The following is a 97,396-nucleotide window of genomic DNA, read 5'->3' on the forward strand; positions in this document are numbered from 1 at the left end:
CTTAAAATCCATTTATAGACCTCCTGTGAAGTAGAAAAGAAATCAAAATGAGGTTTTTTCACAGCCTGACGTTTTGCGGCTACAAGTAGTGGCGTAAACCATTACCAAGCCATAACAAATATAAACTTATTTTAGAAAATTCGGAGAATTTTCGGAATATACCAGAACTAGCCATTACTTGTAACCGCTGTTATACAACGCTCTTATATTTTAGAAACAACTGCGACAATTTGAATAGACACATTGATGCCATAAGACAAATCGTTGTTTTTAATTCCAATCATTGGTTTTTTCAAAGGTTGATTTCGTATTTGAACTACACCTGATTTAAAATTTTGTCTTGTTCCAATTGGGTAATGATTGAAACTTGTTCCGTTTAAGAAGTTGTTGTAATAATCACTTTCAAAAAGAAAAATATCGCAAACATCACTACCAGGAGGTGTAGATAACATACTTAAAGATATATTTAATAAGCCCGTTTTATCAATTAATTTTGATAAATCACTTGCTAATTTGAAATTATTTGCACTTGATTGAACCGTTTCTTTACTACGAGAAGAAGTATATTCATAATACCATTCAACAGTTCCATCAGGTAAATCTACAGGAATAATAGTTTTTGAGTTACCGCCTTTCCAATATTCATTGCTTGTACTGTTAATATAAACGTTTTGGATAGGTAGTTTTACAATTTCGTATGTTGCTTGTTTTTGTATAATACCACCATCAGAGTCTGATGATGTTTGACTTATTGCAACACCATTTTTGTAAGTTTGTTCTTTTTCAATAGTACCATCAGGTTTGTACCAAGTACAATTACCATCATAACGAAATGGTTCATAACTTAAAAGTTTAAATTCTGCTTTTAATTTGCCATTAGAGTAATAGTCTTTTACCCAACCTTTTGGAATTCCATTTTCAAAATTTATTTCACGATAAAATCTAATATCATCTTCTACTTCTGCAAAATTTCCTTCTTTATCAAGACCTAAACGCCATTTTCCTTGTTTTTGCCCATTACAAGTTAAATTATAGTTTAGATTAATCAAGGTTTTATCCGGAAAACTATTAATAGTTGTTTTTATAAATTTATATTTTGATAAATTTTGATTATTAGTAATTTGGCTATTGTCTGCATTTGGGAATGTAAAAGCACTAAATTTGTCAACTAACAAAGGGGTTGAACCGTAAATTCCCATATCACAATTATCGATTGTTGCACAATAGTAGAAATTTGTATTTCCAAAAATTTTTGGTGTGTAAACGCTTGCCTCTTGATTAGGTTCAATTTGAAACCATCCTTTTGTAGTCCATGATTTGTCATAATAAGCAATTGCAACGTAAATTTTGCGAGAACCATTGTTTTTGAAGACTACTTGTGCATTTGATAAAATAAATAGGTTTAAAAGTAGTAGAGTAATGATTTTTTTCATTTTAATTTAAGATTATTTATGCAGTTTGTCAATAGAGTGTTGTATAACGTTTTGGGGCTTGGCGAAGTGGGGGGTTTAGAGGCACAAATGTTCAGTTAAGCACAAAAGCTCAATAGAAGTACAAAAGTTCAATTTAGCACTAGTGCCCCCATTTTGCCAAACCCCTGTTAGCTGTAGTCCCTTTTTCTGTCTGTCCATTTCGTTTTTTGTTGTCGTGTCGTTGTGCGTTGGCTTGGTAGCTCTTTTGCTGTTTTTAGCTTGGCTTTGTGCGTTTGGAAAAACTGCAAATGTGCCACCAAATGCATTGGCTTACGTGTCTTTAAATAATTGTCCGTCAGTTAATATTTTTGTTATGTGAGTTGGTTTAACATTAGTCAAGTCTGATTTGAATTTAACCTCTGAAACTCGTTCAGGAATGTTAATTCTTTCAACTTTTGAAATGTCTTGATGTCTATAAAACCTTAATGAGTTTTTAGCTAAATCATAATCATATTTAATTTTTGTTGTCTGTTCAAATGTGTTCCCAAGAGTTTTTGCAACTATTCGAAAAACCTTTTCTTTCAATTCCATTTCTACAATTCTCTTGTCGATTTTGTCTAACAAGTCGAGTATATTCAGTCCATTTGAAACTTGCTTAGTGAAAACTGAAGCAATAATAACTTGGCAGTCAATTGTCGGATTTAATTGTTCAGCGGTAAAAATGTGAACCCTTTCTAAATTACTGCTGCTTTTTACTTCTATTTTTTCGCTATCTGCATTAAAGTCAAATTTTTCTTCTGGAATGTTGTGCCAATAATTAATTAATGTTTCAGGCTTTTTGCTTTGTTCAATAAGAATAAGTTCTGCCCAAAGTCCTTGAATTGTTTTTGTTGGCGTTTCATTTAATGACCTAAAAATTTCAACGAAATTTTTAAATGTTTCAAAAACTTCTTTTTGCGTTGGCTTTTTTGAAAGTGAATTTAAAAGTGATTGAGTAATTCCAAGGAAATAGTTTTGTAATGTTTCTTCATTGCTTTTAAATATGATTACAGAGTAATTGTCAATTTTAGATTTTCCATTTTCCGAAACCCTACATTCAAGATTGTGTGTAAGTTCAATATATTTTAACTTGATGTTTTTTTGAGATAAATGGGTTTTGTCAAACTTTGAAGAAATTAATATTACTGGAAATCCAAGATAGTTCATGCCAATTTTGGCAAATGGAAAATCACTCAATGCGTTAGCATTGAATAATTTTGGATTTTCCGTTTGCGGAATTTCTATTTCTAAAAAAACATCTAACAAACTCATATATTGTCGGGTTGTCTGATGATATCTTTGCCTATTGTTTCAGGTATCCAAATGGCAAGACTTACCAAATCAGTATAAACTACATTTCCATTTTCATCTAAAATAGGATTGCCACTTACATCTGTAAGATTTAATCTGTGAATTTGGATTGTAACTTTATCTTGATTTTTAATATTTCTGTCTCCAATGTAAACTTCGCCTTTTCTTAATCTACCGTTTGATGTTGGTTGTTCCCCTTGAAAAAGTTGCTGAATATTATCGTTTTGGTTTAATCTACGTTGTCTTGTAGTCTGGACAATTGCATTATTCTCAATTCTTGAACTCATCAAATAAACCAAACAAGTTTCGTTTGGATTTTCTTGTAAATATGAATTTAATAAACCTCTTAAACTTGAATACGTTTGACTGTCTGTTTCTCTTGTGAATTTTAATCTATTTAAAAGTTGCTTCAAACTTTCTTCAAGCGGTAATTCTACTTCTAAATGTTTTTGTAAATCGGTTCGTTCTGTATGCCCTTGATTAGTTGCAAAACTTGTAATGTGATTATTTGCAAATTCAGCAACAACACTCTTATTGAATGGTATTAAATTTTCTGTGTCGTGAGGTGCTCCAACAATAAACCATTCTTGACCAAAGTAATCTCTATCAATGTCATTGAATAAAATATTTGGTCTTGTAAGTCTTAACATTTGATCTAAAACTGCTTCTCTGTCCCATTCGTTCAAGTGTTTATTGTTTACATCAAATTCTTCTAAACGCTGTCTAACATCTTCCTCGTGTTCTATGATTGCTCTAAATGCTTCAATGTTTGGGTTGTCCAACCAAACACGGCAAAAACCTAAATACGAACCTTTGTAACCAAAAAATCTTGCTCTTTGTAAAGTTGTATCAACTTGTCCTGTAGCTAATGGTCTTGGCATATATGAAACAGTCAAGCCTTCAACGGTAAATCCTCTGTCCATTGCTTGACCACCAACTAAAATGTGAGAATAAAAATCACTCCAACGAATTTCAGGCGTTCTTCCACGACTTGCATTTATTTCCATAATTCTTGTGTTTTTTATGGAATGTAAAAGCCTAGTATTTGTTAGTTCTTCAAAAGCTGGCAAATCAGATACAGTTAAACTCAAATCATCATAAGCCTCTTTAAATTCTCTCAATAGTTCGTTTCTTTCTTCTTCGTCAGCTGGTGAATTGCTTTGCAATAATGTTTTCCAACTTTCACAAACATTTCTAATCCAAGTGAAAAATATATTTTGCGAATTGGTTAATCGTGATGGGTGAACCATCATAGAACGATTGCGTTGGTCTCTTTTCATTTCACCTGCAACAACCCCCAAGAAAAATATTTTTAACGCAAAAAGTAAACTTTCTGGTGGTTCGTGTACTGGGTTGTGATTTGATGGAATTTCTAAATCAGGAATACGTCTAACGAGGTTTGGATTTTGTACAAAAAAAGCGTTACCACCTGTATATCCGCTTCCTGGCGTTAATAATTTTATGAAGTTTGGCGAAAGCCTATCCATAATGTTTATGAATAGATTTGCTTGTGGTGTTGCAGTATATTGTAAAAATGTGTGATGAGGAAATACACTTCTTAATTCATTAATTCTTCTGTAGATTGTTGAAACTTCTCCCTCATTAACAGCTTCTCCAGCATTTGCGTTGGCTCTTGCTCTTGTATTTAAGCTTGCTTGGTCGCTTTCATCATCTATAATTAGAGTTGGCACACCATTGAGGTTTAAGTCTGCTAAAAGATTGGTTAGATTTCTTAACCGACTACCGTTTTTCATTACAGTTATCAATAGAGTTGAGCAATTTTCTCTTGGGAAAGTTGGGTCTGCCCATTGCTCCAATTTCATTTCAATAGTATCTCTATCTTCTTGTGTTCCTGCATTTTTGATGATTGTCCATTTACGGTCAAATCTTGTATCAACACGTAAGTCTTTTTTCATTCTTTCATATGACTGTTCGGAAAGTGGAATTGAAGTTCCTGCAATGATTATTACAATTTGATATTGGTTGTCGTTGGCTAAAGCTGCAACAGAAGTAAAAGAAAGTGTTTTACCACTTTGAACATATCCGATAACCAAACCAGTTTCTACATTTTGTTGTTCAGTGGGATTGCCACACATTTCCAAAATCTTAAAAGTTTCATCAATAACACGGTCGCCAGTTGCGTTAATATTTCCTGTGCTATCTGTAAAACCTTTGTGTTTTAGTAACCCTTCAATTTCTTCCCCTTGATAGGGTTGCCATTTTGAATTGTTTGGATTTGTATTTGGGCGTTTCCCTTCGGGTCGGGCTATCCGCTACTATCTTTTTTGCCTTGCAGGACAAAAAAGGATATTCGCTTCTATCCCTAACACATTTTAATAACCAATTAAAACAATTCCTTTTAAAGGCAATTGTAATCTTCCACTTATGTAAAGTGTTTCCAAGAATTGAAAAATTGATTTAAAATCATCGCTGTTGTGATAATGATTTCTAACAGCAATAACTAAATATTCTGCTTTTGGCATCATACAAGCCTGAAAAATATCTTTCAAAAACTGATTGTTTCTATACCCTCTACCAGCTTCAACTTCAATTACAATTTTGCCATCTTCACTAACAGCATCTGCATCAAAAAATTTATCAATTCTGTTGTTAATACTGAACAAAACAGGAACTTTTATTTTATCAACACTGGCTTTACTCTCTTCAACTTTGAAATTTAGTGCTTTTAAATCATTGGCAATAACTTTTAAAACACCATCACTATTTAAATTATTATCTGGTGATTTAATTTGCTGATAATTCTTTTCAAAGCAAGAAATGACAGCTTGTATTTCTTCTGTAATTCCAAAAGACCTTGGAAAAAGTTGATAAACTAATTGATAATCTATATTCATACTATGCTGCTAATTTAGAGTTTGTTTTTTGCGTTAGGGATTGAAGTGGAAATCCTTTTTGTGAGGAACGAACAAAAAGATTGGAACGGAAAGCCCGACCCGTTAGGGTAACGCCCAAGTCTATATGAGAATTTACTGCGTTGCCTAATGCTTTGAAAGCTGCATTATCATTTTCAGGTAATTTTATTCCTGATAAAGATTGAAGTTTTAAACCTTCTTTTCTTGTAATATATCTTTTCTCCCAACCAATGATTGGAATTTGTGTATTTGTACAAACCAATGAAGGAAAAAAATCTGCCTTTTTTATTCGTATTCCCGATGCTCGGAATTGTAAAATGTAGTCCGTTATTTTTCGTTTGTTGTCGCCAACATTCCATTCTAACTTTTGCCAACTTTGAGAAGGTAATTCAGAAATACGTTTTACAACATCTTCAACATAGCTTTTGTTTTCCTTGTAAAATTGCCTGTTGTATTTTATGTATCGTTGTTTCCAGTCAGGAAATTTTGTTTCAACTCTCGCGTAGCTTGGAAGATTTGCCAATTGTTCTTCTTTGGTCATTCCTTTTAAACTTATTCCAAAATTGCCTTTGTATTTTGAAAGTTCATTGGCTGAAAGCAAATGTGGAAATTCGTCTTCAAAAGGATAAGTTGCTCCAAACTCCATTCCCCAAATGGGAAAGCCGGGAAGTTTTACGTCTTTTGGAATATTTGAAATAAATTCTTGCCAAAGTTTTATGCAGTCTTGATTGGCTTTAGGTAGTTTTTTTGCATCTGCTGGTTCTACATCAATAAATTTATGAATGTCGATTTTATTAGTTTTCTTTTTGTCAACTTCATCAAAACTGAAATGGTCTAAACCAATCCTTGAACCTACAATAAATATTCTTTTTCTATGCTGTGGAATTCCAAAGTCTTGTGGCGAATAAATATTATGGTCAACTTTATAACCAATTCTATCTAATTCACTTTTCATAAATTCCCAAGTCGCTTCGTTGTCGTGTTTAGCAATAAAAGGAACATTTTCAAGTATGAAAAAAGTTGGGGTTCTAAATTCAAGAATTTTTACAATTTCGTCAAACAAAGTTCCTCTGTCGTCATCTCGTCCAAGTTGTTTGCCTGCTTTAGAGAATGGCTGACAAGGAAAACCACCGCACAAAATGTCGTGTTCAGGTATCGTTTCAATTTCTTTGTCAACTATTTTTTTTATGTCTCCGTGTACTTCAATGCCCCAATTTTTTGTGTAAACGTTTCGCAAAATAGGGTCGAGTTCACTAACAAAAACACATTCGTGTCCAAGTTTGTGAAGTGCTTTATGAAAACCGCCAAGTCCTGCGAATAAGTCTATAAATTTCATTAATTATTTTTCTAATTTAAAACCGTCAAATTTACAATTTACGATTTGGTTATTGTCAAAAGTTGCCGTTAAGTTGTCAATTGTCCGCTTTTAGGGTGGTGGGTGGGCTTGGGTGCGGTTGGGCAAAATTAAATGTGCTGCAAAAGCGTTGGCTTGTGTGTCGGCTTGCAGCTCTTTTAATTTTGCGAAGGGTTGGCATTTCTGTCTTATATTTTTTCGGTCTGTTCATTGTTTGCAAGGTGTCTCTTGGGATTACAGCTAACGTTCCGGGGCTTTGTGGCAGTAGGGGATTTATGAAAACCGAAACTTTCTACCGTCACCGAAACTTGTTAAAAGTAGTAAATTTCAATTAACCACGAAAACCCCTATTGCACAAAACCCTTGTTGGTGGCTGGTGTTTTTTATCACTCTTCAATTTTCAAATTTTTTATTTTGTCACTGCTTGTACTTTACTTCAACATTCGGATTTAATCTCATAATCTCATTGATAAATTCGGACTTAAGTTTTGGTGAAATTATTACTGAGTCAAATTTACCGTAATTAATTTCAAGTCTGTCAAGCGAGGTAGCAGGCGAACTAAGTGCATTGTTAGTTTCCGAAATCATTTTTATAGTTTTAATGTCAATATTTTTATTGTATAAAAAACCACACTTTATTGTCAGTTTGTCACCGTCTATTGTATAGACTGTTGTCATAAACATATGAATAACAAATAGAATTACAGGTAAAATAATTAAAATTACTGTCCAATTTCGTTCTTGTATGGTTTGAACTAAAATTGTCCCAAGAACGAGAATAATAGGAATTACTAATTCAAGTCCGATTTTTGATTTATATATTTTCTTCATTTTAAACTGTCTATATTTTGAGGTGCGCTACACTTGACACCAACGTTTTCGGGCTTTGCGTTCGGGCGGGTTTCGGAGCACAAAACTGTCAACCAGCACTACACTTGATACGAAGCACAAAGCTCCAAGTTTGCATATCACCCCGCCTGACGCAAAACCCGTGTTGGCAGCAGTATTTATTCTTTTTCAGTTAATTCATATTCTTCCAACTCTGCATGAATAGTTTTGATTTCAGCGTTTAACTGGTTCAAATATTCAACGCAAATGTTATTGTATAAGTCCGAACTTCCATCTTCTAACTCAAATTCAAACAATCCTCGTTTTAATTCTTTTAAGATCAAATTGAACGCTGACTTTACATTATTTGGATTATCATCTGTCAGAGTAATTTGGATTGGGTTCTCTCCAATTTCAAGAACTAAATATGTATGTAGTTCTTCTCTTTTAATTGTTGCTTTTTTAGTTTCCATAAATTTTACCTCTTTCACCAAAGGCGTCTTTACCGCCTTCTAATGTTTTCATACTAATTTCTTTCCAATCAAGACTTGGCATAGAGCCATAAATACAAGTTAATGAATTAGAAAATGGATTGCCAGTTAAAGTAAATCCCTTTCCGTGGTTGTGTAGACGATAGATTGAATTATATGGCAATGTCCTTACTGCAATATTTGCATCATGAGTTGCAATAATAACTTTTCTTGCAAGTAGGGCTTTTTCTTTTATTAAGGGAACTATTACATCATTAATGTAATCATTTCCAAGGCTTTTTTCAGGTTCGTCAATGATGTAAATATCTTTATCTTCCGCTAGCTCTTTGTGTAATAAAATCATTGATGATTCACCATTCGAAGGACTATAAATTGTTCCGTTGAGAGTGAAATGTTTGAATTTTAAAAGCAAGTCACTAAGTGAATTAATAGAGTCAATATGTTCTATCTCATTTAATTCAGTAATTTTTAGAAATAATTCATTTGAGTGAATATATCTTAAAATTGAAGAAATTGCATTAGCAAATTCTTTTTGAGGTGTTTTATACACATTTTTTACTGGTGTATAGTCCCCATTTGAAAGAGAGCCATTATGAAAAGTTAAATTGGTTTTACAAATTAATTCTCCTTTTTCACCAAGACTTCCTGCGTATTCTTCAAGAGCATTTATTGGCTGATTAATTAGTTTAATAATTTTTTTTGAAGCTCGTTCTATTTTAATTCGATTTCGTGAATATTCTAAAAATCCTGTTTTTGTCGGCTTAGGTGGTTGGTTTGTTTTCTTTGCAATTTCATTATTGATACAGTAAATAATACCATTAAGTAGTTTTATACTTCTATTTTCTATAAAGTTACGTTCTGTTCCATTTTTTAGTTGAACTAGTATTCTTTCAAGAATATCTCCAAGTTCGTTAATCAATCCAATGTCTACATATTTAATGATTTCTGAATTTTCATCTATATATTCATTAAAGGACTTGAAGTTATTAAGGATTTCAGTTATTTCATCAAGAATTCTTTCTGACTGAGTGTCATCTTCTTGAGTGATATTCTTAATTTTTAACTTTTGGGATATTTTGTTTGTTTCTTGAAATGAAAAATGTAAAACATATTTATTTAATGTCGTTACTTTTTCTTCTGTAACATTCTTCAAAAATCGTATCTCATCAATACATTCATCTATTCCAAAATCAGAAGCATTACAATTAAATGAATTTCCCTTAATATCATAAACATTATTCAAATGACTATCATTAGATTTATAAACGTATGTTTTATGTCCTTTACTATTATAATGTTTAGATATTGCTTCCAAAATATCTGTTTTACCTGTCCCTTTGCTGCCGAAAAGAATATTAATGTCAGAGTAAATATCTAATACTACTTTTTCAAATGGGTCGCTTTTAAAAGGAAATAGTTCAATACTTTCTTTAGATTTCTTATCTAAAATTGTATTTATTGTAGCTTCATCTTTTTCAAGTAAAAGGCAGAATTGTTCAAAACTCTCTACGGGAAGCCTAAGTTCGGGTAATTCTTGTGAATGTTTAATATAATCATCCCAATTGTGAACATCAGAACCATAAATCGAATTGTGTCCATGACTAATATATATACCTGCTGAAATTGAATTACTAGCTTCTTTTAAAATGCGTTTTGGATTTGAAACTAAATCTGTCAAAATTTCAATTTCTTCGTCTCCTAGATTTGGCTTTTTTACAAAATAGTGTGCAATGTAAATACAATCTAGCGTATCAAATTTGTCAACTGTTTCTTTTAGCGAAATGGTAAAAGTGTCAGGATTTTTTCCATTTAAAATCTCACTAACCGCTTTATCAAATTGTTGGTAGTTTTTAGGATTACATATAACAATTAAATGGGCCCTTTTCTCATTTTCAAAAATATCAAGCTCGATTCCAGGCCATATTTGACAATGGTTTTCAACTCCGCTTCTGAAGTCTTCATATTGTTTTGCATCAAAATGGTTATGGTTGGTAATTGCTAAAATATTGACTTCAGTGTCGTTAATAATTTCAACAAATCTATCCGTTTCAATATTTCTGGTTGGTGCATCTCCAGACTTTACTTTTCTTGTATGTGTATGAATGTCTATTTTCATTTCCTCAGTCTATGCTGTGTCGTTCATAATATTGCTGCCAACTAGTTTATACACGCATAAAATAGACAACTTTTATACCTAATTAGGCATGTTATGCGAAGGTTTTGGCTAATTTTCTTGCGCCTATATTTAGTCTTGTTTTAGCGTAATGTTTTCAAATATACTATTTTTTCTCAATTCCTCAAAAGCACTTAATTATAACTAACCAATACTCATCAACCACTAACAAAGCGATACAGAATAAAGCCAAAAACGACTGCATGCCTAATAAACACAAGTATTCTCGCACTTTTTCAATAAAAAAAGATTCCTTTTGGGGTGCTCCCCGAAGCTTCCGGGGTGCACCCCCAAGCTCTCGGGGTCAACCCCCAAGCTCTCGGGTTGTAACCCGTAACTCTTGGGTTCAATCCCCAAACTCTCGGGCTGCACCCCCAAACTCTCGGGCTGTAACCCGTAACTCTCGGGCCTTAACCCAGAACCTTCGGGTTCAATACCCAAAGCTTTGGTAGGAATACCAAAAAGTCGAGCTTGGATAATTTATAGAATTCGATTAGTTTTAAGTTAGTTATGGTAACTTTAATAGTTCAAAAAAAATGAAACAAAAAACACTTGAAATCTACAAATAGTTTTAATTTTAGTGTTCTTATAAAACCAAAATCTTTATTTATGAAATTCAAAGTACTTATAGCACTGTTTGTATTATTTTGTTTGCATTCGAATGCTCAAACTATTTCAATTGTAGGAACAGGTGTAAACGGTTGGCCTCCGAATCAAATTGGCGCTGAGATTACACTCACCACTACAGATAATATTAGTTATACTATAGAAAATGTATTGATTTCAGATGGGGAAGTGAAGTTCAGACAAGATTTTGATTGGGCATTGAATTGGGGAGGCAGCACCTTTCCTAATGGTCAAGGAATTTTGAATAGTACATCAGATGCAATTCCTACCAAGGCAGGTATTTATAATGTTACTTTTAACAGAGTCAATGCCACTTATACTTTTATCGGCACTCCATTTCCTGCCATTGGAATTTGGGGACCAGCGGTAGATTCACAAAACGGATATGTAGGCAACGATAAAAAAATGCAAACTACCGATGGTGTTATTTATACCCTTGCAGATTTCTATTTTAGTAGCGGTCAGGCGTATTTTAGACAAGATAATAACAGTACTTTAGTTTTTGGCAGTACTAGTTTTCCATCAGGAGTAGCGCAACCCAGTGGTCCATCGATTCCTGTCGCTGGCGGAGAATGGTTGGTGACATTCAACAGAAATACAGGCGAATATTCTTTCGGGTATCCAAGTATTGGGATTTTAGGCTCTGCTCTAGGTGGTTTTGGTGTCGAAGATACCGACTTAGCGACTACAGACGGTTTTAATTATGCTATAAATAATCTCTTGACCATTAATGGTGAACTAAAGTTTAGAAAAAACAATAGCTGGTCAACAAACTGGGGTTCTTTGAGTTTCCCTTCAGGTACTGGAACTCAAGATGGAAAAAATATTCCTATACCAGGTGGAGTATACAACGTTACATTCGAGAGAACGTCTGGGAATTATCAATTTGTAAATTCTTTGTCAACCACATCCTACAGTATTAAGAACATAAAGGTATATCCGAATCCTTCTTCAAACGAGTGGAATTTTTCAAATGATACTACTATAGATGCTATAGTATTGTATGATATTTCGGGAAAGCTGATAGAAGTTGCTAAACCTTCTAGCCGACAATTTAGTTTAAAAAACAGCGCATTATCAAATGGTGTCTATTATGCTAAAATTAACTCGGGATTGGATTTTAGTATCATTAAATTGGTAAAAAACTAGAAGTAGATAAATTTTTGAAGCTTGAGAAAAAGTACAATTAGTTTTTTATACCATTTATGTTTATTAATAAGTCTATTAAAAGCAACCATTAAAAATTTTAAACAATTAAGAGAATTAAGTCTAAATGACCCGAGTTCCGAAAGCTTTCGAGACGAACAGGCGTAGCAAACTTAACTTTCTAAATGGTTCAAAAAAAATAAACCTGTTTTATATACATAATTGGTATAACTTAAATAATTTGATAGACTCAACAATTTCTCCAACTATAACAAATTTTAATCTTTCACACATCGAATAGACATAAGATCATTTTTTTTATTATTATTCTGATTGGCAACGGCATAGTTGTTAAAGATGGTTTAATAATAGGAATAATCTGTGTTTCTCTCTGTTGAACTCCACCAATAGGCTTGTTCTCCGATACCAGTGAATGTGCCATTATAGTGTCTGTAACCACCTGGAATTGCTGAAAATCCACTACTATTCGAAGCATCTGTGTTGGGTGAAATCCATAAAGTAGATGTAGATTTCATTTTTCCTCCTGCTACAGCCGTATTTCCGAGGAAGGTTATTAATGTTTTCCATTCATTATCGGTTGGAATATGCCAACCCGCAGGAGCAAGTCCTCTAGAATCGTTTACAGCTCTCCAATTATAAAGCCTTCCATATATAGGTATATTTGTTACAGCATCATCATTATAACATGTCCACCCACCTGTGACAATTTTGTCCCAGTCATCAAAGTCAGAAGATGTTAGTTCAGTTATTGCATCTCCATTTCTGTAATGTGTTGTTTTAAGATTTTCGGTCATCCATGTTTGAGAACCAATGGTAATTGCATTGTAAACATTTCCGTCTATATCTGTAACTGAGGTTACCGTGCTGCCACCTCCACTATTTTCATCACTACTTTTTGAACAACTCACAATAAAAAACAAGATCAAAAGTGATGTAATATACTGAAATAATTGTTTCATTTTTTCATTGGATTTAAGGTTGCTAAATTTCAGATTCTATGTATTTAAAAGCTATAACTTTCAAATCACATTTGGTAGGTAGATACAAATATATGATTTTATAATGAATTGATATTTAGATATTTAAAATATATTCATTATTTTTTTAAATGCTTGAACGATTAGTTTGGGTAATCTATTTCTCGAACAAACCTATACTTCCGCCCACCCAATCTTTATCTTTATTGAATTTGACACCAATCATTTCGCCACGACTTAAACGAGCTAAATTGCAGAGTAGTGTGGGTGCTGCATCATTCTTTTTCCAAACACATAGAACACGTACTTCTACTTTTACCTTTTCGTTTGGAGATTGAACTATGGGTATATAATTTACTTTTTTTTGTAGAATATAAAGGTCTTTTTCTTTTACGGCTTCAATATCTTCTTTTTTAACATGAAAAATGACCCCTGAACCCGAGAAGGAAAATAGTGGTTTTAAAACATAATTCTCTAAATCTTCTGGAATTGTTACCAGGTCGCTCAATAAGGTAGTTTCTATAAAATATTTTCCTTTTAGAAATGGCAAAATGAACTTACTAATTCTAAAAAACCAGTTGGGATGTCCTGCCCATTCTACATCCAATTCGTCAGAAAAACTGAAATTGAGTTTTAAATCTGTTCGCAATTCCAATTCATCAAAAATGACACGATTGTAGATGCGTTTCACCAGAATTTCTTCGCCTTTTGAATTAGTATAAAAAAGCTGATTTCCTCTTTTTAGTATGTCAGTCACACAGACAATAGGGATTCCGATGTCACGGTTGCAGTATAGAAAATCAATTTTGGTATTTTGCTTTTCGGGCTCAATTTCTAGTAAAATTACATTTTCTGCAGGATGATTGTTCCTTATTACTTCCTGTAATATGGCGAGATAGTTCTCGGCTGATAATCCGTTAAAAAAAGGTGTAGTTTCCTCCAGAAAAGGATAGTGTTTTTTGAATTTGGAAAATAGGTTAGGTTGGTAATTGTATAGTGTTGGGAAGCCCTGCACTTCAATTAGCTTGGGTAGAATTTCTCCGTTTTCTTCACAAATCCCAAAATCAATAGCCAGAAAAGTAGTGTGTTGGTCTTCATTAGGAACTTTGGTATTGAGCTCCAAGGATTTGTTGGTGAGCTGTTTGAAGTCTTTTTGCTGAATAAATTGAATTACTTCATTACAGCCTTCTTCGATTTGTTTTTTTAATTCTTTAGAAATAAAAAATGGAGTTTCTGCTATTCTAAATGTTGGCGTATAGTTAAAATCGGCAGCGATATCGTCTTGAAATTCCTGATATTTTTCTGAAGTAAAGCTAGAGTTGAATAAGGAACGGTATTTAGAAATCATCAGAAAAAAGCGGGTTTAATTGGAAAGTGTTTTCTTAGTTTTCAACAAATCATTAACTGCAATCCGAATAAAATTAGGAATCATGGTTTCGTTGGTTCGGTATATTTTTTCGTCATCTACCAAGTCCTCGAGCATGTTTCTGAATTTTTTTCGGCCTTTCATCTTGATGATTTTTTCTTTAGCATTCGCATTTCTCAAATTGGCAATAAAACTGATAGGATCAGCTTCGGGGTGAAATTGAGTTCCAACAAAATAATCGGAGAAACGAACCGCCATAATAGCTCTTTCGTATTGCACGTGGTCGCGAATTTTTTCTAATGAAATTATTTTAGCGCCTTTTTTTGCAAAAACACTAAGTTTAGGTTGTACTACTTGATAATCGCGAGAATCTACAGCGTAGAATGGATCGGATAATCCTGCTAATAGTGGGTCAACAAATCCTTCTTTCGTTTTATGAACGGTCATTACTCCAAAAGAGGTTCCGTTGCGTTTGGTTATCTCGGCTAGGCCAAAGTGTTTACAAGCCATTTGAAACGAATGACAAATAAACAGTACGTGTTTTTTGACATGATTTTCTTTATTCCATGCGGTTAACTCATCTATAAAAGCATAGTATTTTAAATCCCAACTTCCATCGCCTTCAAGAGGATTTCCTGGTCCTCCGGTTGAAATGTAGATATCATATTTTTTTATTTCGGGCAATTCTGATTTTCCTCTCACATCAAAAATTTTGAAACTTACAATATGATTGAATCGGTTGAGAATATCAATGATACAACGCATTCCTTGATTAGGTTCGCCGTTGTACATGTCTAAAATTGCAACTTTTATAGCTTGATCATTCATGATACTCTTTTTTTATGATACTCTTATAGAGTGCAAAGATAAATAATTGTATTATAACCCCTTAGTAAATTCACTAGTAATAAAATCGACAACCTTTGACAAATCATTGGTTTTTTCAAAAACTGCCAATTGTTTATCAGCTCCAGTTCCTTCTCTCATGATGGTATGTACATAATTAATTTGTTCACGACTGCCTAATTCGTCAACCACATCATCAATGAATTCTAGTAATTCTAAAATCAACAATTTGGTTTCAACTTCTTTCTGTAATCCAAAATCAATCATATTTCCTTCAATTCCATATCTGGCAGCACGGAATTTATTTTCTTTAATCAAAGCCAATCGGTATATATTAAAGCTCATGTTGTGTAAACTTAATTTGTAAAGTTTGGCAACAATGGCTTGAATAATAGCTACAATACACATGGTCTCTTCAACGGTTAAACTCATGTCACAAATACGGAATTCAATGGTATCATAGAAAGGATGCAAGCGCAAATCCCACCATATTTTTTTAGGATTATCAATGCAATTGGTTTTTACCAGAGTATCTAAATAGTTATCGTATGCTGCCACAGAATCAAAATATTCTGGTAAGCCCGTTCTTGGAAATTTATCAAATACTTTGGTTCTGAAAGATTTGTACCCCGTTTGTCTGCCTTCCCAAAAAGGAGAATTAGTAGAAAGTGCAAAAATATGAGGTAAAAAATAACACGCCTGATTCATAAGCTGCATTCCAATTTCTCGGTTTTCAATACCAACATGACAATGCATTCCAAAAATTAAATTAGAACGTGCTGCATCTTGTAATTCATTTACAATGTGATGGTATCGAGGGTCGTCGGTTATGGGTTGGTCTTGCCATCTCGAAAAAGGGTGAGTTCCCGCACCGCCAACAACTAAATTTTGTTTGGCAGCAAGTTCTACAATTTTTGACCTTAGATGTTTGATTTCATCGGTTGCTTCTTGAACATTTTTGCAAATAGTAGTCCCAACTTCTACCACCGATTGATGCATTTCGGCCTTTACTTGTTCGTTCAGGATTGTTTTTGCTCCATCAACAATTTTAGAAAGATGCGAACGCAAGTCCCTTGAATTTGGGTCAATGATTTGATACTCTTCTTCAACACCAAGTGTAAAAACAGGTAGTTTTTTCATAACAGACACGGTTTTTTATTTTTCAGAAGCAGCATCTTTGATAAATGTTCCCCAAGTTAAATTCATTTTTCCAGGTTTTTGTTTTTTAGCGGCAGCAATTGCCATTTTAGCAGCTTCTTCAACTACCCATTCAAAGTTATCTGGACCTACAGAGGTCAATTCAGCATCTGGGGCGGGGTTACCAAAATCAATTGCATAAGGAATACCGTCTCGAACAGCAAATTCAACGGTATTAAAGTCATAACCAAGACCTTTACATAGGCGAATGGTGTAGTCTTTTATTGTGGCTAATAATTTTTTATCCACAGGTGGCCCATCAAGGACATAGCGTGCGTGATGAGGATTTCGCGGTTCATATTGCATAATGCGAACTGCTTTACAACCCAAGCAATATACTCTAAAATATTCTGTAAAAACAATTTCTTCTTGGAGCATCATTACTAATTGCCCCGTTTCTCGATGGATATCCCAAAACTCGTCTCTGTTTTCTAATCGATACACATTTTTCCATCCGCCACCAGCATAAGGCTTCATGTAGGCAGGAAAACCAACATAATCAAATATAGATTCCCAATCCATAGGATATTTCAAATTTCTGAATGATTTTCCAGTTGTATCTGTAGGATGCTCTGCTGAGGGAAGAATTACAGTATTAGGAATGGGTACTCCTAATGTATCTGCCAGAACATTATTAAAAAATTTATCATCAGCACTCCACCAAAATGGATTGTTGATGACATTAGTCCCTGTTAATGCAGCATTTTTTAAATAGGCACGATAGAAAGGAACGTCTTGAGAAATTCTATCGATAATTACGGCATATTCACCATCTTTATTTTGAATAACTTTATCGATAGTTACTGCTTCGGCTAAAATATCTTTTTCGTTTTTTGAATTTACTCTATCAATAAATGCTTGTGGAAAAGTGTCTTCCATCCCGAATAATATTCCAATCTTTTTCATAATGTATTAGGTTTTATTATGTGGTATTTTTTAAAATTTAATTCTTGATAAATAATGAGGAAACATTTCTTTCCAAACAGGCCAGTCGTGTTCTCTATCTTGTCTGATGTCAAGCCAATGATGCACATTTCTATCACTCAGGACTTTGCTTAGTTTTAAATTGGCATCAAAACAAATATCCCAATTTGAGGTTCCTAAAACGACATCCATATTCCATAATTCATAATCATCTAGTCCATATAAATAATCTTCTGGACTGTTGTAAAAAACATCATCGTTGTGAAAACCATCCATAAAACTCTTGATGCTGAAAGCTCCGCCCATAGAAAACATATGGCTTACATATCCCGGGTGTCTAAAGGCAAAATTTGCAGCATGATAACCACCAAAGCTACAACCGGCAACAACAACTTTACCCGACCAAGTATTATTTTTTACTCGTTCTACAATTTCATGACAAATCATTTTGTCATACCAAACGTGATTTTGAATACGATGAATAGGATAGATATTTTTATTATAAAAACTGTCTTTGTCTATACTATCTGGACAAAAAATCTGAATTAATCCTTGCTCAATATACCATCTTGCCGATTCAATCAACCCCATGTCTTTATTCTCATGAAAGCTTCCCATAGAAGTGGGAAATAGAATTACAGGATATCCAGCATGACCAAAGACGAGCATTTCTATTTCTCTACTTAAATTGGGCGAGTACCATTTGAAATATTCTTCTTTCATAGCTAATTAGTTGTAACAAGTATAATAAAAATATTTGACATCCAAAACGATTGGTAAATTCAAATAGAAAAAGCAATTATCAAAGACTGTTAATTTGGTTCAAAAAGTTGTATTTGACTTTTTAATCTTTCGATAAGCAGGTTCATCATGCGTTTGTTTAGTGCGGATGAATTTTGAATATATTCAGCATATTCTTCGATAGTGAATAGTCCGATTAGGATTCCCTTGAGAGAGTTTCTAAATTTAATATCCTTTTGAATGGTATTTTCTATGAAGTGGAGTTTCTTTTCGGTAGGGTAAGTGTAAAATTCATTTTTGTATTTATTGATATGATTTTTGAATACCTCAATCAATAAATCGTTTTGAAATTTAAGTATGGGGCGAATGGTTTTATTTTGGAATCGCTCTTCAGATGATGATGTTTCACTAATAAATCCGAGAGTATCTCCTCTCATTTCAAGAATAAATTGGTCTCTAGTATTCATTACTATCATGATTTTTCAAATTACTTTTTAATGTTTTTTAACTGAATCGAAGTCTTACATATACATGTTTAATTCCTTTTTTATCAGAATCTCTTTCGTCTATTTCTAAAATGTCAGTAAGTGATTTTAGCATGGGAGTTAGCTTAGAGAATCCATAATTTCGGGGGTCAAATTCAGGTTTCTTTTTAACAATTAGGTTTCCAACATCCCCAAGAAAAGCCCAGCCATCATCATCTCCAATGGCTTCTATGGTGGCCTCAATAAGTTCTATGGTTTGTAAATCAATTTTACTTAAGGATTTCTCAATTGGTTTTTCATTTGATTTTTTTACATCAGCAGAAGCTGCTAATGGTTTAAGCTCTTTTTTATTAACCGCACCATCCAAAACCTCAATATAAATGAATCGATCACAGGCAACTATAAAAGAATTTGGAGTCTTTTTTTCGCCTATTCCTATGACTTTCATGCCAGATTCTCTCAATCGAATGGCTAAGCGTGTAAAGTCGCTATCGCTGGACACAATACAAAATCCGTCAACTTTATCTGAATATAGTAAGTCCATAGCATCAATAATCATCGCAGAATCTGAAGAGTTTTTCCCAACAGTGTAACTATATTGTTGGATGGGTGTAATAGCATGTTCTAATAAAACAGATTTCCAACCGCTGGCATTAGGTTTTGTCCAATCGGCATATATTCTTTTGGTTGTTGGAGTTCCAAATTTTGCTATTTCTTCCATCATTCCCTTTACATTGCTGTAAGGAACGTTATCAGCATCAATAAGAACGGCTAATTTTAATTCTTTTGCTCCTTGTGACATTTACTTTTTGATTAATGGTATTTCCAAAGATACAAAGTTTATAAGTGATTAAAAAGGATAATCAATAACAATTACAGTTTTGTTTTTTTGTACTCGCTTTCGAATTTTTTTCAGATAACCATTACATTAGTCATATTAAAATAATTGATTATTAGATACTATAATAAATTTTAAATAATTAATTTTGCCACTTCAAAAAAATACAATAATTTGTTATTATGGTAAAAGATTTATTCGAAAGAATTCAAAACAATAAAGGGCCATTAGGGAAATGGGCTTCACAGGCAGAAGGATATTATGTATTCCCAAAATTGGAAGGAGAATTAGGACCGAGAATGAAATTTCAAGGAAAAGATATTTTAAATTGGAGTTTGAATGACTATTTAGGTCTTGCCAACCATCCAGAAGTACGCAAGGCAGATACTGATGCTGCAATCGAATTTGGTGCGGCTTATCCTATGGGTGCCCGAATGATGAGTGGTCACACAAAATATCATGAGCAATTAGAGAATGAATTGGCGGCTTTTGTGATGAAAGAGTCTGCTTATTTATTAAATTTTGGATACCAAGGAATGGTTTCTATTATAGACGCACTTGTGACTAAAAACGATGTGATTGTATATGACGTAGATGCTCATGCATGTATTATTGATGGAGTTCGTTTACATATGGGTAAACGTTTTACTTACCGTCACAATGATATTGAAAGCATGGAGAAAAATTTGCAGCGTGCTACAAAATTAGCAGAAGAAACAGGAGGAGGAATTCTTTTTATTACCGAGGGTGTTTTTGGAATGCGTGGACAACAAGGTAAATTGAAAGAAATTGCCGCAATGAAACAAAAATACAATTTCCGTTTGCTGGTTGATGATGCTCACGGTTTTGGAACTTTAGGAAAAACAGGAGCAGGAGCAGGTGAGGAGCAAGGAGTTCAAGACGATATTGATGTTTATTTTTCGACTTTTGCAAAATCTATGGCTAACATAGGAGCTTTTGTAGCTGCGGATAAAGACATCATAGATTATCTAAAATACAATTTGCGTTCTCAGATGTTTGCAAAAGCATTGCCAATGATTCAAACAATTGGTTCGTTGAAGCGTCTAGAATTATTGCGTAATTCATCTGAAATTAAAGATAAATTATGGGTTAATGTAAATGCTTTGCAAAAAGGACTTCAGGAAAAGGGATTCAACATTGGTGATACTAATACCTGTATAACACCAGTTTATTTGGAAGGAAGCATTCCAGAGGCTATGGTGATGGTAAACGATTTGAGAGAAAATTATGGCATTTTCCTTTCTATTGTAGTATATCCTGTAATTCCTAAAGGGATGATTTTACTTCGATTAATTCCTACGGCTTCGCATACATTAGTTGATATCGAAGAAACTCTTACCGCATTTGAGGCAATTCGCGAAAAATTAGTTAATGGTACATATAAGGAAATTGCCAGCAAAACAAAAGTAGATTTAGACGCATAAAATTAGTCGTTTACTGTTTTGATGTAGTTTATAATTGAAACATATAAACATATACAAAAAAATCCATCTCTATTTAAGATGGATTTTTTTCGTTGTTTAAAAATGCGAGAAGTCTACATTAAATGTAATACCTAAAGGTTTTTTACGTAAGTTTTTCTTCGACAATGAACAGTAGGGTTGAAATTTTTCCAAAGTAAATTAATCGCAATGTTCTCTTCCAACTCTGGGCTTCGAATACATTTTACAACATCATTTTCTTTAAAAGTAGTGTAGTATTCATTAAAAATGATGGCAGTAACTCCCTTATTTTGATAATCGGGATGAACGCCAATGAGATAAAAGATAACTTCTTTGCTTTGCTTTTTAGCTTTTAATAAATGCAGAAATCCAAATGGGAATAATTTACCTTTCGCTTTTTGTAAGGCCTTAGTAATACTAGGCATCACAATTGAAAATGCTACAAGATTTCCATCCTTGTCTTCTACACATTTGATATATTCAGGATTGATAAAACCAATGTATTTTTTTTTGAAATATTTTTTTTGTTCGTCAGAAATAGCGACAAATGAAGCCAACTTAGCATAGGATTCATTAAACAAATCGAACATTTTTTCAACGTAGGGAAGAACTTCTTTGGTCGATTTAAAATTTATTGGACGAAGTTGGTATCTCTTTTTTATTAATTCTTGAGCTTTCTCAAAAAAATCAGGTTTTACATTGCTAAACGGGAAAAAGCTTTCAACAAACTTTTTTTCAACAGTAAATCCAAGTTGTTCTAAATGAGTAGCATAGTATGGATTATTGTACCAGGTAATTTGTGTACCTATTTCATCAAAACCTTCGGTAAGAACTCCTACCTTATCTAAATTAGAAAATCCCATAGGGCCTTCAACGTATTCAAGGTTGTTTTTTCTCCCTAATTCATATACTTTCTCTAACAATGCTTTAGTAACTTCAATATCATCAATAATATCAAACCAACCGAAGCGTACTTTCTTTTTTTGTTGAAAATTGACTTCATCCCAATTAACAATAGCTGCAATTCGACCTACAACCTGGTTGTCTTTGTAGGCGAGATAGAAGTAGGCTTCTGCCGTTTTAAATACTGGATTTTTAGTTGTATCAAATGTTTCGAGTTCATCTGAAATCAATGGAGGAACCCAATAAGGATTGTCTTTATATAATGTAAAAGGGAATTGTATGTATTCTAATAATTCTTTTTTTGTTTTTGCTTCTTTAATCGATATCATCTTATGCGTTAATTTATTTTTCACCTTCAATTTCATCTAATCTTTTTTTGGCTTTTTCTTTTTTCTTGTCTTTTTTGCTTTTCCCTTTTTCTTTGTCTTTTTTATCTTTAGGTATGCGAAGCATTACTTCGCTATAATTGGCATCAAATCTCCATGAAGCTCCAATTCCACCTATTAAAAAAGAGGGTGTGTTTTTAAAATTAGTTCCTATAGAGGCATCAATCTGAATGTTTTGTTTTACTAGATAGGCTGCTCCACCTCTTAGAAAACTGTCTGCATAATAATCGCTGTTGAAACCTTGATTTTCGATAAAGCCAGACCATCTAGAGGTAAAACCTCTAGTTAAAGTTACCACATAGTCGATGGACTCTTTTTTTGATTGAAATTTATCAAAAATCACATTGATTATGAGGACTGATTTCCCAAATTGATTTTGTGTTAACAGCATTAATTTTGGACTAATACTTGGATCTTCGGGAATTGTTGGACGAATAAAAGCATCATTAGAAAGGTTTATATTCAAACCAGCATATACCCCAACGGCAGGAATAAACTGTCTGTAACTGAATCTATGGTTGGCTTTCCAGCTGTATAAATTCGGTTTCTCTTCAAATCTCTTCATTGGGTCATAAATAAGAAATTTTGCTCCAATAATTGTTTTTTTTAATCCTCCAATAGTTTCATTTACTAATGGTGCTGTGTAATTTTCATTTTGGTATTGGAGGTTTAAAATAAATTCAAGTTGTTCAAAAAAAGCACCGTATCTCAAATCTAAATTACTGCCAAAACCTCTAGCCTCATAATTTTGTAGTTCGTGTTTTTCTTTAAAACCATAGACACCCATTTCTGCTTGAAATACTGTTTTTCCAACTGAGAAAGCCGCCATGGATTCGCCTGGCCTGTTAGAGTTAATTACGTCGGTAAATTGACAATAGCTGGACGCGGATAGGAGCAAAGAAAGTAGAAGAAATGATAATTTGGTTTTATTCATAATGGTATATTTAACTTGAGTACTAATAACGCTTTTCAAATGTACTATATTTTATTATTTATTTAAGATTGCTTTTTTAATTTTGAACTTTTGATTTATTAAGTTTGTAAAAAAATTGTTGCATATGCAGACTGCTTCTTTCACAGGATTTATAAAAGCGTTGTTTTATATCATCGCTTTTTATTATATATTTAAATTTCTAGCTCGACTTTTTCTACCTATAGTTGTGAAAAAAGTAGTTGAAAAAGCGGGGCAAAATTTCCAACAACAGTATCAATCTCGCTCCTATGGAAACCAAGCTACATCAAACGAGGATGAAATAGTTTATACTTCTACCAAGAGCTCAAAACCCAGAGAGACCAAAAAAGTAGGGGAGTATGTAGATTATGAAGAATTAGATTAAAATAGTAGACGGTATTCTGTTTGTAGTATAGACTTTTTGACTATTTTTGGTTCAAATTATCCAAACAAAGTTTTATATACCGACTACTCCAATTTATGAAAATAGTTTCTAAGTTTTACCCTCATGTACTAGCCATTATTGGTTTTGTATTTGTTTCCCTCGTTTATTTTTATCCTGTTTTACAAGGAAAGAAAATTTTTCAGTCCGATATTGTGCAATACACTGGAATGGCAAAAGAGCAAAATGATTTTCGAGCTGCAGAACATTCAGAACCGTATTGGACAAACTCTGCTTTTGGAGGGATGCCTACTTACCAGCTAGGGGCTAATTATCAGCATGATTACATAGGTAAATTAGATGATTTGTTGCGATTTTTACCTCGCCCGGCCGATTATCTTTTCTTATATTTTTTTGGTTTCTATACTTTGCTTTTAGTTTTAAAAACAGATCCTCTGAAAGCTTTTTTTGGGGCTCTGGCTTTTGGTTTTTCAACCTATTTGATTGTCATTATCGGTGTTGGTCACAATGCTAAAGCTCATGCAATTGCGTATATGGCATTTGTAATAGCAGGTTTTATTTTGGTATTCAAAAAGCGGTATATCATAGGTGGATTGTTGACCATGTTGGCTGTTGCATTAGAAATAAATGCCAATCACTTTCAAATGACCTATTATTTGTTGCTATTACTACTCGTTTTAGGTTGCTATTTTTTATACAGAATTATTCAATCAAAAGATTTTACTTCTTTACCTAAAATTATAGGTACGTTCCTTGTAGCTTTAACTCTTGCTTTAGGGGTTAATGCTAGTAGTTTATTGGCGACTAAAGAATATACCGATTTTAGTATGAGAGGGAAAAGCGAGTTAAGCTTTAATCCCGATGGATCAAAGAATACAGATACCGCTTCAATGAATTACGACTACATAACTGAATACAGTTATGGAATTGCAGAAAGTTTTAATCTAATTGCTCCAAGATTATTTGGAGGATCTAATTCTGAAAATTTAGGAACTGATAGTTCTTTGTACCAGTTTATAATTGGTCAAGGCGCTACTGATGAAGAAGCGAAACAATTTGTTGAAATGGCTCCAACCTATTGGGGCGACCAACCAATAGTTGCTGCGCCAGCCTATATTGGTGCTGTAGTATTTTTTCTTTGTGTAGTGGCATTGTATCATGACAAACGTAAAATAAAATATGCTTTTTTAGTTGGCTCTATTATTTCATTATTACTTTCTTGGGGTAAAAATTTCTCTTTGTTGACTAATTTTTTCATTGAATACATTCCGTTATACGATAAGTTTAGAGCGGTTTCTTCTATACAAGTCATATTAGAATTGTGTATTCCCGTTCTCGCTGCTATGGGATTTCAATCTTTTTTCAAGGATAAAGAAAATCAGCAAAAATCATTGGTTTATGCAGGAGCTACTTCAATAGGACTATTAGTTGTGTTGTTTTTGGCAAAAAACATGTTTACTTTTTCTACAGCAGGGGATGATTATTTTATTCAATCTTATGGGAAAGAAATGGGATATGCTCTAGTAAATGCTTTAAAAGAGGATAGAGCTAGTTTGTACTCAGCGGATTTGCTACGGTCTGGGTTTTTTATATTGGTTGCCTTTGGAGCGTTGTGGTTTTACATCAAAGGCAAATTAGCTCAAAACACTACCATTATTGTTATAGGGGTTTTTATGATTGGAGATTTGTTTTTTATAGACAAAAATTACGTGAGTAACAATCCAAAGCAGTTCAAGAGCGAAAGAGAAGTAAACGAACCTTTTCAACCTACTCAAGCGGATGATTTTATTTTGAAAGATACTACAGTTTATAGAGTGTACGAGGTGCAAGGACGTCTACAGGGTAGAACATCTTATTTTCACAAATCTGTTGGAGGATATAGTGCAGTTCGTCCAAGAAGATACAATCAATTGTTTGATTATGAAATTGATAGAAAATTGTCTGATTTAGGGAAAAATATAGATCCTAAAACAATGACTTTAACAAAAGAAATTCCCATGATGAACGCATTGAATATAAAATATTTGATTCTACAAACTCAAGATGGGGAAAGTGTTCCAGTCATCAATCCGAGAACAAATGGAAATGCTTGGTTTATACAATCGATAAAATTTGTTCGTTCAGCGGATGAAGAGATGAAATCGATTAGTAATTTTGATAGTAAAAATGTAGCTGTAATCAATGAAAATGAATTCGGGAAAGAGATAAGAAATGGGCAAAGCTTCTTAAAAGATAGTTTAGCGACTATCAAATTGAATAATTTTAAACCTAATCGTGTTCAGTATACATCTAATAATTTAAAAGATGGATTTGCTGTTTTTTCAGAAGTATATTATCCAAAGGGTTGGAAAGCAACCATAGATGGAAAATCGGCTGATATTCTTAGAGTAAATTATGTTCTAAGAGGTTTAAAAATACCCGCTGGAAAACATATAGTCGAATTTAAATTTGAACCAGAAGTTGTAAAAACAGGAGGAACAATAGCATTGTTCAGTTCTATTGGTGCAATTCTCTTGATTGTTATTGGACTTTATTTTGAGAGAAAGAAAAGTTGGTACGCAGCAAATGATTCATCATTATCGAATAGAAATTAATGGATAAAGTCCTAATCATTACCTATTATTTTCCACCTGCTGGAGGCCCAGGGGTTCAACGTTGGCTTAAGTTCACAAAGTATCTACCTGACTTTGGGATACAACCTGTTGTTTATGTTCCCCAGAATCCAACCTATCCCATTATTGATGAAGAATTGCAAAATGAGATTTCGGATAAAGTAATTATCATAAAAAAGAAGATTTTTGAACCCTATGGTTTAGCCTCATTCTTTTCTAAAAATAAGACCAAAAAAATCAGTTCTGGAATTATTCCAAACGCAAAAAAACAAACATTTTTAGAAAAGGTTTTTCTATGGGTGAGAGGCAATCTTTTTATTCCTGATGCCAGAGTTTTGTGGGTAAAACCATCTGTGAGTTTTTTAGAAAAATACATTAAAGAAAACTCAATTACAACAGTAATTACAACTGGACCACCTCATAGTCTTCATCTAATTGGGTTACAACTTAAAAATAATTTAGCTGTAAAATGGATTACAGATTTTAGAGATCCTTGGACAACAATTGGTTACCATAAATCACTTTTACTATCTAATCGTTCTGAAAAAAAACACAAACAGCTTGAGAAGAAAGTATTAACCACTGCAGATGCTATTATAGTTACTAGTAAAAACACTAAAATAGAGTTTGAAACAATAACAGAGCGTCCTATTGAGGTAATAACCAATGGCTATGATTTTGAAAAAATAATAAAACCACCTTTGGACGAAAAATTTACTTTGGCTCATATTGGTTCGTTATTGTCAGAGCGAAATCCACTAATTCTTTGGGAAAGTTTATCAGAACTTATGAATGAAATCCCGAGTTTTGCTCAAGATTTTGAACTCAAACTTATAGGTACAGTTAGTCAAGAAGTATTAGATACTATAAAAAAATACAATTTAGATTCTAATTTGAATTATTTGGGGTATGTTTCTCATAATGAAGCAGTTTTACACCAACGAAAGTCTCAGGTTTTGTTATTAATTGAAATCAATTCACCCGATACTAAATGTATTATTCCAGGGAAATTATTTGAATACATGGTTTCTGAAAGACCTATACTAGCTATTGGTCCACAAGGATCAGATTTTGAAGAAATTATCACAACGACAAATACAGGTGTTTTCTTTGAATATTTTGGAAAAGATAAACTTAAAAAAGTGATTTTGGAGTATTACAAAAAATATCAAGAAGGAAATTTACAATCAAATCCAGTAGGTTTGCAATACTATTCTAGAAAAAACTTGACAGAGAAATTGGCAAAACTTTTAACATCAAATTTCTAACTTGACAAATGGGAATAGTTATAAACCAATCTATTAAAAACACAATAATTACCTACTTTGGTTTTGGGATTGGCGCTATCAATGCTCTTTTTTTATATACTAATTTTCTAGGAAAGACGCATTATGGTATGGTGGCTTTTTTACTTTCGGCTTCCAATATTATGATGCCATTGATGGCTTTTGGAGTTCAAAATACAATGATTCGATTTTATTCAAAATATACTACTGAATCAGAAAGGGATCATTTCTTGACTTTTATGCTTTTGATGCCCCTTTTTTTAATCATTCCCATAACTACAATTACCTATTTTTTTTATGATCAAATTGCGTTTTTAATTTTACAAAAAAACCCTGAAATAAAACCTTTTTTATGGTTAATCCCCGTTATAGGCATTTGTATGGGGTATTTTGAAGTGTATTATGCTTGGGTCAAAGTGCACATGCAATCTGTTGTGGGGAATTTTATCAGTGAAGTATTGGTCAGGACCATTATCTTCTGTCTTTTGTTTTCAGTTCATTGGAATTGGTTATCAAAAGATGGATTTATTTATGCTCTTTTTGGGGCTTATTTTTTACAATTTGCAGCAATGAAAAGTTATGCGATATATGTTAAGCGACCTATTCTTTCATTTAAGATTCCTGCTAATGTCAATGCCATTTTTGGCTATTCTTTCTTCATTATTTTGTCAGGTAGCGTAGCTGTTTTATTGATGGATTTTGACAAGGTGATGATTCCTTCTTACAGAAACATAAGCGATAATGCTTTATACTCTGTGGCTATTTTTATAGCTACAGTAATAGCAGTTCCAAGCAGGGCTATGCTTCAAATTATTTATCCAATTACGGCTCGTTTAATGAACGAAAACAAACATGATGAGTTAAATGATTTGTATAAAAAAAGCGCATTGAATTTACAAGTTTTTGGTGGATTGGTTTTATTGGGTATTTTTCTAAATATTAAAGAGTTATACAAGCTAATTCCAAGTGAATATTCAGGAGGTATAGCAGTTGTTTTTATTATTGGATTGACTAAATTTTATGATGTGATTTTGGGTAATAACAATGCTATTATTTTGAACACAAAATATTATAAAACAGTTTTGTTTTTTGGATTACTGTTAGTTTTTATGATGATAGGTTTAAATATGTTGTTAATTCCGCCATATGGAATTGTTGGTGCAGCATGGGCTACGTTAATCTCGGTTCTTGTTTACAATTCCATAAAATTACTATTTGTGGTTAAGAAAATGAATTTATTTCCGTTTACCGTCAATACATTAAAATCGGCTGCAATTATTATGGGAATTTTTGTGCTATTTTATTTCTGGGATTTTTCATTTCATCCAATATTGAATATCGTTTTAAAATCGGTTTTGATAACTATTGTTTATGTTTGGATAAATTACAAACTGATAATTTCGGAGGAGATAAATGAGTTTATTGATAAAATGTTATCCAAAATCAAGTTTTAAATTGGGAGTGATTTTAAAAAATAAATCCTGCTTGTAAACTCACAAACAGGATTAAATGCAATAGTTGGTTTATCTAACAATTATTTGTCGTTAGCATCAGTTTTTGCCTTTCTATAATAATACTGACTATTATTGCTCGGAGTATTAAAATAAGAATCGTACTGGTATGAATTTGGACTGTAATAATTTGCTTCGCAACCATTTACACTTCCGTACGTATTTATTATTTGCCCTTTGCGATTGTAAATGATTTTTAACCCACCAATTTGTTCTAGGGCGAAACGATTGTAACTCATATACACGGTTCCAATTCTTTTTATTCTGTTTTGGAAGTCATAATTTATGAATACATTTCCAATTCTACGAACTCTACCCATTGCATCATGCTCGATACGAACACCATTGTTTTCAGGTACAAATTTTCTTCTGCCTTCTGAAGTTTCATTGGCGCTGTTTGCACTTCGTCTGTAATAAACTTCACTACTAACAGTTGGAGTGGTGTTAAAGTCAAATTCTCCGTTAGGGAATACGTAAAATGCAATTCCACGCTCTGTAAATTCTATGGGATCGTTTTGACCAAAATCAATTTTGTTTTTCTTGTCAGCATAGTTTATTGCTGATGCATTCGCTAGATTTCCATACAGTAAAACACTAGCTACTAAAAGAGTAATTTTTTTCATGATGAATAGAATTTATAATTATATGTCAAACTCATTTTGACAACATATTATATTATTTTCAACATGTATGCCAATTTTTTAGATTTTATATATTATTTTATGATTTTAAATAAAAATAATTTTTAAAATTTTGAATATCAATAAATTATATTTAGAATTATTTTTTGTTATGCGAAGATTTAAAGTCAATTTTGTATTTTTGGAAAAATCAATCGCAATAATCACTGATGAAAAGATACTTTACACTCCTTTTTTTGTTTTTAAATTCACTCCTTTTTGCACAACAACCTCCAGTTAAAGCAAATGACCAATCTCGATACCATTCTAATAGTAGGATATTTTATTTATGGAGTGATGAAAAAGATGCTTATGAACCCAAAGATTCAGAATTAGAAAATTCTATAATAGAGATTAGAGAAATAGGAACCAAGAGTAATGGTTATATTATTATAAGTTTGAATGATGACGGTAAAGTGAGATTGTATCACGGCTCTATTGTATCCTATTCAGTAGATGAAAACGGTGGTTCAACATGGGTGATGCGATCTAAATTTGCAAGAGGTAAGCTTGTTTTGGACCCTGCTAACAAGACATTTACGTATTCTTATGAAAGTAACGACAAAAGATATCTGAAAATTTTTGTATTCAAGATAACTTATGACGAAGAGGAAGAAGAAAAATAATTTATTGGACCAATTTTTCCTTTAAATAAATACCAGTTATAGAGTTTTTATTTTTAATAATGTCTTCTGGTGTTCCACTAGCGAGAATAGTTCCACCATTTTCGCCTCCTTCTGGTCCTAAATCAATAACCCAATCTGCACATTTTACTAAATCGAGGTTGTGTTCTATTACAAGAATGGAATGTCCTTTGTCAATTAATGCATCAAAAGAAGTTATAAGTTTTTTAATATCATGAAAATGCAATCCAGTTGTGGGTTCGTCAAAAATAAATAAAGCTTTCTCTTTGGTGCTTCCTTTTACTAAGAATGAAGCTAATTTTATACGTTGTGCCTCACCACCAGAGAGAGTAGAGGAAGATTGTCCTAACTGAACATAACCCAATCCTACATCTTGAAGAGGTTGTAATTTTTGAGAAATTTTAATTTGCTTCGTTTTTGTGAAAAAAGCAACAGCATCATCAATTGTCATGGTTAAAATATCATCAATATTTTTCCCTTCAAAATAAATTTCTAGTATTTCTTTTTTAAATCGTTTTCCATTACAAGTATCACAAGGTAGTGAAACATCAGCCATAAATACCATTTCAACATTTATACTGCCTTCTCCGCTACAAGTTTCACATCGACCACCATCTACGTTAAACGAAAAGTGTTTGGGCTGATATCCTCTAATTTTTGATAATTTTTCTTTAGCATATAAATCTCGGATGTCATCATAAGCCTTTATGTAAGTAACAGGATTTGAACGAGAACTTCTGCCTATAGGGTTTTGGTCTACGTATTCTATATGGTGAATTTTATGATAATAGCCACGCATTTCTGTGAACTGACCTGCCTTTTCACCAATGCCATCTAATTTTTTTTGCATTGCAGGATAGAGAATCTTTTTGACTAATGTACTTTTACCACTACCAGAAACTCCAGTAATAACTGTCAATGTTTCAAGCGGAAATTGGACATCAATATTTTTTAAATTATGCTCTCTGGCACCAAGTATCTCAATGTAAGTTCCCCATTTTCGTCTAATTCTTGGGACTTCAATTTTTAAATTTCCATTCAAATAGTTAGAAGTCAGTGAATTTGATTTTAAAATTTCTTTAAAAGTACCTTGTGCGACCAATTTTCCTCCATGAGTTCCAGCTTCAGGACCTATATCAATAATCATGTCTGCTGCTTTCATGATATCTTCATCATGCTCAACAACAATAACAGTATTGCCTAAATCACGAAGTGAAAGTAATACTTTTATCAAACGTTCGGTATCTTTTGGATGTAACCCAATGCTTGGTTCATCCAGAATATACATCGAACCTACTAAACTACTACCTAACGAAGTAGCTAAATTTATTCGTTGTGATTCACCTCCAGAAAGACTCGCTGAATTCCTGTTTAGAGTTAAATAATCTAAACCGACTTCAACTAAGAAACTAAGTCGATTATTGATTTCGATTAATAATCTTTTTGCTATTTTTTGTTCATATTCATTTAATTGCAAATCTTTAAAAAAGACTACTAGCTTTTTTATTGGTAAATCCACTAAATCTGATACTGTTTTTCCACCTATTTTAACATAGGAAGCTTCAATTCTGAGGCGTTTACCTTTACAAGAATAGCACTTAGTTTTTCCTCTGTAGCGTGATAAGATGACTCTATTTTGAATTTTATAATTCTTTTCTTCAAGTTCCTTAAAAAAATCGTTTAAACCAGTAAAATACGAATTGCCTTTCCAAAGCACTTCTTTTTGTTCATCGGTTAACTGATAGTAAGGTTTGTGAATAGGAAAGTCAAATTTATAGGCGTTGTTGACCAATTCATCGCGATACCAACTCATACTATCACCTCTCCAGGCATAAACTGCATTTTCGTATATTGATAAAGAGCTGTTAGGGATAACTAATTCTTCATCGATACCAATAATATTTCCATAACCTTCACATACTGGACAGGCACCATATGGATTATTAAAACTGAATAAATGCACATTTGGCTCCAAAAAATTGATTCCGTCGAGTTCAAAATTGTTGCTAAATGTTATTTTTTTCTCTGTATCTAATTCTTGCAAGAAGCAAATTCCTTTTCCTTCAAAAAAGGCAGTTTGAACAGCATCTGATAGTCGATTATAGAATTCTTCATCATCTTTAACAACGATTCGATCCACTATTAGTACAACATCTTTGTTTTCTAATGAATGGTGTTCTATTTGATCCAATCGAACCATTTCATTGTTGATAAGAATTCTAGCGAATCCTTGTTGCAATAACACTTTTAGTTTTTCTTCTAGTTTTCTGCCTTCTTCTAAATGTATAGGAGAAAGAAGTAATAATTTGCTGCCAGTTTCAAAAGATTTAACACAATTTATTACATCTGTAACGGTGTTTTTTTTGACTTCTTCACCAGAAATAGGGGAGTATGTTTTGCCTATTCTAGCAAATAATAATTTTAAGTAATCATATATTTCCGTACTTGTGCCAATTGTAGAGCGAGCATTGGTGGTATTCACTTTTTGTTCAATTGCGATGGCAGGTGCAATTCCTTTTATATATTCAACTTTTGGTTTATCTAGTCTGCCTAAAAACTGTCTGGCATAAGAAGATAAACTTTCAACATAACGTCTTTGTCCTTCAGCATATAGTGTATCAAAAGCCAAACTAGATTTACCTGATCCTGAAAGCCCAGTAATAATAACAAGTTTATTTCGAGGTATAGCAACATCAAGATTTTTTAAATTATGAACTTGAGCGCCTTTAATAATGATATTTTTTATAGGATCGAGTTTTGTGATGTCTGCAGTAATCATATACGATAAAAAGAATGTTCACAAAGGTAATTAAATATGATATAGGAATTTACTACGAAAAAGCAAAAAAACAGGAAGTAACAAATTCTTCTCAATCAACTTAAGGATTTTAATAATAACTAAAAAAAGTGTTAGAGATTTATAAAAAATACAATATAAATTATAAATTTTATAAATTTAATTTATTTTATAAAATCAAGTTTGCGTAGTTTATTTTGATAAATAGCACTATACAACGTTTTCATTTATTAATTTCGCAACTTTCAGAACTAACTAATTTCAAATAATACCTATACATTGCCACAACATTAATGAATTAAATAATTTTAAATACAACGATGTAATACTAGGTTTACATTGAATTTACTACTATTTTTAAATAAAATTTTCAAAACAGTAGTTTGTATAGTTTTTGTATACTAATTTTTTGATTTTTTGATGTGATAGAATACTAACTTTGAGTTTTAACTTTAAAAATATTTACCATGAAAAAAATTACTTTATTATTTACTTTTTTGATTAGCTCCTTGGGATTTTCTCAAGATGTTCTTCAAAATTTTGAGGCAGCGGGTTCTGTCAATGGAGGTCCTTTTGGAGGAATGGCCGCTCCAACTGTTTTAGCGGGAACAGGAACCAATACTTCTCAAGTATTAGAAATTGTTGGGAATACTGCGGGTGAGCCATGGCAAGGGATTAATTTGAATTTAACTAAAGATGTTCAATTGACGACTTCCAAAACAATGACAATTGATGTAAAATCGGATATTCCTATTACTTTTTTAGTTAAAGTAAATCGCGGTGAGGCAGGAGCAGCAGAAGCAGCAGCTGAGGTTACTCACAACGGAGATGGTACTTGGCAAACTCTTTCATTTACATTTGATAAAGCGCTAGATGGAAAAGCAGCTACAGCAAATGGTGTGTATAAAGGTTTTGTAATCCATACATACTGGAAAGCTGGAGAGACTTCTTTCTTCCCCAATGTAGCTAAACCAGCAAGAACGTTTTATGTAGATAATATTTCTGGACCAGCAGCTCCTGAAACTACCTGTGGAAATGGTGTTAAAGACGGTGATGAAACTGGAATAGATTGTGGAGGAAGTTGTCCAAAATGTATTAGTCCACCAACTGTTGCAGCACCAACACCTCCGGTTAGAGCTGCTGAAGATGTAATTTCTCTTTATAGTGGTGCTTACACAAATGTAGCCAGTAATTTTGACGCAGGTTGGTGTGGAGGAGAATCTGTTCAAGAGGTTCTAATTGATGGTAATCCAACTATATCATACAAAAATAATCCTTGTCAAGGTATAGTATTGAATTCAGGAATAGATGCTTCGTCATTTACACATTTACACGTTGATATCTATATTGAAGAAGGAACTGTTCTTACTTCTTCTGTATTTAATTTGAAATTTGTACAACAGCCAGGTGGAGCAGCATCAGAAGTTCTTTTGCAAGTTGCTTCTACTCCGGCCTTAATAGCTGGAAGTTGGTTACAAGTTGATGTTCCTGTAGATTTAACTGCTTTTACCGGTTTTAAAGAGTTTGGAATTACATCTAACCTAAATAATAAAGTTTGGTATGACAATCTTTATGCGTACAAAGCTCCTCTTGGTGTTTCTGATTTCGAATCTGCTAAGATCAAAATGTATCCAAATCCTGCTAAAAGCGAATTAAATATTGATGCAAAAAATACTATTCAAAAAGTAGCAATTTATAATGTTTTGGGTCAAGAAGTATTGTCAAGTATGCCAAATACTACTTCAGTTAAACTTCAAACAAATTCATTACAAAAAGGAGTTTATGTTGTTAAAACAACAATAGATGGCAAAGTTGCTAGTTCAAAAATTGTAAAAGAATAGTTTGAATTATTTTAAAAAAGAGCACGTTCTAGAACGTGCTTTTTTTTTAAACATAAATAATGTTTTTCTATCTTTAAGTATTATTTCGCAAATTAATTCTTATGTTATACAAAATGAAAAAATATAATTTTTCTCGATATTTATTTTTCTTATTCATTATAGTATCTAATAGTTCTTTATCTCAAGAATTGCCACCGATATTACAATTTTATCCCTCTACCTATGGAGCGGGAAATCAGAATTGGATGATTAGTCAAGATAATAATAACTTTTTATATTTTGCTAATAACGAAGGACTTTTGCAGTTTAATGGTTCTCAATGGGAATTATATCCTTCACCAAACGAAACCATTATGCGTTCGGTAAAAGTCATTAATGACAAGATTTACACTGGATGTTACATGGAATTTGGTTATTGGTCAAAACAAGATAACGGATTACTAAAGTACCACTCTTTAAGCCAAAAAATAAAGAATAAAATTTTAGATGATGAACAGTTTTGGAACATTTTGAACTATGATCAATGGGTAATTTTCCAGTCCTTAAATCGAATATATATTTATGATACAAAAACAACTAAATTTAATATTATAACTCCAAAAAATGGAGTTGTAAAGTCTTACAGAACAACGAATTCGATATATTTTCAGACTATCAACGAAGGATTATATGAAATCGAAAATGGAAAATCAAAGCTTGTCTCCAGTCATCCCATAATACAAACCAATAGAATTACAAATGTTTTTTCTAATGATGAGGGACTATTAATACAGACTCAGTCTAATGGACTCTACAAACTTATAGGTTCAAATCTAACTAAATTTAATACCGAAGCTGATATTGAAATGTCTGACAGTAATATATACAGTTGTCAAATGCTTTCTGATGGGAGTTTTGCATTGGGGACAGTTTTGAACGGCATTGTTATATTAAACAGCAATGGAAAATTAAAATATCATATAAAACAACATAGAGGAATAAGTAACAATACTGTTTTGTCCCTATTTGAAGATAAAGATAAAAACCTTTGGATGGGATTAGACAATGGAATAAATTGTTTAAATATACAATCCCCAGTAAAAACATATCAAGACAATACAGGAGTTTTGGGTACTGTTTATGCCTCAATTTTGCATAATGGTAAGTTGTATATAGGCACAAATCAAGGTTTGTTTTATAAAAATTTTGGAACAAAAGATGATTTCCATATTATTTCAGGCACAAAAGGACAAGTTTGGTCATTATTTGAATATCAAGGGGTTTTGTTTTGCGGTCATGATTCGGGAACTTTCGTAATCGAAAATGGTGTTGCTAGTTCTATTTTTTCACAATCAGGCACATGGAAATTTATTCCAATACCTTACAATAAAAATTTGTTGCTCCAAGGGAATTATTATGGTTTGAATGTTTTAGAAAAAATAAATAATCGATGGGTTTTTAGAAATAAAATTGCAGGGTTTGATTATTCTTCAAAGTATTTTGAAATAACAAATGCTTATGATGTGTTTGTCAGCCATGAGTATAAGGGTATTTTTCGTTTAAAACTAGACAATAAATTGAGAAAAGTTAAAGAAATAATTACCTATACTAAACCTAAAAAAGGTAAAAATTCGTGTCTAACAAAGTTCAATAATACAATATACTATGCATCAAATGAAGGAATATTCAAATTAAATTATAAGTCAAATCAATTTCAGAAAGACAGCCTGCTGAGTACTGCCTTTAATAAGGATGAATATACTTCAGGAAAATTAATAGTTGACAAAGCAAATAAAATTTGGTTGTTTTCAAAAAATTATCTTCACTTTTTTACCCTAAATAAATTAAATTATAACCTTAAGGAAAATAAAATACCTATACCATCAAATTTGACCAATTCAATGGCTGGGTACGAGAATATCTATCAATTATCTAATTCAGTCTACATCATAGGAACTACTGACGGGTATTATACCCTTAATATCAATGACTTAAGTTTTAAAAATTATAGTGTTTCTATTTCAAACATTACAATTAACAAACAAAATGAGAAGTCTATTAATTGTGCTATACATGAGAAAGGAAGTTTCAGTCATGATGAAAATAATATAACCTTTAATTATTCAGTTCCTCAGTATAATAAATATATAAATTCTGAATATCAGTACTTGGTTGAAGGCTATCAAAATCAGTGGAGTTCATGGAGTTCCAAGTCAACAGTAAATTTCAAGAATCTGTCTCCCGGAACCTATACATTCAAAGTTAGAGCTAGAATTGCAAATTCTTCACCTGAAAATATTGCAAGCTATACCTTTACAATTAATAAACCTTGGTATTTAACAAACTTTGCACTGATTGTGTATATAATTTTATTTTTGATTCTTATCCACTACATCAATAAGGCTTATAAAAAATACTATCAAAAACAGAAGGAAAAGTTAATCGAGGAAAACAATCTTCTTCTTGAAATTCAAGAATTGGAAAATGACAGACAGCTCATGAAGATTCGTAATGAGCAGTTAGCAAGTGATGTGGACAGCAAGAATCGAGAATTGGCAGTAACCAATTTGACCCTAATAAACAAAAATGAATTACTCACATTAATTAAAGAGGATTTAAAGAATACTTCAGAGGAAAGTGGAAACAAAAGTATTAAATCTTTGATTTCTAACATTAATAAAAACATATCTGATGAGGATTCTTGGAAAGTCTTTAAAGAATCTTTTGATAGTGTAGATAAAGATTTTTTAAAGAAGGTAAAGTCAGCACATCCATCACTAACACCCAATGATTTGAGACTGTGTGCCTATCTCAGATTGAATCTTTCTTCTAAAGAAATTGCCCCTTTGTTGAGTATTTCTGTTCGAAGTGTTGAGATTAAACGATATCGTTTAAGAAAGAAAATGGAATTAACTCACGAACAGGGACTTGTTGAGTATGTTTTATCTATTTAGCCCACATTATTTTTTAACATTTCAAACTATACATCGCCACAACAATAACCTTTTAGTAAGAAGAAAATAGCTTTTTCTGTAAACTAAAAATCATTTTCATGATTGGTTATAATTAGTATTTACAATGTTTTTTTTGTGATTACTAAAATAAATCAACCTATTTTTTAAACTGTATGTTTTTTGTTGAGGTGTTTTTTTAGAAATTATCATTCGCTTCGTATTAACTTTATATTTTGATAAAATTAACTACAACAGTATAGTTAAACGGAAGTAATATAATGTTTACAATCAAAGAAAAATACACAAGTCTAATTGTAAAATTTACAAATAATTGAATAACTAACTTTAAACTAAATACACATATATGAAAAACAAATTTTTAAGAGTAGTACTTTTTTTATTGACAACGTCGGCTATTGCACAATCTAATTCTGTGACAGTAGTTAACAGTGACAATGGAATGAAACTATCAGTCGATGGAAAAGACCTTATGATTAATGGTATGAACTGGGATTATGTTCCCATTGGTACAAATTATTCCTATAGTTTATGGAATCAATCAGAAAGCGTTATTAAACAAGCTTTAGATGATGAAATGTCATTGCTTAAAAACATGGGCGTAAATACAATAAGAGTGTATACTGGAATACCAAAAAAATGGATTGAATACATTTATACTAATTATGGTATATATACCATGTTAAATCATTCGTTTGGACGTTACGGTTTAACTATCGATGGTGCTTGGGTGCCAATTACAGAATATGGAGATGCTAAAACTCGTCAATTACTTTTGAAGGAAGTAAAACAAATGGCACAAGAATACAAAGACACTAAAGGTTTGCTATTGTTCTTGTTAGGAAACGAAAATAACTATGGTTTGTTTTGGGACGGTGCTGAAACCGAAAATATCCCTGTGAAAGATAGAAAGTCTACAAAACGAGCTGAATATATGTATAAGTTATTCAATGAAGGTGTGGTTGCAATGAAATCTATTGATAAATCACACCCAGTAGCTATTTGTAATGGTGACTTATTATTTTTAGATATTATAGCAAAAGATTGCCCAGATGTTGATATTTTGGGTCTAAATGTATACAGAGGAATTTCTTTTGGAGATCTTTTCGATAGAGTTAAAAAAGAATATGGTAAACCAGTATTACTTTCAGAATTTGGTTCGGATGCTTTTAATGCAATTACTAATTCGGAAGACCAAAATGCTCAAGCTAATATCTTGAAAGGAAATTGGAAAGAAATCTATGAGAATGCTGCTGGTCTTGGTAAAGCAGGTAATTCATTAGGAGGATTTACTTTTCAATTTAGCGATGGTTGGTGGAAATTTGGACAAACTAAAAATTTAGATTTACACGACACGAATGCTTCTTGGTCTAATGGAGGATATGCTTTTGACTATGTACAAGGCGAAAATAACATGAATGAAGAGTGGTTTGGTATTTGTGCCAAAGGAACAACAAATTCAAATGGTAATTATCAGTTATATCCACGAACTGCATATTATACTTTAAAAGAAGTACATCAATTTAATCCTTATGCTGCAGGAGCTTCACTTGCTTCAATTAATAATTATTTCAATGGAGTGCAACTTATGGATGCTTCTTTGAAAGCTAGAAGTGATAAATCAGCATTAGACAGCCAAAAAGGAGGAAAAATTAAATTCTCTAGATTAGCAGCAGAGTTCACCACTTTTAATACAGGAGGCGAAAAACTTTCAACTCCAAGTACAGCTCCAACAAATAGTACTTCATATCCAAATCAACTTGGTTTTGACCATATGGAATCCTACTTTGTAGGTGTTGAAGCAAGTCCCGTGTCAAATATGACTGCTAATGTAGAATTCAATATTTTGGGTAATGTAGCACTTAATCCTATTGATGAGATCTTTTACGAAAATAGAGGGCGTCCAACCATTGTAAGTGGTCCTAATGGGGATGTAACTTTATCGGATAACAATCGCGTTCAAGTATACAGAGCGAGTTATAAATGGGACGAAAAATTATTTAATTTAAATGGATTTTATCGTACAGGACATTATCATTGGGGTTACGAAGGTGATTTCTTTGGTCTATATCCTGAGGCTAATTACGGTCCTAATATAGATATCTATAATGGTATGGCTCCTTATGGATTTGAGGTAGAAGGGAAAAAAATATTTAAAGGATTAAAATTAGCTGCAGGACCTCAACTTTGGTGGGGAGCCAATCCAGCCGCGTTGTTGAAATATACTAGAAATATTGCAAAATTTGATGTAACGGGTATTTTTCATGAAGATCTAGAACAACGTGGACTTGCAGAAAGTTCTCTTGCTGTACCTCAACCAAAAACAAGAAGATTTACTTTACATGCCAACAGAAAATTCGGAAAATTCGGTCTTGATATAGGAGGTATTTGGGCTGGACAACCGCTTAATGGAAGAGAGTATCAAGTTTTAAGAAATGAAGGAGGGATTAATGTAGCTAAATTAGCAACAATAGAATCCAAAGATAACTTTGGTGGTAAAGTGAAATTGACTTACACAGGAGGTAAATTCAATTGGTATGGTCAAGTAGCTGGTCAAGGATTAGTAGCTGGTGGAGCTACTGGCGATCAAACTCAAACTTTTACAGGTTGGAGATTAAAAGATAGTGGAAGCAGTAATCAATACAACTTTTTAACGGGTGCTACATATACTATTGGTAAACTACAAATAGCACCTAACTTTTTATGGCAAAAACCTTTAGAAGAAGCCATTACTGCAGATGCTGTTGGAGGAAGACTTAGAAACATACTTCAAGATCCTTTTGTTGTAAGAGGAAATAGAGAGCAAGTAGCGGGTGAGTTATTGCTTACTTATGATCCTACACCAGGTACTTGGATGTATGAGTGGGATAACGACCGCTCAGAGGATGCAAAATTTGCAGTAAGTGCTGGATTTGTATTCCGTCACTTGCCTACAACTCAAGACGCTGCAATTGGATTTTTAGCTAACAGAACTGCTTTTGCTTTTCCAAACTCGGTTCCAGCTAAAGATTTATGGGAAGCAAATGCCAGAATTGTATCAAAATTAAGTGCCGACTTAGGTTTTATAGCTAATGTATACGGTGGACCTACCCAAGGTAATGGTAGCGATGCTAGAACTATCAAACGTTTTGGAACTGACTTAAGAATGATTTATAAAAAAGTAAGATTAAATTCATTTGTAAAAGTTAATGACTTTGGTCCCTTTGATTACCATAGAGACTTTAACTTAACCTATCCTATGCAATTAATGGCTGATCTTTCTTTTGGAATTGGAAAACAAGATTGGTTTATACTTCCTGGAACACGAATTGGATTAAGAGGAACTTGGCGTTCACTAGATCAGTACTCTAACAGATATGTTAGTGGGGCAACTATGTTAGATGGACTTGGAAATGTAGTTCCAGACCCAACGGCTCCTGGCTATGCAAATGGTCAAGAATGGGAGATTAGAACATACATTCAAATAAACATTGGTAACTAATAAAATATATAAAAAATGAGAAAATATTCAATTATTAAACTTAGAAAAATAGCGCTTGCTCTTTTTAGCTTACTATTTATTCCAGGTTGTCAGAATGACGATTCCGATTTGAAAGATATAGATGCATCAGTATCACAAAACAATAATCCAGATGTATTTATAGATACTTTTAGTAGTGGACTTGATTATGCAGCTTTTGGAGGTTCTGACCTTTTAGGTTTTCAAGTAGACAATAAAGTAGCTTATAATGGTTCTGCTGCCTCTATGCGTTTTGATGTGCCAAATGTAGGTGATCCAGATGGAGGTTTTACTGGAGGTGCATTTTTTGATATTGGAGGTCGTAATTTATCGGGTTATAATGTATTAACTTTTTGGGCTAAAGGCTTGCAAGCAGCAACTATAGAAATTGGTTTTGGTCTAGATAACACAGGGTCTCAGGCTTATAAAGCAAGTTGCACACAAAAAATTAGTACTGCTTGGAAAAAATATTACATTCCCATTCCAGATGCTTCAAAATTAAAATTAGAAAAAGGATTGTTATATGTTTCTGCAGGAGCTAAAGATGGTGATGGCTATACCTTTTGGTTAGATGAAGTGAAATACGAAAAACTTGATGATATAATACTACAGGAGGCTCAAATAAATAGTGGTAAAAACACAACAAAAACGGGACCTGCACCATTAACGATTGCTGGTCTAACAACAAAATTCAGTCTACCAAACGGAGGTAGTCAAGTAGTAAATATGTCTCCTAATTATTTTGATTTTGCATCTGATAATGTTGAGGTGGTGAGAGTTAGTTCAAGTGGTTTTGTTGAACAATTAGGAGCGGGTACGGCAACAATTACGGCTAAATTAGGTAATGTAGATGCAGTTGGGTCTGTTAAAGTAATATCAACTGGGGTTTTTGTACAGGCTCCTATCCCTACTAGAGATGCAGCTAATGTTGTTTCTGTTTTTAGTGATGCCTATACTAATATTAATGTGGACTTTTTTAATGGATATTGGCAACCTTATCAAACGACACAATCCAATGAATTTGAAGTGCCATTTAATGGAAAAATAGACAAATTTATAGATTACACAAATTTCAATTTCGTTGGTAATCAATTTGCTAATCCTACTGCTGATTTGTCGCAAATGACACATTTACACTTTAACATGTACATTCCAGGTAGTGTTCCATCAAACTTTGATTTTTTAGTTACAGTTGTCGATTTTGGTCCAGATGGAAAAGAAGGTGGTGGTAATGATTTAAGAAAACAATTGTTTGTTCGTAAGTCGGATAAAATAAAAGCGAATGAATGGCTTACAATAGAACTACCTCTTGAGATGGCTTCAAAAAGTAAAGTGGGATTGATTATTTACGAAAATATTAATATTCCAAATGGCCCAGGAGTAAGTGAATTTTATTTGGACAACGTATATTTTTTCAAACAATAAGGTCTAATTGCGATGGGGGTATTAGTTTGTAGAATCTATGATCTCTATTGTTTTAAGCTGTGAAAATTTTATAATACTAAAAATAAACGCATAGAAGCATAGTCTATACTATAATGAAATGAGTTACAACTGTGTTTCTATGCGTTTTAATATTTAAATACAATTATGTCCAAACAAATCAAATGAAAAAAATAATAATAAACAAGGCATTCATTTTTGTCTTTCTGATTACGGTGGGTTGTCAAGGTGAAGATCCAGAAGTTGTAGTAAACACTGCTGATGATTTTACCGTTTTGACATTTTCAGATGAATTTAATACAGACGGTGCTCCAAATCCTTCGATATGGTCGTATGATTTAGGCACAGGTAATAATGGCTGGGGCAACAACGAAGTACAAAATTATACTAGTAATTCTAAAAATGTAAAAGTAGAAGGAGGAAACTTGGTAATTACTGCAATAAAAGAACCTTCAGGAAGTAAATCGTATTCTTCTGCAAGAATTAAGACTCAGGGTAAGTATAGTTTTAAATATGGTAAAATAGAAATTAGAGCTAAATTTCCAACTGGTGTAGGGACTTGGCCAGCAGTTTGGTCTTTGGGTTCTAACATTAACACTGTCTCTTGGCCAGCTTGTGGTGAAATCGATTTTGTAGAGCATGTTGGCAAACAACAAAATAAAATTTTCGGTTCTCTTCATTACCCAGGCAATTCTGGTGGTAATGCTGTGTCGGGAAGTAAAATTATTAGTAATACCTCTACTGAGTTTCATATTTATAAGGTGATTTGGAATTCGAATAAAATCCGATTTTATGTAGATGATGTATTGTATAAAACAGCACCAAATTCTTCGACTCTTCCTTTTAATCAAGATTTCTTCTTAATTGCAAATGTTGCTATGGGTGGAAACTTTGGAGGACCTGTTGAATCAGGATTTAGTCAATCTTCTATGGAGATAGATTACATAAGAGTATATCAATAAAACAAGAATTAATCACAATCTTATTGATTGAAATAACCAATTATTTAAAGCCAATTGTTAAATGTATTTACTAACTAAAAATACCAAAATGAATTTTTTCCCTTTTTTAGGATTGGTATTTTGTATTGGTAGCATCGGAAAGACTATAGGCCAAAATAATTCAGAAAATAATTCTTTTAAAACAATGCAAGCTTTGGTATATACTACAGCTCACAGTAGCAATTTAAAGTTTTCTGTTTCAGATTCATTACAATTTAGTAGCGTCAAACAACCTCTAGAAACTGATGCTACAATTGTAGTAGACCCAAGCAAACAGTTTCAAACTTTTTTAGGAATTGGGGCGGCATTAACTGATGCATCAGCCGAAACTTTTTTTAAACTTCCAAAAGAAAAACAAGAATTTTTTTTAGAGGCTTATTTTAGTAAAGAGAAAGGCATTGGATATACTTTAGCTAGAACATCTATTCATAGCTGTGATTTTTCATCGAGTAGTTTTACGTATGTTGCCGAGGGTGATAAGGAACTTAAAACTTTTAGTATACAACATGATGAAAAATATAGGATTCCTTTTATCAAAAAAGCAATTGCTGCTGCAGGAGGAAAACTTACATTTTATGTTAGTCCATGGAGTCCACCCGCATTTATGAAGTCAAATAATAATATGCTTCAAGGAGGAAAACTCCTTCCTGAATACTATCAATCATGGGCTAATTATTATACCAAGTTTATAAAAGCATATGAAAAACAAGGGATTCCAATTTGGGGATTAACAATTCAAAATGAGCCTCTAGCGGTTCAACGTTGGGAATCTTGTATTTATACAGCAGAGGAAGAACGCGATTTTTTAAAGAATTATTTGGGACCTACACTAGAAAAAGATGGCTTATCTGATAAAAAAATAATTGTTTGGGATCATAACAGAGATTTATTATTTCAAAGAGTGAATGTTATTTTAAACGATCCAAAAGCATCTAAATATGTTTGGGGTTCAGGCTTTCATTGGTATGAAGACTGGAAAGATGGTATTCCTATGTATGATGCTGTGAGGTATGTTAAAGAAGCCTATCCAGATAAAAATTTAATTTTTACAGAAGGTTGTAATGAAAGTTTTAATCCAACTAGAATTACAAACGAAGACCCAAAATTAGCAGAACGTTATGGAAAATCTATGATTAATGATTTTAATAATGGAGTTGTTGCTTGGACAGACTGGAATATTCTTCTCGATGAAACTGGAGGACCCAATCATGTTGGTAATCTTTGCTTTTCTCCAGTACACGGAAATCGAACTACAGGAGAATTAACTTTTACGAATTCATACTATTACATAGGTCATTTTTCAAAATTTATTCGACCTAGCGCAAAACGAATAGCAAGTGTTTCTTCAAGTAATTCATTATTGACTACTGCATTTCAAAATGAAGATGGAAGTATAGCTATAGTTGTTCTAAATCAGAGTGATACCAATATCAGTTACAGTATTACACTAAATTCAAAAACAACACAACTAAACACATTACCACACGCCATACAAACAATAGTAATTGAAAATAAAAATAATAGTTAGCGTTAAGACTACTATTTCACACAACATATAATAATAGAAAATAAAATAGTTTTTTATGGAAGTTAAAGATATAAAAGGACAATGGGTATCTTTTGAGAATGAAAAATTTTACAAAATTACAAACAGTGATGCTATGAGGCCATTTTTTATGAGCATTGTAAGTGACTCAAATCATTGGATGTTCATTTCAAGTAATGGAGGATTAACAGCTGGTAGAAAAGACAGCGAAAATGCATTGTTTCCATATTATTCAGACGATAAAGTAACTGAGAATTGTGAAGTTACAGGAAGTAAAACTATTTTTCAAATTCATTCGAATTCAAAAAAAATGATTTGGGAACCATTCTCAATCAGACAAATGGGGTTGTATACCATTACTAGAAATGTATACAAAAACAGTTTTGGTAACAAGATCATATTTGAGGAAATTAATGAGGACTTAAATTTAGTCTATAGATATCAGTGGAATTCAAGCGATAAATTTGGATTTATCAAGAAAGCCACTCTGATTAATAATTCTGATAATGCTTTAGAAATAAACGTATTAGATGGAATGCAAAATATATTGCCCTATGGAGTAAATGAAGATTTACAAAGCAGCAAAAGTAATTTGGTAGATGCCTATAAGAAAAACGAATTACTTACCGATGTTGGTATGGGTATATATACTTTGAGTGCTGTTATTGTTGATAAAGCGGAACCAAGTGAATCTTTAAAAGCAAATACAGTTTGGTCTTTTGGTTTAAATGCTCCAAAATATCTAATTTCATCCTTGCAACTTGATGCATTTAGAAAAGGGAATGATATCAATCAAGAAGTAGATATCAAGGCAGAAAGAGGAGCTTATTTTGTAAATACAAAAATTACTCTAGAATCAAAATCTGAAAATAATTGGTTTTTTGTGGCCAATGTCAATCAAACCATTTCTAAGGTTACTGAACTATCAGAATTCATAAAAAAAGAGAAAAATTTAGCAAGTAGTATTCAACAAGATGTTGAATTAGGAACTAAAAATTTAATTGCATTAGCAGCAGCTTCTGACGGATTACAAATTACAGAAGATGAGTTGACCAATACAAGGCATTTTTCAAATACTCTTTTTAACATCATGCGTGGTGGAATATTTGATGATGGTTATACGATTGAAAAGCAAGATTTTTTAAGCTACTTTGAAAAAGCCAACAAAAATGTTTTCAATAATAATCAAGATGTACTCACTTCATTAGCTGAACGTTTTACACTAGACGAGTTAAAAAACAGAGCAGATACTGTTGAAGATACCAATTTTAAACGCCTTTGTCTGGAATACCTTCCACTAAAATTCAGTCGTCGTCACGGTGACCCAAGTCGTCCTTGGAACAAATTTTCAATCAATACCAAGAGCGAAATAGATGGGTCAAAAATTTTAGATTATCAAGGAAACTGGAGAGATATTTTTCAAAACTGGGAAGCTTTAGCACATTCTTTCCCTGAGTTTATTGAAAGTATGATTCATAAATTTTTGAATGCAACCACTTTTGATGGCTATAATCCGTATCGTGTAACTAAAGATGGTTTTGATTGGGAAGCTATCGAGGAGCATGACCCTTGGTCTTACATTGGGTACTGGGGAGACCATCAAATTATTTATTTGCTCAAGTTTTTAGAATTTATAGAAAATCACTATCCAAACCTTTTAGAGAAACGATTTACTCAAAATATTTTTGTGTATGCTAACGTGCCTTACAAAATAAAAAGCTATCAGGATACACTATTAAATCCAAAAGACACTATCGATTTTGATTACAAATTAGATGGAAAAATAAGACAACTCAGAAATGAAATGGGTTCTGATGGAGCACTTATAATGGATGCGAATTCTGCTATTTATAAAGTAAATTTAATCGAAAAATTACTAGTAACTCTTTTAGCAAAAATATCCAATTTCATTCCAGAAGGAGGAATTTGGCTAAACACGCAAAGACCTGAATGGAACGATGCTAATAATGCTCTTGTAGGTAATGGAGTTTCAATGGTTACCTTATATTATATAAACAGATTCATTATTTTTTATGAAACAGTAATTCAAAAATCTACCGTTGATACCATAGAATTATCTGAAGAGTTATCAGAATTTTTTAATGAAATTGTCACTACTCTTAACAATAACAAGCATTTACTTTCTAGCAAAATATCTGATAAGGATAGAAAAACAGTTTTAGATGGTTTAGGCAATGCAGGAAGCAAATACAGATTATCTGTTTACAAAGATGGCTTTAAAGGCACTAAAAAGACAATCTCTAAAAATGAACTTTTAGGATTTTTTGATGTCTTGAAACAATTCCTTGCGCATACTATTAATGCTAATAAAAGAGCTGATAATATGTATCATGCTTATAATTTAATGACTGTCGAAAACGATAAGGAAATATCAATTTCATACCTTCCTGAAATGTTAGAAGGCCAAGTGGCTGTGTTAAGTTCTGGAATATTATCACCAAAAGAAGCATTAAAAGTTCTTGATGGACTCAAAAGTAGTGCTTTATTTAGAGAAGATCAATACAGTTACATTTTATACCCTAACAAAGAGTTACCTAGATTCGATAAAAAGAATAATATTTCTGCAGAAAAAGTTCAAAAATCGGAACTGGTTATGCAACTCGTAAAAGATGGAAATACTCAAATAGTTGAAAAAGATATATTAGGCAATTATCATTTTAATGGTAATTTCAATAATGCCAATGTTTTAAAATCAACCTTATCAAATTTAAGTAAGGGCAAGTACAAATCCTTGGTAGAAAAAGACACTAAACTACTTTTAGAAATGTATGAAGAAGTTTTTAATCATAAGGCATTTACGGGTAGATCAGGAACATTTTTTGGTTATGAAGGATTGGGGTCTATATACTGGCATATGGTTTCTAAATTGTTGCTAGCCGTTCAAGAAAATTGTTTGTTGGCAGTAAATACAAAAGAAGATGAAGTTACTATTGGCAAACTTTTTGACCATTATTATGAAATAAATGCTGGGATAGGAGTACACAAATCGCCAGAATTGTATGGAGCTTTCCCAACTGATCCATATTCACATACACCAGCTGGAAAAGGGGCACAACAGCCCGGAATGACAGGCCAAGTTAAGGAGGATATTTTGAGTAGGATAGGAGAAGTAGGAGTTAGTGTAGAAGATGGAAAAATTACTTTCAACACTCGACTATTGAGAAAGAATGAATTTTTGCAAGCTCCAAAAACATTCAATTATATCGATATCAACAACAGAGAAGCACAAATCCAACTGGATGCGAATACGTTGTGTTTTACCTATTGTCAAATACCAATAGTTTATAAACTAGGAGATAATGAAAATTTAGAGGTTGTTTTTGAAGACAGCTCCGCAAAACTTTACGATAATTTGAGTCTAGATGCAACTATTTCAAAAGCCATTTTTGGAAGAAAAAGTAATGTCAACAAAATAATCGTGTCTTTAAAAAAGTAAAAATATGAAACGCATCCTAAATATATTTTTAATAGTTCCAATAGTAATTCTATTAATTGGATGTGGAAGCGTGAATACATCAAAAAACGAAGGAATAAAAGAGATGCCAAATAATAACCTTACAGCAGCCGACATACTCGGGAATCCAAAGTATTTAGCAATGTCTTATGGTGGTTTTAGACAAAAATCTAGAACCTTAGAACCCACAATAGCAGAACTTAAAGAAGATATGAGGATTCTTTCAGCTATGGGAATAAAAATAATAAGAACCTATAACGTTCATCTCATGGAAGCTTCCAATTTATTAGAAGCTATCCGACAATTAAAGAAAGACGACCCTTCATTTGAAATGTATGTGATGTTAGGTGCTTGGATTGATTGTGAAAACGCATGGACTACTTTAGAACCAAATCACAACGTTGAAAGTAAAGGAAATGCTGCTGAGATTGATAGAGCTGTAGTGCTTGCAAATGCATATCCTGAAATTGTAAAAGTTATTGCCGTAGGTAATGAAGCAATGGTAAAATGGGCTACAAGTTATTTTGTTCAACCAAGTGTCATTTTAAAATGGGTTAATTATTTACAAGATTTAAAGAAATCGGGTAAGTTATCTGCTAATTTATGGATAACCAGTTCAGATAATTTTGCTTCTTGGGGAGGTGGTGACCCGATGTATCATGTGGAAGATTTAGAAAAACTAATCAAAGCAGTAGATTACATCTCCATGCACACTTACCCGATGCATGATACCCATTATAACCCAGCATTTTGGGGAATTCTAGCAAACGAAAGTCAACTAAGCGACACTGAAAAAATTAATGCTGCTATGTTTCGTGCTAAACAGTATGCTATATCACAGTATGAAGGGGTTTCAAAATACATGAAAAGTCTAGGAGTAAACAAACCAATTCACATAGGAGAAACAGGATGGGCGAGTATGTCAAATGAACACTATGGGAATAATGGTTCAAGGGCTACAGATGAGTACAAGGAGGCGCTCTTTTATAATCACATGAGAGACTGGACGAATCAAGCAGGACTTTCTTGTTTTTATTTTGAAGCTTTTGACGAACAATGGAAAGACGCAAACAATCCTCAAGGATCGGAAAATCATTTTGGTTTATTTACATTAAATGGTCAAGCTAAATATGCGCTATGGAACCTAGTCGATAAAGGAGTATTTGAGGGATTAACTAGAAATGGCAACAAAATTACAAAAACATACAACGGAAATAAAGAAGAATTGATGAAGGAAGTCTTGGTGCCAAAATCTATTCCTTAAGAAAAATTCCTAAAACAGAATTAAAAAAATTAAACCAACCACCACTATTAACAATATAAAAATCTAAATTATGGAATCAAAAACAAACGTTAGTCAAAATAAAGTACCCTTCGGACAGAAAGTCGCTTTTGGGTTAGGAATGTTAGCTAATCAAATGTTTCCAGCAATGATTGGGATTTTTACAGTCGTTTTAGTAGAAAAACTCGGATTTAGTGGATTGTTACTTGGTTTAACGTATTTTATTCCAAAGTTTTATGATGCGTTGTTTGATTTGATAATGGGTTATGTGAGTGATAATACCAAATCAAAATGGGGAAGAAGAAGACAATATGTTTTAGCAGGAGCGATTATTTTAGGTATTTCTTTTGCATTAATGTGGCAATTGTATGCTGAAAACGGTATTACATACAATTTTTGGTACTTTTTAGTGATTTCATTGATTTTCTACTCTGGTTTGACTATTTTTAGTATTCCTTATGTAGCAATGGGTTACGAAATGAGCGATGATTTCCATGAACGAACCAATATTATGGCGACTTCACAACTCATCGGTCAGCTAGCTTGGGTAGTTGCGCCTTGGTTTTGGGTGATAATGGCAGATCAAACCTTATTTCCATCAAGTGATGTTGCAGTTAGAACTTTGGCAGTGTATGTTGCAATTGGTTGTGCTATTTTAGCTGCAATTCCAGCATTTTTTATTCCAAGTAAATCTACACTCAATGAAAATTACAGCCCAATTGATTTAAAAGGAATTCTCGGAAGTTTTGGCGAAATAAAAGAAGGGTTGAAAGCTTCGATAGAAATTAAACCATTCCGAAAAATTTGTATAGCTACGTTTTTAATATTCAATGCTTTTCAAACCACAGCAGGATTTTCTTACTTCATCATCAAATATTATTTATTTAAAGGAAACGAAGATGGCTTTGGATTATGGCCTACTTTATTTGGAAGTGTAGGTGCTATTATCACTACGGTTGCAGTTATTCCTGTAGTTGCAAGAATGTCAAAAATAATGGGGAAAAAGAAAGCATTTTTGGTTTCTCAAGGAATTTCTGTAGTGGGCTACATCTTACTTTATTTATTATTTGTTCCAGGAAAACCATATCTGTTTTTGTTTGCATTGCCATTTTTCTCCTTCGGAATAGGTAGTTTATTTACCTTAATGATGTCGATGACTTCCGATGTAATTGATATTGATGAACTCAACACAGGCAAAAGAAGAGAAGGAAGTTTAGGTGCCATTTATTGGTGGATGGTTAAATTTGGAACCGCAGTCGCAGGTTTATTAAGTGGTTTAATTCTTTCTTTGGTCGCTTTTCAATCAAATGCTGCTACACAAACCGACGAAACCATGTTTTGGTTACGAATTTTCTTTGTAGGAATTCCTATACTAGGAACTTTGACCGCTATTTGGGCAATGAAAGATTATGATGTTGATGAAGCTAAAGCATTAGAAGTAAGAGGTCTTCTAGAAAAGAGAAAAGCGATCAAACCATCAGGCTATTCAAAAATGAAGTTGCTTTCTGAAATCAATATTGATGTTTTATCTGAAAGTGAATTAAAAAATAAATATCCCGAATTTCACAATTCTAAAATTGATTTTTCAGTTTTGTCAAAAGATGATATTCAAGTTGAATTTACTTCTGTTTTTCAAAAGGGAATGCATGGCATTTGTTTCAGTCCTTTTACAAGTGGACAAAAACCAGGTGATTATATTTCTGAAGAGCAAATACGAAATCGATTAGAAATAGTAAAGTCACATACAAAATGGATACGAATTTTTTCATGTACAAATGGACATGAGAAAATCCCTAAAATCGCCAAAGAAATGGGGCTAAAAACGGTTGTAGGTGCTTGGATAGGTAACGACATGGATAAAAACGAAACGGAAATCCATTCTCTAATTAATCTGATACAAAACGGTTTTGTAGATATCGCAGCTGTTGGAAATGAAGTACTCTACAGAGAAGAATTGAATGAAGAAATAATTATAAATTACATACAAATAGTAAAGAAGGCAACCAAAAATACACCTGTAGGTTACGTTGATGCTTATTTTGAATTTGTAAACAGACCTCGATTAACAGCAGCCTGCGATGTGATTTTAGCGAATTGTTACCCTTTTTGGGAAGGTTCTGATATCAGAATTGCTGGGTTTTACCTTCAAGAAATATATCGTAGAACTACCGAGGCTGCACAAGGCAAAAAAGTAATAATTGCCGAATCTGGGTGGCCTAGTGATGGAGACGTAATTGGAGGTGCGGTTGCATCAGAAGAAAACGTGATGAAGTATTATATTAAAACTCAATTATGGGCACAAAAAGAAAATATTGATTTATTTTATTTTTCTTCATTTGATGAATCATGGAAGATGCATTCAGAGGGTAAAGCGGGAACTTCATGGGGTTTATGGGATGAAAAGGGAAATTTTAAATACAAACAAGAAATTTATCTTGAGCAAAAAGTGAGCTAGAAATAGAAATTTAATACGATAAGAGATGTCATACAGAAGAGAAGATTATTATTCGTCAAATGAATTCTTGATTCTTTTTTTATTGTATGAAAACTGTTAAATTTAAAGTTAATGTTTGCTTGTTTGAAAATATTTATGTTATATTTGGCTATAAATTAATTCAACTTTAACAGTAAGCCTATACAAAAAACTACTTTTTAGAGAAATTTCTCCAATTTTAATTATAAACTAAAAAGTAATTTTATGGCTAATGTTCAAACCCCAGATGCATTATTAGTAAAAAATTATATGTCAGGCGATGAAAATGCGCTAACGATATTAATTAACAGGCATCAAATAAAAATATACGGTTTTATCTATTCAAAAATTTCTGATAGAGATATTTCCGACGATATTTTCCAAGATACTTTCATTAAAGTTATAAAAACTTTAAAATCCAATTCTTATAACGAAGAAGGTAAGTTTTTACCATGGGTAATGCGAATTGCACATAATCTTATTATTGATCATTTTAGAAGAAATAAGAAGATGCCTATGTACAGAGAAACAGAGGAATTTTCAATTTTTTCTTTAATGACAGACAAATCATTAACTATCGAAAATCAAATGATTGCAGATCAAGTAGAAAATGATTTGAGAAAAATTATTGAAGAATTACCAGAAGACCAGAAAGAAGTTTTGGTAATGCGAATGTATCAAGATTTAAGTTTCAAGGAAATATCTGAGTTAACAGGTGTAAGCATTAATACTGCTTTAGGCAGAATGAGATATGCCATACTAAATTTGAGAAAAGTTATCGAAAAACATCAAATTATTTTGACTAATTAACAATATTTCAAATAATGTCACGTTGTAGATGTAAGAAACTTACAAACTACAATATGGCAAAAATTTACTCTAAAAAAACGTTAGTTAAAAATTCGATGAAACCTAAAAAAGAAACGATATCTTTTTTATTAAGTTACTCCAAAGCCTTAAGTTTTATTAAGGTAGGTAAGATGAAAATTGAAACAATAGCTAATTAGAAAACGTCCCGATAATTATCGGGACGTTTTTTTTAAATACTCCTCCAAAACGGTTTTTCGTCCTATGGTTTTAGTGATAATGTCTTTTTCTAAATCCCATCCTCTTGCAGGAGAATACTCTCGACCATACCATATAATCTGAAGATGTAATTCGTTCCAAAGCGCTTCTGGGAAAATTCTCTTAGCATCTTTTTCTGTTTGAACCACATTTTTTCCATTCGATAAGTTCCAACGATACATCAGTCTGTGTATGTGAGTATCAACTGGAAAAGCAGGAACGCCAAAGGCTTGTGACATGACGACACTAGCAGTTTTGTGCCCCACAGCAGGTAATTTTTCTAAAGCTTCAAAACTTTGAGGCACTTTCCCATCGTATTTTTCAATTAGAATTTGAGATAAACCATGTATACCCTTTGATTTCATAGGAGAAAGTCCACAAGGACGAATAATTGAAGCAATCTCTTCAATGCTCATTTTTATCATATCAAATGGATTATCTGCTTTAGCAAAAAGTAAAGGTGTAATTTGATTTACACGAACATCGGTACATTGAGCCGACAGCAGAACAGCAATGAGTAGGGTATAAGGATCCTTGTGGTCTAGCGGAATAGGAATGGTAGGATATAATTCTTTTAACGTATTTATAACAAATGTTACACGTTCCTGTTTGTTCATTTTTGTACTTTTATAGTTGTAAAAATAAGATTAATTTGTTGTAAAAGAAATTCATACTAACTAAAATATTAAAAATGATAACACTAAAGAAAGGAGATAAGGCACCTATTTTTTCTGCAAAAGACCAAGACGGAAATACCCATACATTGTCTGATTATAAAGGAAAAAAACTAGTAGTTTTCTTTTATCCAAAAGCAGATACACCAGGTTGTACCGCAGAGGCTTGTGACTTGAGAGATAATTTTGAACGTTTTACAGCTAATAATTATGCTTTGTTAGGCGTGAGTGCAGATAATGCGAAGGCTCAATCTAAATTCAAAAACAAATATGAGTTTCAGTTTCCTTTATTGGCAGACGAGGATAAATCAGTAATTGAGGCTTTTGGGGTTTGGGGACCAAAAAAGTTCATGGGGAAAGAATATGATGGAATACACAGAACCACTTTTGTAATTGATGAAAATGGTCTCATTGATGAAGTCATTACTGATGTAAAAACCAAAGAACATGCATCGCAAATCTTGAAATAAACAAGTAGTATTTTATAAAAATAGTAAACCACTGCAAATTCGTATTTTAATTCTGAATTTTCAGTGGTTTTTTAAACTTTTTGATTTATCAATCAGTGATATACTTTCCAAATAAAAAAAATATTTTATTTAGAATTTTCTAAAAATTTCGCAGGATCATAACCAAATAAGTGATCTTTTTTAATCAATTCTGCAATACCTTTGGGAAGCATATTTTCCCAACCCGATTTCCCGTTGCTAATCATTTTGAGTACTTCACGTGAAAAGACCTCTAAGTTGTTAGGATTGAAATCAACAATATCAATTACTTTTCCATTGAATTTAAAGAATTTGTACAATTCCTTCATTCTCGGATGTACTTTTAGATTTTCAGAGGTAATGATTTCTCCATCTTCACCTAGCATTGGGTATAAAAATACTTTTAAATCTCTGTAGAATAACTTACCAAAAGCTTCTAAAATTCCTCCACTTAGGTGTCGGTAGTATTTTTCATCAAAAATATCAATGAGGTTGTTCACACCCATTGCTAGTCCCATTCGCGCCTTGGTATAATTTGAAAAATATTCTACTACTTTGTAGTATTCTTGAAAGTTTGAAATCATTACCGTTTGTCCTAGCGAACATAATAATTCGGCACGATCCATAAAATCTCTTTCGTCAATTTCTCCCTCTGATCGCAGATTGGATAGTGTAATTTCAAAAACTACCAAGGTGTTTTCTTTTTCTACCTTGCTTTCTTCCAAAAACATCTTTAGAGATTTTTCATACATGTCCATGTTCACACTCGTAACAGGTCGAAAACTTCCTCTTAATGCTAAGATATTTTTCTTGTATAAAATCGCCGCGGGTAGTATATTTTTTCCTTGAGGATTGAACATTACGGCGTCGGTCATTCCATTTTTTACAAGTTGCAAACTCATTAATCGATTGTCAATGTGGGCAAATCGTGGTCCTGAAAAATTGATGGTGTCAATCTCCAATTGGTCTTTATCTAAGTGGTCGTACAAGTAGCGCAATAGTTTTTTGGGTTCATTGTATTTATAATACGCTCCATAAATTAAATTCACACCCAATACCCCAAGCGTTTCTTGTTGCAATCTAGCATCGGTTTCTTTAAAACGGATGTGGATGATAATGTCATTGTATTCTTCATTAGGCTCAAGTTGGTATCGAATGCCAACCCAACCGTGACCTTTGAATTGCTTTGCAAAATCTATGGTGGCTACCGTATTAGCATAACTGAAAAACATTTTATTGGGATGCTTGTCTCTATTTAAACGTTTTTCAATTAAATTTTTTTCAAGATCGAGCATCTTTTTGAGACGATTTTCCGTTACATATCTACCGTCATGTTCAACACCATAAATAGCATCGCTAAAATCTTTATCATAAGCAGACATAGCTTTTGCAATCGTTCCAGAGGAGCCTCCAGCCCTAAAAAAATGTCTTACTGTTTCTTGCCCAGCACCAATTTCTGCAAAAGTTCCATATATGTTTTCATTCATGTTTATTCGAAGCGCTTTGTCTTTTATCGAAGGAACTTGTTGAATTTCTTTGTCGCCTTTTAATTTTATTTCTTTTACCATCGTATTTATATATAATGCTTCACAAAGTTAACGAAATAGGATTTTAAGGAACCAGAATTAATGCTATTTTTGTAAAAAAATATAACATAATTGAAAGTCTATTTTTTAGGAACGGGCACTTCTCAGGGAATTCCAGTCATAGGAAGTAATCATTCTGTTTGTCATAGTTCTGATACTAAAGACAAAAGACTACGGGTTTCCATTTGGCTTTCTTGGCAAAATTATTCTTATATCATCGATTGTGGCCCCGATTTTAGACAGCAAATGTTGGTTTCCAATTGTCAGCGAATTGATGGCATTCTCTACACCCACGAACATTCTGATCATACAGCAGGTTTAGATGATATTAGACCTTTTTATTTCAAGCAGGGTGAGATTCCTATTTATGCCCACCAACGCGTGATAGCAAATTTGAAAAGGCGATTTGATTATGTTTTTGAAACGGAGAATAAATATCCAGGAGCACCCGGTGTTAAACCCGTAGAAGTAATTAACAATCAACCTTTTGCTATTGGAAATAAAACAGCCATACCCATTAATGTTTTTCACGGATATTTACAGGTTTTTGGTTACAGGATTGATGATTTTGCCTATTTGACGGATGTGAAAACCATTGAAAAATCTGAGACGGATAAATTAAAAGGATTGAAAGTATTGGTGGTGAATGCCTTGAGAGAAGAACCACACAAAACTCATTTTAATTTGCAAGAAGCATTAGATTTTATCGCATTTATACAACCAGAAAAAGCCTATCTTACTCATATTAGCCACATTTTTGGATTTCACGAAGAGATACAAAAAAAATTACCTAAGAATGTTTTTTTAGCCTACGATACTTTAGAAATTATTATTTAAACCTTATACAATGAAAAAGTCCTTAGTTCTTTATCTTTTTATTTTAGCCGTTTTGATGAATGTATTTACCTATATGTATTACAGCAAGCGCATTGCTTTCGAGGAATCACAATTTGAAAAGAAGAGTATAAAATACAAGGACAGCATTAGCGCTATGACTCAAAAAATAGCAGATGCTAATTATTTTTCATTAGAAAATAACGATAATGCCCAAAACTATTTTGACAATTCAAATTCTAAAACGTTCATCGCCTACGAAAAATTGATTCCTTATGTAACCGAAAAATTATTGGATTTTAACGATAACCCAGAGGGAAATCCTTATACAGGTCAAGACAAGATTGGAACTCAAAAGTTTATCATCAACAAAATCAAGATTCTCAATCACCGATGGATTATTGCCGATTTTAACGATGGCGAATATTGGGGCGAAGCACTTATAAAATACTTTATCAATGAGGACGAAACCGTTTCTTTTGAAACTTTTCAAACGGTATTGTATCAGAAATAAGGGGTTGTTATTCGGAAAATGTTGAATATTATGTAGCTTTTACCAGTGGCTACTTTCATCACTGACCATGCAAATACAAAAAACTTCAATTCAGCAACATACTTTTTAAAACGCTCAAAATCTGCCATTTGTGTTAACTGCGGTTAGTGAAATGGCTTATTTTTTAATGTCAAACATATTCGTGTTTACTCCTACATAAATATTATCTTCTGCTTGTTTTTTTTTCTTCGTCAGTCAAATTTGTTTTAGCTAAAAAAACTTGTTTTATTTTGCGACGAGTTCTTGCGGTCTTTTGCGCGAATCTCTCTTTTATTTCTTCACCTTTTTTGAAAATTAGTAGCTTGACATCTTTTTTTAATTGTTCACCTATTAATTGCCACCAATAATTATCTGTATCACCAATGGAAGACCCAAATATGCATATTAAATTCGCTTCGGTAATAAGTCTTTCGCATTTTTTGTCAATATTATGACGTTGAACTCTATTACATTTTGTTTTTATCAAAGCTTCTAAAATTTCTTCATTTTCATGAAAATCTTTTTTATCTATTTGTGAAATATCATTAACACCGAGTATTGTTCTTTTATCTGTATATCCATGAATATGAAAAATATTATTTAATACAATTTGCGACTGGTGATGCGTACCAATTTGAATGTTTGTAAAGCTGTCTTGTAATATTTTTTCTATAGTTCTTGTATAATTTAAAGTAATAATATTTATTCTCCATTCAGAGTTTTTCCATTGCTGTTTAAAATCTCTAATTTCCGATAAATCTTCATCAGGAAATGCGAGTTCTGGTCGAAAGAGTTGCTCTAAGAATAATTCTTTTTGGATTTTACTAAAATCAAACTTTTTTTCTTCAGCAATTAGATAGTCTCCAAGATTATTTACTATATCTTCATAAACTTCATCAAATTCCTTAATGTTAGCAAGTTTTACTGTATGTTTTCCAAATGCAAGTTCCAAATCTGACCAATCAACAATTTCCTTGGAGATTTCTTCTTTTAATTGCTTAATTAACTCTGAATCTGAATCTGTAGATTTATACTTTTCGTAAAAATCCTTGTATTTAGTTTTCATTCCTAAATTAATATCAAACCCATTTCCAATTATGTATACTATCTTCATTATGATTATTTAGGTATTTGTGTTTATAGCCTTTTAACTAACTAGTTTATATCCGAAACTAACCTTCGTATTTAAAACCATTTTCATCTAGATTGGCAAAGGTTTGTTTCATATCATTCCCAAATGTAAACAAATTAACAATAAACTTTAATCATCGTTAACCAAAACCTATTTTCCCTCCAGCCAATTCTTAAAGTCGTAGAAATTTTGTGGAGAAACACCGTGACCCACAGGGTATTCTTTGTAGGTATTTGTAATGCCTAAGTTGTCTAATTTAGGTTTAGCTTTTCTAGCCCAATCTACAGGGATAACTTGGTCTACCGTTCCGTGAGAAGCAAATATTTTCAGGTTGGAGAAGTTGTTTTTAAGGTAATCGTCTGTCAAGAGATCTAGATTCAGGTAGCCACTCATTGCCACCACACGCTGCACTTTTTCAGGATAAGAAAGTGCTACAGCATAGCTCAAAATAGTTCCTTGGCTAAATCCTATTAGAGTTACATTGTTCGGGTCGATAGGGTAATTCGCCACAACTTCGTCTATAAAACGGGCAATTGCATCTCGAGAAGTTCTCGCCTCATCGTTATCAGAAAATTTATTTTCATCGGCATCAAAATTAATGGAGTACCAAGCATAGCTGCCATATTGCAAACTATAAGGAGCTCGAACCGAAAGGATATAATAATGGTCTGGCAATTCGCTGGCAAAGGAAAACAAATCTTCTTCATTGCTTCCATACCCATGAATGAGTAGCAATAATGGGTTTTTATCTAATTTTATTTTAGGTTCTCGAACCAAATGATGTAAAGATAAATTCATAGGAATTAGGATATACTTTTAAATGCTTTTTGAAATAATTCGCCTAGTAGCGGTAGGGGTTTTGTTTCTCCTTTTATGGCACTAAACATCCCATAGGTCCACAATATGGATACAAAAATCCACATGGTAGCCGAAATCATCAAACTGTTAAAATTACTAATAATTAAACCCAAAGAGATAAATGTAACCGATAATCCCAGTGCTTGCCGAATATGAAATGAAGCAAATGGGCTTTTGACATCCGAATTCATCGATAGGGCAATCAATACGCCAACAATGAGAATGTAACTGGTTATCGCTGCGGTTTTTCCTTCTTCTATTTTGTTATCCATTTTATACTAAAATTAATTTTCCTTTATTAAAAATACCATAGGCTTTCCCTTTCATTGAAGCTCCTAAAAATGCTGAATTTTTAGACTTTGACAAGATGTTTTCTTTGCCAAATGTCCACGTTCCTTCGGGAGTAAAGAGACTGAGATTGGCAATTGCTCCTTCGTCAATTGGTGTGTTTTCAATGTTAAATAGGGCTTTTCCTTGCGTCAATTTTTCAATACAAATTTCTAAAGGCAAAACTGTATTTAAAGCTCCAAAAGCACTTTCCAAACCAATGGTTCCATTTTTTGCCAAATCAAATTCCATTTTTTTATGTTCAATGTCTATTGGATTGTGATCGGAAGTAATCAAATCTATGGTTCCGTCTTTAACGCCTTCGAGTAAGGCTTTTCTATCTTTTTCCGTTCGAAGCGGTGGCGTGACTTTGTAGCGACTGTCAAAACCATCTAAGCTTTCATCCGTTAGCACTAAATGATGTACGGCAACGCTGCAACTTACATTCAATCCTTTGGCTTTTGCTTGTTTTATCAGCTCCACCGATTGTGCTGTTGAAATAGTGGGAATGTGCAATTTTCCTCCCGTATATTCCAATAAAAATAGGTTTCGGGCAACTTCTATTTCTTCAGCTAGCGATGGATTTCCCTTTAATCCCAATCGGGTGGAGACGATACCTTCGTTCACGACGCCATTTCCTTTTATTTGAGGATTTTGACAAAAAGCAATCACCAAGCCATCAAAATCTTGAGTGTATTGCAGAGCGATTTTTAATAGATTCGGATTGTCTGTATTTTTAGTGTAATCCCCAAAAGCAATGGCTCCTGCATTTTTCATATCGAATAATTCGGCTAAATCCTTGCCTTGGCTTTCTTTTGTTAAAGCTCCAATAGGAAACAACTGAGTCGCAGCCTCTTTTGCCTTCGATTTCACAAAGTTTATCTGTGATTGATTATCGATAACAGGATAGGAGTTGGGTTGAAGGGCTATGGCTGTAAATCCGCTTTTTGCCGCTACGTTCAAACCATTTGCAATTGTTTCTCGTTCTTCAAAACCAGGTTCACCAAGGGAAACGCTCGAGTCAAACCAACCTTGTGAAACATGAAGGTTTTCAAGATGTACTTCTTCAATATTGTTACTATTTTCAAGTGCAGAACCTATTTTTGAAATAATGCCACCTTCAATTTGTATATCAACCTTTTGATGGTGAAAAGGACTCTTAGAATCAATGATTGTAGCGTTTCGGAGGATTAGTTTCATTTTACAAATTTTTGTATGAATACTTCAATGACTAAAAATAATAAGGCAATCATGACAAACCATTTCCATAGTTCAGTATCGGTTCGGTTAGCTTGTAGGCTCGTAAAAATTGTTTCAATAGTTTCAGATGTGGTATAATCAGACAGCATGCTTTCGTCAGTTGGAAATAAATTGCTTTCGGTTCTATTGTAATTAAAACTGATGTTTTTTAAGACTTCATTTTGTTTATAAACTCCAAAATTACCCGCTTGCTGTGGATAGTCGTTGCAAGAGATTTTTACTTTGTTGTTTAAAATTTGCTGAACAGGGATAAAACTTTCGTTTTTGTTTTTAATAGTTAGAATGTCGTCTTTCCCCAATAAAACATCAATTAAAATAGGATTGTTTTCTCCAATAGTCAAGTCTGAGATACCCGTTTTTTGAATGCTTTGTGCCATATTGTAAAAAGTAGGAACAATTAAAGGCGAATTGATAAAATTGGAATTTCCTTTATTGATTTCAGATGAAAAAACATACACTGAAGCAATTGGATTGCGAATAGAAGTTAGAAAAATACTTTGGTCTTCATAACTCAAAATAGCAGGACTAGAGCTCTTTACATCAAAGGATGATTTGGTGTTAGGATATTGAAAATTAGCGATTTGTTTCTCGAAAACGGCAGCATAAAGCGGATTGTTGAAAGCAATTTTGGTAATTAATTTTTCTCCTTTTTGTAATGCTTTGAATTGAATGTTTCCAAAATTGGATAGAAAACTATTGATGTTTGATGGGCTATTTTCCTGTGAAGGAATAAACACAAGATTACCTCCTTTTTCTACAAATGATTTCAAGGTTGTTTGTAAAGCCTGAGGGATTTCTTTGAGTTCATTCAATACAATAGCATCTTGTTTATCGAGCACATTATAATCCAAACTTTCTAAAGTATAATTGTTGTAATTGAATTCATCCTTAGTGTAAATTCGAGATAGAAAGGTGCTTTTTTCGTTTTCGGCAATGCTCAACACATTTATTTTTTCGGGTTTTGAAATACTAAAAAATAGTGTGTTGTCGTATTCCAAACCATTATCAGTTAGGGATGCATAGCCATGAAAGTCCTCTTTAGGAATGGTGAAATCAATAGTTTTTGTATTGGATTCCATTTTGACCAGAGTTTTTGCAATTAGTTTTTCTTGGTTATACAAAGCAATGGGTACTTCCTTTAACTGTGTGCCGTATCCTGATAATTTGATACTAATTTCATAAAAATTATCCAGAGTTTGCTTAATGAAAACACTGTCAATGGCGATATTGTTTTTCTGTTCAGCCTTTGGAATGATAAAAAAGGTATTGAAATCTTTGTCAATGCTTTTCAATTGTTTTTGTTCTAAACCTATAGCATCAGAAATAATGACTACATCTTTGTTGGAAGCCGAGTGGCGTGATTTTATTTTAGCCATCGCACTTTCTAGCTGGAAAGCTGATGGGCTGTATTTCAAGTTTTGTAAACTAGAACGAATCGATTTGATATCGGTATTCCAAAAGGTCTCAGAATTGGTAATCAATGAAAAATTTTGATTTTCAGGACAATGTTCTAGCAAGTCTTCTACGGCTCGTTTCAACAGTTCGCCTTTTTGTCCTTTAGCTTGCATACTGAACGAATTGTCTAACACAATATACATTTCATTGCTACTGTTTTTACTGTCTTTGCTTTTAAAAAAGGGTTGGGTAAAAGCCAAAACCATAAAGGTCAAAAGTAGTAAACGAGTGGCTAGCAATAGCCATTTTTTGATTGTAGCACTTTTTCGGGTTTGTAGGGAAAGTTCTTTTAGAAGCTTGACATTAGTGAAATATTCTTTTTTGAAACGTCGCAATTGAAATAAATGAACCAGAATTGGAATAAGTAGTAGAAAAAGAAAGTAAAGGATTTCTGAGTGTTTGAATTGCATTTCAAATTGAATTTGTCAAAAATACTACTTTTTATTATTTTGAAGGTCTAATTTTTCAATTTTAAATCACAAAAATAAGTGCAAAAGTAGCTTCCAATTTACAACGGTTCCCATTTTAAAACCGTATTTTTGTGGTTCATCCATTCCTAAAAAATGAGAAAATATCTTTTAAGTTGTATCGCTTTGATAAGTGCTGTTAGTATTTATTCACAAGAAAATAGTACTAATTTAATCATTGGAACCTATACCAATTCTTGCGAAAGTAAAGGGATTTACGTCTATGATTTTAATACTCAAACGGCAGAATTCAAACAGAAATCTACTTCTGAAAGAGTTATTAATCCCAGTTACCTAACGGTTTCAGAAGATTCAAAATACATTTATTCGGTTAATGAAAATGGTTCTAAAAGTGCGATTAGCTCTTTTGCTTTTACTGCTAAATCAGGAGCGATGCAATTGCTACATCAGCAAGACGCTCGGGGAGCCGACCCTTGTTATATTATCAACGATGCTAAGAACGTAATTGTAGCCAATTATTCAGGTGGAAGCATTTCAGTTTTTGGAAAAGGATTGGACGGTAGTATTACACCAGCAAAGCAAGTAATTCAACACAAAGGAAAGAGTATCAATGCACAACGACAAGAAAGTTCTCATGTGCACATGGTGCAGTTTACACCCGATAACCACTATGTTTTAGCCAATGATTTAGGTACGGATTACATTTACATGTACAAATACTACCCAAATGCAGTTGATAAAGTTTTGGAAATTAAAGACAGTATTGCTGTCAAATCGGGTAGTGGACCACGTCATTTGACTTTCAGTAAGGATGGGAAATTGGCCTATTTGTTGCAAGAATTAGACGGAAGTCTGACCGTCTTTCAGTATAAAAAAAGAACTTTAAAAAAGATTCAAGAAACTCAAGTGGCAGCTTCTGATTTTAAAGGTCAGATTAGCGCTGCCGATATTCATGTTACACCCAATGGAAAATTTGTATATGCAACAAACAGAGGAACAGCCAATACAATTTCTTGTTTTGAGATACAAAAAAACGGGTTTTTAAAATTGGTTGAAACTCAATCTACTTTAGGGCAAGGACCAAGGAATTTTACGATTGACCCAACGGGAAAATTTCTTTTGGTAGCCCATCAATATTCGAATGAAGTTGTGATTTTTAATATCGATGCGGATACAGGAAAACTAACCGATTCTGGAAAACGAATCCAATTGTGCGCACCAGTTTGTTTGGTTTTTACAATCTGAAATTACTGAACACTTAACACTGACTACTATTTATTATCCTTACGTTTCTTAGCTCTTGTTTTCAGCATATTTCTATTCACAGAGCCATGCGTTTTCTTTTTGGTTTTCGAAGGACCTCCTAGATTTACTTTTGTATTCTTTTTCGCTTTTTCATGAAAAGCTCCTTCACCTTCTAGCTTTGGTTTTTTCATCAAGAATTTAATGGGTTGCCTGTCTTTTTCAGGACCAATTAATTTTGAAGAAATAGCCACTTCCTCAGGGAAAGGCTCGATGTCTAACTCCTTATTCATCAAGACTTCGGCTTCAATCTTAAATTCTTCTTCTCTAGGAGTAAAAAAACTTATAGCAGTTCCCGTCGCATCGGCTCGTCCAGTTCGCCCAATTCGATGCATATACAATTCAGGATATTCAGGAATTTCAAAATTGATGACGTGGGTAATATCAGAAATATCTAACCCTCTCGCCATAATATCGGTCGTGATAATACCTCGTAAATTCCCTTCTTGGAATGAAGCCATAGTATTCAATCGATAATTCTGAGATTTATTAGAATGGATAACACCAAACTGACCTTCAAAATCTTCTTCAATGCTTTCATGAAGCATATCGGATATCTTTTTGTTGTTCACAAAAATGAGCACTCGGCTCATGTCTTCGTTAGTGGTCAACAAATGTTTGAGTAGGTTTATTTTGGTATGGAAATTAGGAACAGCATACGTAATTTGAGTGATATTCTCTAATGGTGTTCCAGATGCTGCCAAACTCACTTCTTCAGGAAAATCAAAAAAGTCATTCAAAACGGCATCCACTTCATCAGTCATGGTAGCAGAAAAAAGAATGTTTTGACGCTTAGGACGCATCATAGCAAGTACTGAGGTTAATTGAGGGCGAAAACCTAAATTTAGCATTTCGTCAAATTCGTCAATCACCAATTTTGACGTTTCATCAAAGCGGATGACATTGTCTAAAGCCAAATCCATCGTTCTTCCTGGTGTACCTACTAAAATGTCAATTCCTTGATATACTGCAGTTTTTTGAGTGTTGATATTTACTCCTCCATAAATACCTAAGGTTCTAACCGACATGTATTTAGTGAGTTTTTCAACCTCTTCAACCACCTGAACAACGAGTTCTCTTGTGGGGACAAGGATTACAATTTTTGGTGTATGCGTAGGGGTAAATTTATAGAGTTTTAACAAAGGTAAAAGATAAGCAAAGGTTTTACCCGTTCCTGTTTGTGCAATTCCCATCATGTCTCGTCCCGACATAATCACAGAGAAGGATTTCTCCTGAATAGGAGTTGGTGTAGTAAATCCTAATTCGTCAATAGCTTTCTGTAGGGATTTTGGTAGATTGAATTGCTCAAAAGTGCTCATGTACTTAAATTTTGTGCAAAGATAGGTTATTTCAAATTAATGAATTAGGAGCATTTCAACAAGTGATAAATCAATTAAGCTTTCTCTTTTTCAAATCGTGCAATCACCTCTTCATAATACTTGTAAGTAGTTTGAGCAATAGATTCCCAACTGAATATTTTTAAAACTCTCTCTCGACCCTCTTTTCCCATTTTTGTAGCCAATGCTTCATCGTCAAGAAGTAGATTGATTTTAGAGGCAAATTCTTTTTGGAAAGCCTCAGGATGTGCTGGATTGAAATCGGTTCTGGAGACACTTTGCAACGGAATTAAATAGCCCGTTTTTCCCTCTACAATAATTTCGGGTATGCCACCTACATGACTACCAACTACAGGCGTTTCACACGACATGGCTTCAAGATTGATAATTCCGAAAGGTTCATAGAGTGAAGGGCAGGCAAATACTCGTGCATGACTGTACAGTACTTTTACTTTTTCACGAGGAAGCATTTCAGAAATTAAAATAACGCCTTCTCGTTCTTTGCGTAAATCGGTAATTAATGCTTCGGTTTCTTCTGCAATTTCTTTGGTATCAGGAGCTCCAGCACACAATACGATTTGTGAGTTTTTATTAAAATATTTTGCTGCTGAAATAAGCTGTGAGATTCCTTTTTGTCGGGTGATACGACCAACAAAAAGTACGAATGGAATATCAGGATTAATACCATATTCTAAAAGTAAATCAGTATCAAAAGTAGATTTGTAAAATTCAGGATCAATACCATTGTGAATGACGGTCACTTTCTCGGGTTGTACGCCATAGGCTTCGATAACGTCTTGTTTCATTTGCTCACTAACAGCAATGACTCCATCGGCAATTTTGTAGGCAGTTTGTTCTATCCAACGTGACATAAAGTAACCATTGCCGAGTTGTTCTACTTTCCAGGGGCGATGCGTTTCTAAGCTATGAGTGGTTAAAATTAAAGGCACTTGCAACAATTCGCGAGTAAAAACACCTGCTAAATGGCTGTACCAGGTGTGACAGTGAATAACATCTGCATCTTGTGTCGCCTGAGCCATCTCGACATTGCGACTCAGATTGTGAAACATTTTGATGTGAGGGTTAGTATTGTCAGCTAGTGCGCTCAAACAAGAGTCGATGCCCACTACATGCATGTTGGCTTCGTTTACCAGTTGGTCACCAAAACACCGCACTTCTATTTGCCCTAATTTAGCTAATTCTTGACTTAAAAAGTCAATATGTACTCCGGCTCCGCCATAAATATTAGGTGGAAATTCATTGGTAAAAAGTGCAATTTTCATTTGTTGTGTGTTTGGTGTTTGCTTTGAAAACCAAATTTAACAAAAATAATCAGCACTTTATAAAAAGCTAAAGTTGATTTTAAATTTTTTCTGAGCGATGCACTAATTCACCAAACTTGAAGTATTTTAAATGGTTTCTCCAAAAGTGAGCAAGTTATTATCTGGGTCGAGTATCGAAAATTCCTTTTGTCCCCAAGGTTTTGTTTTTAGGTGACCATTGGGATGAATTGCCGTTCCATTTTTTATGAATGTTTGGAATAACGTATCAATAGCATTGGTTCTGATATAAACTTGTCCATAATTTTCTGAAGGAATTAAGGTAGCAAATTCAAAAAAGTGAATTTGAATCCCTTCTTTTTCAACCATCAAATAACCATCGAAATCAGTACTTCCAAACTCTTGAAAACCAAGTTGATTGACGTAGAAATCTCTGGTAATTTTTTTGTTGCGCATGGGCAGTTTAGAATGAATCGCAGTTAGCATGCTTAGTGTAATTTATGAGTTAAATGCATTACAAAATTAGTCTTTTTTTAAGTTGAAATTGTTTGTTGAAGTAAATAACAAATTAAGTGAATTAGTTTCTATTTTATGTCTTGTTTTACCTATTGACTAATAGTTACAAGCATAATTATAAGAGTTAAGGTTCATTTTAAAGTCTCGTCAAGAGGATTTGAAATAAAGTGTTGCTTCTTTTGAATCTTCACTCAGATACATCGGACGAAGTCACTTTTTGGTTTTACAAATGAGTGTAGTCTCTTATTCCACAACAATCTCATATTTAGTTAAAAGTCCTTTCACACCGTTCAATGAAAAAACAGCCTTTTTCAATTTGGTTTGTTCGGGGTCGATGGAATAGTGGTAACTGGTTTTAAAATTGGCTTTGTTGGCAATAGCTTTGGCAAATTCAGAGCGGTACAAATCACAACGGTCAAAAACCACTTCGGTCAAATCAGCACTCATGAAATCTACGGCAATGAGGCTGCATTCTTCAAAAAGAGTTCCTTTGAGTTTTAGGGTATAAAATTTTGAAAAATCCAATACGCAATGGTGAAAAGAAATATCAAAAAGAAGTTTGTCGCACATGGCAAAATTGATTTCCTTCATACTACAATAGTGGAAACTCACCGTTCTCAAGGCTACATAATTGATTTTGGCACCATTAAAATTACAATGGGTAAAAATACAATCGATAAAGCTTACTGCGAGAAAGTCGCATTCAGAGAAATCACAACGGGTAAAACTGCATTTTTCAAATTCCGTATATTTTATATCTGCCTGCTCAAAATGGCGATGCTCAAATTTGTGTTCAAGAAGGTATTGGGTACTCATTGATTGCGTTTCTATTGGTAAAAATAGTTTTTTTGCCAAGACTTTAACTAAAAATTAATAATCGTTTTTACGATTGCTTTTTCTTAAATTGTACTTTTATAGATTATGGAACAACAGAGCAGAAAAGGATTTATTTTCAAGAAGTACGAGGCACCCTATGTTTCGCCTTTTGATAAATTGTTTGACATATTCAAAGAGCTGATTACGCATACCTCAGGCGATTTTGATGAAGCTATAGACTGGTTGCGTCAGTTGGATGCAGAATACAAACTCACCGATGAGAACTACACCATCGATGATTTTATTGAAGATTTAAAGAAAAAAGGATACATCCGTGAGGAACTCAAAGACGATGGAACTTCTGGAACGGGAATTACTGCCAAAACAGAACGCGCGATTCGTCAAGCGGCCCTAGATCAGATTTTTGGAAACCTAAAACGTTCGGGTAACGGCAATCACAAAACCAAACACGCAGGTAGTGGTGATGAACAAACAGGCGAGTTTAGGAATTATAATTTTGGCGATAGCCTTGAGCGTATTTCTCTTACTGAAAGTTTGCGTAACGCTCAGGTCAATAACGGCATTGATGAATTTCAATTGACTGAAAACGATTTGGTGGTCGAGGAAGCCATCTTCAAAGCACAAATGAGCACCGTTTTGATGATAGACATCAGTCACAGCATGATTTTGTATGGCGAAGACCGAATCACTCCCGCCAAAAAAGTAGCCATGGCGCTAGCCGAACTCATCACGACGAGATATCCCAAAGATACTATTGATATTTTGGTTTTTGGTAACGATGCTTGGCCCATAGCCATTAAAGATTTGCCTTATTTGAAAGTAGGACCTTACCATACCAATACGGTGGCAGGCTTGCAACTGGCAATGGATATTTTGCGAAGAAAACGCAACACCAACAAGCAAATTTTTATGATTACCGATGGCAAACCAAGTTGTGTTCGAGAAAAAGACGGTACCTATTACATGAACAGCAACGGTCTGGACGAATACATTGTTGAGCAATGCTACAATCAAGCGGCACAGGCTAGAAAATTGCATATACCCATAACCACTTTTATGATTGCTCAAGACCCTTATTTGCAACGATTTGTCAATCGGTTTACAGAAGCCAATCAAGGGAAGGCTTTCTACACAGGCTTAAAAGGTTTGGGTGAAATGATTTTTGAGGATTATGAAACCAATAGGAAGAAGAAAATGAAGTGAGGGTAGAAGTTAGAAGGTAGAGGGTAGAAGTTGGATTTTAAAAAAGAGACAAGTAACCAATATAGGAAGAAGTTGATTTAATTTTTAAATCATTAAATCTTTCAATTTTTTAAATTAAAATATGAAAATAGAAAACATACAAACCTTAGGCGCATTAAAGCAATCAGGATATGTGTCCAAAGGGATTAAGGATGAATTGCGGGACAACTTGCGTGAGAAAATGAAATCGGGTAAGCCTGTTTTTGAGGGTGTGCATGGTTTTGAAAACACCGTTATTCCAGAATTGGAACGTGCGATTTTTTCCCGTCACAACATTAATTTATTGGGGCTTCGCGGTCAAGCCAAAACAAGACTGGCTCGTAAAATGATTGAATTGTTAGACGAATACATGCCCATTGTTGATGGTTCAGAAATCAATGACGACCCTTTTAACCCCATTTCTCGTTTTGCCAAAGAGTTGATTGCAGAGAAAGACGATGAAACCCCAATTCGATGGATTCACAGAAGCGAACGTTTTTCAGAGAAATTAGCGACTCCTGATGTGACTGTTGCTGATTTGATAGGAGATGTTGACCCTATTAAAGCGGCCAATTTGAAGTTATCTTATGCTGACGACCGTGTGATTCACTTTGGGATGATTCCTCGTGCCAACCGTTGCATTTTTGTTATCAATGAGTTGCCCGATTTACAGGCGAGAATTCAAGTGGCGTTGTTCAATATTTTACAAGAAGGGGATGTTCAAATTAGAGGATTCAAGCTGCGATTGCCTCTCGATATTCAGTTTGTTTTTACTGCCAATCCAGAGGATTATACCAATCGTGGCAGCATCGTAACGCCTTTGAAAGATAGAATTGGTTCTCAAATTTTAACCCATTACCCAGAAACGGTGGCTATTGCTCGTACTATAACCGAACAAGAAGTACGACTGAATGCTGATCAACAAGAAAGCGTTTACGTTCCCTCATTGGCGAAAGATTTGTTAGAACAAATTGCTTTTGAAGCCCGAGAAAGTGAATACATCGACCACAAGAGTGGGGTGTCGGCACGTATGAGTATTACAGCCTATGAGAATTTAATTTCTACTGCCGAGCGAAGAGCATTGAAAGCAGGAGAAGACAAAACAACGGTGCGATTGTCTGATTTTATGGGGATTATTCCCGCCTTGACAGGAAAGGTAGAATTGGTTTATGAAGGCGAACAAGAGGGCGCAGCCGAGGTTGCTCAACATTTAATAGGCGACGCGATACATACGTTTTTCCCAGCTTACTTTCCCAAGATAGAAAAACTAGAGCGTGATGCCGATGCAAGTCCTTATGCCAAAGTATTGGAATGGTTTTTTGCCGAAACCGGTTTTGAATTGCTTGATGATGCTACAGATGAGGTGTACCAAAAGCAATTGGCAGCGGTAAAACCCCTAGACGATTTGATACAAAAATACCAACCCGATTTCCCAATAGCAGACAGAAACTTCCTCAAGGAATTTGTGCTTTGGGGCTTGGTGGAATACAACAAACTGAGCAAGGATAGAGTAGAAGTGGGCTACCAATTTAAGGATTTGTACGGAAGTTACATTAGTAAATTGTAATTTTTTAAATTACAAGCTATTGATTATCAATTAATTTATAAAAATTTAATAAAATAGTATTATGATTTCAACAAAAGGTTACGCTGTACAAGATGCTAAGTCCGATTTAGCACCATGGAGTTTTGAAAGAAGAGAAGTCGGTCCACATGATGTTCAATTTGACATACAATTTTGCGGAGTTTGTCATAGCGACCTTCATCAAATTAAGGATGATTGGGGAGGTTCCATTTTTCCAATGGTTCCCGGTCATGAAATAGTAGGGAAAGTGGTAAAAGTAGGAAGCCATGTAAAAAAATTCAAAGTTGGAGATTTAGCTGGGACAGGTTGTCTGGTAGATTCTTGTCGCAAGTGTGAAAATTGCGAAGAAGGTTTAGAACAGTTTTGTCTAAATGGTTTTTCGGCTACTTATAATGGTTTGGAACAAGATAAAAAAACACCAACTTATGGAGGATATTCCAATACGATTGTAGTACACGAGGATTTTGTTTTACATATATCTGATAAACTTTCGTTACCTGCTGTAGCCCCTTTATTATGTGCAGGAATCACAACGTATTCACCAATCAAATTTCTAGGGGTAAAAAAAGGACATAAATTAGCTGTTTTAGGTTTAGGTGGTTTAGGACATATGGCGGTTAAGTTTGGAGTTGCTTTTGGTGCAGAGGTTACTGTTTTGAGCACTTCTGCCAATAAAGAAGCTGATGCAAAAAAATTAGGTGCTCATAAATTTGTAGTCACTACGGATGAAAAACAACTTCAGAGTGTAACAGGATATTTTGATTTTATTCTAGATACTGTTTCTGCTCCTCATGATTTAAATTTATACATATCTTTATTAAAAACTAAGGGAGTACATGTGTGTATTGGGGTACCACCAACGCCTTATGATGTGCATGCTTTTAGTTTGATTGCTGGTAGAAAAAGTATAATTGGTTCACTTATTGGTGGATTGCCTGAAACCCAAGAAATGCTTGATTTTTGTGCAGAGCATAATATTGTTTCTGATATTGAATTAATTGACATCAAAAATATAAACAATGCTTATGAACGAATGATAAAAGGAGACGTGCGGTATCGATTTGTGATTGATATGGCAACTTTGTAAAAGTTTTTGTAGAATACTTAAAAAATTCAAAACCCTAAACATTTTAAAGTGTTTAGGGTTTTTTTGTAAACGAAAAGTCTAAATAAATTTTGTTAAAAAACAATTTCTGTGAAGGATTAAAAAGTGTACATTTGGAAACGAGGTGACGCTTTGTAGTGAAAATTTAATCAAAATTGAAGAGATCATCCAAATAGAATTTTTTGTATATTTTGACTTGGCTGAAACATCTTTAAAAGACCTTAAAAAATATTGAATTTTCCTAAATTTAATTACTTTTGAAGTACTATGGAAAGTTACACTAATAAAATCCAAAAAATTAGACAGCGTTACCAAGAGAAACGAATGTCGAAGAATTGGAAAAAAAGAAAAATAAATAATAAAATTTTAAGACGTAAAGGAATTATCCAACAGCGATATTATTCTGAAAAACAATATATCGATTACGAAGCTCCGCCAAAATTTTCATTTGTAAACAATACCGACGAAGTTTTAAAATACTTCAATGATATCAGTGATTTAATTTTAAAAAAACAATCAGTAAATCTAAATATTGAAGACATTGGTGAACTAACTCCAGATGTCATTCCAATATTAATGGCAATACTTAATGATAAGAATAGCAAGAAAGTTGGCTTACAGGGAAATGCACCAAAAAATCCTAAACTAAAGAAGATGTTTGTAGAATCAGGGCTTTATGATTTCGTAAGTAGCTTTGGCAAGAAAATGGTTTCGCAAGACAATAAACTTTGGCGACACTCAACAAATTCTATTGTAAAAGGGGAAATGGCTGGTCAAGCTGCCAAAAGTTGTAAGAAGATATTTGAGGATAACGGATTTAATTATGATACTGATAGCTTATACAACTTATTGGTTGAAGCTATGTCAAACACTTTAAATCATGCTAACAAAAATGTTAATTGGTGGCTTTATTACTATTATGATAAAGAAACTAAAACACTCAAATTCAGTTTTGTTGATTTAGGTGTTGGGATTTTTAAAAGCGCAAGCTTCGATTCTTATAGACAAGTCATCAATGCTATTATTCCAGGAAATCAATTTTTGGTTAGACCATTTCTGGAAGGTAAAATTATGTCGTCTAGAAAAACTGATAAAGCAATTAGTGGTAAAGGAGTAAAACAAATTATGGATTGTGCGAAGCTAAACGAATTTAAACGCTTTTTAATTATTACAAATGATGTAAAAATTGATGTTAAAACGCAACAAAGTGAACAATTAAGTGATAACTTTGCAGGCACATTTATATATTTTGAAATATACTGTACTAATAATGGAAGTTAAATATAAAATTAACGTAGCAAAAGATTTTTCAGCATATCCTGCTGGAAGATTTCGAACAGAAGGTAATGAATCAGGCGAGGCATTTCTGTTGGACCATATATTGGGAAAACTTCTATTGGCAATAAGTGAAAATGCATTGTTGGAAATTGATCTTACAGGAATGAATGGTTATCCATCTTCTTTTATATCAGGCTCTTTTGGAAAAATTAGTTATGAAATTGGCAAAGTTATTGGTCAGGCTAAAGCTTCTGCTTTATTATTAAAACACTTAAAATTAAAATGCGATGATAGTGTGGCGCGTATTAAAGCAATTGAAGATGAAATCAATAAGCCAGTTACTATCAAGTCCTAACATTCCTTGGAATTTAATTTTTATAGTTCTTGGAGCTAGTATTTTAATTTTATTTGGGATGAACTTGGATATTATTGTTCAAGGGAAAAATGTACCTGAAATAGATTATAAAATTAGATATTCAGAATTACTCAACTGGTTTTCTACTTTGGTGATAGGTTTTTTTGTTGGTTATATTTTAAAAAACCAATCTGAGAATGATAAAACCATAAAAAGCTATTTGATAGATGATTTAAAAAAGATTTCTGAGATGGTTGAGGATTTAAAGAGCTATTGTTTTTCCTTTAAATCAAATCATTGTTTTGATGAATCTCAACGCAAGGAAATAGATTCTAGAATAAATCAACTCGACAAACGAATAACAATATTTTGCACTTTTTTAAAAGATTGTTACGAAAATGAATATTCCAGTGTTAATGAAATACTTGTTAATCACCATAATGAATTGAATAGAAAAATAACTGGAGAAGGTTATTATGACGAATCTGCTAACGATTCTTATTTTGATGATATTGTTACAGAAAGTTCAAAGTTTGAAAACTCATTAAGAAGGATATATCTCAAGATTATTCGAAAAATGTAGTATACATCGATATCGCTATAGTCTTTTCGAGCAATTTTGATTTTGCTACACAACATACATCAAATCTCCGCTTAGAAAATAGCATGTAAAACAAATAACGCTCAAGTTCACTTGAGCGTTATTTTATTTATTTGTGACCTCGACAAGATTCAAACTTGTAACCTTCTGAGCCGTAATCAGATGCGCTATTCAGTTGCGCCACGAGGCCTTTTTTGTGGGTGCAAATATAGGTATAAATACCATATTTGCAAATGAAAGTTCAAATAAAATTTATTTTAAGATTTACTTATCTAGTGCTCGTATGGTTACATAGTAGCGGTAGCCAATGAGTGCCATCTGCCATTTTTTGGCTTTGGCTAAATCTAGGCGTTGCTTAGTAAAGCTTGGAAGAATGAGTTTGTTTATTTTGGCTAAAAGACGATACATCATTCGATTTGTTTGGTGTAAAAATATAAAAAAAAACCGTCTCAGACGGTTCTTTTTGCTTTAGGCTTTTTGAGTTTTTAAGGTCAACTTGGCTTTTTCCAATTCGTCTTTTGCTTTTTTGAGCTCCTCTTTGGCTTTTTCTAATTCTTCTTTAGAATCGTCTAATGATTTTTTGGAATCGCCTGGTTCGCTTTTTCCGTTTTGCTTTTGTATCAAATCATTCAATTGCTCTTGCATTTTTTTCATTTGATCGGCCAGGTTGCCATCGCTATTAAAATTGAAATTAGGAAAAGCATCTTCGTTTGATGGCGCTACTTTGTTGTTCTTTTTGATGTCTTCCAGTTCTTCTTTGGTATAATCCTCGCCACCTTGCACCAATTCGCCATCTTCTAGTACCAAAGGTTTTTTACCCTCTTTTTGAATAAAAACTCTCGCCTTGGCTGAGGGATTGGTATCACTAAAACTATAACTGTAGGATTTAGAGTTTTCATTAGCACCTTCTTGATTAAAATTAAATAAATCTAATGGATTTTGCCCATTTTGAAACCCACTAAAGCCATTGGCACCAGAAAAGAAGTTGCCGTTTGCAGGTTCGCCAAAGCCTACTTCATCACCTTGTTTATAGAATTTGATGGTGTTTATTGGTTTTTGGTTGTCCATTTCTAAGCTGCCTTTGTTTCCTTTTTTGTCCAAGTAGGACACTTTGATAGCGGTTATTTCACCTTTGCTGTTGCGTTTAACATCGGCATAGCTAATGGTTACATCCTGCTCTGCAAGTGCTTTGATATCGTCTTTCATTTCTTGCTCGGGCGTGTTCTTATTCCAAGTCATTACGATATCGCCTTTGTCGTTGTTTTGTTTGAGAACAAATGGTTTTTTGTTTTGTGCAAAAAGAGTGACAGTAGCAATAATAAAGAAGGCTAGAACTAAATTTAATTTTGTGTTCATAAGAATCTATATTTTGATTAAATGGAGAAACAAATTTAAAAAAGATGAAATTTTCGAAAAATGATTTAAATTATATTTAACTATTTTTTGCCTTTCTTTTGCAATTCTGCCTTTGCCTGTTCGAGCTCTGCTCTTGCGGTTTCCATTTCGGCTTTGGCTTTCAACATTTCAGCCTTAGCCTTGAGCATTTCCGCTTTTGCTTTTTCCATTTCGGGTTTAGAAAGTTGCATTTGTTCTTCTAAATTTTTCATTTGTTCCCGAACAATTTCTTTATTCTTTTCCATTTGGATTTTTACTTGCGGACGAACCTTTTGTATTTCAATCCTAGCTTTTTTCATGGCTTCATTTCTGATTTTTGCCATGTCTTTTCCGTTGATGATGATTTTTGTATTGTCACCATCTTCATTCATTGTAATGGCATTTTTAAGTTCTGCCATTTCTATTTCATTCAGCATGCTATCGTCGCCTTCAACTACTTTTCCGTTGCTTATTATCAATGGTTTTTTATCGTCTTTTTTAATGATGATTTTTGACTTTTTGTCACTAATGTAAGGCACTTCAGGAATTTCTGGAATCTCGGCTAGTTCAGGCAACTCAGCAGGTTCTGGTACTTCAATGTTAAAATCAAAATTGAAATTATCTTCGGAAGCAATACTGTCATTGGAGTCAGTAAGCTCCTCATCAGCATTTTCATCTCTAGAGACGTTAGCATAGATACGAACGGTCTTTGGTTTCCCAAAACCGATACTTTCATCATTTTTGTAAAAATAGATGGGTTCGATAGGCTTATCTCCTTCAACATATGAAACTCCTTTGTTTCCTTTTTTATCCTTAAATTCTACTTTTATTCCCGTAATTTCTCCTTGAGAGTTGCGTTTGATTTTGGAACATTTAAGAGTTACTCCATGTTCTTCTTTCAGTTTTTTAGATTCTTGTTTCAGTTCCTCTTCTGATGAATTTTTATTGATTACAAGCTGAATTTCATTCTCTTGTTTTACTTTTTTGTTCCAAGATGTTTTTGGTTCTTTTTCTTGGGCAATGGTCTTGATTTGAAATAAAATAATAAAGCCAATTAATGCTGGAATGATGAGCGCATATTTCCAGGAGTTCCTTTTTTTTGATTGATTTTTGTTTAACATAACGATTCGTTTTTTGATTAATGATTGATAAAAATGATTGCTGATTGCCACACAATTCTCATGTGTAGTAACTTTTAATAAGGTAATTTGATAAGCCTTTTTGTCATTGACAATTTTTGATGCTTCATGGTCTGCAATAAACTCAAGGTTCTGTAAAATGGACTTTTTGTAAAGCCAAATAAAAGGATTGTACCAAAAAAGAATGCAAAAGAAATTGGCGATAATAACATCTATCGAATGATTTTGTTTGCAATGTACCTTTTCATGCTCAAGTATATTTTCCAATTCAGAAGGACTATACAGAGCAGAATTATAAACGATATAGTTGAAGTAGGAGAATGGAGAGACATTTTCGTCAACGTCTATACACTTAAAATCGGCTTGTTGTTGTATCGTTCTTCCCCTTAAAACAATGGTTAGTTGTCTGAAATCAAATAGAAATTTGCATAAAAAAAACAGTAAGCCAATACCATAAATTGCAACAAGTATGAGGTACCAGTTTAGTTCAACAGATTCAGTAGCTGTTGTGTTTTGAAGAGGAATTTCGGCAAAATCATAATTTTTTGGAGTTGGTTCTATCCAAATGATTTTTTTTATTGTAACCAGAGGCAGTAGGATAGAGGTGATGAGTCCCGAAATTAAGAACCATCTGTTGGTTGTAAAAAAGGTTTCTTTTCGAAGGAATAAATAATAGGACAGATAGAAAGTAGCTATTAATCCGCTTGTTTTTATAAGGTATATGAAAAGCGTTTCCATGACCTAATTCGATTTTTTGGATTCTATCATTTCTAAAATCTCTCGCAACTCTGAGGCAGATATTTTTTCCTCTTTGGCAAAATGCGAAACCATGTTTTTATACGAATTATTGAAATAGGTATCGATGGCAGTACTCATAAACCGTTTACGGTAATCATCTTTGCTTACTATTGGGAAGTATTGGTGGGTGTTTCCAAAGGCATTATGGGAAACAAATCCTTTCTCTTCTAAATTTCTAATAATTGTCGAGAGCGTATTGTAGTGCGGTTGTTCTTCTGTAATTTCAGCCATCACTTCTTTTACGAATGCTTTTTCGAGCTTCCATAAAATATGCATGATTTCTTCTTCTTTGTTGGTTAACTTTTGCATGAGTCCTAAATTTGAAATCAAAATTACAACTATATTTTTAGTTGTTAAACTATAAAAGTAGTTATTTAACTAAAATTTAAGTTTTAATTCAAAAATGTGGAGAAGAAGAAATTAGGAATATAAAAAAACTTTATTCCTATTTATCGTTGCTCAAGGCAAAATTTCTTGATTTTTTGGGATAGACCGAATAAGATTTATCACTTGGATTGACAATTACGGACTTGATAGTAATGGAGTCACCTAGGTTAAAACCTCTTAAAACCATTTGATAATCGAGGAGGTATTCGCCACAGAAATAGTTTCCGTTTGCATCTTTTTCGATAATTCCTGTGTATATGCCTTTTGCCATGATTGTTTTTTTAGATTTTAAAAGTAGTCTTTTTTAATTATTTTCTATTTGCAAGAGGTACAATAATCGGAAGCAACTCAAAACGGCAAGTATTCCTAGAGTTCCCATCAACAGCCAATTGGCTTGATATCCAAATAGACTAATCATCTCCATTCCTGATTTGGAACTAGTGATATGTGCCAAACTAAAACTCATCGTAAATAATGCCATATAGCGCCCTTCATGACCTTTTGGAGCCCGACTTAAGGCAAAAGAATTAGAAAAAGGAAAGATAAACATTTCGCCAAAAGTGACGAAAATGATGCTCACTATTAAAATACTCGCCCAACCTGTCATAAGTAGTACATAAAAACTAATCGCCATGAATAAGGATCCCCAAAGAATGATTTTGATTTTGCTGATTTGCTTTCTTTCAAAAAGGCTAACGACAGGCATTTCCAAAAAGAAAATAATTAAACCATTCAACGATAACAAAAGACCGCTTTGAAATTCGGTTAAACCAAATTTATCATGATGGTACAAAGGCAAGGTGGTAAATATTTGAAAAATAGCACTGCAGTTAAGAAACACACAAACTGAAACAACCAAAATATTTTGTCCTTGAAAACCGAGGTTACCTCGTTTGTTTCGCTTAGCGTTTCATTTTTTGGAGTTATTTTTTTCTTTTCTTTTACCAAAAGCGCAAAAATCAATATCGATATAATACAGGTAGCACTATCGGTCCAAAACAATCCTTTGTAGCCAATGCCCATGATGATTAAACCTCCCAAAGCAGGGCCTGCAGCAAAACCGAGATTTACTGCCAAACGTACCAAGGTTAACGCTCTGGTTCTGTTTTCTGGCTTGGCATATACTCCAAGTGAGACAAACATAGCGGGTCTAAACATATCAGCAATTGACATGATGAGAAAAACGCTGAGGCACAATCCCCAAAATGAAGTGATGAACTGAAGGATAAAAAATAGAATGCCACTGCTGAACAAGCTGAAAACCATTATTTTATAGAATCCAATTTTGTCCGATAACTTACCGCCCAACCAAGAGCCTAACATGGAACCAAAACCAAAACACACCATAATCCAACCCACTTCTTCGTAGGAAAACTGTAAATCTTCTTTTAAGTATTTGGTTAAAAAAGGCAATACCATGGTACCTGCTCGGTTGATAAACGTAATGATAGCAAGTATCCAAATCTCTCTCGAAAATCCTTTGTAGTTATTAATATAGCGTTGAAAAGCAGTTTTGAGCATGGGAGTTCATTCAAGTTGCAAAGGTAAAACTTTGAAGCGTTGTAGCTTTGTAACTTTTAAACTATTTTTGTTGAAAATAGCGATATGAAAAAAAATCTCTACCTACTAAGTCTTCTTTTTATTGGAGTAATCTATGGACAAGATCAAAAACAAGAGACTTCTGAAGAATTTCAGGCTAATTTGAATAAAGAATATGCCAATGTTAAAGAAAGTCCTTTAACCTCCGAAGATTTAGCAGCATTCAAAGGGTTGGATTTTTTTCCAATTGATACTAATTATAGAGTTAGAGCAACATTTGTTAGAACTAAGAAAGAGAAAAAGTTTCAGATGAAAACCTCTACCGATCGCTTACCTGTGTATAAAAAATATGGCGAATTGCATTTTAGTTTGATCAATAAAGAGTTGAAATTGAATGTGTATCAAAATATGGATTTAATCAAGAAAGCCAGTTTTGAGGACTATTTGTTTTTGCCTTTTTCTGATTTGACCAATGGCAAAGAGACCTACATCGGTGGCAGATATATTGATTTGCGAATTCAAGAGGGAACTCTTTGGACGATAGATTTTAATAAAGCCTATAATCCATACTGCGCATACAATCACAAGTATTCCTGTCCTAAAGTGCCATTGGAAAATGATTTGCCCATAGCCGTAGAAGCTGGTGTAAAAAAGTTTCACGACTAATGCACTATTTCAATTTACATACACACCAATTAGCCCATACTCCTAATGTTGTAGCATTATTCAACCAATATCCATGGGATTTTGTGGCTGATATTCCGTACTATTCTATTGGGATTCATCCTTGGTACATTGATGAAAATAGACTGACCGAAGATTTAGCGATAATAGAAGAAAAAATCCAATTGAAAGAATGTTTGGCTCTTGGAGAATGTGGTTTGGACAAACGAATCGATATTCCTTTATCGGTTCAAATTGCCGTTTTCGAACAACAAATTGCTTTGGCTGAGCGTTATCAAAAGCCATTAGTTTTGCATCTAGTAGCAGCTTTTGATGAGCTAATCGAAATTAAAAAGCGATTGAAGATTTCAGTACCTGTTATCATTCACGGATTTTCCAAAAATGAACAAGTAGCCAAACAGTTAATTGCCAACGGATTTTATTTGTCTTTTGGCAAATATCTATTGAGAAATCCTGATTTAGAAACTGTTTTTAAGTCCGTTCCAAACGAAAAATTCCTCCTCGAAACAGATACTAGCGAAGAAACCATTGAAAGTGTTTATGCCTTAGCTGCTAAATATAAAGGATGGACTTTAGAAGAAATGCAACAACAAGTAGAAGAAAATTTTAAAAAGCTCTTCTTTTAAATCAGAAATTTAAATTTCGTCCAAGGCTTTGCGTTTCAATGTACCTAATTCTTTGAAGTAAGTAGGTGTTAATCCCGTTATTTTTTTAAACTGAGTAGAAAGGTGAGCCACGCTACTGTATTCTAATTGAAAGGCAATTTCAGATAGGGATAGTTGGTCGTACACCAATAGTTCTTTGGCTTTTTCAATGCGCTGTTCTATAAAGTAGTTTTCGATGGTGCGCCCTTCAATGGCTGAAAACAAGCTGCTTAGGTACGTATATTCAAGGTGAATTTCATTAGACAGATAAATAGAAAGTTTCGTCCTATTTTCAGTACTATCCATTTCGTTACGGGCTCTTTTAATAACCAACTGTTTGATTTTTTCAATTAATCCGCTAGTATGATTGTCAATTAGTTCGAAACCTATAGCACTAAGCTTGGTTTGTAATCTTGTTTTTTGGTTTTCATTTATAACATCCTTCAAGTGAATTTCGCCAAAGACAACCTTGTGAAAAGGGATTTTTTCAGATTGCACTATAGCTTCAACAGCCATAATACAGCGTTGGCAAACCATATTTTTAACTAATAAGACAGTTGTATTCATAATGTAAAGTTACAGAATTGTTGGTAGAGTAGGCAAAGTGTCATTTTAAAATCGCAATAATTTTTGAAAAAAGGTATACTTAAATTCAGTTACAAAGCTTTTAAAAATAGTTAAGTCATTCTTTTTCAGAACGGCTTAAATCTATCTGGACGACAACAAATTAGACGTTGTTGTCGCATGTACAATTGTCGCCACATTGACAATCCACACAAGTACAGTTAGGATTATTGCAAGGACCGTTTTTAGTTTCTGTTGCACATTGGCAAGAATTTTCTACTGTTTTCATGATGTTCTATTTATATGTTATTACTAAGGCAAAGATATATCCATCATCACGCTAGAGTTTTATAGAACTTTGTGAAGGTATTATATAATTTTGGGATGTACTCAGTAGTATAGAATACAGCCCTATTTTCAATTTAGAGTCCTTTATAATTTCTTGAAATTTTCCTTACTTTTGCCCCATTATTTCCTATTTTATACTTTAAAATTCATACTTCAAAATGGCAAAATGGCAAGAAAGAGCGGAACTTTTATTTAAAACAGAAGGATTAGAAAAATTACGAAATTCAAATGTATTAGTTGTTGGATTAGGAGGTGTTGGCTCCTTTGCAGCCGAATTTATAGCTAGAGCAGGTGTAGGGAAAATGACAATTGTTGACGGAGATGTGGTAGATATAACTAACATTAACAGACAATTACCTGCATTGCATTCTACCGTAGATTTGCCTAAAATTGATGTGGTAGGCGATCGTTTGATGGATATTAATCCACAATTACAATTGATTAGGGTAAGAGAATTTCTATCACCGGAGCGTGCTTTTGAAATCGTTACTCCCGAATTTGATTATGTTTTGGATTGTATAGATAGTTTAACTCCCAAATTGAATTTAATCATAGCCGCTAAGCGAAAAAGGGTAAAAATTATCAGTAGTATGGGAGCAGGAGGAAAGATGGAAGCGGCTAAAGTGAAAGTAGCCGATATCAATAGTACATCGAACTGTTATTTGGCAAAAGCCATGAAAAAGAAATTGAGAGCAGTAAAAATTGATAAATTAAAAGTGGTGTATTCCTCTGAAATTCAAGATGAAACCAGTCTACGAATGACTGATGGTTCCAATTTTAAAAAATCATTTTACGGAACCAATAGTTATATGCCAGGACTTTTTGGTTTGTACGCCGCCGAAACCGTAATTCGGTATTTGCTAAAAAAAGATATTCAGTAATCAACTCATCATTAAATTTCTAAATTCTTACTTCTAATTTCTAACCTTAAATGATACAAACAGTAATTTTTGATATGGACGGTGTTATTGTTGACACAGAACCTGTTCATCATTATGCTTACAGCCAACTATATAAACAGCTCAATATTGATGTAAGTTCAGAATTATACGCATCATTTACAGGGAATTCTACTCGGAATACATTTCAAAAACTAAAAGCAATTTTCAATTTAGAAGAAGACGTGGAAGATTTAATTTTAAGAAAACGTACCTTATTTAACGATGCGTTTGACAAAAAAGAAGATTTGTTTTTGTTAGATGGAGTAGAAAAATTGATCAAAGATTTACATCAAAATGGAATGCAATTGGTAGTAGCTTCCTCTGCATCAAAGGTTACCATTGATAGGGTTTTTACTCGTTTTGGATTACATCCCTATTTTTCACATATCGTTAGTGGTGAAGATTTTCCAAAATCAAAACCACATCCCGCTATTTTTGAACATGCTGCTTTAGTATCACAAACACCCAAAGAGGTTTGTGTGGTAATTGAGGATAGTACCAATGGGATTATAGCTTCCAAAGCCGCAGGAATATATTGCATTGGGTATAATAGTGAGAATTCAAAAATGCAGGATTTATCTTTGGCAGATTTTGTTGTTCAGCATTTTGATGAATTGAATTTTGAAAAGATTAGGAATATCCGTTAAGATTTCCCCTCTTGAGGGGTGACCAAAGGTCGGGGTGGAAAATAATAGATAGTATGGAAGAAAAATTAATCTTTATAAATAATATCTTAATCAAAAGAAACTTTGTAGAAAATCTTCCATCTAATCACAATTTAAAAGAAAGAGCTAGAGCATTAAGAAAAGCAGGAAATTATACAGAAGTTGTTTTTTGGCAGCATGTTCATAAAAATAAATTTTATGAAATAGATTTTGACAGACAACGAATAATTGGAAACAACATTGTTGATTTTTATATAAAGTCTTTGGGTTTAGTAGTCGAAATAGATGGTGAAAGTCATAATGACAAGGAAGAATATGACGAAAAAAGAGAATTGTATTTATTAAATTTAGGATTAAAAGTTTTTAAGACAACTAACTATCGAGTACTTCACGATTTAGAGAATGTACTTAAAGAATTAGAGCTTTATATTATTGAAAATTATTCATAAAAATAAATTCCACCCCCCTTTCATGCACCCCTCCAAAGTAGGGGAATTTATCCAACCGCTTCTTTATACACTTGCAAACAGCGTTCTCTGGCAAATTTGTGTTCTACAATGGGTTCAGGGTATTTAAATGTTTCCAGTTCAGGAATCCATTTTTTGATGTATTTTAAATCTTTGTCAAATTTTTTGATTTGTTCTGTTGGATTAAAAATCCTGAAATAAGGTGCTGCATCAACTCCCGTTCCTGCTGCCCATTGCCAGTTACCTACATTGCTTGCCTGTTCGTAATCCAATAGTTTTTGAGCAAAATAAGCTTCCCCCCAGCGCCAGTCGATTAATAAGTGTTTACACAGAAAACTAGCGACAATCATTCGAACACGATTGTGCATGTGTCCAGTAACGTTTAGTTCTCGCATTCCTGCATCTACAAAAGGATAACCTGTTTTTCCCTCACACCAATTTTTAAAATCATTTTCATTATTGTTCCATTGGATAGCATCATATTTAGGCTTAAAACTGGAGCTTTTGGTATGCGGAAAATGCCATAAGATTTGCATAAAAAATTCTCTCCAAATTAATTCGTTCCAAAAGGTTTCGTTTTTTTCAAGAATGGCTTTAGCAACTATTTTGCGAATGCTAACCGCCCCAAATCGGAGATAAGCTCCCAAATAGGAAGTTTTATTAACGGCAGGAAAGTTCCTAGTTTCTTCGTAATTCCGAATCAAATTTTCGGAGATGTCATAAGGTATCACTTTGATGTTTGAAGGTTCAAAACCAATGTCTTGAAGGGATAGAAAAGGATAGGAGTGGTCGCAAATAGCATCTAAAACTTCCTCTGATTTGAAATGTTCTAATATTGTAGTTCGGAATTTTTCCTTCCATTTTCTAGAGTAAGGTGTATAAACTACATAGGGTAAACCATCGTCTTTTACTACTTCGCTTTTTTCGAAAATGACTTGGTCTTTAAAGGTGTGAAAACCAATCCCATGTTTTTTAAAAACTTGAAAAACAGCTAGATCACGTTTGCGGGCATAGGGTTCATAGTCGTGATTAGTAAATACATTCTGAATAGTATTCTCTGTTGCCAATTTTTCAAAAATGGCCTCTGGTTCTCCATGAAAAACAGCCAATGATTTTCCTTTGGAATGTAAATAAGAATTTATTTTTGAGACTAATTCGTGAATAAAACTAACCCTAGAGTCGTCTTTTGGGAGTTCATTCAAAATGTTAGTATCGAAAATAAAAATCGGAAGAATTTCCTCACCACTAGTCAAAGCTTGATACAAACCTTTGTTATCATCAATCCTTAAATCACGTCTAAACCAAAATATATTCATAGTACTTTTTTTCGAGCTAAATATACGTTTTATGCATTAACCAACAGTGTTGACATTCCACCATCGACATGCATAATTTGACCTGAAATCCACGACGAGTTATCGCTTAGAAGAAAATTGGCCATTTGGGCTAAATCTTCAGGTTGTCCAAAGCGTTTCAGTGGATGTCTTTCAGCAGATTTTTCTTGTTTTGTTTCATTATTTAAAAACTTGTCTGCCAATGTTGTATTGGTCAAAGATGGAGCAATAACATTGACTCTAATTTTAGGAGCATATTCTGCTGCTAATGCTTTTGCAAAACCTTCGATTGCGCCCTTAGCTGCAGCTACGCTGGTGTGAAATGGCATTCCCATTGAAGCAGCCACACTGCTAAACAAAACAATACTCGATTGATTGGAAGCTGATAACTGTGGAATAATGGATTGAATGACTTTTACCATGCTAAAAAAGTTAATTTGCATATCGCTTTCAAAAGTTTCTATTTTTAACCCTTTGAAAGGACGTAAATTAATGCTTCCAGGACAAGATACTAAACCATCTATAACGTTGGGTAAAAGGGATGTATCTAATACATCTGTTGAGGCGTCGAATGGAATATGTGTTACATTCAAGTTTTCCAAACCTTCTGAAGTTCGTGAGGCAATATAAACAGTATGTGTAGTAGCTAATTCTTTAGCTACTGCTAATCCAATTCCGTATGAACCACCAATCAATAAAATATTTTTCATGCCTTCTTATTTAAATTCTCCGAATAATTCAATTAGTTTTTTTCTTCTGTATTCAAAAATCTCATCTAATTTTGGTTTCACTAAAAACGGATGAATGAGTTGCCCTAGAATACCTAATGGAACTTTGTAGTCTATAATATCTTCCATTTCAACACCCCCAGGAATTTCTTTTAAAAAATGTTTGTGATGCCAAAGTGAGTAGGGTCCGAAGCGTTGTTCATCAACAAAATATTTTTTGTCCTGAACATGAGTGATTTCGGTGACCCATTTTGTTTTAATGCCAAAAAGAGGCGTTACAATATATTGTATAATTTGTCCAGGAAACATGGGTCTGTCTGCACCAGATTCTATTATGAATCCCATGTAATCGGGCGTTATTATTTTTAAGTTTTTAGGATCAGACAAAAACTCCCAAGCCTTATCAAGGCTAATGGGTAAATTTTGTGTACTTCTTTTAGTGTATATTTTCATTTTAATTTTTTTGTAAAAGTACAAATTTTGTTTTACAAATTAACTAAAAAGTTAAACAAAATAGATTTTCAAATTAAGTAATTATTAACAGTTAACAGATAATGAATTTGTAATTTTGAACAAACTAAATTTAAAAGTATGAGAAAAATAATCTATTTGTTAGCAATGATGATTGCTAATTATGCTATTGAAGCACAAGTTAAAACACCGCAACCAAGTCCAAAATCAACATTAGATCAGATAGTTGGGTTAACAGAAGTGACTATTGAATATTCTAGACCAAGTGTTAAAGGAAGACGAATTTTTGGTGATTTAGTGCCTTTTGGAAAAGTTTGGAGAACGGGAGCCAATGCCAATTCGACGATTACTTTCAGTGAGGATGTAGTTATTGATGGTAAAACATTGCAAAAAGGGAAATATGCTATTTATACCATTCCTAGAGTTGAAAATTGGGATGTAATTTTCTACAGTACTACAGACAATTGGGGAACCCCAGATACTTGGGATGAAGCCAAAGTAGCTCTAAAAGCGACTGTTAAACCTGAAATGCTAAATAGAAATGTAGAGAGTTTTACAATAGAGGTAAACAATTTAGACAACAATTTTGCCCATTTAGAATTGTCTTGGGAGAAAACCTTGGTAGCTGTCAAATTTGAAGTTCCCACTCAAAAAACGGCAATCGCTAGTATAGAAAAAGCTTTGGCTGGACCTACAGCTGGTGACTATTTCTCGTCTGCACAATATTTTTATCAATCCAATGGTGATTTGACAAAAGCTTTAGAGTATATCAACAAAGCCCTTGAGTTGAATAAAGATAAGCCATTTTGGTACACCAGACTAAAATCATTAATACAAGCAAAGTTGGGTGATAAAAAAGGTGCTATTGAAACTGCAAAACAATCTCTGGAAGCTGCAACATTAGCAAAGAATGAAGATTATGCAAAAATGAATAGAGACAGTATCGCTGAATGGAGTAAAAAATAATTATCACAAATTATAAAAAGAAACATCCCAATTGCACTTCAAAGTTGGGATGTTTTTTTATTCATTAGTTTCACGTTTAGTCACCATTTGTAGTACTATAGAAAGTACAATTGTCAACATGGCTCCAATAAAATTAAGCCATAAAAAACTGACTTTACCTAAATAGTAGATGTAAAAAATTAATAATTGGCTAATCACTGCTCCCCAAAAAATAGCTTTAGCTTTAACAAATTTGATGTAAAAGCCAACTAAAAAAATTCCTAAAACAGTTCCATAAAATATAGAACCTACGATATTCACGAGTTGGATTAAGTTTTCAAAAAGAGTGCCGATACAAGCGAAAAGAATCGCTATCAAGCCCCATAAAATGGTGAAAAACTTAGTAGCACTCACGAAATGTCTTTCTGATTTGGGTTCTTTTACATTACGTTTATAAATATCAATTGCGGTGGTCGAGGCCAAAGCACTTATGCCAGAAGCCGTAGAAGACATTGCTGCTGAGAGAATTACGGCAAGAAGCAATCCGATAAGCCCTTTTGGGAGGTAATGTAAGATGAAATGAATAAAGACGTAATCCTTGTCATTAGTTTCTGATTTGCTGTCAGCTTTTAAAATAACTTCTCTGGCTTCATCTCTCAAATCGTTTTCTTTGCTAGAAAGGGCAACCAACTCTTTTCTCAAAATAGGATTGTCATAATTTTGGTTGAGGTGGTCTATGTAAAGCAAATTGATTTCTTTTTTATCTTCTGATAATTTACTGAGTTTTTGCTCTAAAACATCGTATTCTTTTTTGTAAATAGAATGTTCAACAATGGTTTTGTTATTAGGGTTGAAATTTAATGGAACAGGGTTGAATTGAAAAAAGACAAAAACCATTACTCCAATTAATAGAATAAAGAATTGCATAGGTACTTTTAGAAATCCATTCATGATGAGTCCCATTTGGCTTTCTTTTATTGACTTTCCAGATAAATAGCGTCCAACTTGTGATTGGTCAGTTCCAAAGTAGGAGAGTGCCAAGAAAAAACCACCAGTAATTCCGCTCCAAAACGTGTAGCGCGTTTCAGGATCCATAGAGAAATCAACAATATCCATTTTATGATTGGCACCAGCGATGTGCATAGCATTGCTGAAAGTCATATCGTTTGGGAGTAGATGCAAAATCAGAAAAAAAGTAACAAACATCCCAGTCATTATAACAAACATTTGTTGCTTTTGAGTTACGTTTACCGCCTTTGTTCCTCCTGAAAAGGTATATATAATTACCAAAACTCCAATTGCAATATTTAACAAGGTAAGATTCCAACCAAGCAGAGCAGATAAAATAATAGCGGGGGCATATATTGTTAAGCCTGTTCCCAAACCGCGTTGAACTAAAAACAGTATGGCTGCTAATGAACGTGTTTTTAAATCAAATCGTTGTTCTAAATATTCGTACGCGGTGTATACTTTTAATTTGTGATACATAGGTATAAAAGTTACACAAATCACTACCATCGCAATGGGCAAACCAAAATAAAACTGAACAAATCCCATTCCGTCATGATAGGCTTGTCCTGGTGTTGACAAAAAAGTAATAGCACTAGCCTGTGTTGCCATAACAGATAATCCAACCACATGCCACGGCGTTTCATTGTTTCCAAGGATATAATCTTCTACGTTCTTACTACCTTTGGTTTTCCAAACCCCATAAAAAACAATAAAGAGTAGGGTGGCTGATAGTACTATCCAGTCGAGTTGTTGCATACTAGGAAAAGATTAGCATGATGATACAAAAAATCAAAATATAGATGGCATTAGCAACCAATACCCAAGTATAACTTTTTTTCCAAGAAGACATTTTATTTGTCATAGTTACTTTTTTTATGGAATTGAAATCAAATTAGCCATCAGTCGAAAAGCACCTGAAACTCCTTCTGTTAATTCTCTAAAGAAACTTAAACTGGTATAAATATAATTCCCTTTACCGTATTTGGCTACTAGAAGCGCACCTTTTTTCGGAGTTTCCCCTTTGTCATTAGATGCTAAAATAGGGGTGAAGGCTTTGTCCCATTCGTTAGGATAATATAAACCTTGTTCTTGTTTCCATCCTTCAAAATCTTTTTTGGTTATTTTGTTGGGGTAGTTTAAAATCGAATGATTGGGCTCAAGGAATGTTACTTCTGCATTTTCATCGGTAACTCTATCTCGAGATAATTTTAAAGGAAATGGAGCAATTTCTTTCGTTACCAAATCTCCTGTGGTATTGTATTGAACAATCATGGTATGACCTTCTTTAACAAAATCAAATAAAATAGATTGTTTGAAAGCTAAGGTTTTCAAAGTATTGTATGCTCTAATACCGGTAATTACAACTTGAAACGGCTTTAGTTTTTCAGGGCTAATAGCATCAGGACTAATGATAGAAACATCATAGCCCATTTCAGTCAAACTTTTTGGGATTTCATCACCTGCTCCCATGATATAGGCAATTTTTTCATTGCCTGTTTTCAAATCTAGTTTAATGCATTTTGCTTCTGAAGGCTTTAGTACTTGTTGTCGCGCTATATGTTCGTAATTGATTGTAAATTGTTCTTTTTCATACGTTTTGCCATCAATAATGGCAATGCTTTTTAGAGTCGCTTCTTCGGCATTCTTAGGAGCGGTAATTTGAAAAAATACGGTTTTATCTTCTCCTTTTTTATCAAATGCAAATGGAATACTTTTGGGTGTAATTTCCCAGTTTTCAGGTAATTTTAATTCAGCAGTACCGCTTATCTTATCTTTTCCAGCTGTAATTGTAACACCAATAGTCTTTGTTTTTTCTTTACTGAAAATAATGACCTTATTTAAAATGGAAGTTGAAACTATTGGAACGATATCAAAAGGGCGGTAAGTTTCTCCTTTCACATCGTCATTTTTTTTATAAACAACGGTTTTTTCAAATGGAATTACTACTCCTTGAATAAGGATATTGAAGGTAACTTTTGTGTCACGAATGCTATCTGGAATGTCTATTTTTGACGGGTCACTTACTTGATACATTCCCAAGGTTTGTTGATTCATCAACCAATAAGGTGTTGTATAATTGCTATTTTCTGGAAGTGTAAGTTCAAGAGTTAGATTTTGCGAAATGTTATTTTTTAAATCAATGACTTGAAAAGGGCTGTTGGTATTGGAAGTAGGAAATGAGTTTACAGCAGTCAATTGCATAGGGATTTCACTCCGGTTAATGATTTCGCATGTAACTTTTAGTTGACTTCCCGGAGTAGCTTCAGCTTCATTTGCGACAGCCTCTACATACAATCCAGAGCAGCCAGCAATAATCTTTTTTACTTCTTCTAATTTGATCGGTTTCCAATGTGTTTCCTCTAAATTTTGAATTAAAGTATAGGCTTTAACCAAATCAGGAATACTTGAAGCGGGATTTATAAAATCGAAATTTTTTTCTACGTTAGCTAGAACTTCTCCAATTGCTTTACCACCTTTAATTCGGTTCCAAGAGGTATCAATTTCTTCAAAAAGATTTGTTTTGTCTTTTAGTGGGTTGCCTTTAATAAATTCCAAATACTCTAATTCTTCTCCGCGAGTTCCAGTGGTTCCAAATCCTTGGGATTGATGTTTACTTCTACTCAATGCAGCGATTTCTTGATTTGATTTTCCTATCGATGGATAATAGACGCCTATTTGAAGTGGAATTAAGCTAGATTTGTCTGCTTTTTCAAAATTTTCTTTGCTGCCATAAAACCACCAAGAAGTGTTGTAAAATACCCTTTTTGGCTGCCAAGTGTCCACTAGATTGAGTTGATTGGCATACTCGGAAGCATTATTTGACTTATCAAAAGCCTCTAAACTCAAAATAGCCGATGACGTATGATGGCCATGAGTAGTACCCGGTGTTCGAGCGTCAAAGCGATTGATAATAATATCGGGTTGGAATTTACGAATGATGTAAATCATATCGCTGAGCACTTTTTCTTTATCCCAAATTTGAAGTGTTTCATCAGGATTTTTTGAATACCCAAAATCATTGGCTGTAGAAAAAAATTGTTCTCCGCCATCAATCTTTCTGGCTTCAATAAGTTCTTGAGTTCGTATCACGCCAAGCAATTCTCTTAATTCTGGCCCTATTAAGTTCTGACCTCCATCACCACGAGTTAGAGATAAGTAAGCTGTTCTAGCATTCTTTTCATTAGAAAAATAAGAAATTAATCTCGTGTTTTCATCATCGGGATGAGCTGCTATATAAAGTACAGAGCCTAAAAAGTTTAGCTTTTGAATTTGATGATAAATTTCAACAGCATTAGGTTTCTGTGGCTGTTGAGCAAAAAAAAGTTGTACAAAAAAGAGGAAAACTATTGTAATAAAAGAAAGCTTTTGCATTGTAATAGTATATTGGCACTAGCTTCAAATATAGTAATTAAACAAAAGTGGTGACTGTATTTAATGGGATTTTAACATAGTCACTTTTAAAAAAAAACATGTAAAAAATCTATTCTGTCGATACTGTAGAAGGTTTTATTCTTCCGTTTGAGGTATATGGATATTTTTTTCTGTGAATACTTAAAAATTGCATAGGGTTTTCATCATCATAATCAGTAATCAAAACATTGAACATCTTGTACAAAGAATACCCACCATAGTCTTCTGGAATTTCTTCCCCTGTTGTCCATTCTCCATCAACTTTGAAGTAAAATATTTTTTTTTGAGTATCAAAGTAGGCTTGAATGTTGGGATAATAATAATAGCGATAGGCACATTGTGAAACGGGGTCAACTATTGGCAAAGAATCAGTGTTTTTTCGTGTCTGTGAGAGTGCTATTTGTGTGCCGAATAAAATAATCAGCGAGCTAATTAGTGATGCTTTTTTCATGATTTCTATGTTTTTGCTTCAAAAAAAATACAATTCCATTCTTTTTTTCTGAACGAGAAACAACGTTATAAATTTAATTCTATTTCAAAAATATATCGATTAAGAGATTATTTATTCGACGAAATACATAATTTTAGTAAAAAAATAAAATTATACTTACTAAAATATAATCTCAATACAGTATTAAAAATGCTGTTTAATAAATAAAAAGGCAATACATTTTATAAAAAAAATACTACATCAAAATTAGGAAATGTATACTATTGGAATGTTTTGTAAGAAATTGTTAATAACATAGTTATCAACAATAGTTTTGAAGGTACTGATATACTTTGTCAACAGGCATTCCCATAACGTTGGGGTAGGAGCCCTCAATTTTTGCAACACCCACAAAACCTATCCATTCTTGAATGCCATAACTTCCTGCTTTGTCAAAAGGACGATAGTGGTCTAGGTAGTATTTAATTTGTTCATCACTCAAAGGATGAAAAGTAACTAGAGTAGTTTCAGAGATGACCTCTGTTTTGTCTTTAGTTTTAAAACAAACTGAGGTAATCACCTTATGTGTTTTATTGGAAAGCGATTGTAGCATTAAAAAAGCATCTTCATAGTCTTTGGGTTTCCCTAATGCTTTGTTTTCATGCCAAACAATAGTGTCACTAGTAATGAGAATTTCGTTATCTAGTAACTCTCCTTCAAAGGCATCACCTTTTAAAACAGCGAGATAGTCGGTGATGTCTTCCTCGATGAGATTGGATGGATACACCTCTTCAGTTTCTTTCAGTCGGATTTCAAAATCCAAATCCAAATCACGGAAAAATTGTTGTCTTCTAGGAGAACCCGAAGCTAAGATGAGCTTGTATTTTTTTAGTTGTTCTCTAAGCATGATGAGGCATATTATAAGAAATAACTGCAATCGAAAGAATACCAAAGAAAAGCACCCATTTAAGAACTTGGCTTAGGTGTTTAAAATCACTTTTATTTTTTGCCGACCACATTTTAATCATACAATAAATTAGTGGCGTAAGTATGCAGGTAATCCCATATATCGTACTCAAATACAAGCTACTATCAAATATGTAGAACTTGATATAGTACACTAATGATAGTATAGGAATAAGGCTTAAAACAAAAATTAATTTAGTCGTTCGTCCAACACCTAATACAATAGGTAACGTATTCATTCCCTGATTGTAATCGCCATTTACATCTTCTAAATCTTTGACTATCTCTCGAATAAAATTAATCATAAAAGTAAAAATAGCATAGTCTAAAAGAATGCTGAACAACAATCGCATGATCTCTTGATTACCATAGTAAGTTGCAGGATATAAATCAAAAATACCAATGATAACTACGCTAAAAGAAAGCAAAAAGGCAACAATGAAGTTCCCAATAAGCAAGCTTTGTTTTAAACTAGTAGCATAGACGTATAATGTAGAAGCTATAACAACAAAAATAGTCGCAAAACTTGGTTTTTGAATTACGTTTGATAAATAAAATCCAATTCCCACACCAACAATAGTAAAACCCGCATAGAGGTTATAGCCCAAGCTTTCAGAAATGGATTTACCAATTACCACCGTTTCGGGCTTGTTTTCCATATCGGTTTTGTAATCGTATATATTATTGATGATGTAGCCACCAGCAGCGATACAAACATTTGCCAAAACCAATAAAACATATTGCCAATCAGCTAAAGACAAATACACATTTTGCTGTTTCAAAAATCCATAGCGAAAAATAAGTTGCATCAGGGCAAGTAGTAAAAGGTTTTGGTAACGAATGAGTTTTAAGAATTTCATGTTTTTTTGAGATTCGTTTTTTCTAATTATTTGTTGCGTAAAATTTTGTCTTTCCCCTTCAGTTCGAGTGATTTTGAGTACTAATGCGATAGCTTTGCTACTTAAAATTGTATCGAGAAGCTTTATCGTTTATGAGGTTCTCGATACTTCACTATCATTTTCTATCGAAAATAATAGTTCAACTCGAACTGACGATGTTTGATTCAATATTGTTTATTAATCGTGCTTTCCATCATAATATAAATGCCATTTTCCTTGAACTTTCATCACTTGTTCAATAACATCACGAACGGCTCCTTTACCACCATTTTTATGTGAAATGTATTGGCAAATAGCTTTGATTTCTGGGCTTGCATCTTGCGGACAAGTAGGCAATCCAACCAATTGCATGACATGATAATCAGGAATATCATCACCCATGTATAAAACCGTTTCGGGTCTAATAGAGTAAAGTTCGGTATATTCTTTAAACGTTTCAACCTTATCTGGAGATGCCAAATGAATGTCAGTAATTCCCAAATTTCGTAACCTAATACGCACTCCTTCGTTATTGCCACCAGAAATGATACATACATTGTAGCCGCTTTCTAAAGCCGCCTTCATGGCAAATCCGTCTCTGATATTCATAATACGAAGCATTTCTCCTGTTTCTGTGATATGTACAGAGCTATCGGTTAAAACGCCGTCTATGTCGAATATAAACGTAGTAATTTGATTCATGATTTCTTTATAACTTTTTGCCATCTGATTGTATGGATTGTGTTAGTAATTCGTATATTTTCTTATGATTTTCATTTGTTATTAACTCCAAATGACGTTGTATAGTATGCGTGTCTTTTCTTTTTGCTGGACCCGTTTGTGCCTCTTTTGGCTCAAGTGTCATGACTTTATTAGCAGTTTCTTGGAGCAATGGTTTTAGAATTTCAAAAGGGACTTGATGATCCTCACAGATATCACTTGCTATTTGGTACAAATGATTTACAAAATTATTCACAAATACCGCAGCTAAATGCAAGGCTTTACGTTGTTCGGATTGAATTTCGTATGTCTTTTCAGAAATACTTTTGGCTACTTTTTCTAGCAATTCATAATCGCTAGTGTTTTGGGCTTCGAGGCAAATAGGTACTTCGTTGAAATTGACAGCCCTATTTTTAGAAAAAGTTTGCAACGGATAAAAAACGGCTTTTCTATTTTGATGGTCTAAATCTGTAATGGACACACTGCCCGAAGTATGAGCCACAAGCCTATTTTTAAAAGGCAATTGAGCAGAAACAGATGCAATAGCATCGTCTGAAACAGTAATGAGATACAAATCCGCTGGGCGCAATGTATTGAAATCATTGGTGATTGAATCAGAATCAAGTAAGTGAGCCACACTTTCAACTTGGCGAGAATAGACTTGCACTAGTTTTATATCGGCATCATTATTTTGAGCTTGTAATAAAGCACTAATTAAATGTTGGGCTACATTTCCAGAACCAATAATACTCACTTGAATCATGGGGCTAAAGTATTGAAAAAGTTTAGTTTTTTGAAATTAAAGTTTTTCAAATGGGAGGAATGATTTAATGGATTGCTGATTTCTAATCTTACAATGGTGTTATTTTTAACCACGTAAGAAAAAACATTCCCTTAATTATTTGATTTTAAGTGACAACTGTTGTAGCTAGTTTTTATTGTGGTATTTGTTCTACCAAAATTTCATTTCCTTCTTTGTCAAAGTACGTACACGTCATTTTATCCATACAGATTTCCCATTTTTCAATTCCTGTTGCTGCACACATTCTAATAAAAGTGAGATAATCGGTTTTTCCTTGTTGATGTGCCAATAATTCTGCTTTGAATTCTACTGTTTTTGGTGTGCTAGCAATTTCTAGTGGCGCATACTTTGCTGGAACAGTTGCCGTATAATTGCTACCGCCGTGATAGTCAATATGACCGTCTGATACATAGGCTTCATAATGAGTAACACCTAGTTCTTTAATTTCTTTAATATAAGACGGAAAATCGGCACCTGATTTTACCTTGCTGTGAGCTGCTTTGATTTGTTCTACTGTAAACATTTTTTCTTTGTTTTAATCCTTACAACGAGGATGGTTTTTTTATTTTTTAAATTTAGTTTTTTGAAGAGGTTGTGCAACAGCTACTTCTCTTAGTAGCGGTTTTAATTTGTTAAATCGAATTGTCCGTTTCTAACTTTCACTATAACTCCTTCATTATTTATGGCATCAAACCAAAAAGTGCCTCCAACTTTTCTTCTCTTTACGTCATGATAGAGAACTTTTAATTCACCATTAATAACATTATTTGTTTTGTATTTATTTTCAAAATCATTTTTGATATAATTTCCAAAACTTTCATTATTAATTTCTTCTTTTAGTGAATACGTATTTCCTTTCAAATCTGTAGTTGAATTTACATTCATTATTTTCACCATTATTGCTTGAAATCCTAATCCTGTGTTTGTATTGTTATTATGGAAACTGATACTCATAAAATGTATATTATTATTGTCAGAATCAAATCTCAATTCTGCATTTCCATATACGATAGCAGTACTGGGTTTTAGGATAACTCCATTAACTTCACATTTTATTCCACCTTTTCCATTATAAACATATTGGTCAGAAATTTCAATATCATTTTGTGTACAACTTGTAAAACAAAATATTGCGAATACACTTAAAATAATATTTTTCATAAATAGTAGTTTAAAATTAATTTGATTCTAATTCTCCATTTTTTCTCAAAATGGCTACTAACGTCAGACTGTGAAAAAACCTCACAGCCCTTCGAACAAATATAGCAAAATGTTTTCAAGCAGTAGTTTATTTGAT

At 33.2% G+C, this 97,396-nt stretch carries 82 protein-coding genes, 1 tRNA gene and 1 pseudogene; 33 read left to right on the forward strand and 51 right to left on the reverse strand.

Translation table 11 applies throughout. The annotated features are described in order from the left end of the window. Positions 1-203: 203 nt before the first annotated feature. From AC23L6_RS12160 to AC23L6_RS12195, 8 genes are all read right to left on the reverse strand, one after another. Positions 204-1,433: a DUF1036 domain-containing protein gene (locus tag AC23L6_RS12160; RefSeq protein ID WP_487562791.1), complete on the reverse strand. Its 1,230-nt coding sequence runs from the start codon at positions 1,431-1,433 to the stop codon at positions 204-206. A gap of 309 nt (positions 1,434-1,742) precedes the next feature. After that, positions 1,743-2,723, reverse strand: coding sequence for a PD-(D/E)XK motif protein (locus tag AC23L6_RS12165; RefSeq protein ID WP_487562790.1), 981 nt, complete (start codon positions 2,721-2,723; stop codon positions 1,743-1,745). After that, positions 2,720-4,858, reverse strand: a complete 2,139-nt coding sequence (locus AC23L6_RS12170; RefSeq protein ID WP_487562789.1) for a Z1 domain-containing protein — start codon at positions 4,856-4,858, stop codon at positions 2,720-2,722. The genes AC23L6_RS12165 and AC23L6_RS12170 overlap by 4 nt, the downstream gene beginning before the upstream one ends. 237 nt (positions 4,859-5,095) lie before the next feature. Then, positions 5,096-5,617, reverse strand: coding sequence for a hypothetical protein (locus tag AC23L6_RS12175; RefSeq protein WP_487562788.1), 522 nt, complete (start codon positions 5,615-5,617; stop codon positions 5,096-5,098). 1 nt (position 5,618) lies between these two features. Next, positions 5,619-6,971, reverse strand: a complete 1,353-nt coding sequence (locus tag AC23L6_RS12180; protein WP_487562787.1) for a DNA cytosine methyltransferase — start codon at positions 6,969-6,971, stop codon at positions 5,619-5,621. A gap of 435 nt (positions 6,972-7,406) precedes the next feature. After that, positions 7,407-7,820 carry a PH domain-containing protein gene (locus AC23L6_RS12185; protein ID WP_487562786.1) on the reverse strand — a complete coding sequence of 138 codons (414 nt, stop codon included), beginning with the start codon at positions 7,818-7,820 and terminating at the stop codon, positions 7,407-7,409. Between the two features lie 176 nt (positions 7,821-7,996). Beyond that, a complete protein-coding gene (locus AC23L6_RS12190) occupies positions 7,997-8,308 on the reverse strand; it encodes a hypothetical protein (RefSeq protein WP_487562785.1) in 312 nt (103 codons plus the stop codon). Then, entirely contained in the window at positions 8,280-10,424 is a 2,145-nt protein-coding gene (locus tag AC23L6_RS12195) for a hypothetical protein (RefSeq protein WP_487562784.1), read from the reverse strand. The genes AC23L6_RS12190 and AC23L6_RS12195 overlap by 29 nt, the downstream gene beginning before the upstream one ends. Before the next feature lie 666 nt (positions 10,425-11,090). Here AC23L6_RS12195 and AC23L6_RS12200 point away from each other — a divergent pair. Continuing rightward, positions 11,091-12,257: a T9SS type A sorting domain-containing protein gene (locus tag AC23L6_RS12200; protein ID WP_487562782.1), complete on the forward strand. Its 1,167-nt coding sequence runs from the start codon at positions 11,091-11,093 to the stop codon at positions 12,255-12,257. A gap of 359 nt (positions 12,258-12,616) precedes the next feature. Here AC23L6_RS12200 and AC23L6_RS12205 read toward each other — a convergent pair whose 3' ends face one another. From AC23L6_RS12205 to AC23L6_RS12240, 8 genes are all read right to left on the reverse strand, one after another. Next, the gene (locus AC23L6_RS12205) at positions 12,617-13,234 is read right to left on the reverse strand and encodes a fibrobacter succinogenes major paralogous domain-containing protein (protein ID WP_487562781.1); all 618 of its coding nucleotides are present in this window, start codon (positions 13,232-13,234) and stop codon (positions 12,617-12,619) included. A gap of 175 nt (positions 13,235-13,409) precedes the next feature. Further along, positions 13,410-14,600, reverse strand: a complete 1,191-nt coding sequence (locus AC23L6_RS12210) for a hypothetical protein (RefSeq protein ID WP_487562780.1) — start codon at positions 14,598-14,600, stop codon at positions 13,410-13,412. A 15-nt stretch (positions 14,601-14,615) separates the two neighbouring features. Continuing rightward, positions 14,616-15,446, reverse strand: coding sequence for a type 1 glutamine amidotransferase (locus tag AC23L6_RS12215; RefSeq protein ID WP_487562779.1), 831 nt, complete (start codon positions 15,444-15,446; stop codon positions 14,616-14,618). Between the two features lie 51 nt (positions 15,447-15,497). After that, complete coding sequence (locus tag AC23L6_RS12220) at positions 15,498-16,604, reverse strand: carboxylate-amine ligase (RefSeq protein WP_487562778.1); 1,107 nt, start codon at positions 16,602-16,604, stop codon at positions 15,498-15,500. A gap of 15 nt (positions 16,605-16,619) precedes the next feature. After that, the gene (locus AC23L6_RS12225; protein WP_487562777.1) at positions 16,620-17,567 is read right to left on the reverse strand and encodes an ATP-grasp domain-containing protein; all 948 of its coding nucleotides are present in this window, start codon (positions 17,565-17,567) and stop codon (positions 16,620-16,622) included. Between the two features lie 30 nt (positions 17,568-17,597). After that, positions 17,598-18,308 (reverse strand): esterase, encoded by a 711-nt coding sequence (locus tag AC23L6_RS12230; RefSeq protein WP_487562776.1) that lies wholly within the window; start codon positions 18,306-18,308, stop codon positions 17,598-17,600. A gap of 89 nt (positions 18,309-18,397) precedes the next feature. Then, complete coding sequence (locus AC23L6_RS12235; RefSeq protein WP_487562774.1) at positions 18,398-18,793, reverse strand: glyoxalase; 396 nt, start codon at positions 18,791-18,793, stop codon at positions 18,398-18,400. A gap of 37 nt (positions 18,794-18,830) precedes the next feature. Beyond that, positions 18,831-19,613: an NYN domain-containing protein gene (locus AC23L6_RS12240; protein WP_487562773.1), complete on the reverse strand. Its 783-nt coding sequence runs from the start codon at positions 19,611-19,613 to the stop codon at positions 18,831-18,833. A 218-nt stretch (positions 19,614-19,831) separates the two neighbouring features. Here AC23L6_RS12240 and capB point away from each other — a divergent pair, with 218 nt between their 5' ends. Continuing rightward, positions 19,832-21,094, forward strand: coding sequence for a cysteate-C-fatty acyltransferase (capB, locus tag AC23L6_RS12245; protein WP_487562772.1), 1,263 nt, complete (start codon positions 19,832-19,834; stop codon positions 21,092-21,094). Positions 21,095-21,225: 131 nt separating this feature from the next. On the opposite strand, the gene AC23L6_RS12250 is transcribed toward capB, so the two are convergent. Further along, entirely contained in the window at positions 21,226-22,344 is a 1,119-nt protein-coding gene (locus AC23L6_RS12250; RefSeq protein ID WP_487562771.1) for a GTP cyclohydrolase, read from the reverse strand. A gap of 13 nt (positions 22,345-22,357) precedes the next feature. Continuing rightward, complete coding sequence (locus AC23L6_RS12255; RefSeq protein WP_487562770.1) at positions 22,358-23,335, reverse strand: transporter; 978 nt, start codon at positions 23,333-23,335, stop codon at positions 22,358-22,360. Between the two features lie 124 nt (positions 23,336-23,459). On the opposite strand from AC23L6_RS12255, the gene AC23L6_RS12260 reads away from it, so the two are divergent. The 4 genes from AC23L6_RS12260 to AC23L6_RS12275 all read left to right on the forward strand — a co-directional run bounded on the left by AC23L6_RS12260 (position 23,460) and on the right by AC23L6_RS12275 (position 29,108). Next, positions 23,460-23,738 carry a DUF4834 family protein gene (locus AC23L6_RS12260; RefSeq protein ID WP_487562769.1) on the forward strand — a complete coding sequence of 93 codons (279 nt, stop codon included), beginning with the start codon at positions 23,460-23,462 and terminating at the stop codon, positions 23,736-23,738. A gap of 95 nt (positions 23,739-23,833) precedes the next feature. After that, entirely contained in the window at positions 23,834-26,350 is a 2,517-nt protein-coding gene (locus AC23L6_RS12265; protein ID WP_487562768.1) for a YfhO family protein, read from the forward strand. After that, the gene (locus AC23L6_RS12270) at positions 26,350-27,636 is read left to right on the forward strand and encodes a glycosyltransferase family 4 protein (RefSeq protein ID WP_487562767.1); all 1,287 of its coding nucleotides are present in this window, start codon (positions 26,350-26,352) and stop codon (positions 27,634-27,636) included. Before AC23L6_RS12265 ends, AC23L6_RS12270 begins: the two co-directional genes overlap by 1 nt. Before the next feature lie 8 nt (positions 27,637-27,644). Continuing rightward, a complete protein-coding gene (locus AC23L6_RS12275) occupies positions 27,645-29,108 on the forward strand; it encodes an oligosaccharide flippase family protein (protein ID WP_487562766.1) in 1,464 nt (487 codons plus the stop codon). A gap of 80 nt (positions 29,109-29,188) precedes the next feature. Here AC23L6_RS12275 and AC23L6_RS12280 read toward each other — a convergent pair whose 3' ends face one another. Next, positions 29,189-29,788 (reverse strand): hypothetical protein, encoded by a 600-nt coding sequence (locus AC23L6_RS12280; protein ID WP_487562765.1) that lies wholly within the window; start codon positions 29,786-29,788, stop codon positions 29,189-29,191. 227 nt (positions 29,789-30,015) lie between these two features. Here AC23L6_RS12280 and AC23L6_RS12285 point away from each other — a divergent pair, with 227 nt between their 5' ends. Further along, positions 30,016-30,471 (forward strand): hypothetical protein, encoded by a 456-nt coding sequence (locus AC23L6_RS12285; RefSeq protein WP_487562764.1) that lies wholly within the window; start codon positions 30,016-30,018, stop codon positions 30,469-30,471. Between the two features lies 1 nt (position 30,472). Here AC23L6_RS12285 and uvrA read toward each other — a convergent pair whose 3' ends face one another. Then, complete coding sequence (gene uvrA, locus AC23L6_RS12290) at positions 30,473-33,268, reverse strand: excinuclease ABC subunit UvrA (RefSeq protein ID WP_487562763.1); 2,796 nt, start codon at positions 33,266-33,268, stop codon at positions 30,473-30,475. Between the two features lie 485 nt (positions 33,269-33,753). On the opposite strand from uvrA, the gene AC23L6_RS12295 reads away from it, so the two are divergent. The 10 genes from AC23L6_RS12295 to AC23L6_RS12340 all read left to right on the forward strand — a co-directional run bounded on the left by AC23L6_RS12295 (position 33,754) and on the right by AC23L6_RS12340 (position 53,607). After that, positions 33,754-35,127 (forward strand): T9SS type A sorting domain-containing protein, encoded by a 1,374-nt coding sequence (locus AC23L6_RS12295; protein ID WP_487562762.1) that lies wholly within the window; start codon positions 33,754-33,756, stop codon positions 35,125-35,127. Between the two features lie 113 nt (positions 35,128-35,240). Further along, positions 35,241-38,060 (forward strand): helix-turn-helix and ligand-binding sensor domain-containing protein, encoded by a 2,820-nt coding sequence (locus tag AC23L6_RS12300; RefSeq protein ID WP_487562761.1) that lies wholly within the window; start codon positions 35,241-35,243, stop codon positions 38,058-38,060. Between the two features lie 364 nt (positions 38,061-38,424). Beyond that, positions 38,425-41,559, forward strand: coding sequence for a glycoside hydrolase 5 family protein (locus AC23L6_RS12305; protein WP_487562760.1), 3,135 nt, complete (start codon positions 38,425-38,427; stop codon positions 41,557-41,559). A 15-nt stretch (positions 41,560-41,574) separates the two neighbouring features. After that, the gene (locus AC23L6_RS12310; RefSeq protein ID WP_487562759.1) at positions 41,575-43,002 is read left to right on the forward strand and encodes a CIA30 family protein; all 1,428 of its coding nucleotides are present in this window, start codon (positions 41,575-41,577) and stop codon (positions 43,000-43,002) included. 182 nt (positions 43,003-43,184) lie between these two features. Next, positions 43,185-43,982 (forward strand): glycoside hydrolase family 16 protein, encoded by a 798-nt coding sequence (locus AC23L6_RS12315; protein ID WP_487562758.1) that lies wholly within the window; start codon positions 43,185-43,187, stop codon positions 43,980-43,982. Between the two features lie 88 nt (positions 43,983-44,070). After that, entirely contained in the window at positions 44,071-45,549 is a 1,479-nt protein-coding gene (locus AC23L6_RS12320; RefSeq protein WP_487562757.1) for a glycoside hydrolase family 30 protein, read from the forward strand. 55 nt (positions 45,550-45,604) lie between these two features. Beyond that, entirely contained in the window at positions 45,605-49,024 is a 3,420-nt protein-coding gene (locus tag AC23L6_RS12325; protein ID WP_487562756.1) for a hypothetical protein, read from the forward strand. Positions 49,025-49,028: 4 nt separating this feature from the next. Next, positions 49,029-50,306, forward strand: coding sequence for a glycosyl hydrolase family 17 protein (locus AC23L6_RS12330; RefSeq protein ID WP_487562755.1), 1,278 nt, complete (start codon positions 49,029-49,031; stop codon positions 50,304-50,306). A 70-nt stretch (positions 50,307-50,376) separates the two neighbouring features. Next, positions 50,377-52,779 carry an MFS transporter gene (locus tag AC23L6_RS12335; RefSeq protein ID WP_487562754.1) on the forward strand — a complete coding sequence of 801 codons (2,403 nt, stop codon included), beginning with the start codon at positions 50,377-50,379 and terminating at the stop codon, positions 52,777-52,779. Between the two features lie 243 nt (positions 52,780-53,022). Beyond that, on the forward strand, positions 53,023-53,607 hold the full coding sequence (locus AC23L6_RS12340; protein WP_487562753.1) for an RNA polymerase sigma factor: 585 nt from the start codon (positions 53,023-53,025) through the stop codon (positions 53,605-53,607). A gap of 212 nt (positions 53,608-53,819) precedes the next feature. On the opposite strand, the gene AC23L6_RS12345 is transcribed toward AC23L6_RS12340, so the two are convergent. Further along, on the reverse strand, positions 53,820-54,479 hold the full coding sequence (locus tag AC23L6_RS12345; RefSeq protein WP_487562752.1) for an endonuclease III domain-containing protein: 660 nt from the start codon (positions 54,477-54,479) through the stop codon (positions 53,820-53,822). Positions 54,480-54,553: 74 nt separating this feature from the next. Here AC23L6_RS12345 and bcp point away from each other — a divergent pair, with 74 nt between their 5' ends. Continuing rightward, entirely contained in the window at positions 54,554-55,006 is a 453-nt protein-coding gene (gene bcp, locus AC23L6_RS12350) for a thioredoxin-dependent thiol peroxidase (RefSeq protein WP_487562751.1), read from the forward strand. A 125-nt stretch (positions 55,007-55,131) separates the two neighbouring features. On the opposite strand, the gene AC23L6_RS12355 is transcribed toward bcp, so the two are convergent. Continuing rightward, a complete protein-coding gene (locus AC23L6_RS12355) occupies positions 55,132-56,592 on the reverse strand; it encodes a TonB-dependent receptor (protein ID WP_487562750.1) in 1,461 nt (486 codons plus the stop codon). A gap of 90 nt (positions 56,593-56,682) precedes the next feature. Here AC23L6_RS12355 and AC23L6_RS12360 point away from each other — a divergent pair, with 90 nt between their 5' ends. Then, positions 56,683-57,447, forward strand: coding sequence for an MBL fold metallo-hydrolase (locus AC23L6_RS12360; protein WP_487562749.1), 765 nt, complete (start codon positions 56,683-56,685; stop codon positions 57,445-57,447). A 10-nt stretch (positions 57,448-57,457) separates the two neighbouring features. Beyond that, the gene (locus AC23L6_RS12365) at positions 57,458-57,958 is read left to right on the forward strand and encodes a hypothetical protein (RefSeq protein WP_487562748.1); all 501 of its coding nucleotides are present in this window, start codon (positions 57,458-57,460) and stop codon (positions 57,956-57,958) included. A 202-nt stretch (positions 57,959-58,160) separates the two neighbouring features. On the opposite strand, the gene AC23L6_RS12370 is transcribed toward AC23L6_RS12365, so the two are convergent. The 5 genes from AC23L6_RS12370 to AC23L6_RS12390 all read right to left on the reverse strand — a co-directional run bounded on the left by AC23L6_RS12370 (position 58,161) and on the right by AC23L6_RS12390 (position 63,418). Beyond that, entirely contained in the window at positions 58,161-59,090 is a 930-nt protein-coding gene (locus AC23L6_RS12370) for an AbiH family protein (protein WP_487562747.1), read from the reverse strand. A gap of 168 nt (positions 59,091-59,258) precedes the next feature. Continuing rightward, a complete protein-coding gene (locus AC23L6_RS12375; RefSeq protein WP_487562746.1) occupies positions 59,259-59,906 on the reverse strand; it encodes an alpha/beta hydrolase in 648 nt (215 codons plus the stop codon). A 5-nt stretch (positions 59,907-59,911) separates the two neighbouring features. Next, positions 59,912-60,238, reverse strand: coding sequence for a hypothetical protein (locus tag AC23L6_RS12380; protein ID WP_487562745.1), 327 nt, complete (start codon positions 60,236-60,238; stop codon positions 59,912-59,914). 1 nt (position 60,239) lies between these two features. Continuing rightward, positions 60,240-61,493 (reverse strand): dihydroorotase, encoded by a 1,254-nt coding sequence (locus tag AC23L6_RS12385; protein ID WP_487562744.1) that lies wholly within the window; start codon positions 61,491-61,493, stop codon positions 60,240-60,242. Continuing rightward, a complete protein-coding gene (locus AC23L6_RS12390) occupies positions 61,490-63,418 on the reverse strand; it encodes a vWA domain-containing protein (RefSeq protein ID WP_487562743.1) in 1,929 nt (642 codons plus the stop codon). The genes AC23L6_RS12385 and AC23L6_RS12390 overlap by 4 nt, the downstream gene beginning before the upstream one ends. A 153-nt stretch (positions 63,419-63,571) precedes the next feature. Here AC23L6_RS12390 and AC23L6_RS12395 point away from each other — a divergent pair, with 153 nt between their 5' ends. After that, entirely contained in the window at positions 63,572-64,681 is a 1,110-nt protein-coding gene (locus AC23L6_RS12395; RefSeq protein WP_487562742.1) for a lactonase family protein, read from the forward strand. Between the two features lie 26 nt (positions 64,682-64,707). Here the strand turns inward: AC23L6_RS12395 and AC23L6_RS12400 are convergent, their stop codons facing one another. The 4 genes from AC23L6_RS12400 to AC23L6_RS12415 all read right to left on the reverse strand — a co-directional run bounded on the left by AC23L6_RS12400 (position 64,708) and on the right by AC23L6_RS12415 (position 68,687). Continuing rightward, the gene (locus AC23L6_RS12400; RefSeq protein ID WP_487562741.1) at positions 64,708-66,057 is read right to left on the reverse strand and encodes a DEAD/DEAH box helicase; all 1,350 of its coding nucleotides are present in this window, start codon (positions 66,055-66,057) and stop codon (positions 64,708-64,710) included. A 74-nt stretch (positions 66,058-66,131) separates the two neighbouring features. Next, positions 66,132-67,358: a glycogen synthase gene (glgA, locus tag AC23L6_RS12405; protein WP_487562740.1), complete on the reverse strand. Its 1,227-nt coding sequence runs from the start codon at positions 67,356-67,358 to the stop codon at positions 66,132-66,134. 126 nt (positions 67,359-67,484) lie between these two features. Then, a complete protein-coding gene (locus AC23L6_RS12410; RefSeq protein WP_487562739.1) occupies positions 67,485-67,841 on the reverse strand; it encodes a bleomycin resistance protein in 357 nt (118 codons plus the stop codon). Between the two features lie 273 nt (positions 67,842-68,114). Then, positions 68,115-68,687: a pentapeptide repeat-containing protein gene (locus AC23L6_RS12415; protein WP_487562738.1), complete on the reverse strand. Its 573-nt coding sequence runs from the start codon at positions 68,685-68,687 to the stop codon at positions 68,115-68,117. Between the two features lie 105 nt (positions 68,688-68,792). On the opposite strand from AC23L6_RS12415, the gene AC23L6_RS12420 reads away from it, so the two are divergent. From AC23L6_RS12420 to AC23L6_RS12445, 6 genes are all read left to right on the forward strand, one after another. Next, positions 68,793-69,911, forward strand: a complete 1,119-nt coding sequence (locus tag AC23L6_RS12420) for a vWA domain-containing protein (RefSeq protein WP_487562737.1) — start codon at positions 68,793-68,795, stop codon at positions 69,909-69,911. Positions 69,912-70,032: 121 nt separating this feature from the next. Then, positions 70,033-71,496 (forward strand): MoxR family ATPase, encoded by a 1,464-nt coding sequence (locus AC23L6_RS12425; protein ID WP_487562736.1) that lies wholly within the window; start codon positions 70,033-70,035, stop codon positions 71,494-71,496. 61 nt (positions 71,497-71,557) lie between these two features. After that, entirely contained in the window at positions 71,558-72,601 is a 1,044-nt protein-coding gene (locus AC23L6_RS12430) for an NAD(P)-dependent alcohol dehydrogenase (protein ID WP_487562735.1), read from the forward strand. Positions 72,602-72,886: 285 nt separating this feature from the next. After that, positions 72,887-73,900 carry a hypothetical protein gene (locus tag AC23L6_RS12435; protein ID WP_487562734.1) on the forward strand — a complete coding sequence of 338 codons (1,014 nt, stop codon included), beginning with the start codon at positions 72,887-72,889 and terminating at the stop codon, positions 73,898-73,900. After that, positions 73,890-74,252 carry an STAS-like domain-containing protein gene (locus tag AC23L6_RS12440; RefSeq protein ID WP_487562733.1) on the forward strand — a complete coding sequence of 121 codons (363 nt, stop codon included), beginning with the start codon at positions 73,890-73,892 and terminating at the stop codon, positions 74,250-74,252. The genes AC23L6_RS12435 and AC23L6_RS12440 overlap by 11 nt, the downstream gene beginning before the upstream one ends. After that, on the forward strand, positions 74,218-74,835 hold the full coding sequence (locus AC23L6_RS12445; protein WP_487562732.1) for a hypothetical protein: 618 nt from the start codon (positions 74,218-74,220) through the stop codon (positions 74,833-74,835). Before AC23L6_RS12440 ends, AC23L6_RS12445 begins: the two co-directional genes overlap by 35 nt. A 134-nt stretch (positions 74,836-74,969) precedes the next feature. Here AC23L6_RS12445 and AC23L6_RS12450 read toward each other — a convergent pair. The 7 genes and pseudogenes from AC23L6_RS12450 to AC23L6_RS12480 form a co-directional block, all read right to left on the reverse strand. Then, positions 74,970-75,043, reverse strand: a tRNA-Arg gene (locus AC23L6_RS12450). A gap of 74 nt (positions 75,044-75,117) precedes the next feature. Continuing rightward, the gene (locus AC23L6_RS12455; RefSeq protein ID WP_487562792.1) at positions 75,118-75,261 is read right to left on the reverse strand and encodes an SsrA-binding protein; all 144 of its coding nucleotides are present in this window, start codon (positions 75,259-75,261) and stop codon (positions 75,118-75,120) included. 60 nt (positions 75,262-75,321) lie between these two features. Continuing rightward, on the reverse strand, positions 75,322-76,209 hold the full coding sequence (locus AC23L6_RS12460; RefSeq protein ID WP_487562731.1) for a hypothetical protein: 888 nt from the start codon (positions 76,207-76,209) through the stop codon (positions 75,322-75,324). Positions 76,210-76,289: 80 nt separating this feature from the next. Next, positions 76,290-78,104 (reverse strand): M56 family metallopeptidase, encoded by a 1,815-nt coding sequence (locus AC23L6_RS12465; protein ID WP_487562730.1) that lies wholly within the window; start codon positions 78,102-78,104, stop codon positions 76,290-76,292. Positions 78,105-78,107: 3 nt separating this feature from the next. Continuing rightward, on the reverse strand, positions 78,108-78,473 hold the full coding sequence (locus AC23L6_RS12470; protein ID WP_487562729.1) for a BlaI/MecI/CopY family transcriptional regulator: 366 nt from the start codon (positions 78,471-78,473) through the stop codon (positions 78,108-78,110). Positions 78,474-78,609: 136 nt separating this feature from the next. Further along, the gene (locus AC23L6_RS12475; RefSeq protein WP_487562728.1) at positions 78,610-78,822 is read right to left on the reverse strand and encodes a hypothetical protein; all 213 of its coding nucleotides are present in this window, start codon (positions 78,820-78,822) and stop codon (positions 78,610-78,612) included. 33 nt (positions 78,823-78,855) lie between these two features. Further along, positions 78,856-80,072, reverse strand: a pseudogene (locus AC23L6_RS12480) (MDR family MFS transporter). A gap of 84 nt (positions 80,073-80,156) precedes the next feature. Here AC23L6_RS12480 and AC23L6_RS12485 point away from each other — a divergent pair. Further along, on the forward strand, positions 80,157-80,756 hold the full coding sequence (locus AC23L6_RS12485; RefSeq protein WP_487562727.1) for a DUF1684 domain-containing protein: 600 nt from the start codon (positions 80,157-80,159) through the stop codon (positions 80,754-80,756). Continuing rightward, on the forward strand, positions 80,756-81,400 hold the full coding sequence (locus AC23L6_RS12490; protein ID WP_487562726.1) for a TatD family hydrolase: 645 nt from the start codon (positions 80,756-80,758) through the stop codon (positions 81,398-81,400). The genes AC23L6_RS12485 and AC23L6_RS12490 overlap by 1 nt, the downstream gene beginning before the upstream one ends. 9 nt (positions 81,401-81,409) lie before the next feature. Here the strand turns inward: AC23L6_RS12490 and AC23L6_RS12495 are convergent, their stop codons facing one another. After that, complete coding sequence (locus AC23L6_RS12495; RefSeq protein ID WP_487562725.1) at positions 81,410-81,985, reverse strand: helix-turn-helix domain-containing protein; 576 nt, start codon at positions 81,983-81,985, stop codon at positions 81,410-81,412. Between the two features lie 503 nt (positions 81,986-82,488). On the opposite strand from AC23L6_RS12495, the gene AC23L6_RS12500 reads away from it, so the two are divergent. The 3 genes from AC23L6_RS12500 to AC23L6_RS12510 are packed head-to-tail and all read left to right on the forward strand — an operon-like array spanning position 82,489 to position 84,385. Continuing rightward, positions 82,489-83,211: a tRNA threonylcarbamoyladenosine dehydratase gene (locus AC23L6_RS12500; RefSeq protein WP_487562724.1), complete on the forward strand. Its 723-nt coding sequence runs from the start codon at positions 82,489-82,491 to the stop codon at positions 83,209-83,211. A gap of 50 nt (positions 83,212-83,261) precedes the next feature. Continuing rightward, the gene (locus tag AC23L6_RS12505) at positions 83,262-83,918 is read left to right on the forward strand and encodes an HAD family hydrolase (protein ID WP_487562723.1); all 657 of its coding nucleotides are present in this window, start codon (positions 83,262-83,264) and stop codon (positions 83,916-83,918) included. Positions 83,919-83,971: 53 nt separating this feature from the next. Next, the gene (locus AC23L6_RS12510) at positions 83,972-84,385 is read left to right on the forward strand and encodes an endonuclease domain-containing protein (RefSeq protein WP_487562722.1); all 414 of its coding nucleotides are present in this window, start codon (positions 83,972-83,974) and stop codon (positions 84,383-84,385) included. Between the two features lie 47 nt (positions 84,386-84,432). Here AC23L6_RS12510 and AC23L6_RS12515 read toward each other — a convergent pair whose 3' ends face one another. The 3 genes from AC23L6_RS12515 to AC23L6_RS12525 are packed head-to-tail and all read right to left on the reverse strand — an operon-like array spanning position 84,433 to position 86,918. Next, positions 84,433-85,719: a cryptochrome/photolyase family protein gene (locus tag AC23L6_RS12515; protein WP_487562721.1), complete on the reverse strand. Its 1,287-nt coding sequence runs from the start codon at positions 85,717-85,719 to the stop codon at positions 84,433-84,435. A 29-nt stretch (positions 85,720-85,748) separates the two neighbouring features. After that, complete coding sequence (locus AC23L6_RS12520) at positions 85,749-86,447, reverse strand: SDR family NAD(P)-dependent oxidoreductase (RefSeq protein WP_487562720.1); 699 nt, start codon at positions 86,445-86,447, stop codon at positions 85,749-85,751. Positions 86,448-86,453: 6 nt separating this feature from the next. Beyond that, positions 86,454-86,918, reverse strand: coding sequence for an SRPBCC family protein (locus AC23L6_RS12525; RefSeq protein WP_487562719.1), 465 nt, complete (start codon positions 86,916-86,918; stop codon positions 86,454-86,456). Positions 86,919-87,056: 138 nt separating this feature from the next. Between AC23L6_RS12525 and AC23L6_RS12530 the strand changes: the two genes are divergently transcribed. After that, positions 87,057-87,902, forward strand: coding sequence for a DUF2911 domain-containing protein (locus tag AC23L6_RS12530; protein ID WP_487562718.1), 846 nt, complete (start codon positions 87,057-87,059; stop codon positions 87,900-87,902). Positions 87,903-87,959: 57 nt separating this feature from the next. Here AC23L6_RS12530 and AC23L6_RS12535 read toward each other — a convergent pair whose 3' ends face one another. The 9 genes from AC23L6_RS12535 to AC23L6_RS12575 all read right to left on the reverse strand — a co-directional run bounded on the left by AC23L6_RS12535 (position 87,960) and on the right by AC23L6_RS12575 (position 97,260). Beyond that, positions 87,960-89,648 carry a sodium:solute symporter family protein gene (locus AC23L6_RS12535; RefSeq protein WP_487562717.1) on the reverse strand — a complete coding sequence of 563 codons (1,689 nt, stop codon included), beginning with the start codon at positions 89,646-89,648 and terminating at the stop codon, positions 87,960-87,962. Positions 89,649-89,765: 117 nt separating this feature from the next. Then, a complete protein-coding gene (locus AC23L6_RS12540) occupies positions 89,766-92,264 on the reverse strand; it encodes a PIG-L family deacetylase (protein ID WP_487562716.1) in 2,499 nt (832 codons plus the stop codon). Positions 92,265-92,373: 109 nt separating this feature from the next. After that, positions 92,374-92,754 carry a hypothetical protein gene (locus AC23L6_RS12545; protein ID WP_487562715.1) on the reverse strand — a complete coding sequence of 127 codons (381 nt, stop codon included), beginning with the start codon at positions 92,752-92,754 and terminating at the stop codon, positions 92,374-92,376. Positions 92,755-93,055: 301 nt separating this feature from the next. Continuing rightward, the gene (locus tag AC23L6_RS12550) at positions 93,056-93,640 is read right to left on the reverse strand and encodes a Maf-like protein (protein ID WP_487562714.1); all 585 of its coding nucleotides are present in this window, start codon (positions 93,638-93,640) and stop codon (positions 93,056-93,058) included. Continuing rightward, a complete protein-coding gene (locus AC23L6_RS12555) occupies positions 93,633-94,559 on the reverse strand; it encodes a geranylgeranylglycerol-phosphate geranylgeranyltransferase (protein WP_487562713.1) in 927 nt (308 codons plus the stop codon). Before AC23L6_RS12555 ends, AC23L6_RS12550 begins: the two co-directional genes overlap by 8 nt. A gap of 216 nt (positions 94,560-94,775) precedes the next feature. Next, a complete protein-coding gene (locus AC23L6_RS12560; RefSeq protein ID WP_487562712.1) occupies positions 94,776-95,303 on the reverse strand; it encodes a KdsC family phosphatase in 528 nt (175 codons plus the stop codon). Continuing rightward, positions 95,287-96,060, reverse strand: coding sequence for a Rossmann-like and DUF2520 domain-containing protein (locus AC23L6_RS12565; protein ID WP_487562711.1), 774 nt, complete (start codon positions 96,058-96,060; stop codon positions 95,287-95,289). Before AC23L6_RS12565 ends, AC23L6_RS12560 begins: the two co-directional genes overlap by 17 nt. 172 nt (positions 96,061-96,232) lie before the next feature. Then, positions 96,233-96,622: a DUF1398 domain-containing protein gene (locus AC23L6_RS12570; protein ID WP_487562710.1), complete on the reverse strand. Its 390-nt coding sequence runs from the start codon at positions 96,620-96,622 to the stop codon at positions 96,233-96,235. 101 nt (positions 96,623-96,723) lie between these two features. Then, on the reverse strand, positions 96,724-97,260 hold the full coding sequence (locus AC23L6_RS12575) for a Riean_0653 family protein (RefSeq protein WP_487562709.1): 537 nt from the start codon (positions 97,258-97,260) through the stop codon (positions 96,724-96,726). Positions 97,261-97,396 lie beyond the last annotated feature (136 nt).

This window comes from Flavobacterium sp. R1_16 (assembly GCF_057652095.1).

Excerpts from the sequence above, each read along its gene's own strand:
- AC23L6_RS12235 (WP_487562774.1), bottom strand. The coding sequence starts at position 18,793 with ATGAATACTAGAGACCAATTTATTCTTGAAATGAGAGGAGATACTCTC.
- AC23L6_RS12555 (WP_487562713.1), bottom strand. The coding sequence starts at position 94,559 with ATGAAATTCTTAAAACTCATTCGTTACCAAAACCTTTTACTACTTGCC.
- AC23L6_RS12175 (WP_487562788.1), bottom strand. The coding sequence starts at position 5,617 with ATGAATATAGATTATCAATTAGTTTATCAACTTTTTCCAAGGTCTTTT.
- AC23L6_RS12430 (WP_487562735.1), top strand. The coding sequence starts at position 71,558 with ATGATTTCAACAAAAGGTTACGCTGTACAAGATGCTAAGTCCGATTTA.
- AC23L6_RS12400 (WP_487562741.1), bottom strand. The coding sequence starts at position 66,057 with ATGAGCACTTTTGAGCAATTCAATCTACCAAAATCCCTACAGAAAGCT.
- AC23L6_RS12500 (WP_487562724.1), top strand. The coding sequence starts at position 82,489 with ATGGCAAAATGGCAAGAAAGAGCGGAACTTTTATTTAAAACAGAAGGA.
- AC23L6_RS12185 (WP_487562786.1), bottom strand. The coding sequence starts at position 7,820 with ATGAAGAAAATATATAAATCAAAAATCGGACTTGAATTAGTAATTCCT.
- AC23L6_RS12375 (WP_487562746.1), bottom strand. The coding sequence starts at position 59,906 with ATGAATTTATCTTTACATCATTTGGTTCGAGAACCTAAAATAAAATTA.
- AC23L6_RS12390 (WP_487562743.1), bottom strand. The coding sequence starts at position 63,418 with ATGCAATTCAAACACTCAGAAATCCTTTACTTTCTTTTTCTACTACTT.
- AC23L6_RS12170 (WP_487562789.1), bottom strand. The coding sequence starts at position 4,858 with ATGTGTGGCAATCCCACTGAACAACAAAATGTAGAAACTGGTTTGGTT.
- AC23L6_RS12355 (WP_487562750.1), bottom strand. The coding sequence starts at position 56,592 with ATGGTAAAAGAAATAAAATTAAAAGGCGACAAAGAAATTCAACAAGTT.
- AC23L6_RS12425 (WP_487562736.1), top strand. The coding sequence starts at position 70,033 with ATGAAAATAGAAAACATACAAACCTTAGGCGCATTAAAGCAATCAGGA.
- AC23L6_RS12305 (WP_487562760.1), top strand. The coding sequence starts at position 38,425 with ATGAAAAACAAATTTTTAAGAGTAGTACTTTTTTTATTGACAACGTCG.
- AC23L6_RS12575 (WP_487562709.1), bottom strand. The coding sequence starts at position 97,260 with ATGAAAAATATTATTTTAAGTGTATTCGCAATATTTTGTTTTACAAGT.
- AC23L6_RS12325 (WP_487562756.1), top strand. The coding sequence starts at position 45,605 with ATGGAAGTTAAAGATATAAAAGGACAATGGGTATCTTTTGAGAATGAA.
- AC23L6_RS12395 (WP_487562742.1), top strand. The coding sequence starts at position 63,572 with ATGAGAAAATATCTTTTAAGTTGTATCGCTTTGATAAGTGCTGTTAGT.
- AC23L6_RS12460 (WP_487562731.1), bottom strand. The coding sequence starts at position 76,209 with ATGAACACAAAATTAAATTTAGTTCTAGCCTTCTTTATTATTGCTACT.
- AC23L6_RS12275 (WP_487562766.1), top strand. The coding sequence starts at position 27,645 with ATGGGAATAGTTATAAACCAATCTATTAAAAACACAATAATTACCTAC.
- AC23L6_RS12415 (WP_487562738.1), bottom strand. The coding sequence starts at position 68,687 with ATGAGTACCCAATACCTTCTTGAACACAAATTTGAGCATCGCCATTTT.
- AC23L6_RS12295 (WP_487562762.1), top strand. The coding sequence starts at position 33,754 with ATGAAAAAAATTACTTTATTATTTACTTTTTTGATTAGCTCCTTGGGA.
- glgA (WP_487562740.1), bottom strand. The coding sequence starts at position 67,358 with ATGAAAATTGCACTTTTTACCAATGAATTTCCACCTAATATTTATGGC.
- AC23L6_RS12265 (WP_487562768.1), top strand. The coding sequence starts at position 23,834 with ATGAAAATAGTTTCTAAGTTTTACCCTCATGTACTAGCCATTATTGGT.
- AC23L6_RS12505 (WP_487562723.1), top strand. The coding sequence starts at position 83,262 with ATGATACAAACAGTAATTTTTGATATGGACGGTGTTATTGTTGACACA.
- AC23L6_RS12210 (WP_487562780.1), bottom strand. The coding sequence starts at position 14,600 with ATGATTTCTAAATACCGTTCCTTATTCAACTCTAGCTTTACTTCAGAA.
- AC23L6_RS12335 (WP_487562754.1), top strand. The coding sequence starts at position 50,377 with ATGGAATCAAAAACAAACGTTAGTCAAAATAAAGTACCCTTCGGACAG.
- AC23L6_RS12165 (WP_487562790.1), bottom strand. The coding sequence starts at position 2,723 with ATGAGTTTGTTAGATGTTTTTTTAGAAATAGAAATTCCGCAAACGGAA.
- AC23L6_RS12215 (WP_487562779.1), bottom strand. The coding sequence starts at position 15,446 with ATGAATGATCAAGCTATAAAAGTTGCAATTTTAGACATGTACAACGGC.
- AC23L6_RS12240 (WP_487562773.1), bottom strand. The coding sequence starts at position 19,613 with ATGTCACAAGGAGCAAAAGAATTAAAATTAGCCGTTCTTATTGATGCT.
- AC23L6_RS12440 (WP_487562733.1), top strand. The coding sequence starts at position 73,890 with ATGGAAGTTAAATATAAAATTAACGTAGCAAAAGATTTTTCAGCATAT.
- AC23L6_RS12255 (WP_487562770.1), bottom strand. The coding sequence starts at position 23,335 with ATGAATAAAACCAAATTATCATTTCTTCTACTTTCTTTGCTCCTATCC.
- AC23L6_RS12435 (WP_487562734.1), top strand. The coding sequence starts at position 72,887 with ATGGAAAGTTACACTAATAAAATCCAAAAAATTAGACAGCGTTACCAA.
- AC23L6_RS12385 (WP_487562744.1), bottom strand. The coding sequence starts at position 61,493 with ATGAAACTAATCCTCCGAAACGCTACAATCATTGATTCTAAGAGTCCT.
- AC23L6_RS12535 (WP_487562717.1), bottom strand. The coding sequence starts at position 89,648 with ATGCAACAACTCGACTGGATAGTACTATCAGCCACCCTACTCTTTATT.
- AC23L6_RS12250 (WP_487562771.1), bottom strand. The coding sequence starts at position 22,344 with ATGATATCGATTAAAGAAGCAAAAACAAAAAAAGAATTATTAGAATAC.
- AC23L6_RS12520 (WP_487562720.1), bottom strand. The coding sequence starts at position 86,447 with ATGAAAAATATTTTATTGATTGGTGGTTCATACGGAATTGGATTAGCA.
- uvrA (WP_487562763.1), bottom strand. The coding sequence starts at position 33,268 with ATGATTACTGCAGACATCACAAAACTCGATCCTATAAAAAATATCATT.
- AC23L6_RS12470 (WP_487562729.1), bottom strand. The coding sequence starts at position 78,473 with ATGCAAAAGTTAACCAACAAAGAAGAAGAAATCATGCATATTTTATGG.
- AC23L6_RS12550 (WP_487562714.1), bottom strand. The coding sequence starts at position 93,640 with ATGCTTAGAGAACAACTAAAAAAATACAAGCTCATCTTAGCTTCGGGT.
- AC23L6_RS12525 (WP_487562719.1), bottom strand. The coding sequence starts at position 86,918 with ATGAAAATATACACTAAAAGAAGTACACAAAATTTACCCATTAGCCTT.
- AC23L6_RS12205 (WP_487562781.1), bottom strand. The coding sequence starts at position 13,234 with ATGAAACAATTATTTCAGTATATTACATCACTTTTGATCTTGTTTTTT.
- AC23L6_RS12410 (WP_487562739.1), bottom strand. The coding sequence starts at position 67,841 with ATGCTAACTGCGATTCATTCTAAACTGCCCATGCGCAACAAAAAAATT.
- AC23L6_RS12495 (WP_487562725.1), bottom strand. The coding sequence starts at position 81,985 with ATGAATACAACTGTCTTATTAGTTAAAAATATGGTTTGCCAACGCTGT.
- AC23L6_RS12320 (WP_487562757.1), top strand. The coding sequence starts at position 44,071 with ATGAATTTTTTCCCTTTTTTAGGATTGGTATTTTGTATTGGTAGCATC.
- AC23L6_RS12195 (WP_487562784.1), bottom strand. The coding sequence starts at position 10,424 with ATGAAAATAGACATTCATACACATACAAGAAAAGTAAAGTCTGGAGAT.
- AC23L6_RS12340 (WP_487562753.1), top strand. The coding sequence starts at position 53,023 with ATGGCTAATGTTCAAACCCCAGATGCATTATTAGTAAAAAATTATATG.
- AC23L6_RS12380 (WP_487562745.1), bottom strand. The coding sequence starts at position 60,238 with ATGGATAACAAAATAGAAGAAGGAAAAACCGCAGCGATAACCAGTTAC.
- AC23L6_RS12560 (WP_487562712.1), bottom strand. The coding sequence starts at position 95,303 with ATGGCAAAAAGTTATAAAGAAATCATGAATCAAATTACTACGTTTATA.
- AC23L6_RS12540 (WP_487562716.1), bottom strand. The coding sequence starts at position 92,264 with ATGCAAAAGCTTTCTTTTATTACAATAGTTTTCCTCTTTTTTGTACAA.
- AC23L6_RS12220 (WP_487562778.1), bottom strand. The coding sequence starts at position 16,604 with ATGAAAAAACTACCTGTTTTTACACTTGGTGTTGAAGAAGAGTATCAA.
- AC23L6_RS12420 (WP_487562737.1), top strand. The coding sequence starts at position 68,793 with ATGGAACAACAGAGCAGAAAAGGATTTATTTTCAAGAAGTACGAGGCA.
- AC23L6_RS12270 (WP_487562767.1), top strand. The coding sequence starts at position 26,350 with ATGGATAAAGTCCTAATCATTACCTATTATTTTCCACCTGCTGGAGGC.
- AC23L6_RS12455 (WP_487562792.1), bottom strand. The coding sequence starts at position 75,261 with ATGTATCGTCTTTTAGCCAAAATAAACAAACTCATTCTTCCAAGCTTT.
- AC23L6_RS12230 (WP_487562776.1), bottom strand. The coding sequence starts at position 18,308 with ATGAAAGAAGAATATTTCAAATGGTACTCGCCCAATTTAAGTAGAGAA.
- AC23L6_RS12330 (WP_487562755.1), top strand. The coding sequence starts at position 49,029 with ATGAAACGCATCCTAAATATATTTTTAATAGTTCCAATAGTAATTCTA.
- AC23L6_RS12475 (WP_487562728.1), bottom strand. The coding sequence starts at position 78,822 with ATGGCAAAAGGCATATACACAGGAATTATCGAAAAAGATGCAAACGGA.
- AC23L6_RS12370 (WP_487562747.1), bottom strand. The coding sequence starts at position 59,090 with ATGAAGATAGTATACATAATTGGAAATGGGTTTGATATTAATTTAGGA.
- AC23L6_RS12260 (WP_487562769.1), top strand. The coding sequence starts at position 23,460 with ATGCAGACTGCTTCTTTCACAGGATTTATAAAAGCGTTGTTTTATATC.
- AC23L6_RS12310 (WP_487562759.1), top strand. The coding sequence starts at position 41,575 with ATGAGAAAATATTCAATTATTAAACTTAGAAAAATAGCGCTTGCTCTT.
- AC23L6_RS12565 (WP_487562711.1), bottom strand. The coding sequence starts at position 96,060 with ATGATTCAAGTGAGTATTATTGGTTCTGGAAATGTAGCCCAACATTTA.
- AC23L6_RS12280 (WP_487562765.1), bottom strand. The coding sequence starts at position 29,788 with ATGAAAAAAATTACTCTTTTAGTAGCTAGTGTTTTACTGTATGGAAAT.
- AC23L6_RS12200 (WP_487562782.1), top strand. The coding sequence starts at position 11,091 with ATGAAATTCAAAGTACTTATAGCACTGTTTGTATTATTTTGTTTGCAT.
- AC23L6_RS12345 (WP_487562752.1), bottom strand. The coding sequence starts at position 54,479 with ATGAACAAACAGGAACGTGTAACATTTGTTATAAATACGTTAAAAGAA.
- AC23L6_RS12515 (WP_487562721.1), bottom strand. The coding sequence starts at position 85,719 with ATGAATATATTTTGGTTTAGACGTGATTTAAGGATTGATGATAACAAA.
- AC23L6_RS12315 (WP_487562758.1), top strand. The coding sequence starts at position 43,185 with ATGAAAAAAATAATAATAAACAAGGCATTCATTTTTGTCTTTCTGATT.
- AC23L6_RS12300 (WP_487562761.1), top strand. The coding sequence starts at position 35,241 with ATGAAAAAATATAATTTTTCTCGATATTTATTTTTCTTATTCATTATA.
- AC23L6_RS12570 (WP_487562710.1), bottom strand. The coding sequence starts at position 96,622 with ATGTTTACAGTAGAACAAATCAAAGCAGCTCACAGCAAGGTAAAATCA.
- AC23L6_RS12365 (WP_487562748.1), top strand. The coding sequence starts at position 57,458 with ATGAAAAAGTCCTTAGTTCTTTATCTTTTTATTTTAGCCGTTTTGATG.
- AC23L6_RS12530 (WP_487562718.1), top strand. The coding sequence starts at position 87,057 with ATGAGAAAAATAATCTATTTGTTAGCAATGATGATTGCTAATTATGCT.
- AC23L6_RS12160 (WP_487562791.1), bottom strand. The coding sequence starts at position 1,433 with ATGAAAAAAATCATTACTCTACTACTTTTAAACCTATTTATTTTATCA.
- bcp (WP_487562751.1), top strand. The coding sequence starts at position 54,554 with ATGATAACACTAAAGAAAGGAGATAAGGCACCTATTTTTTCTGCAAAA.
- AC23L6_RS12490 (WP_487562726.1), top strand. The coding sequence starts at position 80,756 with ATGCACTATTTCAATTTACATACACACCAATTAGCCCATACTCCTAAT.
- AC23L6_RS12445 (WP_487562732.1), top strand. The coding sequence starts at position 74,218 with ATGAAATCAATAAGCCAGTTACTATCAAGTCCTAACATTCCTTGGAAT.
- capB (WP_487562772.1), top strand. The coding sequence starts at position 19,832 with ATGGTAAAAGATTTATTCGAAAGAATTCAAAACAATAAAGGGCCATTA.
- AC23L6_RS12285 (WP_487562764.1), top strand. The coding sequence starts at position 30,016 with ATGAAAAGATACTTTACACTCCTTTTTTTGTTTTTAAATTCACTCCTT.
- AC23L6_RS12485 (WP_487562727.1), top strand. The coding sequence starts at position 80,157 with ATGAAAAAAAATCTCTACCTACTAAGTCTTCTTTTTATTGGAGTAATC.
- AC23L6_RS12510 (WP_487562722.1), top strand. The coding sequence starts at position 83,972 with ATGGAAGAAAAATTAATCTTTATAAATAATATCTTAATCAAAAGAAAC.
- AC23L6_RS12180 (WP_487562787.1), bottom strand. The coding sequence starts at position 6,971 with ATGAAATTTATAGACTTATTCGCAGGACTTGGCGGTTTTCATAAAGCA.
- AC23L6_RS12225 (WP_487562777.1), bottom strand. The coding sequence starts at position 17,567 with ATGAAAAAGATTGGAATATTATTCGGGATGGAAGACACTTTTCCACAA.
- AC23L6_RS12465 (WP_487562730.1), bottom strand. The coding sequence starts at position 78,104 with ATGGAAACGCTTTTCATATACCTTATAAAAACAAGCGGATTAATAGCT.
- AC23L6_RS12545 (WP_487562715.1), bottom strand. The coding sequence starts at position 92,754 with ATGAAAAAAGCATCACTAATTAGCTCGCTGATTATTTTATTCGGCACA.